General features: G+C 61.1%; 121 protein-coding genes and 1 riboswitch (1 of these 122 cut by a window edge). Of the genes, 54 read left to right on the top strand and 67 right to left on the bottom strand.

From position 1 onward, the window contains the following. Positions 1 to 630 carry the 3' portion of an iron exporter MbfA gene (gene mbfA, locus J5J10_RS16985; protein WP_211930760.1) on the top strand. Its footprint begins 354 nt before the window's first position, so 630 of the gene's 984 nt are visible here — the last part of the coding sequence; its start codon lies beyond the left edge, outside the window; it ends in the stop codon at positions 628 to 630. Between the two features lie 75 nt (positions 631 to 705). On the opposite strand, the gene J5J10_RS16980 is transcribed toward mbfA, so the two are convergent. Both J5J10_RS16980 and J5J10_RS16975 read right to left on the bottom strand, forming a co-directional pair. Then, on the bottom strand, positions 706 to 1260 hold the full coding sequence (locus J5J10_RS16980; protein WP_246745894.1) for a transglutaminase-like cysteine peptidase: 555 nt from the start codon (positions 1258 to 1260) through the stop codon (positions 706 to 708). A gap of 171 nt (positions 1261 to 1431) precedes the next feature. Then, positions 1432 to 2229, bottom strand: a complete 798-nt coding sequence (locus tag J5J10_RS16975; RefSeq protein WP_211930759.1) for an alpha/beta hydrolase — start codon at positions 2227 to 2229, stop codon at positions 1432 to 1434. A gap of 182 nt (positions 2230 to 2411) precedes the next feature. Here J5J10_RS16975 and infC point away from each other — a divergent pair, with 182 nt between their 5' ends. From infC to pheT, 6 genes are all read left to right on the top strand, one after another. After that, positions 2412 to 2948 (top strand): translation initiation factor IF-3, encoded by a 537-nt coding sequence (infC, locus tag J5J10_RS16970; RefSeq protein ID WP_208553002.1) that lies wholly within the window; start codon positions 2412 to 2414, stop codon positions 2946 to 2948. A gap of 224 nt (positions 2949 to 3172) precedes the next feature. Further along, entirely contained in the window at positions 3173 to 3376 is a 204-nt protein-coding gene (rpmI, locus tag J5J10_RS16965; RefSeq protein ID WP_145296269.1) for a 50S ribosomal protein L35, read from the top strand. 39 nt (positions 3377 to 3415) lie between these two features. Continuing rightward, positions 3416 to 3820 (top strand): 50S ribosomal protein L20, encoded by a 405-nt coding sequence (rplT, locus tag J5J10_RS16960; protein ID WP_208548181.1) that lies wholly within the window; start codon positions 3416 to 3418, stop codon positions 3818 to 3820. 127 nt (positions 3821 to 3947) lie between these two features. Then, complete coding sequence (gene pheS, locus J5J10_RS16955) at positions 3948 to 5033, top strand: phenylalanine--tRNA ligase subunit alpha (protein WP_211930758.1); 1086 nt, start codon at positions 3948 to 3950, stop codon at positions 5031 to 5033. Between the two features lie 92 nt (positions 5034 to 5125). Next, the gene (locus J5J10_RS16950; protein ID WP_211930757.1) at positions 5126 to 5401 is read left to right on the top strand and encodes a DUF2442 domain-containing protein; all 276 of its coding nucleotides are present in this window, start codon (positions 5126 to 5128) and stop codon (positions 5399 to 5401) included. Then, entirely contained in the window at positions 5398 to 7821 is a 2424-nt protein-coding gene (gene pheT / locus J5J10_RS16945; protein ID WP_211930756.1) for a phenylalanine--tRNA ligase subunit beta, read from the top strand. Before J5J10_RS16950 ends, pheT begins: the two co-directional genes overlap by 4 nt. On the opposite strand, the gene J5J10_RS16940 is transcribed toward pheT, so the two are convergent. The 3 genes from J5J10_RS16940 to J5J10_RS16930 form a co-directional block, all read right to left on the bottom strand. Then, positions 7818 to 8213, bottom strand: a complete 396-nt coding sequence (locus tag J5J10_RS16940; RefSeq protein WP_211930755.1) for a tautomerase family protein — start codon at positions 8211 to 8213, stop codon at positions 7818 to 7820. The genes pheT and J5J10_RS16940 overlap by 4 nt on opposite strands. Before the next feature lie 41 nt (positions 8214 to 8254). Further along, positions 8255 to 8671 carry a MarR family transcriptional regulator gene (locus J5J10_RS16935; protein ID WP_211930754.1) on the bottom strand — a complete coding sequence of 139 codons (417 nt, stop codon included), beginning with the start codon at positions 8669 to 8671 and terminating at the stop codon, positions 8255 to 8257. A 96-nt stretch (positions 8672 to 8767) separates the two neighbouring features. Then, complete coding sequence (locus J5J10_RS16930; RefSeq protein ID WP_211930753.1) at positions 8768 to 9766, bottom strand: aldo/keto reductase; 999 nt, start codon at positions 9764 to 9766, stop codon at positions 8768 to 8770. 138 nt (positions 9767 to 9904) lie between these two features. Here J5J10_RS16930 and J5J10_RS16925 point away from each other — a divergent pair, with 138 nt between their 5' ends. After that, on the top strand, positions 9905 to 10798 hold the full coding sequence (locus J5J10_RS16925) for a LysR family transcriptional regulator (RefSeq protein ID WP_211930752.1): 894 nt from the start codon (positions 9905 to 9907) through the stop codon (positions 10796 to 10798). On the opposite strand, the gene J5J10_RS16920 is transcribed toward J5J10_RS16925, so the two are convergent. The 4 genes from J5J10_RS16920 to J5J10_RS16905 all read right to left on the bottom strand — a co-directional run bounded on the left by J5J10_RS16920 (position 10799) and on the right by J5J10_RS16905 (position 13849). Further along, positions 10799 to 11245: a GNAT family N-acetyltransferase gene (locus J5J10_RS16920; RefSeq protein ID WP_211930751.1), complete on the bottom strand. Its 447-nt coding sequence runs from the start codon at positions 11243 to 11245 to the stop codon at positions 10799 to 10801. It lies immediately after the preceding gene. 2 nt (positions 11246 to 11247) lie between these two features. Continuing rightward, a complete protein-coding gene (locus J5J10_RS16915; protein WP_211930750.1) occupies positions 11248 to 12198 on the bottom strand; it encodes an aldo/keto reductase in 951 nt (316 codons plus the stop codon). 104 nt (positions 12199 to 12302) lie between these two features. Next, positions 12303 to 13292: a helix-turn-helix domain-containing protein gene (locus tag J5J10_RS16910; RefSeq protein WP_211930749.1), complete on the bottom strand. Its 990-nt coding sequence runs from the start codon at positions 13290 to 13292 to the stop codon at positions 12303 to 12305. Continuing rightward, positions 13289 to 13849, bottom strand: coding sequence for an isochorismatase family protein (locus tag J5J10_RS16905; protein ID WP_211930748.1), 561 nt, complete (start codon positions 13847 to 13849; stop codon positions 13289 to 13291). Before J5J10_RS16905 ends, J5J10_RS16910 begins: the two co-directional genes overlap by 4 nt. 194 nt (positions 13850 to 14043) lie before the next feature. Here J5J10_RS16905 and J5J10_RS16900 point away from each other — a divergent pair, with 194 nt between their 5' ends. Next, entirely contained in the window at positions 14044 to 15030 is a 987-nt protein-coding gene (locus J5J10_RS16900; protein ID WP_211930747.1) for a Gfo/Idh/MocA family oxidoreductase, read from the top strand. A gap of 3 nt (positions 15031 to 15033) precedes the next feature. Here the strand turns inward: J5J10_RS16900 and J5J10_RS16895 are convergent, their stop codons facing one another. Continuing rightward, a complete protein-coding gene (locus tag J5J10_RS16895; protein ID WP_211930746.1) occupies positions 15034 to 15408 on the bottom strand; it encodes a GtrA family protein in 375 nt (124 codons plus the stop codon). A 166-nt stretch (positions 15409 to 15574) separates the two neighbouring features. Here J5J10_RS16895 and J5J10_RS16890 point away from each other — a divergent pair, with 166 nt between their 5' ends. Beyond that, entirely contained in the window at positions 15575 to 17404 is a 1830-nt protein-coding gene (locus J5J10_RS16890; protein WP_211930745.1) for a hypothetical protein, read from the top strand. 27 nt (positions 17405 to 17431) lie between these two features. Here the strand turns inward: J5J10_RS16890 and J5J10_RS16885 are convergent, their stop codons facing one another. Together J5J10_RS16885 and J5J10_RS16880 are read right to left on the bottom strand one after the other, a co-directional pair. Further along, on the bottom strand, positions 17432 to 17662 hold the full coding sequence (locus tag J5J10_RS16885; protein WP_211930744.1) for a hypothetical protein: 231 nt from the start codon (positions 17660 to 17662) through the stop codon (positions 17432 to 17434). Between the two features lie 86 nt (positions 17663 to 17748). Then, the gene (locus J5J10_RS16880; protein WP_211930743.1) at positions 17749 to 18012 is read right to left on the bottom strand and encodes a hypothetical protein; all 264 of its coding nucleotides are present in this window, start codon (positions 18010 to 18012) and stop codon (positions 17749 to 17751) included. A gap of 160 nt (positions 18013 to 18172) precedes the next feature. Here J5J10_RS16880 and xseA point away from each other — a divergent pair, with 160 nt between their 5' ends. The 5 genes from xseA to J5J10_RS16855 all read left to right on the top strand — a co-directional run bounded on the left by xseA (position 18173) and on the right by J5J10_RS16855 (position 21649). Beyond that, positions 18173 to 19783 carry an exodeoxyribonuclease VII large subunit gene (gene xseA, locus J5J10_RS16875; protein WP_211930742.1) on the top strand — a complete coding sequence of 537 codons (1611 nt, stop codon included), beginning with the start codon at positions 18173 to 18175 and terminating at the stop codon, positions 19781 to 19783. Continuing rightward, positions 19783 to 20382, top strand: coding sequence for an NAD(P)H-dependent oxidoreductase (locus J5J10_RS16870; RefSeq protein WP_211930741.1), 600 nt, complete (start codon positions 19783 to 19785; stop codon positions 20380 to 20382). Before xseA ends, J5J10_RS16870 begins: the two co-directional genes overlap by 1 nt. Positions 20383 to 20673: 291 nt before the next feature. Beyond that, positions 20674 to 20883 carry a cold-shock protein gene (locus J5J10_RS16865; RefSeq protein WP_025427963.1) on the top strand — a complete coding sequence of 70 codons (210 nt, stop codon included), beginning with the start codon at positions 20674 to 20676 and terminating at the stop codon, positions 20881 to 20883. Between the two features lie 134 nt (positions 20884 to 21017). Beyond that, a complete protein-coding gene (locus J5J10_RS16860; protein WP_208548202.1) occupies positions 21018 to 21242 on the top strand; it encodes a hypothetical protein in 225 nt (74 codons plus the stop codon). Between the two features lie 71 nt (positions 21243 to 21313). Then, positions 21314 to 21649, top strand: a complete 336-nt coding sequence (locus J5J10_RS16855; protein ID WP_211930740.1) for a hypothetical protein — start codon at positions 21314 to 21316, stop codon at positions 21647 to 21649. A 51-nt stretch (positions 21650 to 21700) separates the two neighbouring features. Here J5J10_RS16855 and J5J10_RS16850 read toward each other — a convergent pair whose 3' ends face one another. The 12 genes from J5J10_RS16850 to J5J10_RS16795 all read right to left on the bottom strand — a co-directional run bounded on the left by J5J10_RS16850 (position 21701) and on the right by J5J10_RS16795 (position 33295). Next, on the bottom strand, positions 21701 to 22951 hold the full coding sequence (locus tag J5J10_RS16850) for an aminopeptidase (RefSeq protein ID WP_211930739.1): 1251 nt from the start codon (positions 22949 to 22951) through the stop codon (positions 21701 to 21703). Between the two features lie 122 nt (positions 22952 to 23073). Beyond that, the gene (locus tag J5J10_RS16845; protein ID WP_211930738.1) at positions 23074 to 24351 is read right to left on the bottom strand and encodes an L-fuconate dehydratase; all 1278 of its coding nucleotides are present in this window, start codon (positions 24349 to 24351) and stop codon (positions 23074 to 23076) included. A gap of 23 nt (positions 24352 to 24374) precedes the next feature. Beyond that, positions 24375 to 25217, bottom strand: coding sequence for a fumarylacetoacetate hydrolase family protein (locus J5J10_RS16840; RefSeq protein WP_211930737.1), 843 nt, complete (start codon positions 25215 to 25217; stop codon positions 24375 to 24377). A gap of 20 nt (positions 25218 to 25237) precedes the next feature. After that, positions 25238 to 25978 (bottom strand): SDR family oxidoreductase, encoded by a 741-nt coding sequence (locus J5J10_RS16835; RefSeq protein WP_211930736.1) that lies wholly within the window; start codon positions 25976 to 25978, stop codon positions 25238 to 25240. A 39-nt stretch (positions 25979 to 26017) separates the two neighbouring features. After that, complete coding sequence (locus tag J5J10_RS16830; protein WP_211930735.1) at positions 26018 to 26461, bottom strand: MaoC/PaaZ C-terminal domain-containing protein; 444 nt, start codon at positions 26459 to 26461, stop codon at positions 26018 to 26020. Positions 26462 to 26471: 10 nt separating this feature from the next. Further along, on the bottom strand, positions 26472 to 27548 hold the full coding sequence (locus tag J5J10_RS16825; protein WP_211930734.1) for a Gfo/Idh/MocA family oxidoreductase: 1077 nt from the start codon (positions 27546 to 27548) through the stop codon (positions 26472 to 26474). Next, positions 27541 to 27870 carry an L-rhamnose mutarotase gene (locus J5J10_RS16820; RefSeq protein WP_211930733.1) on the bottom strand — a complete coding sequence of 110 codons (330 nt, stop codon included), beginning with the start codon at positions 27868 to 27870 and terminating at the stop codon, positions 27541 to 27543. Before J5J10_RS16820 ends, J5J10_RS16825 begins: the two co-directional genes overlap by 8 nt. Positions 27871 to 27881: 11 nt before the next feature. Next, positions 27882 to 28991 (bottom strand): mandelate racemase/muconate lactonizing enzyme family protein, encoded by a 1110-nt coding sequence (locus tag J5J10_RS16815; RefSeq protein WP_211930732.1) that lies wholly within the window; start codon positions 28989 to 28991, stop codon positions 27882 to 27884. 1 nt (position 28992) lies between these two features. After that, entirely contained in the window at positions 28993 to 30090 is a 1098-nt protein-coding gene (gene ugpC / locus J5J10_RS16810) for a sn-glycerol-3-phosphate ABC transporter ATP-binding protein UgpC (RefSeq protein WP_211930731.1), read from the bottom strand. A gap of 4 nt (positions 30091 to 30094) precedes the next feature. Continuing rightward, complete coding sequence (locus J5J10_RS16805; protein ID WP_208548213.1) at positions 30095 to 30961, bottom strand: carbohydrate ABC transporter permease; 867 nt, start codon at positions 30959 to 30961, stop codon at positions 30095 to 30097. A gap of 1 nt (position 30962) precedes the next feature. After that, on the bottom strand, positions 30963 to 31859 hold the full coding sequence (locus J5J10_RS16800) for a sugar ABC transporter permease (protein WP_211930730.1): 897 nt from the start codon (positions 31857 to 31859) through the stop codon (positions 30963 to 30965). 119 nt (positions 31860 to 31978) lie between these two features. Beyond that, positions 31979 to 33295, bottom strand: coding sequence for a sugar ABC transporter substrate-binding protein (locus J5J10_RS16795; protein WP_211930729.1), 1317 nt, complete (start codon positions 33293 to 33295; stop codon positions 31979 to 31981). A 148-nt stretch (positions 33296 to 33443) separates the two neighbouring features. Between J5J10_RS16795 and J5J10_RS16790 the strand changes: the two genes are divergently transcribed. Beyond that, a complete protein-coding gene (locus tag J5J10_RS16790) occupies positions 33444 to 34232 on the top strand; it encodes an IclR family transcriptional regulator (RefSeq protein WP_208548216.1) in 789 nt (262 codons plus the stop codon). 69 nt (positions 34233 to 34301) lie between these two features. Continuing rightward, positions 34302 to 35135, top strand: coding sequence for an amidohydrolase (locus J5J10_RS16785; RefSeq protein WP_211930728.1), 834 nt, complete (start codon positions 34302 to 34304; stop codon positions 35133 to 35135). A gap of 23 nt (positions 35136 to 35158) precedes the next feature. Here the strand turns inward: J5J10_RS16785 and J5J10_RS16780 are convergent, their stop codons facing one another. From J5J10_RS16780 to J5J10_RS16765, 4 genes are all read right to left on the bottom strand, one after another. Beyond that, positions 35159 to 36298 (bottom strand): extracellular solute-binding protein, encoded by a 1140-nt coding sequence (locus tag J5J10_RS16780; protein ID WP_211930727.1) that lies wholly within the window; start codon positions 36296 to 36298, stop codon positions 35159 to 35161. Then, positions 36295 to 37455, bottom strand: coding sequence for a CaiB/BaiF CoA-transferase family protein (locus tag J5J10_RS16775; protein WP_211930726.1), 1161 nt, complete (start codon positions 37453 to 37455; stop codon positions 36295 to 36297). Before J5J10_RS16775 ends, J5J10_RS16780 begins: the two co-directional genes overlap by 4 nt. A 151-nt stretch (positions 37456 to 37606) precedes the next feature. Next, positions 37607 to 38080, bottom strand: a complete 474-nt coding sequence (gene ybaK, locus J5J10_RS16770) for a Cys-tRNA(Pro) deacylase (RefSeq protein WP_211930725.1) — start codon at positions 38078 to 38080, stop codon at positions 37607 to 37609. 4 nt (positions 38081 to 38084) lie between these two features. Next, positions 38085 to 38435: an ArsC family reductase gene (locus J5J10_RS16765; protein WP_211930724.1), complete on the bottom strand. Its 351-nt coding sequence runs from the start codon at positions 38433 to 38435 to the stop codon at positions 38085 to 38087. 211 nt (positions 38436 to 38646) lie between these two features. Here J5J10_RS16765 and J5J10_RS16760 point away from each other — a divergent pair, with 211 nt between their 5' ends. The 3 genes from J5J10_RS16760 (at position 38647) to J5J10_RS16750 (ending at position 41272) form a co-directional block, all read left to right on the top strand. Next, positions 38647 to 40266, top strand: a complete 1620-nt coding sequence (locus tag J5J10_RS16760) for a CHASE domain-containing protein (RefSeq protein ID WP_211930723.1) — start codon at positions 38647 to 38649, stop codon at positions 40264 to 40266. A gap of 241 nt (positions 40267 to 40507) precedes the next feature. Beyond that, positions 40508 to 40825 (top strand): hypothetical protein, encoded by a 318-nt coding sequence (locus J5J10_RS16755; RefSeq protein ID WP_349252078.1) that lies wholly within the window; start codon positions 40508 to 40510, stop codon positions 40823 to 40825. 6 nt (positions 40826 to 40831) lie between these two features. Beyond that, the gene (locus J5J10_RS16750; protein ID WP_211930722.1) at positions 40832 to 41272 is read left to right on the top strand and encodes a hypothetical protein; all 441 of its coding nucleotides are present in this window, start codon (positions 40832 to 40834) and stop codon (positions 41270 to 41272) included. A 12-nt stretch (positions 41273 to 41284) separates the two neighbouring features. Here the strand turns inward: J5J10_RS16750 and J5J10_RS16745 are convergent, their stop codons facing one another. Then, complete coding sequence (locus tag J5J10_RS16745; protein WP_246745779.1) at positions 41285 to 41482, bottom strand: NepR family anti-sigma factor; 198 nt, start codon at positions 41480 to 41482, stop codon at positions 41285 to 41287. Between the two features lie 147 nt (positions 41483 to 41629). Here J5J10_RS16745 and J5J10_RS16740 point away from each other — a divergent pair, with 147 nt between their 5' ends. From J5J10_RS16740 to J5J10_RS16715, 6 genes are all read left to right on the top strand, one after another. After that, positions 41630 to 42424 carry a response regulator gene (locus J5J10_RS16740; protein WP_211930721.1) on the top strand — a complete coding sequence of 265 codons (795 nt, stop codon included), beginning with the start codon at positions 41630 to 41632 and terminating at the stop codon, positions 42422 to 42424. Between the two features lie 93 nt (positions 42425 to 42517). Continuing rightward, on the top strand, positions 42518 to 43516 hold the full coding sequence (locus tag J5J10_RS16735) for a sensor histidine kinase (RefSeq protein ID WP_349252077.1): 999 nt from the start codon (positions 42518 to 42520) through the stop codon (positions 43514 to 43516). Between the two features lie 114 nt (positions 43517 to 43630). Then, positions 43631 to 44683: an AI-2E family transporter gene (locus J5J10_RS16730; protein ID WP_211930720.1), complete on the top strand. Its 1053-nt coding sequence runs from the start codon at positions 43631 to 43633 to the stop codon at positions 44681 to 44683. Next, positions 44680 to 45759, top strand: coding sequence for a putative zinc-binding metallopeptidase (locus tag J5J10_RS16725; RefSeq protein ID WP_211930719.1), 1080 nt, complete (start codon positions 44680 to 44682; stop codon positions 45757 to 45759). The genes J5J10_RS16730 and J5J10_RS16725 overlap by 4 nt, the downstream gene beginning before the upstream one ends. A 118-nt stretch (positions 45760 to 45877) precedes the next feature. After that, positions 45878 to 46090, top strand: a complete 213-nt coding sequence (locus J5J10_RS16720; protein ID WP_211930718.1) for a NepR family anti-sigma factor — start codon at positions 45878 to 45880, stop codon at positions 46088 to 46090. A 5-nt stretch (positions 46091 to 46095) separates the two neighbouring features. Next, positions 46096 to 46662 carry an RNA polymerase sigma factor gene (locus J5J10_RS16715; protein WP_208548228.1) on the top strand — a complete coding sequence of 189 codons (567 nt, stop codon included), beginning with the start codon at positions 46096 to 46098 and terminating at the stop codon, positions 46660 to 46662. Here J5J10_RS16715 and J5J10_RS16710 read toward each other — a convergent pair. After that, the gene (locus J5J10_RS16710; RefSeq protein WP_211930717.1) at positions 46659 to 47039 is read right to left on the bottom strand and encodes a hypothetical protein; all 381 of its coding nucleotides are present in this window, start codon (positions 47037 to 47039) and stop codon (positions 46659 to 46661) included. The genes J5J10_RS16715 and J5J10_RS16710 overlap by 4 nt on opposite strands. Positions 47040 to 47144: 105 nt before the next feature. On the opposite strand from J5J10_RS16710, the gene J5J10_RS16705 reads away from it, so the two are divergent. Continuing rightward, entirely contained in the window at positions 47145 to 47900 is a 756-nt protein-coding gene (locus tag J5J10_RS16705; RefSeq protein ID WP_208548230.1) for a Crp/Fnr family transcriptional regulator, read from the top strand. A gap of 63 nt (positions 47901 to 47963) precedes the next feature. Next, the gene (locus J5J10_RS16700) at positions 47964 to 48164 is read left to right on the top strand and encodes a CsbD family protein (protein WP_208548231.1); all 201 of its coding nucleotides are present in this window, start codon (positions 47964 to 47966) and stop codon (positions 48162 to 48164) included. Positions 48165 to 48220: 56 nt separating this feature from the next. On the opposite strand, the gene guaA is transcribed toward J5J10_RS16700, so the two are convergent. The 13 genes from guaA to J5J10_RS16635 form a co-directional block, all read right to left on the bottom strand. Beyond that, on the bottom strand, positions 48221 to 49783 hold the full coding sequence (gene guaA, locus J5J10_RS16695; RefSeq protein ID WP_211930716.1) for a glutamine-hydrolyzing GMP synthase: 1563 nt from the start codon (positions 49781 to 49783) through the stop codon (positions 48221 to 48223). 68 nt (positions 49784 to 49851) lie between these two features. Then, positions 49852 to 50490 (bottom strand): 5'-methylthioadenosine/S-adenosylhomocysteine nucleosidase, encoded by a 639-nt coding sequence (locus J5J10_RS16690; protein WP_208548233.1) that lies wholly within the window; start codon positions 50488 to 50490, stop codon positions 49852 to 49854. Then, positions 50487 to 50936 carry a PaaI family thioesterase gene (locus J5J10_RS16685; protein ID WP_208548234.1) on the bottom strand — a complete coding sequence of 150 codons (450 nt, stop codon included), beginning with the start codon at positions 50934 to 50936 and terminating at the stop codon, positions 50487 to 50489. Before J5J10_RS16685 ends, J5J10_RS16690 begins: the two co-directional genes overlap by 4 nt. A 67-nt stretch (positions 50937 to 51003) precedes the next feature. Then, positions 51004 to 51456, bottom strand: coding sequence for a TspO/MBR family protein (locus J5J10_RS16680; RefSeq protein ID WP_211930715.1), 453 nt, complete (start codon positions 51454 to 51456; stop codon positions 51004 to 51006). A 36-nt stretch (positions 51457 to 51492) separates the two neighbouring features. Next, positions 51493 to 52584, bottom strand: a complete 1092-nt coding sequence (locus tag J5J10_RS16675; protein ID WP_211930714.1) for a DUF1513 domain-containing protein — start codon at positions 52582 to 52584, stop codon at positions 51493 to 51495. Positions 52585 to 52586: 2 nt separating this feature from the next. Next, positions 52587 to 53699, bottom strand: a complete 1113-nt coding sequence (locus J5J10_RS16670; protein ID WP_208548237.1) for an imelysin family protein — start codon at positions 53697 to 53699, stop codon at positions 52587 to 52589. Continuing rightward, the gene (locus J5J10_RS16665; RefSeq protein WP_211930713.1) at positions 53699 to 55222 is read right to left on the bottom strand and encodes a di-heme oxidoredictase family protein; all 1524 of its coding nucleotides are present in this window, start codon (positions 55220 to 55222) and stop codon (positions 53699 to 53701) included. Before J5J10_RS16665 ends, J5J10_RS16670 begins: the two co-directional genes overlap by 1 nt. Positions 55223 to 55268: 46 nt before the next feature. Then, positions 55269 to 56543 (bottom strand): imelysin family protein, encoded by a 1275-nt coding sequence (locus J5J10_RS16660; RefSeq protein WP_211931276.1) that lies wholly within the window; start codon positions 56541 to 56543, stop codon positions 55269 to 55271. Between the two features lie 136 nt (positions 56544 to 56679). Next, positions 56680 to 57969: an RsmB/NOP family class I SAM-dependent RNA methyltransferase gene (locus J5J10_RS16655; protein WP_211930712.1), complete on the bottom strand. Its 1290-nt coding sequence runs from the start codon at positions 57967 to 57969 to the stop codon at positions 56680 to 56682. Between the two features lie 76 nt (positions 57970 to 58045). Next, entirely contained in the window at positions 58046 to 58408 is a 363-nt protein-coding gene (locus J5J10_RS16650) for a septal ring lytic transglycosylase RlpA family protein (RefSeq protein ID WP_246745780.1), read from the bottom strand. A 376-nt stretch (positions 58409 to 58784) separates the two neighbouring features. Then, positions 58785 to 59675, bottom strand: coding sequence for an SDR family oxidoreductase (locus J5J10_RS16645; RefSeq protein ID WP_211931275.1), 891 nt, complete (start codon positions 59673 to 59675; stop codon positions 58785 to 58787). Further along, complete coding sequence (gene queG, locus J5J10_RS16640; RefSeq protein WP_211930711.1) at positions 59672 to 60832, bottom strand: tRNA epoxyqueuosine(34) reductase QueG; 1161 nt, start codon at positions 60830 to 60832, stop codon at positions 59672 to 59674. Before queG ends, J5J10_RS16645 begins: the two co-directional genes overlap by 4 nt. Positions 60833 to 60843: 11 nt before the next feature. Continuing rightward, positions 60844 to 61536 carry a glutathione S-transferase family protein gene (locus J5J10_RS16635; RefSeq protein WP_208548242.1) on the bottom strand — a complete coding sequence of 231 codons (693 nt, stop codon included), beginning with the start codon at positions 61534 to 61536 and terminating at the stop codon, positions 60844 to 60846. 159 nt (positions 61537 to 61695) lie between these two features. Between J5J10_RS16635 and J5J10_RS16630 the strand changes: the two genes are divergently transcribed. Continuing rightward, positions 61696 to 62502: an undecaprenyl-diphosphate phosphatase gene (locus J5J10_RS16630; RefSeq protein WP_208548243.1), complete on the top strand. Its 807-nt coding sequence runs from the start codon at positions 61696 to 61698 to the stop codon at positions 62500 to 62502. 369 nt (positions 62503 to 62871) lie between these two features. Here J5J10_RS16630 and J5J10_RS16625 read toward each other — a convergent pair whose 3' ends face one another. Together J5J10_RS16625 and J5J10_RS16620 are read right to left on the bottom strand one after the other, a co-directional pair. Further along, positions 62872 to 63849, bottom strand: a complete 978-nt coding sequence (locus J5J10_RS16625; RefSeq protein ID WP_211930710.1) for a complex I NDUFA9 subunit family protein — start codon at positions 63847 to 63849, stop codon at positions 62872 to 62874. Between the two features lie 101 nt (positions 63850 to 63950). Then, entirely contained in the window at positions 63951 to 64238 is a 288-nt protein-coding gene (locus J5J10_RS16620) for a DUF1330 domain-containing protein (RefSeq protein ID WP_208548245.1), read from the bottom strand. 133 nt (positions 64239 to 64371) lie between these two features. Here J5J10_RS16620 and J5J10_RS16615 point away from each other — a divergent pair, with 133 nt between their 5' ends. Continuing rightward, positions 64372 to 65430: a right-handed parallel beta-helix repeat-containing protein gene (locus tag J5J10_RS16615; RefSeq protein ID WP_211930709.1), complete on the top strand. Its 1059-nt coding sequence runs from the start codon at positions 64372 to 64374 to the stop codon at positions 65428 to 65430. A 25-nt stretch (positions 65431 to 65455) separates the two neighbouring features. Here J5J10_RS16615 and pyrF read toward each other — a convergent pair whose 3' ends face one another. The 4 genes from pyrF to dnaN form a co-directional block, all read right to left on the bottom strand. Then, on the bottom strand, positions 65456 to 66148 hold the full coding sequence (pyrF, locus tag J5J10_RS16610; protein WP_211930708.1) for an orotidine-5'-phosphate decarboxylase: 693 nt from the start codon (positions 66146 to 66148) through the stop codon (positions 65456 to 65458). Then, entirely contained in the window at positions 66139 to 66735 is a 597-nt protein-coding gene (locus tag J5J10_RS16605) for a histidine phosphatase family protein (RefSeq protein WP_211930707.1), read from the bottom strand. The genes pyrF and J5J10_RS16605 overlap by 10 nt, the downstream gene beginning before the upstream one ends. Positions 66736 to 66744: 9 nt before the next feature. After that, entirely contained in the window at positions 66745 to 67338 is a 594-nt protein-coding gene (pmtA, locus tag J5J10_RS16600; protein WP_208548249.1) for a phospholipid N-methyltransferase PmtA, read from the bottom strand. A gap of 111 nt (positions 67339 to 67449) precedes the next feature. Further along, positions 67450 to 68568, bottom strand: coding sequence for a DNA polymerase III subunit beta (gene dnaN, locus J5J10_RS16595; protein WP_208548250.1), 1119 nt, complete (start codon positions 68566 to 68568; stop codon positions 67450 to 67452). Positions 68569 to 68811: 243 nt separating this feature from the next. Here dnaN and rsmI point away from each other — a divergent pair, with 243 nt between their 5' ends. From rsmI to J5J10_RS16550, 9 genes are all read left to right on the top strand, one after another. Beyond that, entirely contained in the window at positions 68812 to 69741 is a 930-nt protein-coding gene (gene rsmI, locus J5J10_RS16590; protein WP_349252076.1) for a 16S rRNA (cytidine(1402)-2'-O)-methyltransferase, read from the top strand. Then, positions 69725 to 70093 (top strand): YraN family protein, encoded by a 369-nt coding sequence (locus J5J10_RS16585; protein ID WP_208548252.1) that lies wholly within the window; start codon positions 69725 to 69727, stop codon positions 70091 to 70093. Before rsmI ends, J5J10_RS16585 begins: the two co-directional genes overlap by 17 nt. A 123-nt stretch (positions 70094 to 70216) precedes the next feature. Further along, positions 70217 to 71515, top strand: coding sequence for an extracellular solute-binding protein (locus tag J5J10_RS16580; protein WP_208548253.1), 1299 nt, complete (start codon positions 70217 to 70219; stop codon positions 71513 to 71515). A 69-nt stretch (positions 71516 to 71584) separates the two neighbouring features. Beyond that, positions 71585 to 72466 carry an ABC transporter permease subunit gene (locus J5J10_RS16575; protein ID WP_208548254.1) on the top strand — a complete coding sequence of 294 codons (882 nt, stop codon included), beginning with the start codon at positions 71585 to 71587 and terminating at the stop codon, positions 72464 to 72466. A 10-nt stretch (positions 72467 to 72476) separates the two neighbouring features. Further along, the gene (gene ugpE, locus J5J10_RS16570; RefSeq protein ID WP_211930705.1) at positions 72477 to 73319 is read left to right on the top strand and encodes a sn-glycerol-3-phosphate ABC transporter permease UgpE; all 843 of its coding nucleotides are present in this window, start codon (positions 72477 to 72479) and stop codon (positions 73317 to 73319) included. Positions 73320 to 73333: 14 nt separating this feature from the next. After that, on the top strand, positions 73334 to 74452 hold the full coding sequence (locus tag J5J10_RS16565; RefSeq protein ID WP_211930704.1) for a sn-glycerol-3-phosphate import ATP-binding protein UgpC: 1119 nt from the start codon (positions 73334 to 73336) through the stop codon (positions 74450 to 74452). Positions 74453 to 74561: 109 nt separating this feature from the next. Then, a complete protein-coding gene (locus tag J5J10_RS16560; protein ID WP_211930703.1) occupies positions 74562 to 75062 on the top strand; it encodes a cupin domain-containing protein in 501 nt (166 codons plus the stop codon). A 97-nt stretch (positions 75063 to 75159) separates the two neighbouring features. Beyond that, a complete protein-coding gene (gshB, locus tag J5J10_RS16555; protein WP_211930702.1) occupies positions 75160 to 76119 on the top strand; it encodes a glutathione synthase in 960 nt (319 codons plus the stop codon). Positions 76120 to 76279: 160 nt separating this feature from the next. After that, on the top strand, positions 76280 to 77812 hold the full coding sequence (locus J5J10_RS16550) for a YifB family Mg chelatase-like AAA ATPase (RefSeq protein WP_211930701.1): 1533 nt from the start codon (positions 76280 to 76282) through the stop codon (positions 77810 to 77812). A gap of 29 nt (positions 77813 to 77841) precedes the next feature. Here the strand turns inward: J5J10_RS16550 and J5J10_RS16545 are convergent, their stop codons facing one another. The 3 genes from J5J10_RS16545 to J5J10_RS16535 form a co-directional block, all read right to left on the bottom strand. Further along, positions 77842 to 78885 (bottom strand): HWE histidine kinase domain-containing protein, encoded by a 1044-nt coding sequence (locus J5J10_RS16545; protein ID WP_211930700.1) that lies wholly within the window; start codon positions 78883 to 78885, stop codon positions 77842 to 77844. 113 nt (positions 78886 to 78998) lie between these two features. Continuing rightward, positions 78999 to 79967: a cysteine synthase A gene (gene cysK / locus J5J10_RS16540; protein WP_211930699.1), complete on the bottom strand. Its 969-nt coding sequence runs from the start codon at positions 79965 to 79967 to the stop codon at positions 78999 to 79001. 103 nt (positions 79968 to 80070) lie between these two features. Continuing rightward, on the bottom strand, positions 80071 to 80688 hold the full coding sequence (locus J5J10_RS16535; protein ID WP_211930698.1) for a LysE family translocator: 618 nt from the start codon (positions 80686 to 80688) through the stop codon (positions 80071 to 80073). Between the two features lie 127 nt (positions 80689 to 80815). On the opposite strand from J5J10_RS16535, the gene J5J10_RS16530 reads away from it, so the two are divergent. Further along, positions 80816 to 81448, top strand: a complete 633-nt coding sequence (locus J5J10_RS16530) for a LysE family translocator (RefSeq protein WP_211930697.1) — start codon at positions 80816 to 80818, stop codon at positions 81446 to 81448. A 13-nt stretch (positions 81449 to 81461) separates the two neighbouring features. Here the strand turns inward: J5J10_RS16530 and dut are convergent, their stop codons facing one another. Then, positions 81462 to 81935 (bottom strand): dUTP diphosphatase, encoded by a 474-nt coding sequence (dut, locus tag J5J10_RS16525; RefSeq protein WP_211930696.1) that lies wholly within the window; start codon positions 81933 to 81935, stop codon positions 81462 to 81464. Between the two features lie 90 nt (positions 81936 to 82025). Here dut and J5J10_RS16520 point away from each other — a divergent pair, with 90 nt between their 5' ends. Then, entirely contained in the window at positions 82026 to 83609 is a 1584-nt protein-coding gene (locus tag J5J10_RS16520) for a peptide chain release factor 3 (protein ID WP_211930695.1), read from the top strand. A gap of 3 nt (positions 83610 to 83612) precedes the next feature. On the opposite strand, the gene J5J10_RS16515 is transcribed toward J5J10_RS16520, so the two are convergent. Beyond that, on the bottom strand, positions 83613 to 84281 hold the full coding sequence (locus J5J10_RS16515; RefSeq protein WP_211930694.1) for an HAD-IA family hydrolase: 669 nt from the start codon (positions 84279 to 84281) through the stop codon (positions 83613 to 83615). Positions 84282 to 84369: 88 nt separating this feature from the next. Continuing rightward, a complete protein-coding gene (locus J5J10_RS16510) occupies positions 84370 to 85311 on the bottom strand; it encodes a threonine/serine dehydratase (protein ID WP_349252075.1) in 942 nt (313 codons plus the stop codon). A gap of 52 nt (positions 85312 to 85363) precedes the next feature. Between J5J10_RS16510 and J5J10_RS16505 the strand changes: the two genes are divergently transcribed. The 5 genes from J5J10_RS16505 (at position 85364) to J5J10_RS16485 (ending at position 88901) form a co-directional block, all read left to right on the top strand. Beyond that, positions 85364 to 85666: a metalloregulator ArsR/SmtB family transcription factor gene (locus J5J10_RS16505; RefSeq protein ID WP_211930692.1), complete on the top strand. Its 303-nt coding sequence runs from the start codon at positions 85364 to 85366 to the stop codon at positions 85664 to 85666. Positions 85667 to 85744: 78 nt separating this feature from the next. Then, positions 85745 to 85841, top strand: a riboswitch (TPP riboswitch). 60 nt (positions 85842 to 85901) lie between these two features. Further along, positions 85902 to 86699, top strand: a complete 798-nt coding sequence (gene thiM, locus J5J10_RS16500) for a hydroxyethylthiazole kinase (protein WP_211930691.1) — start codon at positions 85902 to 85904, stop codon at positions 86697 to 86699. Next, positions 86696 to 87331: a thiamine phosphate synthase gene (thiE, locus tag J5J10_RS16495; RefSeq protein WP_211930690.1), complete on the top strand. Its 636-nt coding sequence runs from the start codon at positions 86696 to 86698 to the stop codon at positions 87329 to 87331. The genes thiM and thiE overlap by 4 nt, the downstream gene beginning before the upstream one ends. Next, the gene (gene thiD / locus J5J10_RS16490; protein ID WP_211930689.1) at positions 87328 to 88137 is read left to right on the top strand and encodes a bifunctional hydroxymethylpyrimidine kinase/phosphomethylpyrimidine kinase; all 810 of its coding nucleotides are present in this window, start codon (positions 87328 to 87330) and stop codon (positions 88135 to 88137) included. The genes thiE and thiD overlap by 4 nt, the downstream gene beginning before the upstream one ends. Next, the gene (locus tag J5J10_RS16485; RefSeq protein WP_211930688.1) at positions 88137 to 88901 is read left to right on the top strand and encodes a 3-oxoacyl-ACP reductase; all 765 of its coding nucleotides are present in this window, start codon (positions 88137 to 88139) and stop codon (positions 88899 to 88901) included. Before thiD ends, J5J10_RS16485 begins: the two co-directional genes overlap by 1 nt. Before the next feature lie 15 nt (positions 88902 to 88916). On the opposite strand, the gene J5J10_RS16480 is transcribed toward J5J10_RS16485, so the two are convergent. Next, positions 88917 to 89828: a pirin family protein gene (locus J5J10_RS16480; protein WP_211930687.1), complete on the bottom strand. Its 912-nt coding sequence runs from the start codon at positions 89826 to 89828 to the stop codon at positions 88917 to 88919. 235 nt (positions 89829 to 90063) lie between these two features. On the opposite strand from J5J10_RS16480, the gene J5J10_RS16475 reads away from it, so the two are divergent. Continuing rightward, positions 90064 to 90867, top strand: coding sequence for a class II glutamine amidotransferase (locus J5J10_RS16475; protein WP_211930686.1), 804 nt, complete (start codon positions 90064 to 90066; stop codon positions 90865 to 90867). Between the two features lie 33 nt (positions 90868 to 90900). Here J5J10_RS16475 and coaBC read toward each other — a convergent pair whose 3' ends face one another. The 6 genes from coaBC to ubiE all read right to left on the bottom strand — a co-directional run bounded on the left by coaBC (position 90901) and on the right by ubiE (position 97716). After that, on the bottom strand, positions 90901 to 92112 hold the full coding sequence (coaBC, locus tag J5J10_RS16470; protein WP_211930685.1) for a bifunctional phosphopantothenoylcysteine decarboxylase/phosphopantothenate--cysteine ligase CoaBC: 1212 nt from the start codon (positions 92110 to 92112) through the stop codon (positions 90901 to 90903). A 142-nt stretch (positions 92113 to 92254) separates the two neighbouring features. Then, complete coding sequence (locus tag J5J10_RS16465) at positions 92255 to 93307, bottom strand: histidine kinase dimerization/phosphoacceptor domain -containing protein (protein ID WP_208548276.1); 1053 nt, start codon at positions 93305 to 93307, stop codon at positions 92255 to 92257. Positions 93308 to 93322: 15 nt separating this feature from the next. Then, the gene (locus tag J5J10_RS16460; RefSeq protein ID WP_208548277.1) at positions 93323 to 93760 is read right to left on the bottom strand and encodes a response regulator; all 438 of its coding nucleotides are present in this window, start codon (positions 93758 to 93760) and stop codon (positions 93323 to 93325) included. A 3-nt stretch (positions 93761 to 93763) separates the two neighbouring features. Beyond that, a complete protein-coding gene (locus tag J5J10_RS16455; RefSeq protein ID WP_211930684.1) occupies positions 93764 to 95251 on the bottom strand; it encodes a CHASE3 domain-containing protein in 1488 nt (495 codons plus the stop codon). Between the two features lie 108 nt (positions 95252 to 95359). Further along, the gene (gene ubiB / locus J5J10_RS16450; RefSeq protein ID WP_211930683.1) at positions 95360 to 96934 is read right to left on the bottom strand and encodes a 2-polyprenylphenol 6-hydroxylase; all 1575 of its coding nucleotides are present in this window, start codon (positions 96932 to 96934) and stop codon (positions 95360 to 95362) included. A 5-nt stretch (positions 96935 to 96939) separates the two neighbouring features. Then, positions 96940 to 97716 (bottom strand): bifunctional demethylmenaquinone methyltransferase/2-methoxy-6-polyprenyl-1,4-benzoquinol methylase UbiE, encoded by a 777-nt coding sequence (ubiE, locus tag J5J10_RS16445; protein WP_211930682.1) that lies wholly within the window; start codon positions 97714 to 97716, stop codon positions 96940 to 96942. 148 nt (positions 97717 to 97864) lie between these two features. Here ubiE and mutM point away from each other — a divergent pair, with 148 nt between their 5' ends. The 5 genes from mutM (at position 97865) to J5J10_RS16420 (ending at position 103173) form a co-directional block, all read left to right on the top strand. Continuing rightward, positions 97865 to 98746, top strand: coding sequence for a bifunctional DNA-formamidopyrimidine glycosylase/DNA-(apurinic or apyrimidinic site) lyase (mutM, locus tag J5J10_RS16440; RefSeq protein ID WP_211930681.1), 882 nt, complete (start codon positions 97865 to 97867; stop codon positions 98744 to 98746). A 31-nt stretch (positions 98747 to 98777) separates the two neighbouring features. Beyond that, complete coding sequence (locus tag J5J10_RS16435) at positions 98778 to 99551, top strand: enoyl-CoA hydratase (protein ID WP_211930680.1); 774 nt, start codon at positions 98778 to 98780, stop codon at positions 99549 to 99551. A gap of 211 nt (positions 99552 to 99762) precedes the next feature. Further along, a complete protein-coding gene (gene rpsT / locus J5J10_RS16430; protein WP_208548282.1) occupies positions 99763 to 100029 on the top strand; it encodes a 30S ribosomal protein S20 in 267 nt (88 codons plus the stop codon). Positions 100030 to 100789: 760 nt separating this feature from the next. After that, positions 100790 to 102337, top strand: coding sequence for a chromosomal replication initiator protein DnaA (gene dnaA, locus J5J10_RS16425; RefSeq protein WP_211930679.1), 1548 nt, complete (start codon positions 100790 to 100792; stop codon positions 102335 to 102337). A gap of 29 nt (positions 102338 to 102366) precedes the next feature. Beyond that, positions 102367 to 103173, top strand: coding sequence for a PhnD/SsuA/transferrin family substrate-binding protein (locus tag J5J10_RS16420; RefSeq protein WP_211930678.1), 807 nt, complete (start codon positions 102367 to 102369; stop codon positions 103171 to 103173). Here the strand turns inward: J5J10_RS16420 and J5J10_RS16415 are convergent. The 5 genes from J5J10_RS16415 to rph form a co-directional block, all read right to left on the bottom strand. Continuing rightward, positions 103155 to 104138 (bottom strand): fatty acid desaturase, encoded by a 984-nt coding sequence (locus tag J5J10_RS16415; protein WP_211930677.1) that lies wholly within the window; start codon positions 104136 to 104138, stop codon positions 103155 to 103157. The two genes, J5J10_RS16420 and J5J10_RS16415, sit on opposite strands and share 19 nt — an antisense overlap. Positions 104139 to 104384: 246 nt before the next feature. Continuing rightward, positions 104385 to 105566, bottom strand: a complete 1182-nt coding sequence (gene hemW, locus J5J10_RS16410; protein ID WP_211930676.1) for a radical SAM family heme chaperone HemW — start codon at positions 105564 to 105566, stop codon at positions 104385 to 104387. A 3-nt stretch (positions 105567 to 105569) separates the two neighbouring features. Beyond that, entirely contained in the window at positions 105570 to 106214 is a 645-nt protein-coding gene (gene rdgB, locus J5J10_RS16405; RefSeq protein WP_211930675.1) for an RdgB/HAM1 family non-canonical purine NTP pyrophosphatase, read from the bottom strand. Next, positions 106211 to 106630, bottom strand: coding sequence for a VOC family protein (locus J5J10_RS16400; protein WP_211931274.1), 420 nt, complete (start codon positions 106628 to 106630; stop codon positions 106211 to 106213). Before J5J10_RS16400 ends, rdgB begins: the two co-directional genes overlap by 4 nt. A 25-nt stretch (positions 106631 to 106655) precedes the next feature. Further along, a complete protein-coding gene (rph, locus tag J5J10_RS16395) occupies positions 106656 to 107372 on the bottom strand; it encodes a ribonuclease PH (protein WP_211930674.1) in 717 nt (238 codons plus the stop codon). Between the two features lie 165 nt (positions 107373 to 107537). On the opposite strand from rph, the gene hrcA reads away from it, so the two are divergent. Next, positions 107538 to 108617, top strand: coding sequence for a heat-inducible transcriptional repressor HrcA (gene hrcA / locus J5J10_RS16390; protein ID WP_211930673.1), 1080 nt, complete (start codon positions 107538 to 107540; stop codon positions 108615 to 108617). Between the two features lie 87 nt (positions 108618 to 108704). Beyond that, the gene (grpE, locus tag J5J10_RS16385) at positions 108705 to 109322 is read left to right on the top strand and encodes a nucleotide exchange factor GrpE (protein ID WP_208548290.1); all 618 of its coding nucleotides are present in this window, start codon (positions 108705 to 108707) and stop codon (positions 109320 to 109322) included. Positions 109323 to 109453 lie beyond the last annotated feature (131 nt).

Below are 109453 nucleotides of genomic sequence, written 5' to 3'. Positions count from 1 at the left end.
GCCGCCCGCTTCTATCGGGAAGCGGCCAAGCGCACGAGCGATGCCGAGACGCGAAAGCTGCTCGGAGACTTGGCTCTGGCCGAGGAGGGGCATGAGGAGACGGCACGCATGCTGGGCGAACGGCATGCGCCGGAGGACGTCCGGGCCGAAGAGGACGAGACCTCCCGGCGACAGTTCATCCTGACCTATGTGCAGCCGGGTCTGGCCGGGTTGATGGACGGCTCGGTCTCCACTCTGGCGCCGATCTTTGCCGCGGCCTTCGCCACCGGTGACACCTGGCAGACCTTTCTCGTCGGTCTCTCCGCCTCGGTTGGCGCCGGAATCTCGATGGGGTTCACGGAAGCGGCGCACGACGACGGCAAGCTGTCGGGGCGCGGCTCGCCAGTGAAGCGTGGTCTTGCATCTGGCATCATGACGGCGATCGGCGGCCTAGGTCACGCGCTGCCGTACCTGATTCCGCATTTCTGGACCGCGACGATCACGGCGGCCGTCGTCGTCTTCGTCGAACTCTGGGCCATCGCCTTCATCCAGAACCGCTACATGGAGACGCCCTTCTGGCGCGCAACCATGCAAGTGGTGCTCGGCGGCTCGCTGGTGCTCGCCGCCGGCGTGCTTATCGGGCAGGGTTGAAGGCCGAAACGCGAACCGCGCGGCCGTTTCGGGTCGGCAGCGGCGCTGGTGAAGGAAAACCCTGAAGGCCGTACTTTACTGGGTCGCGCCGACGAGAACGTCGCGGCCGTCCTCGATGGTCACCCAGCGGCCGGTATCGAAGCTCGCCTGGCGCTTGAGGAACGTATAGGGCGTGTCGAGCCACGACTTGACCTCATCGGAGAGGTTGTCGAGCACATAATCGCCCTGCGCGGTGCGAAGGGTGAGGACCGCGTGGCCTTCGCCGTCCGGTTTGCGCACGACCGTGATCAGCAGGTCGGAGACCGGAAAGCCGGCCTCGATCAGTGTCTTGCGCTTCAAAAGCACAAAGTCCTCGCAGTCGCCGACATCGACAGGATAGGTCCAGAGTTCCTCGCGACCATAGATTTCGGCGTCCGTGAACGGCTTAATACTATGATTTACCGAGATGTTGACGTTGCGGACGATCTCCCAGCCATGGGCGGTGACCTGTCGGGGAGCGGTAGCGCGAGTTCGGATCGAACATTCCGACCAATTGGCGCGACAGAACTCATAATGTCCGATCGGTTGCGAGGTAACCTTGCCGGTGACCATCGACAAATGCGTCTTCGGCGCGGTCCACGCCGCATTCATAGGCGCGCATACGCCAACGCTCACCAACAGTGCGGCAAGCACCCGCGAACCAGTCTTCATAGGCCGTCCCCAATATTCTTAACAAAACGTTAATAAAGGGGCGGCGCATCGTCAATCTACAAGGAATGGCGAGTCAGAACCTATCGTCCACTATGGTTAAAATGCAACGGATCAGGCCGGGTTCGCGACCGCCGTGATGGCGGCGACCATCCGCTCGATGTCTTGCGGTCGCGACAGCCTGTGGTCTCCGTCGCGGATCAGTGTCAGCACAACGTCGTCGGCGGGCAGATGCTCCACCAGGCGCAGCGCGTGGCTGTAGGGAACGTCCGGATCCTTCATACCCTGGAGGATATGAACCGGGCACCGCGTCTGGAGGATGCCGGCCAGCACGAGATTGCGGCGGCCGTCCTCGATCAGGGCGCGGGTGAAGATGTTGGGCTCGGGGCTGTATTCCGAGGGTTCCTCGAAGTAACCCCGTTCCTCCAGCGAGCGCCGCTCGGTCTCGCTGAGATTGGGTTCGATAAGTTCGGCGGTGAAATCCGGTGCCGGAGCGATGAGGACCATACCGGCGATCTTCGGACCTTGCCCCCTCCGGGCGATCTCCTGCACCAGCCTGAGTGCCACCCAGCCGCCCATCGACGAGCCGACGAGGACGACCTCCGAGCCGCCAGCATGGTCGATCACGGCGAGCGCCTCCTCCAGCCAGCGGGAGATGGTGCCATCGCGGAACGCGCCGCCGGATGCGCCATGGCCGGAATAGTCGAAGCGCACGGACTTGAGTCCGAGTCGACCGGCAAGCGCATCCATTTCAATTGCCTTTGTCCCGGTCATGTCGGAGCGATAGCCGCCGAGCCAGACCAGGGTCGGTCCTTCGCGTTCCGCCTCGCGGACGAGCATTGCGATCTCGCGAGCGTTCGGCCCATCGCCGACGGTCAGGATGGTCGCGATGTTTTCGGTCTGGTCGGTCATGATGCGGATTCCCGGTTGTTTTGCGGGTCTATAGAACAGATTCGCCTTAAACGGCACAGGAGGTGATTTTTCTCAACGAACGTGCTATTGACACCGGCGTGGTCGAGGCGCATCTCCGGAACAAAAGCAGCCCGGCCGCGTAAACCTCGCTGCAAACGGAAATAGTCTAGGAGAATACGACCATTCGCAGACCGTTCAAAGCCGACGCCCCCGTCAAGGATGGGCCGCGCTCCAACCGAGAAATACGAGTTCCCCGCGTACAGCTCATCAATGAAGAAGGTGAAAACCTCGGCGTCATCGCGACCGACGAGGCGCTGAAGATGGCTGAGGATGCCGGGCTCGACCTGGTGGAAATTTCGCCGAACAACGATCCGCCGGTGTGTAAGATCCTCGATCTCGGCAAGCTGAAATACGCCAACCAGAAGAAGGCGGCCGAAGCGCGCAAGAAGCAGAAGATCGTCGAAGTCAAAGAAATCAAGATGCGCCCGAACATCGACACCCATGACTATGAGGTGAAGATGAAGGCGATGAACCGTTTCTTCGAGGAAGGCGACAAGGTCAAGGTGACCCTGAAGTTCCGCGGCCGCGAAATGGCCCACCAGGAACTCGGCATGAAGCTCCTGCTCCAGGTCAAGGAAGACACCGCCACGATCGCCAAGGTCGAGGCCGAGCCGAAGCTTGAAGGTCGCCAGATGATGATGGTGCTGGCGCCGAGGTAATTCTTCGGAAAGCTGTACCTGATGGACGCACCGGGCAGATGGCCGGTGCGTTTTGTCTTTCGCGGACAGCCTGATGCGAATCCGCGGCAAGACCCGTTGCGCTTTTGCCGCCTTGCGGTTATAAGCGCCCGTCCGAACGGTCCGGCAGGGCATGCCGTGGCCGTTCTTATGCTTGAGCCAGCCTCGTCAGCCGGCTCTATACAAAGAACAATGGAGTAAGCAAAATGCCCAAGATGAAGACGAAGTCCGCTGCCAAGAAGCGGTTCAAGGTCACGGCGACCGGCAAGGTCGTCGCTGCTGCCGCCGGCAAGCGCCACGGCATGATCAAGCGGTCCAACAAGTTCATTCGCGATGCCCGCGGCACGATGGTTCTGGCTGAACCGGACGGCAAGAAGGTCATCAAGAACTACCTGCCGAACGGTCTCTAAGACCCTTTCGCTGAACGGACCATTTAAGGAGATCATGACATGGCACGCGTAAAACGTGGCGTCACCGCACACGCCAAGCACAAGAAGGTTCTGAAGCAGGCCAAGGGCTTCTACGGCCGCCGCAAGAACACGATCCGCGCCGCAAAGGCTGCAGTCGATCGTTCGAAGCAGTTCGCTTACCGCGACCGCAAGGTTAACAAGCGCAACTTCCGCGCTCTCTGGATCCAGCGTATCAACGCGGCTGTCCGCGAATTCGGCCTGACCTACGGCCGCTTCATCGACGGCCTGAACAAGGCTGGTATCGAAGTCGACCGCAAGGTTCTGTCCGACATGGCCATCCACGAGCCGGCTGCCTTCAAGGCGCTGGTCGACGCCTCCAAGAAGGCGCTCGAGTACCTCAAGGATGCCGGCACGGCCAACGAGTTTGAAAGCGCGGTCAAGTAACCAGCGCTTCCCAGACTGAATTCAAGTATTGGGAAACCCGCGCTGGCAGGGCTGGCGCGGGTTTTTTCATGTGATCTTCATGCCACCGTGGAAAGGGTGGCGCGACAACGGGGCAGGAAACGGAAACATGTCCGATCTCGACACTCTGAAGACTGAGCTTCTGGCGCAGATCGCCGCCGCCGCCGACGAGGCGGCGATTGAGGCGGTGCGTGTGGCCGCCATGGGCAAGAAGGGTTCGGTGTCCGAACTCCTGAAGACACTCGGCACGATGAGCCCCGAAGAGCGCCAGACGCGCGGCGCCGCCATCAACGCGCTGCGGAACGAGGTCACGGAGCAGCTTGCCGCCCGCAAGACGGAATTGCGCGATGCGGCGATCGATGCCCGCCTGAAGGCCGAGACCCTCGACGTATCGCTGCCGGTGCGGTCATCGCCGGCCGAGCGCGGCCGCATCCACCCGATCAGCCAGATCGTCGACGAGATCACCGCGATCTTCGCCGACATGGGCTTCTCGATCGCCGAAGGTCCCGATATCGAGACCGACTATTACAACTTCACGGCCTTGAACTTCCCCGAGGGTCATCCGGCCCGCGAGATGCACGACACCTTCTTCCTCCAGCCGGACGAAAACGGCGAGCGCAAGGTGCTGCGCACGCACACCTCGCCGGTCCAGGTCCGCACGATGGAATTGCAGAAGCCGCCGATCCGCATCGTCATTCCCGGCAAGACCTATCGCCAGGACAGCGACGCCACGCATTCTCCGATGTTCCACCAGGTCGAGGGCCTCGTCGTCGACAAGACCGCCAATGTCGGCCATATGCGCTGGGTGCTGGAAGAGTTCTGCAAGTCCTTCTTCGAGGTCGACAGCGTCACTATGCGCTTCCGCCCGTCCTTCTTCCCGTTCACGGAGCCGAGCTTCGAGGTCGACATCCAGTGCGACCGCTCGTCCGGCCCGATCGTCAAGTTCGGCGAAGGCACCGACTGGATGGAAATTTTGGGCTGCGGCATGGTCCACCCGAATGTGCTGCGCTCCGGCGGTCTCGATCCGGACGAGTACCAGGGCTTTGCCTGGGGAATGGGCCTCGACCGCATCGCCATGCTGAAATACGGCATGCCGGACCTGCGCGACTTCTTCAACGCCGATGTGCGCTGGATGAGCCACTACGGTTTTCGCCCGCTCGACGTGCCGACCCTTTTTGGTGGCTTGAGCGGCTGATCGCCAAGGATAGTGACCGTGCCGGCCAATCCGGGGCGGAGTAACGGAAAGGTGGATAGCCCCGCCTATCCGGGTGAATAAGGCAATGCAACGTGATTGAACATCTCGACACTATGCGACCGGTCGACCTTCTCTGCGACGACGACCTGCTGCATGTGGAATTGACGGACGGTCGGATCGTGAGCGTTCCGGTCTGGTGGTACCCGCCCCTCAAGGAGGCGCTGCCGGCGGAGCGGAACAATGTGGAATTCATGCCTGACAGCATTCACTGGCCCGATATCGATCTCGATGTGACGGTGGTCAGCATGCTCCTCGGTAGGCAGGCGTCGGACGCCTCGGGCAATATGCAGATGGGAACGAGACAATGAAATTCACACTCTCCTGGCTGAAGGATCACCTCGATACCGACGCCACGCTTGAACAGATCTGCGAGCGGCTGACGGCGATTGGCCTCGAAGTCGAGGATGTCGATGACAAGGCGGCTTACAAGCCCTTCGTCATCGCCAAGGTTCTCTCCGCCGAGAAGCATCCGGAAGCCGACCGGCTGAAGGTGCTGATGGTCGATGCCGGTGACGGCAAGCCGGTGCAGATCGTCTGCGGCGCGCCGAATGCGCGGGCGGGGCTCGTCGGCGCGCTCGCCCGGCCGGGCGTCTATGTTCCCGGTATCGATGTGACGCTCTCCGTCGGCAAGATCCGCGGCGTCGAAAGCCACGGCATGATGTGCTCCGAAAAGGAGCTCAACATTTCCGACAATCACGACGGCATCATCGACCTGCCCGAGGATGCGCCGGTCGGCACGTCCTTCGCGTCTTATGCCGGCCTCGACGACCCTGTCATTGAGATCAACCTGACGCCGAACCGTCCGGACTGCACGTCGATCTACGGCATCGCCCGCGATCTGGCAGCGTCCGGTCTCGGCAAGCTGAAAACACCGAAGGCACCCTCATTCAAGGTCGAGGGCGAGACGCCCTACGACGTCAAGATCGTGCTCGACGACGAGCGCCTCTGCCCTGGCTTCGCTTACCGTCTTGTGCGCGGCGTCAAGAACGGGCCGAGCCCGAAATGGATGCAGCAGCGCCTGCTGGCGATCGGCCTGCGCCCGATCTCGGCACTGGTCGACGTCACCAACTACATGACCTTCGACCAGGGCCGGCCGATGCACGTCTTCGACGCCGACAAGGTCAAGGGCACGCTGGTCGTGCGTCGCGCCCAGGAAGGCGAGGAAGTCCTGGCACTCGATACCCGTACCTACAAGCTGAACCCCGCCAATGTCGTCATCGCCGACGACAACGGTGTGGAATCGATCGGCGGCATCATGGGCGGCGAGCATTCCGGCTGCGACGAGAACACGGTCAATGTGCTGATCGAATCGGCCCTCTGGGACCCGATCAATATCGCCAAGACCGGCCGCGCCCACGGCATCATCACCGACGCACGCTATCGCTTCGAACGCGGCGTCGATCCGGAATACATGGTTCCGGGTCTGGAACGCACGACCGAGCTGGTGCTCGAAATGTGCGGCGGCACGGCGGCGGAGAAAAAGGTCACCGGCTACAAGGGGCACACGAAGAAGGTGGTCGACTTCCCCTATTCGGAAGTGAAGCGGCTCACGGGTCTCACGGTGTCGAACGAAGACGCGAAGCAGATTCTGACCGGTCTCGGCTTCGAGGTTTCGGGCTCGGGCGAGACGGTGAAGGTCGCCGTTCCCTCCTGGCGTCCGGACGTGGACGGAAAGGCTGATCTCGTCGAGGAAGTCATGCGCATCCATGGCGTCGACCAAATCAAGCCGGAGCCGCTTGCGCCGACAGGTTCGGTTAACGGCAAGATTCTGACCACGCTGCAGATCCGCAGCCGGGCGGCCAAGCGGGCGCTTGCGGCCCGCGGCATGCTGGAGGCCGTCACCTGGTCGTTCATCTCGGAAGACCATGCCAAGCTCTTCGGCGGCGGCAGCCACGCGCTGAAGCTCGCCAATCCGATTGCGGCCGACATGTCCGACATGCGGCCGTCGCTGCTGCCGGGCCTGCTGACGGCGGCCCAGCGCAACGCCGACCGCGGCTTCGGCGACGTGGCAATCTTCGAGGTGTCCGGAACCTACGAGAGCGACACGCCGGAAGGCCAGCGCCGTGTTGCCGGTGGTGTCAGGCGCGGCACGGCCTCGCTGGCCGGCAGCGGCCGGCTCTGGTTGAATGCCGCCAAGGGTGGCGGCAAGCCGGTCGACGTTTACGACGCCAAGGCGGATGCGCTGGCGGTGCTGGAAGCCTGCGGCCTGCCGATGAGCAATGTCCAGATCGAGGCGGGCGCCCCGGCCTGGTATCATCCGGGCCGCTCCGGCACCATCAAGGCCGGCCCCAAGGTGATTCTCGGCTATTTCGGCGAATTCCATCCGAAGACGCTGGGCGCGCTCGACGTATCCGGCGCGCTCTGCGGCTTCGAGGTCTTCATCGACGCCATGCCTGAGCCGAAGAGGAAGGCGACCCGCACCAAGCCGGCGCTCGAACTTTCGCCGTTCCAGCTGGTCCGCCGCGACTTCGCCTTCGTCGTCGACAAGGCCGTCGAGGCGGGCGCGATCGTCAGGGCTGCGAGCGGTGCCGACCGCAAGCTGATATCGGGCGTCAACGTCTTCGACATCTTCGAAGGCGCTTCCGTCGGCGAGGGCCGCAAGTCGGTGGCGATCGAGGTGCTGATCCAGCCGGTCGACAAGACGCTGACCGACGAGGATTTCGATGCGCTGACGAAGAAGATCGTCGGCAATGTCGAGAAGACGACCGGCGGCGTGCTGCGCGCCTAACGTCCCTCGTGATACCGCCGCTCCTGGGTTTTCCCGCCGTAGCCATAAGCTGCGGCGCGGACATCCTCGACGTGGATGTAGCTCTCCTCGTGCAGCGTTCCGAGGAGCGCTGAAAATCCGTCGAACACGGCGCGGATATAGGCCGCTTTCTCGTCCTTGGTGTTCGTCTCGTCGGTAATCTTGATGTTCAGATAGACGCTGGATTGCTTCTGTTCGGCAAGGCTCTTGCCGCCGACGAACCAGTCGCGCGGATCGATGTAGTCGATGGCAATCGCTGTCAGCGCCGGGTCCTTGTGCAGGATCCGTTGGGTGTGGTCCTGTAGCATCCGGGAGACGGATGCCGTGACGGCGTCGGAACGGACGCCGCTGATCTTGACGTTGAGGATGGGCATGGCACTCTCCGTGGTTAGCTATGCAACTATTTGGATCGACATCAGGGCAAGCTGGTCCCGATGGACTTGAGCTCGTCGACGAACGTCCTGAACCGTTCGGCGCCGAGTTCGCCCTTGAACCTTGTGGTCATGGCCGCGCTTGCGGCTTCCAGATCATCGCGCAGGTCGAGCGCCGCCCCCGTCGGGTGGACCTCGCTTTCACGCCTGTCGCGATCGCTAGGTCTCCGCTGCAGCAGGCCGCGCGCCTCAAGACCGTCCACCGCCCGCGTCGCTGTGGCCCGGGCGATCTTCATTGTCTCGGCCAGCTCGCTCAGTAGCATTCCCGGCTTGCGCAGCACGGCGCGGAGCGTGAACGCCTGGGATGGCGTCAGGTCGAAAGGCTTGAACGCCTCCGTCCAGGCGCGCTCCAGCTGGCGGGCAAGGGAAACGGTGTTGAAGTAGAGGCAATGATCGAACATGGCTCAACCCTAGCAGATATAATTGCATATGCAATTAAAAACTTGGAGCGCGGGACGCAATTGCGTCCCACGTCGCTTTTGGGGTGAAGGAAGGGCTTATCTTCCTGCCATCTTGGCCATCGCTTCGGGATAGCGCCCACCGGCCACCTTCGACGGCGACAGCAGGTCGCCGAGTTGACTGATCTCATCCGGTGTCAGCACGATGTCGGCGGCCGCGACATTGCTTTGGAGGTTGGCGATCTTCGTCGTCCCGGGGATCGGCACGATGAAATCGCCCTGCGCCAGAACCCAGGCCAGCGCCAGCTGCCCCGGCGTCACGCCCTTCTTGGCCGCCATCTCTTCCAGCAGCGTGATCAGCGCCAGATTGGCGTCGAAATTGTCCGCCTGGAACCGCGGCAGGCTCCGACGGAAATCGTCGGCGGCGAGGGTTTCGAGCTTTTTGAGTCCGCCCGTCAGCACGCCACGACCGAGCGGGCTGAACGGCACGAAGCCGATGCCGAGCTCCCGGCAGGTTTCCAGCACGCCATTCTCCTCCGGATCACGCGTCCAAAGTGAGTACTCGCTCTGAACGGCGGAGATCGGGTGGACCGAGTGGGCACGACGAATGGTCTCCGCGCTCGCTTCGGAGAGGCCCAACGCCTTGACCTTGCCCTGGCTGACGAGCTCGGCCATCGCGCCTACCGTCTCCTCGATCGGCACGGCCGGATCGACGCGGTGCTGGTAATAGAGGTCGATCACCTCGGTATCGAGCCGCTTCAGGGAAGCCTCGGCGACGGCGCGGACGTTTTCCGGCCGGCTGTCCGTGCCGACCATCATGCCCGCCGCGGGCTTCGTGGGATCGATACGGAAGCCGAACTTTGTGGCGATCTGTACTTGGTCGCGGAAGGGTTTCAGCGCCTTACCGACGAGAATCTCGTTCGTGTAAGGGCCATAGACCTCTGCCGTGTCGAACAGCGTGACGCCGAGCTCAACGGCCCGGTGCAGCGTCGCGGTGGAGGACACGTCGTCTCCGGTCGGGCTGTAGCCGTGGCTCATGCCCATGCAACCGAGGCCGAGAGAGGAGACGGAGAGGGAGCCGAGTGTGCGGGTTTTCATCGGGGTTGCTCCTTGCGCTGGAGTTGAGGGCCGCGTCGTGCGGCAGCGGTGAGACACTGTTCGATGCGCAAGATAGGCCAGCTCCACTCTTCTGAAAATTGCTGCAAGAAGGAACAGGTTGATCTATCATTTGGAACAATGAACCGAACCCAACTCGCCCAACTTGCCGTTCTCGCCGTCGTCGCACGCCACCGCAATTTCCGGCGCGCGGCGGAAGAGCTGGGTGTTGCACCTTCCGCGGCAAGCCATGCCGTGGCGGCCCTGGAGGAGCATCTCGGCGTCCGGCTGCTGGCGCGAAACACAAGGAGCGTGAGGCCGACGGAAGAGGGGGAACGCCTGCTCGAACGGCTGTCGCCAGCGCTGGCGGAGATCGAGGCGGGTCTCTCGGCGATCGCCGAACGTGGCGGCCGTCCGGCGGGTCCGCTGCGCATCACCATGCCGAGGCTTGCCGCGGAGGATCTGATCGTCCCGCGAGTCGGCGCCTTTCTGGAAGCCTATCCGGATATCGAGCTGGAGCTTGTCCTGGTCGATCGGTTCGAGGACATCGTCGAGCAGGGTTTCGACGCGGGTCTGAGGCTCGGCGAAAACCTCCATGCCGACATGATCGCCGTACGCGCCAGCGGCCCTTGGCGCGGCGTCATCGTCGGCTCGCCCGGTTACTTCGAGAAACATCCGGTTCCGCGTCATCCCAATGATCTCATGCATCATCGCTGCATCCGCAGGCGGTTTTCCAGCGGGCGTATCTACCGATGGGAACTGGAGAAGGACGGCAAGGAGATCGCCATCGACGTATCGGGTCCACTGATCCTCTCGGACCAGAGCCTCATCCGCGCCGCCGCTTTGGAAGGCGCCGGCCTTGCTTTCATCTTCGAGAGGAAGGTTGAGGAGGACCTGAAGGCCGGCCGACTCGTCGAGGTGTTGTCGGACTGGTGCCAGCCCTTCGACGGTTTCTACATCTACTACGCCTCGCGCCGGCAGATGCGTCCGGCACTGCGCGCCTTCATCGATTTCTTCCGCTCGGGAAGCGCGTGATCACGTCAGCCTGATCCGGTAGCGGATGTGCCCGTCTTCCTGTGCGTAGGTGTCGTAGAGTTTCCGTGCCGTCTCGTTATCGCGGTTCGTGTGCCAATAGAGCCGCGACCAGCCTTTCGCCTTCGCCAAGAGGATAAGATCGTCGATCAGGGAGCGCCCGATGCCTTGGCCGCGAAAGCGTTCGTCGAGGTAGAGGTCCTCCAGGTAACAGTCCGGCGTCTTCACCCAGGTCGAGTCGTGGAAATGATGGATCGCGAAGCCGGCGAGTTCCCCGTTGACCTCCGCGACCCGCATGGCGACGCGGGATGTCGGATCGAGTATCCGCGCCCAGGTGTGGTCGGTCACGTCGTCGGGGAGATCGACCTTGTAGAAGGCCAGATAGTCGTTCCAGAGCCGTCGCCATGCCTGCTCGTCGGTGGGCGTTGCATCCCGGATCGTCAGCGCCATCGTCAGGCTCCGGCTTCGTTCAGCCGTCGCATCTGCGCCTCGCTGAGCTCAAGCCTGCCGGCGGCGATCAGGCTTTCGAGCTGCCGAAGGCTGGTCGCCGAGGCGATGGGGGCGGTGATGCCGGGCCGGGCGGCGACCCAGGCGATCGCGACGGTGGCGAGGCTCGCGCCGGTCTCGGCTGCGACCTGATCAAGGGCGCCAAGAATACGGTGGCCTTTTTCGTCGAGATAGTCGCCGACGCGGTAGCTTCGGGCCACCCCTTCTGTATCCTCCGCCTTGCGGTATTTCCCCGTCAGGAAGCCGGCGGCAAGCGCGTAGTAGCTGATCACGCCGATCTCCTCACGGATGCAGAGATCGGCGATCGGACCTTCGAAGCGGTCGCGGGTATAGAGATTGTATTCCGGCTGCAGCACATCGAAACGCGGCAGGCCCTTCGCCTTCGCGGCGTCGAGTGCGGCCTGCAGCTCTCCGGCGTCATAGTTGGAACAGCCGATCGACCGCACCTTGCCCTGGGTCTTCAGCCTGTCGAATGCCTCAAGCGTTTCCTCGATCGCGACGTCGGGGTCCGGCTTGTGGGCGAGGTAGAGGTCGATGTAATCGGTGCCAAGGCGCTTCAGCGAGGCCTCGGCGGCTTCCGCGATCCACTTGGCGCTGAGCCCGGTCTTCCGCTCGCGGTTGTCGAAGCCGACCTTGGTGACGATGACGACCTTGTCGCGCGCCACATGCCCGCGCTTCAGCCACTTGCCGATGATTGTCTCGCTTTCGCCGCCCTCATGGCCGTCGACCCAGGCGGAATAAACGTCCGCTGTGTCGATTGTGTTGTAGCCGGCGTCGAAGAAGGCATCGAGCAGATCGAAGGAGGTCTTCTCGTCCGCGGTCCAGCCGAACACGTTGCCGCCGAACACGACGGGAGCGATTGTAAGGCCGGTCCGGCCAAGGGGGCGCATCTTCATGGGAAGTCTCCGTCTTCTTCGTTCGGGTGGTGTCGGGAGAACCTAACAACGGGGGGAATGATCCACCATTCAATTTGTTTGATCGCTTCGCGGCTGGGGCAGGCTCATTCGCCGGCAATTCTGTAGCGGCTGGGCGGCAGAGCGTTGTGCAGCCGCCAGACGCGGCGAAGGTGCCGGGTGGAAGCAAAGCCGGCGCGCTGGGCCACGCTTTCCATATCGAGCCGCGATTGGCTGATCAGGTCGCGGGCGAGCGTCACACGCATCAGGTTGACGTAGTCGACGACCGACATCCGGGCGTGCTCGCGGAAAAGACGCGACAGATGACGTTCGCTGACGCAGGCGAGTGCGGCGAGGCGGGACAGGTCCCAGTCCGAGGCCGGATCGGCCATGATCGCGTCCTGCACCCGGTGAATGGCCGGATGGATATGGTTGCGTCCGGCAAGCCAGGGGGAGAGCTGCGGATCGCCGCCGCTACGCCGCATGTAGAGCACCATGTTGCGTGCCACCCGGATCGCCACGGCGGGAGAGGTAAGCCTTGAGACGAGATGCAGCGCCAGATCGATGCCGGTCGACACGCCCGCGCTCGACAGGCGCTTGCCATCCTCGACATAAAGACGATTCTCGACGACGCGGGCGAGCGGCGCGACCGCTTTGAGAGCGTCGAGACAATCCGCATGGGTCGTGCACTCGCGCCCGTCGAGCAGTCCGGCGGCGCCGGCGAGCAGGGCGCCCGAGCATATTGTCACGAGCGTCACCTCCGGCGTCACGACCCTTTCAAGCCAGGTCGAGATTTCCGCCCGCTGTCGCTTGACATCAGGCTCGTCGCTTTTCCCGATCAGGCTGCCGGAAACGATCACATAAGCGTCGTCCGGCAGTGATTGTGGTAGCGGCTCCAGGCGCGCGACGGATAGGCCGATCGATGTGGGCTGCATATCCGCTGATGACACAAAGTGGCAGTCGAACACGACATCGTCCTGTTCGGTATTGGCGTCGGCCAGTACCTCGATCGGCCCGGCGACGTCGAGCAGCAGCGTGTGCGGCGGCAGGACGACGTAGGTCGGAACGATGCGAGACCGGGGTCGAAGCTCCGTCATGCAGCCTCGATCGCGGCTGCAAGAGCTTCGTTGACGGTTGCTATGCGGGCAAAACGGTCAGCAAGCACCAGTTCTGTGCGCGTCTTGATGTCCTTTGCCGAGAACACTTCGCCGGACGCGTGCGTCATCGGAAAGGTCAGCGTCGCGTCCGTGACGAAATCGACCGCGTAGCCGCTGTCGGCGGCATGCCGTGCCGTGGTTTCGCAGCATTGTTCGGTGCGGATGCCGGAGACGATCAGGCGGTTGATGCCGTGTTCTGTCAGCCAGATGTGCAGCGGCGTACCGACGAAGGCCGAGTGACGCGTTTTCAGGAACGTGACGTCGGGCTCGATCTTCAGTTCGTTGAGCGTGCGGACCAATCCGCTCTCCACCCGGAACTCCTCGTCACTGTCGGTGTGGAAGATCTGCACCACAGGGATGCCGGCGGCCTTCGCGCCGTCGATCAGGGCCTGCTGATGCCGGAAGTAGTCCGGCAGTTCGTTGGCGTCCCAGTAGGGAGCATGGCGAAACGATTCCTGAGCATCGACGACGATAAGCGTGGTCTTGATGGCGGACATTTCTTTTCTCCTCATTTCCAAAGTCTGCACCAGAATATCGCCGTTCTGAAATGGAAAAATGCCACTTCCGGACAAGTGGCGGACATTTTCGGACATCACTTGCGCGAGACCCGATGCTTATCCTGTCCCGCCATTGCTCCTGTCATGCAGGCTGGCTAGATTGCGGCCTTTGAATCGATTTAAGGGAGAGGACCATGCTGCGTTTCGGAATTCTGTCGACGGCGAAGATCGGCCGCGAATTGGTGGTGCCGGCGATCCAGGACGCCGAGAACTGCGTCGTGACCGCGGTGGCGAGCCGCGATGCGAAGAGGGCGCGCGAGATGGCCGACCGTTTTTCCGTCCCGCACGCCTTCGGCTCCTACGAGGAGATGCTGGCCTCCGACCTGATCGACGCCGTCTATATCCCGCTGCCAACCTCCCAGCACGTCGAATGGACGATCAAGGCCGCCGACGCCGGCAAGCATGTTCTCTGCGAAAAGCCGATTGCGCTGAAGGCCGATCAGATCCCGGCGGTCATCGAGGCACGGGACCGCAACAAGGTTCTGGTGTCGGAAGCCTATATGGTGACCTACACGCCGGTCTGGATGAAGGTGCGCGAACTGCTGGCGGAAGGCGCGATCGGGCAGTTGCGCCATGTCCAGGGCGTCTTCACCTATTTCAACCGCGATCCCGGCAATATGCGCAACATCCCGGCGCTGGGCGGCGGCGGTCTGCCTGACATCGGTGTCTACCCGACCATGACGACTCGTTTTTCCACGGGACGCGAACCGGTCCGCGTCCAGGCCGTCACCGAACGCGATCCGGAGTTCGGCACCGACATCTATTCGAGCGTGAAAGCCGATTTCGGCGACTTCGAGCTGAGCTTCTACATCTCCACCCAGATGGCCAATCGCCAGTCCATGGTGTTCCACGGTACCGAGGGCTATATCGAGGTGAAGTCGCCGTTCAACGCCGACCGCTGGGGCGCGGAGGAAATCGAGCTCTCCAACCGCTCGCATGGCCATTCCCAGATATTCCGCTTCCAGGACAGCCGCCAGTATCGTCGCGAGGCGGAAGCCTTCGCGCGCGCCGCCGCAGGCGAGAAGGCGGAGGTGGTGACGCTGGAAAATTCGCTTGCCAACCAGCGTTTCATCGACGCGATCTACCGGGCGAGCGAAAAGGACGGCTGGGAAATCGTCTGAGCGTCAGCGACGGAAGACGAAGCGCGAATAGCCGAAGAAGCTGAACGCCATGGCGGCGATGGAGGAGACGACCAGCGCCGCCAGCGGCTGAAGCGTCGGAAACGAGATGAGCAGCGCCGAATAGACCAGGTAGTTGACCAGCGCCGACGTCAAGCCCACCGAGCCGTATCGGAAACCTTCCCGCACGATGGAATGCCGCGAGGCGCCGAACGTGAAACGACGGTTGAGATACCAGGTCGCCATCATCGCCACGGCGATGGCAATGGCGCGGGAGACGAACGGTCCGAGCGGCGTGAAGCCCAGCAAAAGCGCGAGGATGCCGGCGTCGACGAGGAAGCCGACGGAACCGACGATACCGAAGCGCAGCAATTTCGCCATGGATGTTCCCGTCCCGGACCCGTTTGTTCGCCTGCACCGCGGTAGCACGCGCAGTCGGCGATACCGTTTTACTATTTCTTGATAAGGTTAAGGCTAGGTTTCCGGCCGAAGACGCTGGCGGTCGCTCCGCCCGCGTCGAGCGCGTTAGACGATATGGGGCCGAGGCATGGGACAAGCCGCTGAAACCGCACGTTCCGGTCCGGTGTGGTGGCAGCGTTACGGCCTTTCCGTGGCGCTCTATTCGGGTGGCCTGATCGCCGCGATGGCGCTCCTCAACATCCCTATAGACCACGATTATGTCGGTCCCGACAACGACGACGTCATGCGGCTCGTCCAGGTCCGTGATTTTCTCGACGGACAGCGCTGGTTCGACCTGATGCAATACCGGCTCGGCCTCGAAGGCGGCACGCTGATGCACTGGTCGCGTCTCGTCGACCTCCCGATCGCAGCGTTGATCCTGCTCTTCGGGCTGTTCTTTGATCAGCCGCGGGCCGAGATGCTGGCACTTACCGTCTGGCCGCTCTTTCTCGTCGTGCCACTGATGGCGGCGATGGGGCTTGCCGGCAGGCGCATGGGTGGCCCGCAGGTGATGCATGTCGCCATGGGCCTGACGGCGCTGCTGGTCGCGACCGGCAACCGCTTCCTGCCCGGCGCGATCGATCACCACAATGTCCAGCTCGTGCTGGTCGCAGCGCTCGCCGCAATGCTTGTCGACGAGCATCACCGCCCCTCGAGCATGATCCTTGCCGGTGTGCTGACCGCGACAGCCATTGCCGTAGGCGCGGAAACGACCCCGATCCTCGTGACCGCCTGCTTGATCGTCGCGGTTTCCTGGGCCGTGCTCGGCAAGGTCTACGCCGCCGCTGCCAAGGCGTTTGCGATATCGCTTATTCTTTCAATAACGGCGCTTTTTTTCGCCACCACGCCGCCGCACCTCTACGCGGTCGTCGCCTGCGACAGCCTGTCCATTGCCTATTACGGACTGGCCTCCATCGGTGGCATCTTGCTTCTGGCCTCTGTGATGTTCGGCTCCCGGCTTGGTATCAGGGGTCGGTTCGGCCTGCTTGCCGCCGCCGGCGTCGTTATCTTGCTGGCCGCGCTTGTCCTCGCACCCGAATGCCTCCGCAGTCCGCTGGCGGACCTCGATCCGATGCTGAAACGCCTCTGGCTGGAACGCGTCGTCGAGGCGCAATCGGCGGCGGATCAACTGCGCCAGGAGCCAGGTCTGTTCGGTGCATTCTACGCCGTCGGCGTCTTCGCCATGGCCGTCTGCGTCTTCCGCATCGTGGAGCGCGATCGCGTGCGGCTGCATGCTGTGTTGCTGCCATTGATCGCGGTCGCCTGGACCGTGGCGCTGGTGCAGGTGCGTGGCGCCGTCTTCGCCAATCTGCTGGCCGTGCTGCCACTGGCGCTGCTGATCGGGCAGTTGCGCCGAGCGACCAATCGCGACCCTGAAAATCTCGGCCTGAGCTTCGCCTTCGTGATCACCGTGCTGCTGTCGGTCCCCAATGTCTGGGCCTTCTTCGGCGTGATGTCGACGGAAGGCACCGCCGGTCTCATTAACCGCCTGCGGAACGTCGTGCCGCAGGTGGCCGGCCCGTCGACGGATTGCACGTCAGCCCGGGCCCTGCGGCAACTGGCGACCCTACCGGAAGCGACGGTGGCAGCGCCGAGCGAAAGCGGTGCCTCGATCCTGCGCTTCACCCACCACCGCGTTCTGGCCGCACCCTACCACCGCAACGAGGGCGGCATGCTGACCGAGCTGCATATCGGTCTCTCCCAGCCCGACGAGGCCCCGGCCTTTCTGCGCGGATCACGGACGACGATAATCGCCTTCTGCCCGTCCGATCCGCAGACGACACTGCTGATGGAGACGAAGCCCGACGGGCTTTATGCGGCACTCGGGCGAGGTGACGTCCCGCCATACCTGAAGCCGCTGCCGGCGGCAGATGCGTCTGGCTTCACGATCTACGAGGTCCACCTGGCCGACGAATGACGGCGATTTCCGACCGACAGGAATAGGTCAGGCTGTGCGGAGACGTTCGACGACGAACAGACCGATCACGAGGTCGATCAGACCGAGATTGTAGCCGGCGATGGCCCAGAGCAGCGACATCATCGGCGGTGCGGCGGGTGATGTCAGCATGGCGACCGCGAAGGCGACGCAGATCAACACGGCGACGAGCGCGATCACGGTGACTGACCGCATCAGCCCCGCCGCTATTCCGATACCCATGGCCGTAAGGAGGATCACTTTCCTGCTCCCAAAACGCACTACAATGGGAAAGGGTATAGCGTGATCCTCCTAAGGTTCGGTTGCGCCGAAAGGTAAACTTATCGTTAGACGAGTCCGACGATATCGGCCGCCGTCGTACCCGTGGCGGCGACGCGGCTGGCGCGTATCGGCAGCACCGTTCCGCCGGGGATCGCCTTCAGTGTGACGGATGCGCCGGAGGCGAACAGGACCGATACGTCCCCTCCCGTTCCCACATAGAGCGCGCGGGTGGTTTCAGGCAGCGGCACCGTATCGCTGGGTACGACGGGAAAGCCCGAGAAGGCGGGGCCCGAGAGCGACGGTGAGGTGGTTGCGAAGCGGTCTGTCATGGCGGCATCTCCTTTTTGCTGGCCGTGAGGCGTCGATGATCCCACCGCCGGGGAAAGGGGGGACGCGGGCTGCGTGAAAAAAAATCGCAGGCCTGTGATTTCGGAGACTCCGCCCGCGGTCCGCGGCTGATCTTCCGCCCGATTTGCGCTAGGAAAAACCATGGCCAGCATGTTCGGCGATGATTCGCCCACCAATCTCACCGAGTTCTCCGTTTCGGAACTCTCCGGCTCGATCAAGCGGACGATCGAGACCGCCTTCGATCACGTGCGCGTGCGCGGCGAGATATCCGGCTATCGCGGACCGCATTCCTCCGGTCACGCTTATTTCTCGCTGAAGGATGACAAGGCGCGCATCGACGCCGTCATCTGGAAGGGGTCCTTCTCGAAGCTGAAGTACCGGCCGGAAGAAGGCATGGAGGTGATCGCCACCGGGCGCATCACCACCTTCCCCGGTTCGTCCAAGTACCAGATCGTCATCGAGCAGATGGAGCCGGCAGGCGCCGGCGCGCTGATGGCGCTGATCGAGGAACGGAAGCGCCGTCTGGGCGCCGAGGGACTGTTCGATCCCGCCCGCAAGCAATTGCTGCCCTTCATGCCGAAGGTAATCGGGGTCGTTACCTCGCCGACGGGCGCCGTCATCCGTGATATTCTGCACCGCATCTCCGACCGGTTTCCGGTCCACGTGCTCGTCTGGCCGGTCAAGGTGCAGGGAGAGGGATGCGGCGAGGAGGTTGCCAACGCCATCGCCGGCTTCAATGCCATGCAGCCGGGTGCGGCGATCCCCCGCCCCGACGTTCTGATCGTCGCGCGCGGCGGCGGCAGTCTCGAAGACCTCTGGGGATTCAACGACGAGGTGGTCGTGCGGGCCGCAGCGGCAAGCGAAATCCCGCTGATCTCGGCGGTAGGCCACGAGACCGACTGGACGCTGATCGATTATGCAGCCGATGTGCGGGCGCCGACGCCGACGGGTGCGGCTGAAATGGCCGTGCCGGTCCGCGCCGAACTGGAAGCGCAGGTGGCAAGCTACGGTGCGCGCCTGTCCGGCGCCATGAGCCGCCAGATGGATTTCCGCCGCCAGAACCTCCGCGCCCTGGTGCGCGCCCTGCCGTCGCTCGACCAGTTGCTCGCGCTGCCGAGGCGACGGTTCGACGAGGCCGCCGCCGGGCTCGGCAGGAGCCTCGAACTCAACACCATGAACAAGCGCCGAAGCTTCGAGCGGGCCGCCTCCCGCCTGTCGCCGGAGACGCTGGCGCGCCGGCTGATGGAGCGCCGACAGCGGGTCAACGACCGGGCATCGCTGGCTGAACGGATCATCGAGCGGTTGATCGAGCGCAACAAGGCACGGCTCGGCCGGTTCGATGCGACGCTGACGGCCGTACCGGCACGGCTGAAGGCGATGACGGAGCGCTCCAGGGATCGACTGGAAAGCCTGGGACGTCGTGCCGACAGCGCCGTGGTCAACGATCTGCGCCGCGCCCGACAGGCACTTGTTGCGCAGGACCGGGTTCTGCAGTCGCTCTCCTACAAGAACGTGCTTGCCCGCGGCTACGCGGTGATCCGCGACGAAAATGACCGGCCCGTTTCGCGCGCCGCCGCTCTGTCGACGGGTCAGGCGCTCGCGATCGAGTTCGCCGATGGCCGCATCGCCGCCGTCGCGGGCGAGGGACAGGAGCCGCCAGCGCTCCGGCCTACCACCACCGCGAAGTCGGCTGCGACGGCAAAGCCCGTCCGCAAACCCGACCCCCCGGCCGGGCAGGGGAGCCTGTTCTGATGGCCCAGAGGCGTGTCCTCGTCGTACTCGCCCACCCGCTGCCCGACAGTTTCGCCGCTTCCGCTGCAATGACCGTCCGAGAGGCGCTTGAAACCGCCGGGCACATTGTCGATTTTCTCGACCTCTACGCCGAAGATTTCGACCCGCGCCTGACGGCTGCCGAGCGGGCCGCTTACATGACGCCCGACTATGACGCCTCGGAAGTGGCGCCGCTGGTCGCGCGACTGAAGGCGGCCGACGCGCTCGTCCTCGTCTTTCCGCAATGGTGGTTCAACCTGCCGGCCATCATGAAGGGCTTCATCGATCGCGTCTTCGTGCCGGGCGTCGCCTTCGATCACGACAAGGCGGGTGGTCGCATCGTTCCGCTGATGACCAATATCCGCAGCTTCGCGGTCGTCACCAGCACCGGTTCGCCCTGGTGGGTCGTTCGGTTCTACATGGGCGATCCGGTCCGCCGCATCCTGAAGCGCGGCGTTGCCGCCTTCTGCGCGAAAAGGCTCGATTTCCGCATGTTCGCTCTGCATGACATGGACCGTGCGGATGACACCAAACGTATGCGTTTTCTGGAAAAACTACGGCGTAGCTTCATATACTTCTAAAGATTTTTACGGCGTTTCGAAAATATTTCTCGAAACTGGAGCTAAATAATTCGCCGGAATTTCATGTTTTTCCGTATGAAAACAACGGCAGGTACGAGAGAATTTTTCTAACCAAGACTTTCGGTTGACTTTGGGACGGGCAACACCCATATTGTGTTTGTCGATATTTGTCTGCCTAGCTTTGGTTACCGCGCTTCGGCGCTTTGAGCGAACCTTCCTTTCAAAAATCGTTATCACTTCGGCAGCGCATCCGCGCTGACGGCAACTCTATGCGCTATGAAAGGGTTCATCATGACCACTGGCACAGTAAAATGGTTCAATTCCACGAAGGGCTTCGGCTTCATTCAGCCTGACAACGGCGGCCCGGACGCATTCGTCCACATCTCGGCTGTCGAACGCGCCGGAATGCGCGAAATTGTCGAAGGCCAGAAGATCGCCTACGACATGGAGCGCGACAACAAGTCGGGCAAGATGTCTGCTTGCAACCTGCAGGCCGCCTAACAAATCCGGAATTCGCTTTCCTTTGACCACGGATGTACTGGCACTGTCGAAAGCATGATCCCCGTGAAGGTCAGGCCCCGCGCCTGGCCTTTTTTGTTACCCCGAACTCTCTAGGTTTCGGAAGGAGAAGAGAGATGACCGACAATCTGAACAAATCACGCCAGACGGCGGAAGTGGCCTTCGCCAAGGCGCAGTCGCAATTTCTGGCCCGCACACGCGCCGTCGACGAGCAGGATACCATTGCGTCGCAACGCGAAGAAAAGACCCAGCGTCTGCGCGAAGCGCGTCTGGCCAAGGAACGGCAGGACCGGGATAGTGCGACCGCCGCTTTGATCGCCAAGCGCTCCACCAAGCCCTGACGTCGATCGCCGCATATTCCATTTTCCGGCAGACTTCCTATCTCCTCTGGAGAGACCAGAAGGATGTCGCCATGAGAATTTTCCCCGCCCTGCTCGCCGCTACCGCGATCGCAGCCGTCACCGCCCCGGCCGCCCACGCCGACGACATGCAACTGAGCACAATCCTATTCGGCCGAAACTACAACGACGGCGTGATGGCGGTGGAGATCACACCGGGAGGAGCGGATGACCGGCCTTCCATCCCGTTCGCACGCTATCCGTTCCCGGCGGACATGCGCGCCGCGCAGTCTGCCGTCTCGCAGGATCCGGAGTTGATAGCGGCGATCGAAAGACGCAACATCGCGCTCCATAATGTTCTGTGGGTGCAGACCGCCGCCAATGGCGGGCGGATCATCTACTACCGCTGACACATATCGCCAGGAGCCCCGCCGTCGGCGGAGCTCCGTCTCGCCACGCTATCAGGCCCACTCGCCCTTGCGCATGACCGGCGCTCTGGTGCCGTCGGGCCTGATGCCGTCGATGTCGACTTTGTCCGAGCCGATCATCCAGTCGATGTGAATGAGGCTCGAATTGCCGCCCTGGGCCTTGATCTGATCGGGCGTCAGCGAAGCGCCGTCGAGGAAGCATTTCGAATAGCACTGTCCGAGCGCGATGTGGCACGAGGCGTTCTCGTCGAATAGCGTGTTGTAGAACAGGATGCCGGACGCCGAGATCGGCGAGGAATGCGGTACCAGCGCCACTTCGCCGAGCCGGCGGGCACCTTCGTCGGTATCCAGCACCTTGAGCAGTACCTGTTCCCCCTTCGATGCCTTTGCCTCGACGATCCGGCCGCCTTCGAAGCGGACCTGGATGTCGTCGATCAGCGTGCCCTGATGCGACAGCGGCTTGGTTGAGGAGACGGTGCCCTCGACCTTCAGCGCATGCGGCGTGGTGAAGACTTCCTCCGTCGGAATGTTGGGATTGCAGGTCACGCCATTCTTCGCCGTCGAGGCGCCGCCATGCCATTCGTGGCCGTCGGCCAGACCGACCGTGAGGTCTGTGCCCGGACCGGTGAAATGGAGCGCCGCGAACCGCTCGCCATTGAGCCACGCGGAGCGCTTGCGGAGTTCCCCATTGTGCGCGGCCCAGGCGCCCACAGGGTCCTGCCGGTCGACGCGTGAGGCGGCGAAGATGGCGTCGGCGAGTTTCCGGACGGCCTCTTCGATCGGCAGATCGGGAAAGACGAGCTTCGCCCAGGACGGGTTCGGGTAGGAGCAGATATTCCAGTTGATGTCGAAATTGGCGATGTGTTCGAGCGCCGGCTTGTAGGCGATCGAGTTCGCCTTGTTGGCGCGCGCCACCTTGGCCGGATCCTGGGCCGAGAGCAGCATCGGATTATCGCCTGCGACGGCAAGCCGCGCCGCGCCGTTCTCGTAGGCCTTCGCCATGCCCTCGTAGAGCCATGAGGCCGCGCGGTCGAAGCTCTCGTCCGAACCGTGTTCGAAGCGGGCGAGCGTGGTTTCCTCGTCGGAGTAGAAGGTCGAGACGATGCCGGCCCCTGCCTTGTAGGCATGCTTCGTGATCAGCCGCACCAGCGGCAGCGACACGATGGGAGCGGTAATGACCAGATCCTGGTCCTTCTGCAGCTGCAGGCCGACCTTCACGGCGACCTCCGCCAGCTTGTCGAGTTTGACGGGATCGACGGACTTCGAAAAATCGGGGAGGGTCATGCTCTGTCCTGCATTCGTGTATGGGAGACCAGAGACTTAAGGCGCTTTGCGGCGAAAATGAAGAGCGGCCCGTGCCGGTCGGGCCGGAACGAGCTGCCTGGTGAGAGATTCGACGTCCGAAATCAGCCGCGGAATTGATAGCGTTCTATGGATTCTGGCTTCATCTCGATCGAGAAGCCCGGGAGCGTCGGCGGCATATAGGCGGCATTCTCGATCCGGCAGGGATCGATGAAATGTTCGTGCAGGTGATCAACGAACTCGATCACCCGGCCTTCCTTGGTGCCGGAGACGGCGATGTAGTCGATCATCGACAGGTGCTGGACGTATTCGCAAAGCCCGACGCCGCCAGCGTGCGGCCAGACGGGAAGGTCGTATTTCGCGGCCAGCAGCAGCACGGCCAGCACTTCGTTAAGCCCGCCCATGCGGCAGCTGTCGATCTGCACGATGTCGATCGCGCCGCCGGCGATCATCTGCTTGAAGATGATGCGGTTCTGGCACATCTCTCCGGTCGCGACCTTGACCGGCGCGACGGCCTGGCGAATCGCCTTGTGCCCGGCGACATCATCGGGGCTGGTCGGCTCCTCGATGAAGAAGGGCTTGTAGGGCTTGAGTTCCTCGATCCAGTCAATCGCCTGGCCGACCTCCCAGACCTGGTTGGCGTCGATCATCATGAAGCGGTCGTTGCCGATCACCTCGCGGGCGATACGAAGGCGCCGCTTGTCGTCCTCGAGATCGCGCCCGACCTTCATCTTGATATGGCTGAACCCCTGATCGATCGCCTCCTGGCAGAGCCGGCGCAGTTTCTCGTCGTCATAGCCGAGCCAGCCGGCCGAGGTCGTATAGCAGGCATAGCCCTCCTTTTCGAGGGTGGCGATGCGTTCCGCCTTGCCGGCTTCCGCCTTCCGGAGGATGGCGAGCGCCTCGTCCGGTGTGAGCGCGTCGGTGAGGTAGCGGAAGTCGACGATCGACAGAATGTCTTCCGGGCTCATCTCCGCGACGAGGCGCCAGACGGGCTTTCCTGCTTCCTTCGCCAGCATGTCCCACACTGCGTTGACGACGGCACCGGTCGCGAGATGCATGGCGCCCTTGTCCGGGCCGATCCAGCGCAACTGGCTGTCGCCCGTAATGTGCCGCCAGAAGCGGCCCGGATTTTCGCGGACCCAGTCAAGGTCCAGCCCCACGACGAGATGATCTAGCGCCTCGATCGCCGCGCAGCAGATCTCGTTGCCGCGGCCGATGGTGAAGGTGAGGCCGTGGCCTTCGAGTCCCTCCTTGTCCGAGCCGAGCACGACATAGGCCGCCGAGTAATCCGGATCGGGATTCATGGCGTCCGAGCCGTCGAGACTCTGGGACGTGGGAAAGCGAAGGTCGATCGAGCGGAGGCTGGTGATCTTGGTCATGGGACTGGGTTTTCCGGTATGTGTCAGGCGTCGGCGCGGAAGGTCTGCTTCTGGGTGCCAAGACCCTCAATGCCGAGTTCGACGACGTCGCCGGCCTTGAGATAGCGCGGCGGCTTCATGCCCATTCCGACGCCGGGAGGGGTGCCGGTGGAGATGACATCGCCCGGATGAAGCGACATGAACTGCGAGAGATAGGAGACGACATGCGCGATGCCGTAGACCATGGTCTTCGACGAGCCGTTCTGCATGGTCTCGCCATTGACCTTCAGCCACATGCCGAGGTTCAGCGGATCGGCGATCTCGTCCTTGGTTACGAGCCAGGGACCAATCGGGCCGAAGGTGTCGCAGGACTTGCCCTTGGTCCACTGGCCGGCACGCTCGGTCTGGAAGCCGCGTTCCGAGACGTCATGGCTGACGCAGTAGCCGGCGACGTAGTCGAGCGCATCCGCTTCGCTGACATACTTGGCGGTCTTGCCGATGACGACGCCGAGTTCCACTTCCCAGTCGGTCTTTTCAGAGCCGCGCGGGATGAGCACGTCGTCGTTCGGGCCGACGATGGCCGAGGTGGCCTTCATGAAGATGACAGGTTCCGGCGGGACCGCGGCGCCCGTTTCAGCCGCGTGGTCGGAATAGTTGAGGCCGATGCAGATGAACTTGCCGGTGCCCGCGACGCAGGCGCCGATACGATCGGCCTTGAGCTCCGGCAGGCTCTTCAGGTCGAGAGCGGCGATCTTGGCGAGCCCTTCCGGCGAAATGGCGGCGCCGCCGATATCCGCGACGTGGGCAGACAGGTCGCGGATCTTGCCGTCCGTGTCGAGGATTGCGGGCTTTTCCTGGCCGATGGGGCCAACGCGCATCAGTTTCATGTCAGAATTCCTTTCGAATGTCAGATGGTCCAGCCGCCGTCGATGGCATAGGCCTGGCCCGAGGTATAGGTGGCGCCGGCGAGATAGACGGCGAGATCGGCGATTTCTTCCGGCGTGCCGAGGCGTCCCATCGGCTGACGGGAGATAAAGGCGGCCCGCGCCGTCTCATAATCGCCCTGGGCCCGCATGCGGTCCTGCAGCGACGGGCTTTCGACCGTGCCCGGGCAGATCGCGTTGCAGCGGATGCCCTGCGTCACGTAATCGGCGGCAACCGACTTGGTGAGACCGACGACGGCCGCTTTCGTGACGGTGTAGGCGCAGCGGTTCGGTACGCCCTTCACGCTGGAAGCGACCGACGCCATGTTGATGATGGAGCCGCCGCCGCGTGCGATCATGCCAGGCAGGACGGCGCGGATCGTGCGGATCATTGCCCTGACATTGAGGTCGAAGGCGAAGTCCAGGTCCTTGTCCGCCATGTCGAGCACGGTTCCGCCGTGCACGACACCGGCGCAGTTGAAGAGCACGTCCACGTCGCCGAAACCGGAAAAGACGCGATCGACGTCGTCCTGGTTCAGCACGTCCAGCTTCGCCGTCTGAAGCGCCGGAGAACCGGCTTCATCGACGAGACTGGCAAGCGTCGCCTCGTTGATGTCGGTGGCGAGCACCTGGGCGCCGGCGGCAAGGAAAGCGAGCGCGCTTGCCCTGCCGATTCCCTGGCCGGCGGCCGTGACCACCACCTTCTTGTTGGTGAGAGATGCCATGACGGAAGTTTCCTCCAATGTTGTCATGTTGTCTGACTACTAAGGTCGACGATTGACAATGTGAATGTGATCGGCGGCGAGCACAACCTCCCCCCGCTGATTTATGACTTCCGTGCGCTCAACGACACGCCCAACCTCCGCGCGCTTGGGATCATCCTCCCTGGAATGGATGGTCACGCGGGTGTGGATCGTGTCGCCGATAAAAACGGGGCGAACGAAGCGCAGCCGGTCGTAGCCATAGGAGAAGGCGGCCGGATTGATGACGCTGGCGGTGAGGCCGATGCCGATCGAGAAGACCATCGTGCCGTGGGCGATGCGCTGGCCGAAAGGCTGCGTCTTCATGAACTCGGCGTCCATGTGGTGCGGGAAGAAGTCTCCGGTATGTCCGGCGTGGACGACGAAATCCGTCTCCGTGATGGTGCGGCCCGTCGTCAGTCGCTGTTCGCCAATGACGTAGTCTTCGTAGTATCTGAGCTGTTCCATGGGGCAGTCCTCATTCCGGTCTTGGTGCCAGCGGCGTGGCCGGCGCGGCATTCGACGCGTAGAGCGCCTCGACGAGCGACATCGTCATCCAGGCATCCTCGACCGAGGAGACCAGTTCCTTGTCCTCGCCGGCAGCGAAACGCTGAAGGTTGGCCATACGACCGACGAAGGCATCCGGGAACCAGGTGCCATCCAGCGGTACCGTGATCCACTCCTTCCCGCGCTTCGGGTGGATTTCCAGAATATCAGGTTCGCCCCGCGGATAGTCGAGATTGACGCCGAGCTGGACGTATGCCGCTCCTTCCGTTCCGCAGACCCGAAACTCGCAAGCCTGGTGCTTGCGGCCGAACTTGTGGTCGTGATTGATCGAGACGGCGCAGCGCACGCGATCGCCATAATCCAGGATCGCGGTCGTCCGGGTCTGGGCCATTTTGTGGTTCGGGTGGCCGATCGATTTTGCATGTACGCCATCGGGGTCGCCCAGCACCTGGCGGATCAGATCCAGATAGTGGATTGAATGCATCGCGATCTCGATGCGCGGCAGACCTTCGAGGAAGGCCCAGAGCTGCCAGGGCGTGTCGAGGGCGAGGTAGACGTCGAAGTCGACGACCTCGCCGAGCAGCCCCTTGGAGATCGCGTCCTTCAGCGCCAGCATCATTGGGGCGAAGCGGAGCTGGAAGTTGACCGCGGCCTTAAGATTTTTCTGGCGGCAGATCTGCAGGATCTCCGTCGCGGCAGCGAGATCCGAGCCCATCGGCTTCTGGATCAGCACGGGCGCGCCATCCGGAAGGGCAGACAGAACCTTCGAATGCGCGGCGGGCGGCGTGGCGAGATCGAAGATGGCGTTTTCGACGGAGACGGCTTCCTCTACGGATCGATAGGCGGTCACACCCCAGGCGTCGGCCAGAGCTTTTGCCTTGTCATGGTCCGGATCGTAGAGCCCTGCAATCGGAAAGCCGCCCTTGCGATAGGCAGGGTAGTGCGCATCGCCGACAATCGACCCGGCGCCGAAGGTGACGATCGGGCGCGGGTTGGAGGGCAGGGCCCAGGATTGGGACAGCGACTTGGGATCGAAGTTCTCAGGCATGGAAGAACACCTCCGGCATGGAGGCCCACCACTCGCCTTCAGTGCGGGTCTCCAGCGGCTGCTGGCACGGCATGCAGACGGACCACCATTCCTGCGTCTTGGGGTCCGAGGCCATCTTCGCCATGTCGGCGTCGTAATCGCTGCCGTGATACTCGAAGAACGAGAACAGCAGGTTTTCCGGCTCCTTCAGGAAGATCGAGTAGTTCTTGATGTTGCAGGCCGAGATCATGGCGAGCACCTCGGGCCATACGGCCGCGTGCAGGCGCTTGTATTCCTCGATCTTTTCCGGCCTCACGCCGATGACCATGCCGATGCGCTGCATGATGTCCTCCCTTAGCGGATGTCCCGGTTGAATTCCGGGATCGAGCGGTTGTCGATGGCGTCCCAGTCCCATGCGATGCCGAGCCCGGCTGTCGTCGGCGCAAGCGCCATGCCGTTTTCGATCACGAGACGCGACGTCGTGATGTCGTCGAGCTGGGGAATGTACTCCACATATTTGCCGTTCGGCACCGCGCAGGTCAGGCTGACATGCAGTTCCATCAGGAAGTGTGGGCAGACAGGCATGTCGAACGCCTCTGCCGCATGCGCGACCTTCAGCCACGGCGTGATTCCGCCGATGCGGCCGGCATCCACCTGTACGATCGAACAGGCGCCCTTCTGCATGTATTCGCGGAAATGCCGGATGGAATAGAGCGATTCCCCGATCGCGACCGGCGTTGCGGTCGAGCGATTGAGCCTGACATGGCCGTCGATGTCGTCGGCCGGAAGCGGCTCCTCAAGCCAGGCGAGGTCGATGTCCTTGAGCCGTTCCGCCCGTCGAATCGCCTCGTCGACCATGAAGCCCTGGTTGGCATCGGTCATGATCTCGTAGGCATCGCCGACCGCCTTGCGCACGGCTGCCAGACGGGCGAAGTCCTCCGAACCGGAGGGCTTGCCGATCTTGACTTTCGAGCCTCGAAAACCCTTGGCCTTGGCCTCCAGCGCATCCTCGACCAGCGCCTCGGGCGCAATGTGCAGCCAGCCGCCTTCGGTCGTATAGAGCGGGCAGCGATCCTTGGCGCCGCCGGCGAGTTTCCAGAGCGGCAGGTTCTGCTTGCGGGCACGGAGGTCCCAAAGCGCCGTGTCGACGGCGGCGAGCGCGATCGAGGTGATGGCGCCGATCGTGGTGGCGTGGGTCGCGAATTCCAGCTCGTGCCAGATCGCTTCGATCTGGTCGGCGTCGCGGCCGATCAGGCGGGGCGCCAGATGATCGGCGAGAAGCCGCATGACGGAGGATCCGCCGGTGCCGATCGTATAGCTGTAGCCGGTGCCGGTCGCGCCGTCGCTATCGGTTATTGTAACGATCGGCGTCTCCTGGCTGACGAAGCTCTGGATGGCGTCCGTCCGCACCACCTTCGGCTTCAGGTCGACCATCTTGAGTTCGACGCGTTCGATCCTGGCCATGTCAGCTCCTCAAGGTCTTTCCGCTCGTGCCATCGAAGAGGTGAGCCTGCGAGAGGTCGAAGCAGAACGGCACGACCTCACCGGCATGCACGGCGCGTGGATTGAGCATTCGGCCGACCCACTCCGAACCAGCGAATTCCGAAAAGACGAGCGTTTCGTTGCCGAGCGGTTCTGTGAGTGTCACCTTGAGGTCGGTCTTGCGGACATCGGCCTCGTGGCCTGAGTGAAGGCCGTGGCCCTCCGGGTAGAGGTCATCAGGTCTGAGACCGAAGGTGACTTTCTGGCCGGCGGAGACGCGGTCGAGGAAGTGCCGCGGAACGGGCAGGCTGTCGCCGTCGGCGAAGACGAGACGACCGTCGGCAATCTCCGCCTCCTTGAGGTTCATTGGCGGCGATCCTATGAAGCCGGCAACGAACCTGGATGCCGGGCGCTGGAACACCTCTTCCGGCGTTCCGACCTGTTCGATATAGCCGTCACGCATGATGACGATGCGGTCGGCAAGCGTCATGGCCTCGACCTGGTCATGGGTCACGTAGATGACTGTGGACTTGACCTTGGCATGCAGCTTCTTGATCTCGACGCGCATCTGCGTCCTGAGCTTGGCGTCGAGGTTCGACAGCGGTTCGTCGAACAGGAAGACATCAGGGTCGCGGACGATCGCGCGACCCATCGCAACGCGCTGACGTTGGCCGCCCGAGAGCTGCGACGGCCGGCGATCGAGCAGCGCTGTGAGGTCGAGCGTCCGGGCGGCCTCCTCCACGCGCGGGGCGATCTCTTCCGGCTTCATGCCGGCAATTTTCAGAGAAAAGCCCATGTTCTCCCGCACGGTCATGTGCGGGTAGAGCGCGTAGGACTGGAACACCATGGCAAGGTTGCGCGCCCGCGGGGGCAGGTCGTTGACCACCCGGCCGCCGATCCTGAGATTTCCGCCTGATATCGGCTCGAGACCGGCGATCATCCGCAGAGTCGTCGATTTTCCGCAGCCGGACGGGCCGACGAGCGCGATGAATTCGCGGTCGGCCACTTCGAGATCGATGCCGTGCACCACTTCGAGGGCGCCATAGCGCTTGACCAGCTTTTCAAGTGAAACGGTTGCCATGGTCTTATCCTTTGACTGCGCCGGAGGTCAGGCCGGACACGAGATGCTTCTGCACGATGAAGGTCAGCACGAGCGCCGGAATGATCATCACCACGGCGAGCGCGCACATGCCGCGCCAGTCGATGGTGAATTCGGCGGTGTAGTCGAGCAGGCCGACCGGCAGCGTTTTGGAGTTGACGGAACGGGTGAGCTGCGAGGCGAGCGCGAATTCGTTCCAGGAGGTGAGGAAGGCGAATATGCCGGCGGACGCGATGCCGGGGCCGGCAAGCGGAAACTCCACCTGCCAGAAGGCCTGCCAACGGGTGCAGCCGTCGATCTGGGCCGCTTCCGCCAGATCCTTCGGCACCTGCCGGAAGAAGCCATCGATCAGCCAGATCGTGAAGGGCACGTTGAGCGCCACATAGGTCATGATCAGACCGAAATGCGTGTCAATGATGTTGAGACGCGAGTAGACGAAGAACAGCGGCAGCGACAACGCGATGCCGGGCACGGTGCGAGTGAGCATCAGCCCGAGGAAGATCGCAGACTTAGCCTTGAAGCGGAAGCGGGCGAAGGCGTAGCCGCCGGACATACCGATCACGATGGCGATGACCGTCGAGGTGACGGAGATGATCAGCGAATTGGTGAAATACTCGACGACCGGGATGCCGCCCTGACCGACGCCGGAGAACATCGCGACATAGGCATCGAGCGACAGGTCCTGCGGGATCCAGACCGGCGGCTTGGCCATGATTTCTACCGTTGGCCGGAAGGATGCGAGCACGATCCACAGCCCCGGCAGGCAGATCACGGTCATCGCGAGGAACAGGCCGATCTTGTGGGCGGCGGAAAGAGCGAGCGTCTTCAGGCGAGCTTGTGCGTTTTCGTTCATCCTACCACTCCGCCGCAATCTGGGTCCGCGCTGCCGCGAGCTTGCGGAAGAAGTAGACCGTGAAAATGATCGACAGGAAAATCGCGAAATAGGCCATGGCGTTTGCAAGGCCCATCCGCGCGTCGGAATAGGCCGTGCGCGAGACCAGGGTCCAAAGGAGCTCCGTGCGCTTGGCCGGGCCGCCATCGGTCATGATCTTCACGATGTCATAGGCACGGGCGACGTCGAGCGAGCGAATGGTCATCGCGATATAGGCGAACGGCATGATGAACGGCCAGGTGACGTATCGGAACGTTTGCCACGGCGTACAGCCATCGACACGCGCGGCCTCGATCGGTTCTTTCGGCATCGCGAGCAGGCCGGCGAGGATGAGAATGGCGAAGACGGAGGTCGACGACCAGATTTCAGCGATCAGGATAGCGATGAAGGCGAGTTGCCCGTCGATCAGCCACGGAATGGCCTGTTCTGTGAGCCCCAGCGACTGAAGCGCGTTGTTCACGAGGCCGATATTGTCGTTGAACATGAATTTGAACTGGAAGCCGACAAGGATCGGCGAGAACATCATCGGAAACATCATGATGGTTCTGAGAGTCCGCTGGCCGGTGGAGGCCTTCTCGACAAGCATCGCAAGCCCGAGGCCGAGCAGCATTTCGACATTGAGCGCGATCGTCAGAAGCAGCACGGTGCGGCCGAACGCCGTCCAGAACTCGATATCCGTCAGCAGCCGCTCATAGTTCCGGAAGCCGATGAAATTATAGAGCGATGCCGGCTGGGTCAGCCGGAAGGACGTGAAGCTGGAATACAGCGACAGGAGAAGGGGAACGATGACGACCGCCGCAAGGACAATGACTGCGGGCAGCAGAAGCAAGAGCGGCGCCGGTGGCCTCCAGCCTTTCATGAGCTTCTCCTGATTTCCTTAGAATTGATGTCTGTTGTCCACCGGCAGGGCACGGCGGATCCGCGCAAAACGCGGAGCGCAAAAAATGGCGCCGGAAAACCTCCGGCGCCACGATAGACTTAGAGTTCGCCTGCGTCTTCGAGGATTTCGGTCGCCTTTTCAGCAGCCGTATCCAGCGCCTCCTTCGAAGTCTTGTCGCCAAGGATGGCGGCCTGCAGTTCAGGATAGACCGCGTTCGAGATTTCGATCCACGACGGCGTCTGCGGTACCGGGAAGGCATGCTGCGCAGCCTGCTGGAAGGCGATCAGGACCTCCTTCTTGTAGGGGTCGTTGAGCGCCTGCTCGATCACCCAGTCCCAGACGGCGCTGCGGGTGGGCAGCGGACCGGCGGAGGATTCGAGCTTCTGGCTGTCCTCGTTGGTGAGGAACCAGACCAGCGACGCGGCCGCTTCCTTGTTGGCGCAGTTTTCCGTGACGGAGAAGCCGTGGTGACCGGACCAGCCGGTACGCTTCCCGGACGAGCCCTTGGGCTGCACCTCGACGCCGACATTGCCTGCGACCTTGGAAGACTTCGGGTCATTGAAGAAGCTCGCCCAGCCAGGCCAGTCGAGGTTGAGAGCGATGGTGCCGGAGGCGAAGCCCTGGCCGAGATCGTCCCAGAGGTAGTTGGTGGTGCCGGCCGGAACGGCCTTGGCCTTGTAGAGGTTCACGAACCAGTCGAGAGCCCGAACCCCTGCCTCGGAATTGAAGGCTGGCTTGCCGTCGGCATCGAGATATTCGCCACCTTCGGCGACCAGCATTTCATAGAAGCGGCCGTTGATCGCCTCTTCCTTGCCGGCGAACTGCGTGCCGTAGAAATCCGGTGGGCTGGCGAAGAAGATCGCCTGGTCGGAAACCTGTTGCCATGTTTCCGGCACCGCGAGGTCGTAACCGTACTTCTCCTTGAAGGCAGCCTTCTTGGCGTCGTCCTGGTAGAGGCTCTTCTGATAATAGAGGGCCGAAACGTCGAACTGGGCTCGAGGCAGCATCACCAGCTTGCCGTCCAGTGTCGAGGCGCTGATGTTGGCCGGGACGAACGCGTCGATCTCCTCCTTCGGAAGAAGGGCGGCGAGGTCGGTGTAGATGCCCGGATACTGCGGCGCGAACGAGGAATGGTTCGACCCGACACACCACGTGATGTTGCCGGTCGCGATGTCCGACTTGATTTCCTTGTCGAGCTCGAAGTGGTTCTTCTTCGACAGCACGTTGACCTTGGCGCCAGTCGCCTGTTCCCACTCCGCAATGCGGGCGTAGAGCGCTTCATACTGCTGGCCGCCGATAAGCTTGGCGTCGATCGTAACACCATCGAATTTGCCGGGCAGGTCGGCCGCAGCCGCTCCTCCCACCCATGCACATATCAATGCTCCGGCGGCAACGCCGGTCCACAAAGATCGCATGACTCTCCTCCCAGTTAGTCTTGCAAACTCTCACCAATAAGAGCTTCATTTATATACAAACGATTTTGCGTCAATTCGTCAAGGCAAAAGTGTTGCGAGGATCGATCCATGCGTATATGAAAGAGATCATTCACAGAAGGGGTGCGTTGTGATCGACGACGAAACTGACCGCTATCGCGCGCCGGCGCTCGACAAGGGACTCGATATCCTGGAGCTGCTGGCAGCTGTGGACGGCGGCCTGACGCAGGCGGAAATCGCCAAGCGCCTCGATCGCAGCACCAACGAATTCTACCGGATGCTCGACCGGCTGGTGAAACGCGGCTACGTGACGCGCATCGACGGTGATCGGTTCGCGCTGACGCTAAAACTCTTCGGGCTGGCACAGCTTCACGCCCCCGTCCGCCGGCTCGTCTCCTTCGCGGTGCCGCTGATGCGCGAACTCGCCGAGGCCTCGCGCCAGGCAAACCAGCTCGTTGTCTTCGACCGCGGCTATCCCGTGGTGATCGCCCAGCAGGAAGCGCCCGGCTATTGGGGCATCTCGATCCGGGTCGGCTCGCGCATCTCGCTCTTCGATACCGGCTCCGGCCACGTCCTGCTGGCGTTCCATTCCAAGGAGGAGCGCGAGATGATGATCGCGGAAAATCTGGGCAGCAGCGGAGATCACGGCAAGGTCACGCCCGAATTCGTATCGCGGCTCGATCAGATAAGAGCCCGCGGATACGAGATGATGCCAAGTGCCCAGACAGCCGGTGTGATCAATCTCTCAGCCCCGGTTCTGGGCGCCGACGGCAAGGCGATCGCGGCGCTGACGACGCCCTATATCACGCTGATCAATTCGCCCGGAGCGCCGGATATCACCAACTCCATTCATCTGGTGGTCGAGACCGCGCGAAAACTTTCGGAGCTGGCAGGCGCCAGCATGGGCGCAAGCAGCTGACGTGAAAATTCGTATTTGAATAGCCTCTTCTTCTGTGGCAGGTTGCCACGGCGTCGAGGAGGGCGTTTCATGATCATCGACACCCATCTCCATCTGATCTACCGGGACCGGCTGAGCTATCCGTGGCTCGCAAGCGTGCCGCCGCTGGATGCCGACTTTCACTACGAGGTATATCACCGTGAAGCCAGACGGCTGGGGATCGCCGGAACGCTCCATATGGAAGTCGATGTGGACCCTGCGGAAATCGAGGCGGAAACCTCTCTCGTCGGCCAGCTCGCGGCTGCGGAGGGCAGTCTCTTGCGCGGCGCGATCGCGTCATGCCGGCCTGAGGAGGAGGGGTTTGCGGGCTATCTGGAAAGGCAGCTGGCGAATTCCTTCGTCAAGGGATTCCGTCGTGTCCTGCATGTGGTTCCGGATGATCTGTCCGAGCGCCAACTCTTCCGGGAGAACCTGAAGCGTCTTTCGCGAACCGGGCTCACCTTCGATCTCTGCGTCCTGCCGCACCAGATCCCAAAAGCCGTGGCGCTGGTCGATCTCTCCCCCGATGTCTCGTTCATACTCGATCATTGCGGTGTGCCGGACATCAAGAGCGGTGGCTTCGAGGCCTGGAAGGGGCCGCTCGCCGAGATCGCCCGGCGGCCGAACGTCACCGTCAAGTTGTCGGGCCTGCCCGCCTATGGCGCGACAGACTGGACGCTGGAGGATCTGAAGCCCTACTTCGCGGACGTCGTTGACAGCTTCGGCTTCGATCGCATGGTCTGGGGTAGTGACTGGCCGGTCTGTACGCTGGGTGGGGGATTATCGGCCTGGGTCGGCGCCACGCATGCATTGCTGTCTGGGGTCAGCCTCGCCGACAAGGAAAAGGTCCTCTCGGCGAACGCGAAGCGGATCTGGACACTTTGACGCCGCTGGTGTCGGTTAGAGCTTCATGCCTTGAAGCTCTCCCTGAATGCATCGTTCAGCTTGCCGATAGCGGCCTTCGCAGAAATCGCACCTGTCACCGCGTCATTGACGATATGCGACGCCGCCTCCTGCAAGGGCATGTAGCCATTGTGCCGGGGACGCAGCCAGGCGCCTTGAAGTGTCGCGCGGGTGGCACGGTAGAATTCCAGCGACGTCTCGTTGGCGCCGTCGTCCTCCCAGCCGGCCGCATGTCCGGGCTGGCCGCCGCTCTTCCAGTATTCGTCCGCCTGCACCGGGCCGCTGGCAATCCAGTAGGCAAAGTCGACAGCCGCGTCCGGCGCTCTTGAAAAAGCCGAGACCGCAATACCGGTCCCGCCCAGCGCCGAACCGATGGGCCCCGTTTTGCCGATCGCCGGTATATCGGCAAAGGCGATGCGCCGGTCGCGGAAGCCCTTGAGCGAATAGCTGACATAGCCGTAGATCAGCGGCGACACCGCCACGCTCGAGGAGGTCTCGCCCATGCGATCAAGCACGGCGATCGGGTCCATCGCCAGACAGGCGGGATCGATATGGGAGGCCAGTTCGCGGATTGCCTCAAGCGCCGCGACCCCCACGTCGGGATCGGCAAACGGTTTGTCCCGCTCGACCGAGCACGCGCGGCCGAGATTGCCGCAGAGGGTGAAGAAGCTCATCAGAGAATGGGGCGGACGCAGTGGCAGCAGGAGCCGTCCTGACCGCGCTAGATCCACAACCTCAGTCCAGCGCCGGGGCGGCGCGTCGATCAGGTCTGGCCGCCACGCGAGCACCTGCGTCGCCGCGTCGATCGGAAAGGCCCATTGCCGGCCGCGCCAGTTGTAGCTGGGAAACGAGGCGCCGACCGTGCCGGATGCCAGCTCGGCGAATTCGGCCTGGCGTTCAGGTCGGTCAAGCGGCGCAAGGCAGCCTTCCTCGGTGATCTGCCCGACATGCGGATGGTCAATGACGATGAGGTCATACTGCCGGGCGAGCTCCTCGACCGGAAAGCTCTCGAAATCCTGCAGCGACCGCTTGTCCCATTCGATCGCTATGCCGGTCCGCTCAAACCAGGTCTTGGAGCAGGCGACCATGGGATCGTAGCCCCGGGGATGGCTCCAGGTCATGCCTTTCAAAGTGATGGCTGTCATCGGCCGAACTCCGCGCGAATCTGTGCCGTGTGCTCGCCAACGAGCGGTGCAGCCCGTCTTACCGGCGGTCTTTTTCCATTGATCCGGATCGGGCAGCGCGTCGTGTCGATCGCGACATTGTCCTCGCGTTTGACCGTCTGGAGCATGTCGAGCAGTTTGAAGCCCTCGCTCGACAGAAGCTCGGGCCACTCGAGCACTTTAGAACACCAGATGTCGGCGGGTTCCAGGATAGACAGCCAGTGGTCCACGGTCTGCGTCGCGATCCGGTCAGCGATGATCTTCTTGATCGCGTCGCGGCTGGTGAACCAGGATTTCGGATCGTGGCGGTACGCTCCGAGCTCGGCGATCTCCAAGAGATCCTGAAGCCGCCCGAGCGGCGTCATGGCAATTGCAAGATAGCCATCACGTGCCGGGTAGACCCCGTAGGGTGCCGACAGATAGGCGTTGGCGTTCCGGAAGCCCGAACGCTGCGGAAGTCGGCGACCGTTGTTGAGGTGCGTCGTCAGCAGTTCGAACTGCAGGTCGACAAGGCTTTCGAGAAGGCTGGTCTGCACATGCGCGCCCTTGCCCGATATGCCCCTTCGGACGAGGGCTGCCAGGATCGCCTGGCAGGTGTTGGCGCCCGCCAGCATGTCGGCGATCGACAGCCCGAGCGGAACCGGCCCCTGGCCCTCGTCGCCGTTCAGCCACATGACGCCTGAACGCGCCTGGGCAAGCAGATCCTGTCCTGGACGGCCGACCCACGGACCTTCCTCGCCGTAGCCGCTGATCGAGGCGTACACGATCCGGGGATTGATACGCCTGACAGCCTCGTAGTCGAGGCCGAGGCGCTCGATGACGCCCGGCCGGAAGTTCTGGATCATAACGTCGGCCTTGCCGAGCAGTGTTTCCAGAAACGAGCGGTCGCCGGCGTTCTTCAGATCCAGCCCGAGGCTTTCCTTGCCCCGGTTGATGGCATGAAAGAGCGTGCTGTCGCCGCCGACCTCGGTGTCGGAGAGATAGAGTTGACGAGAAAGGTCGCCGCCATCGGGCCGCTCGATCTTGATGACCCGGGCGCCGAGATCGAGAAGCCGAAGCGAGCAGTAAGGTCCCGAAAGAAACTGGCTCATGTCGATGACGAGCAGGTCTTTCAAAAGGGGTTCGCTATCGGCCTGCATGATGTTCCTCCTCCCGGGCACAAACGGCTTACCGCCATGCGACATTCTTATTTGAATGTATCTTTCACATATGGAGAAAAATTTCAAGGCTGAAGGACATGCGTCGTCGCTCGGGCATTCAACCGAGAGGTTCCACGGGAGGGTTGGTTGATCAACTGACGAGTGGGGCCGCGATAGCGGCAAGCGCCTTTTGCGCGTCGGCGGGTGCGAGGCGGACCTGAAGGCCACGCTGTCCGCCGTTGATATAGACTTGGTCTTCCCGAAGCGCGGCGACCTCGATCGCGGTCGGGACGGTCTTCTTCTGGCCAAAGGGGCTGATGCCTCCGACGACATAGCCGGTGAGCTTCTCCGCCATGGCGGGCTTCATCATGGCGGCATGTTTTCCGCCAAAGGCAGCGGCGAGTTTCTTCATGCTGACTTCGCGGTCGGAGGGCACGACAACGCAGACCGGCTTTCCGTCGAGTTCAGCCATCAGCGTCTTCAAGACGCGGTGCGGGGCCTCCCCGATCGCTTCGGCGGCCTGAAGTCCGATCCGTTCCGCCGTCGGATCATACTCGTAGACGTGCGTCGTGAACGCGATGCCGGCTTTCTCCAGAAACTGCGTCGCCCGCGTCGTCTTCGCCATGGTGTCAGCCCTGAAGCTCGGCTGCGTAGAGCTCTGGCTTGAAGCCGACCAGAAGCCGGCCCGCGCCTTTGAGGACAGGTCGCTTGATCATCGAAGGCTGGGTCAGCATAAGTTCGATGGCTTTGGTCTCGCTGATGTCGGCCCTTGCCTCTTCCGGCAGTTTTCGGAAGGTCGTGCCGGCACGATTGAGCAAGGCCTCCCAACCGACCTCCTTGACCCAATTCTCAAGCTCGGACCGATCCAGACCGGCTGACTTGTAGTCGTGGAAGGCGTGGGAGTGGCCATGGTCGTCCAGCCAGAGCCTCGCCTTCTTCATGGTGTCGCAGTTCTTGATCCCGTAGATTGTCAGCGTCATGAAAACCCCGTTTTGCGATCTCCCTGACTTACCCACGGGTCGCCACATTCGCAAGCGGCTCCATGGCTGATCCGGTTGCTCTGCTGCCGTAGCGGTACTCCGCCAACAGAATTTGGGATTTGTGTTCCTGCACGAATAATGCAGTCTGACGCTGGCTGGCGCGGCGCAACTTTCGGCCCGGACATCAGGGGTTGGCGATGAAGGCAGGTCTTTGAAGAAGTATCTGACACTCGTCCTGGTCATGACGGTGCTGGCGGCGGGAGCCGTGATGACCCTGCTTGCCTGGGACTCCGAGAGACGCGCCACTCGCGCCGCCTTCTATGTGACGAGCGACGAATTCGTCCACCGTGTCGAAAGCCGGCTGCAGCAGCATATGGCGCTGATCACGGCGACCGGCGCGTTCCTCGAAGCATCGGGCAGCGCGACGACGAGGGCATCGTTCCAGACGTTTGTCCGTGGGCTGAGGCTTGAAACCGACTTCGAGGGTATCCGGGGGATAGGTATGGCACTTATGGCTCCGGCCTCTCCGGCCGGCGATTCGGCGGTCGAGGCGCTTATCCAGCGCAGCCATGATCTTGATCGACCCGTGTGGCCGCAGACCGACCAGTTGCAGCGCGCGGTCATCGTGTTGCTGGAGCCGCAGGACGATCGCAACCGCGTGGCTCTCGGCTTCGACATGTTCAGCGAGGGACGGCGACGCGAGGCGATGCTGAAAGCGCTGCAAAGCGGCCACATCCGCGGCTCGGCGCCGGTGGAGCTGGTTCAGGAGTATACCAACGAGAAGCAGCTGGGCTTCCTGCTCTATTTTCCGGTCAACCGCGCCCTCAACTCGCCGGTGTGGCAGGACGAGCCTTCCGGAATGGGTGGTCCCGGCTTTGCCTACGCACCGTTCCGTGTCGGCGACTTCTTCCGCTCCGTGCTCAAGAGCTTTCCAGACGGCTTTATCGAGGTCGAGGTCAGCGACACGGCGGGCGACGCTGCGGAAGTTCTGTTCCGCACGCCGGGCTTTTCCGAGGGGATATCGGATGCGGTGATGACCCGTCACGTGGTCGCTGCCGGACGCGAATGGACCCTGAGCGTTTATCCCGGTCCATCCTATCTCGTCACTCCGCATGTCTACACTGCGCTGATTGCCTTCATATCGGTGTTGCTCACGGTAACGCTGGCGATGGCCATGCGCTGGCAGGCGCGGGCGATGGCGGCGGTGGAGGCGCTGAACGCCGTTTCGCAGCGGACCATCGGTGAAAAGGATCTGATGCTGCAGGAGATGAAGCATCGCATCAAGAACTCCATCACCCGCATCCTCGCCATGGCGCGCCAGACAGCGGCGCACTCGGCGTCCCTGGAGGATTTCACGGCCTCGTTCTTCGCCCGCCTCCAGGCCATGGCCAATGCGCAGGAAATGCTCACCAGATCGCGCTGGCAGAGGGCCGATCTTCGCGCACTTCTCGAAACCGAGTTGAAACAGGTCTTCGGAGAGCAGAACGCAGGCGCCTTGCTGGAAGGCCCTCCCGTGGAACTTACCGAAGCAGCGACCCAGGCGCTCGGACTGACGTTTCATGAACTGGCCACCAATGCCCTGAAATATGGGGACTACGACACCGGCGCCAGCACGTTGTCGGTCCGCTGGAGGATCGAGAGACACGACGACCGTTCGTGGCTGCGGCTCGATTGGCATGAAGCGACCCGGATCGACACGAGCAAGATCACAAAGGCGGGCTTTGGCACGCGGCTGATCGACGCCAGTATCAGGCTCGAACTGGGCGGCGTGATAGAGCGTGATATCGCCGGTGACGGTCTTCGGATCCGCATCGAGATCCCGTTGACATAAAAAATTGCAGAATCCGCGATGCGAGTGGAACCAGAAGCCGGCCTCCACGTTTGAGAGGTGGCGAGTGTACCCCGCCCAATCTACTCGCCCCGTCCTGCCTCAAGGCAGAAGGGGAGAGGTCGCACGCCCCCAGCGACCTCTCCCGCTCCGGCCTCGAAACACGCGAGGCCTTAGGAACCTTAAGGGAGATGGCTCGTTTAGGCAGTTATCTTCAGCATCTCAAAGGGAGTCTATGATGGCCGTGGCAAAAGCAGAAAACGACATCGCGAACGAAGTGCAGGATTTGGAGCGCGATGTCGATATCGCTACTTCGGACGTAGAGCAGCAGTTGTCCCGACTCCGCGAGGATGTGGCCGGGCTGGTTTCGGCGCTTGCTGCCTTCGGAGAGCAAAAGGCCGTCGATTATCGTCGAAAGGCTGGAGAACTGGCCGAAGACGCGAAAACAGAGCTTGCCGGCTGGGAAGGCGATCTTGAGGCGCGCATCCGCAGCAAGCCGCTTCAATCCATCGCGATTGCCGCGGGAGCTGGTTTCCTTGCAGCGCTTCTGACGAGGCGCTGAGCGGCTATGCTGTTCCTCGAAAATCTTCTTTTCGGAATTCGTGCTGACGCGGCGTACACAATTCGCCGGCTTAGGCGCACCATACTTTTCGGTGCGATCGCCGCCGTCTTTTTGCTGACGGCTTACGGGTTTGCGATCTTCGCTCTTGCTGTGGCTCTGGCGCGTGATTTTGGCGTTGTCGGCGCCGCTTTGGCCGTGTCCGGTGGCGCCACGGCTTTGGGAGTGGCGATCATTGCCTATGTCTTGGTTGCGAACAGCTTCGAGAGACGTGCTCGTTTGCCAATGTCTGTGCGCCTCAAGATGGCAACGCAGCAGGCGGGCATGGCTGCCGCAGGGACAGCATTGACCGGTGGGGGCATGTTGGGGTCTCGACCGCTCGTTTCGCTGGCGACGGTGGCAGTTGTGGTTTTTGCCGGAACGCGGCTAGGACTGTGGTCGAAAAAATAGTGCCGTCAGCCGTCAGGTTTCGCGCCGCGCCGCAGCGGCGCGTTCGGCAGCATCAAGTTTTTCCAGAAGATCCAGGAGCCTGTCAGGTGTGCCTTCTTCGACAATGTCGTCATAGAAGCTCTTGAGCTTCATCGAGATCATCTGGTCGACGGCGTCCTTTTTGCCGGGTGCGATAGGACCTTTGCCACCCGCCTTTTGCTCCTTTGTCATTCCAACTCTGCCTTGCCTGTTAGCCCTGGATATAGTGTAGGTCATGCGGTAACGGGAGCGTTAAAAAAAAGTTCCGGTGGATGGAACTTTTTTTTCTCTGTAGCATTTGTAGGGCATCCATATCTCTGGGCGTTAGGAGAATACTCTATGTCTTTGACCACCCGCGTCGCGGCTCACCTGCCGTATCTGCGTCGTTATGCTCGTGCTGTGACGGGTTCTCAAACTTCGGGGGATGCATACGTTGCCGCTTGCCTTGAGGCACTGATCGCGGATCTCTCGGTATTTCCGAGCGCGTCTGATGATCGTATCTCTCTATACAAACTGTTTGTATCTATTTTCCAGTCGGCGGACGTCGAGGTCCGGCCGATCGAATCGCCGTTCGCTTGGGAGCAGCGTGCGGCTGCCAATCTCGCTCTTGTGCCAACTCAGGCGCGTCATGCGTTCCTTCTTGTTTCGGTCGAGGGATTTTCGCGAGAGGAAGCAGCAGAAGTCCTGAGCGTCTCTCCGCAGGAAATCGACAACCTTCTGTCGGAAGCCTCCACGGAAATCTCCAAGCAGGTTGCCACGGACGTGATGATCATCGAGGACGAGCCGCTGATCGCTCTGGACATCGAGCAGATGGTCAGCGATCTCGGGCACAACGTCACGGGTATCGCCCGCACGCACACGGAAGCGGTGGAACTCTTCTCTCGCACGAACCCCAAAATGGTTCTTGCCGACATTCAGCTGGCCGACGGTAGCTCCGGCATCGACGCGATCAACGATATCTTGCGGGTGTCCACCGTTCCAGTGATCTTCATTACGGCATTCCCCGAAAGATTGCTGACGGGCGAACGGCCGGAACCTGCCTTCCTTGTGACCAAGCCGTTCAACCCGGATATGGTGAAGGCTTTGATCAGCCAAGCGCTTTTCTTCAACGATGGTGAGCGCAAGGCTGCCTGAACCCCGCTGTAGCAGATCCCCTCTTCCGAACCGTAACGCCGCCTTGTCGGCGGTCCGGATGAACGGGCGATGTGTGAACGATGGAGCGAATGAGTGGTGCAACGGCTGAAATGGCACAAGCAAGGCCTGGCCGACGATACTTTGCTTGAGTTCTTCATCTCGACCCTCGTCGAGATGAAGGCTTCGCTTATCCTCCAGGACACGGATCTCAACTATCTGTGTGTTACGGGCCTACCGGAATACTGGACACTCATGCCCGACGATACGCCGAGTGACATATCGGTGTTCGGCGAGGAGCATGGCGTGAAGCTCGAGGATCTCAAGCGGTCATTGCTAACGACTGGAGAGCAGGCTGAACTCGAGCTGACCATGGCACCGGACATGGTCTTCCAGTTTCGCATCCATACGTTCAAAACGGCGGACCGCATATACATAGCCACTGTGGTGCTCGATCGAAGCGAGGACTTGCGTCGGGAGAAGCTCCTGCGGGCGCTCCTGCGCGAGGTGAGTCATCGATCGAAGAACCTTCTGGCGATCATCCAGAGCATCGCGGCGCAGACGGCCAGGTATTCCGACAGTCTGTCCGGTTTCCTGGAAAAATTTCGCGGGCGTCTCCATTCCCTGTCGCAATCCCAGGATCTGATCACAGACTCAAGTTGGCGGGGCGCCTATTTCGTGGATCTTCTCCGCCACCAGACGGACAAGTATCTGGCCGACCAGACCGATATCATCGAGCTGTCCGGTGACGACACCTTGCTGTCGCCCAACGCGTCGCTGCATCTCGGCCTCGCTCTCCACGAGCTGATCGTCAACGCGGTCATTCACGGCGATATCGTTGGAAGTGGGAAGCGAATCAAGGTTGCGAGTCACAAGATCGACAGGAATGGTGTTCCTCATCTGAGGATCACGTGGCACGAACCGCGAAGCATCGGTCCCGAAATGGATCCGGATGGTAAACGCGCAATGTCCTTCGGCAGCACGGTGCTGGAGCGCGTTGTTCCCGCGTCCGTCAACGGAACGGCCACCTATAGCATCGGTAAGAGCGCCGTCAGCTACGAGCTTGTCTTTCCGCTCGATGAGGCGGCCGAATAGGCCGTTCAGCCTGGGGAACAATTCTGATCGCTTGACGTTTTCAGGCAAACGCCGGGGCGGTCAATGGATTTTCGCGCAAATATACAAGGCAGAGGCCCCGCGAGGCGGCTCGACTTGCAGAACACACTGGCTGTCGCCAGCCAGGTGGCTATGATCGCCCTGGCGCTCATGGCGTTTATTTACTCGCTCGACTACGCAAAGGTTATCGTCGCACCCGTCTTCCTGGGGGTGGTGATTGGGCTCATGTTCTCGCCTGTCGCCACACGGCTGGAGCGGATCGGGCTTCCAAGCTGGTTGTCAGCCCTCATCATCATGGTTCTTTTCGTTCTGCTGGTGATTGCCGCGGCTGTCGCATTCTCTGTGCCTTTGTCGGCCTGGATCGAGCGCGCTCCGCAGATATGGGAGGCGTTGAAACTGGAGATCGCCAGTTGGCGGGATCTGTTTACATCCGTTGCCGCGTTTCAGCAGCAGTTGACGGAGATCGCCGGACAGGCGGGCGCGATGACTGTCAACGTCGCCGACGAGGGGGCCCTTGGCGGGATGGCGACACTGGCACCGGCCATTGTGGCCCAGACGCTCCTGTTTTTCGTGAGCCTCTACTTTTTCGTGGCGACCAGGCAGCAATTGCGCGTGGCCATCCTACGGCTCTGCATGACGAGGCGGGTCCGGCTTCGGACCGCCCGCTTCTTTCGTGAGGTCGAATACCTGATCGCCCGATATCTGCTCACCATCACGGCCGTCAACATCGCCATGGGCGCTGCGGTGGCGGTGGCGCTCTGGTTGCTCGGCGTGCCGTCACCGCTTCTGTGGGGCAGCCTCGCCATCGTGCTGAACTACGTGATCTATGTCGGCCCCGCCATCATGGCTCTGATCCTCTTTGGTGTCAGCCTGGCGACAGGGGAGGGAGGACTGGGCGTTCTCCTGCCGTCGGCCGTCTATCTCTGTATCAACCTTGTCGAATCCGAGTTCGTGACAAATCAGGCCCTGGGCGTCACGATGACTATCAATCCCTTTGCGATTTTTCTCGCTTTGACGTTCTGGCTATGGCTCTGGGGGCCGATCGGAGGCTTCATCGCGGTGCCGTCGCTACTGATCCTTCAGGCGCTCGTGCGTACCCTTCTTCCACTTTCTAAAGGCCAGCAGGCCAGGACCGGATTTGCCCAATGAAACCCTACACGTGCTCAAACTGTGGCAATCTCGTCCATTTTGACAACGAGGTCTGCGTTCAATGCGGACTGCGGTTGGGGTATCGCTGCTGGTCGGACGACATGGTCGCCCTCGACCCGGCAGGACAGGTCGCTGTCGACGGTCAGTCTACGGCGCAGTCAGCTTTTCTGTGTGAAAACGCAGCCCAGGGTGTCTGCAACTGGTTGGTGGAGGATGCAGGAGCCGCACGCCTTTGCCGCGCCTGCCGGCATAATGTCGTTATTCCGGACTTGGCCGTTGAAGGCAATGTCGAACGATGGGCCCGCATGGAGCAGGCGAAACGTTACGTCATATACTCGCTCCGAAGATGGGACTTGCCGCTGCCGGGACCGGACGACGCAGGCAACCGCCATCTGAGTTTTTCCTTCCTCGCCGACGTGCAAAACCTGGATGGCGGTGTGGAGCCGGTGATGACGGGGCATGATTCCGGTCACATCACCATCAATATCGCGGAGGCGGATGACGCGGAGCGCGAGCGAATTCGCACCGAGATGAAAGAGCCTTACCGGACCCTGGTCGGGCATTTCCGTCATGAACTCGGACATTTCTATTGGGACGTTCTCGTCGACGACGGAGGACGGCTTGAGCAGTTCCGGTCGATCTTCGGTGACGAACGACAGGACTATGGCCAAGCGCTAATGGCACACTATGAACATGGCGCGGCAGCCGATTGGCCGAACCGCTTTGTCAGCGCCTATGCCAGTGCCCATCCCTGGGAGGATTTTGCGGAGACATGGGCGCACTACATTCACATGACTGACGGACTGGAAACCGCCTTGTCCTTCGGACTTCGGCTGACAGCTGGCGCCTCGTTGTCACAGCCTCGCACCGATGGCAGCTTCGATCCCTACCGCGCCGCAAGCGCAGAAGATCTGACGCGCCGCTGGATCCCTGTCAGCATCGCGCTCAACAGCATCAATCGGAGCATGGGCCAGCCGGATGTCTATCCCTTTGTCCTCTCCCCTCCGGTTATAGAGAAGCTGGAGTTCATCCATAGGCTCGTTCAACGGAATGGTCGTCCCGGTAGCGCGGCTTAGCCGACTGAATTATGGTCTATCGAACAAAATGGCGCCTGTGTGGAACAAAAAGGCGCGAGTGGCATTCTAAGCACACGCACAACTCCAATATCCTCCCAATCAAACTGACGGCTGGACAATGAAGACACTTGAAACCCATCGTGACGACGAGATCGCTTCGCGCAATCTCGACGCCACGCCTGAAAGCAGTGACGCGATATCGCGCCGGCTGCGGCATTTTTACGACTCCGTGCAGGAAGAAACCATTCCCGACCGTTTTCTGCAACTGCTGGAAATGCTGGAAGAAGCAGAAGAGCGCCATGCAGCTCGCAACAATAGAGCAGAGGGCTGAACCATATGACCGTTGACGCGACTGCCGAAGACCGTGTCTTCAAGCGGGATTTGCTTGCGGCCCTCCCCGGTTTGCGAGCGTTTGCCGTATCCCTGAGCGGCAATCACGACAAAGCAGACGATCTGCTTCAGGATACAATCATGAAGGCGTGGGCGAAAAGGGACAGTTTCCAGCCGGGGACGAACCTGAAGGCATGGTTGTTTACGATACTGCGCAACGAATTCTACAGCCAGATGCGCAAGCGCGGGCGTGAGGTCCAGGACAGCGATGGGTTCTTCTCCGAGCGTCTGGCGACACACCCGGGTCAGTACGGCGCGCTCGATCTGCAGGATTTCAAGAAGGCGCTCGAGCAATTGCCTGACGACCAGAGGGAGGCCATCATCCTCGTGGGCGCATCCGGATTTGCCTATGAGGAAGCTGCGGAGATTTGCGGCTGCGCGATCGGCACGATCAAGAGCCGTGTGAACCGCGCAAGACGTCGCCTCCAGGAGTTGCTGCAGGTCTCCGGTGAATCGGAATACGGACCAGACAATCAGTCGGCTGCGGTCACCAAGACCGCATTCGCGATCTAGCCGGTGTCCGAACGTCGCTGAAGGCGTTCAGCGGCGACGAAAAGCGCGTGGACGAGCCTTTCATCCAGGAAGGGCAGATCGACCACCGGCCAACCACGGCAGCTGTCCAGCAAATACCCTTCGGGAGTAACGGTTGAGGCGTAGACGATCCCACGTCCCTTCGCCTCCGCCATTCTGGCGTGCTCAAGATTCTGGCGCGGGTTGCCCCCGAGGCGCGTTAGCGCCACATCGAAGGCCTCAGTCTCAAGTGCATCTTGCAGGTTCGCCGGGAGTATGACAGCCTCCCATCCAGCGACGTCCATGATCGCACGCTGAAGATCGAGCGCGATGAAGTATTCCATTTCCAAGACCGCAACACGCAGTATCGGGGTGCTCATGAATCGGTTCCTCGTTAAGAAACCACAAGGTGCCGAAACGACACCGATGTCATTTAAAAATGACATAGTGGAGGCACCTAACGCCGTAGACGAGATCCATCCGTAATGGCTCGGCAGGTTGTGCATCACGCAGCTCGGGTGCCGTGCCACGAATGTCCTCTGAGAGAGTGCAGTCCGTTTCGTGAGTTTACGGAGCCTGAACTCGACTTCATGGAGGGCTTCAAGAAGGGCGAACTGATTACCGACAGGGGTACGACGATCGTCGCGCAGGCCAGCCATGGCCCGCATTTTTACACCGTCCTTTCCGGCATGGCCTTTCGTTACAAGCTACTCGAGGACGGCCGGCGCCAGATCCTGAACTACCTCTTTCCCGGCGACCTCATGGGACTGCAATCGGCACTCCTGGACGAGATGCAGCATTCGGTCGAAGCGCTGACACCGATGAAGCTCTGCATCTTCGAAAAGGAAAAGATCGGCGAGCTTTATCGCAAGCATGCCGGTCTCGCCTACGACATCACGTGGATCGCGGCACAGGAGGAACGGATACTCGACGAACATCTGCTGAGCGTCGGTCGCCGGTCGGCCATCGAGAGGGCGGCCTATCTTCTGGCATTCCTGTCCATGCGGGCCAAATCACTTCGGCGCCAGGCTGGCATCAATGGAGCGCTCCCGATCACCCAGACGCATGTGGCCGACACGCTGGGCCTTTCGATCGTCCACACCAACAAGACGCTGCGCAAGCTGCAGCAGCGCGGCATGGTGCGTTGGCTCGAGCGGGGCTGCGAGATCCTTGACGAAACCGGGCTGCAGGAACTGGCGGGTTGGGAAGCGTCCCCAGCGGGTCGCCGTCCGTTTATCTGAGTAATGGAACCTTCTGTATCTTCCGGCCGTTGTCAGGGCGGTAGAAACAGAAGGAGAAATGACATGAACTGGGATCAGATCGAAGGCAAATGGAAGCAGGTCAAGGGTGAGGCAAAGGCTCAGTGGGGCAAGCTCACCGATGACGACCTCGACCAGATCAACGGCAACCGCGAAAAGCTTGCCGGCAAGCTTCAGGAGCAGTACGGCAAGGATAAAGAAACGGCCGAACGCGAGATCGACGACTGGATGTCGAAGCGCCACTAATCTGCGCTCGTAGACAAGAGAGCCGCTTCAGGTATGAGGCGGCTCTTTTCTTTTGTTTATTCCCACTCGATCGTACCGGGTGGTTTCGACGTCACGTCGTAGACGACGCGATTGATGCCGCGCACTTCGTTGATGATACGGGTCGCCGCACGTCCCAGGAATTCCATGTCATAGTGATAGAAGTCGGCGGTCATGCCGTCGACAGAGGTGACGGCGCGAAGCGCACAGACGAACTCATAGGTCCGGCCGTCGCCCATGACGCCGACGGTCTGGACCGGCAGCAGAACGGCGAACGCCTGCCAGATCGCATCATAGAGACCAGCCTTGCGAATCTCGTCGAGGTAGATGGCGTCGGCCTCGCGCAGGATGTCGAGCTTTTCGCGCGTCACGCCGCCAGGGCAGCGGATGGCAAGCCCCGGACCCGGGAAGGGGTGGCGGCCGATGAACGAGTCGGGCAGGCCGAGTTCCTTGCCGAGCACCCGCACTTCGTCCTTAAAGAGTTCGCGCAGAGGTTCGACGAGTTGCATGTTCATGCGCTCGGGCAGGCCGCCGACATTGTGGTGAGACTTGATCGTCACGGAAGGGCCGCCGGTGAAGGAGACGCTTTCGATGACGTCGGGGTAGAGCGTGCCCTGGCCGAGGAAATCGGCGCCGCCGAGTTTTCTGGCTTCTTCCTCGAAGGTCTCGATGAACAGACGGCCGATGATCTTGCGCTTGGTTTCCGGGTCGCTGACACCTTCCAGCTCGCCGACGAACCTGTCGACGGCGTCTACATGGATGAGGTGCAGGTTATAGTGTTCCTTGAACATGGCGACGACGTCGGCCGCCTCGTTCTTGCGCATAAGTCCATGGTCGACGAGGATGCAGGTCAACTGGTCGCCCACGGCCTCGTGAATCAGGAGTGCGGCAACCGACGAGTCGACGCCGCCCGAAAGCGCGCAGATGACACGCTTGTCGCCGACCTGATCCCGGATCGCTTGAACCGCCTTTGCGCGGTAGGCGGACATGGTCCAGTCGCCCTTGATGCCGGCAATCTTGTGCACGAAGTTTGCAATGAGCTTGGCGCCGTCAGGCGTGTGCACCACTTCCGGGTGGAACTGCACGGCGTAGTATTTGCGCTTCTCGTCGGCGATGAAGGCAAAGGGCGCGTTGGCCGAGGTTGCGACAACCTCGAAACCCGGCGGTATAGAGGTTACCCGGTCGCCGTGGCTCATCCAGACCTGGTGCCGGGAGCCGGCCGACCAGAGACCTTCGAACAGGGCGCAATCTTTGCCGATGTCGAGGAAGGCACGACCGAATTCGCGGTGGTGGCCGCTTTCGACCTTGCCGCCGAGCTGCGCGCACATCGCCTGCTGGCCATAGCAGATGCCGAACACCGGCACGCGGCTATCGAAGATCAACTGCGTTATGCGTGGGCTGCCCTCGTCGAGCGTCGACGCCGGGCTGCCCGACAGGATGACGGCCTTCGGCTTCATCCGCTTGAAGGCGGTGTCGGCGGTCTGAAACGGGGCGATTTCGCAGTAGACGCCCGCCTCGCGCACACGGCGCGCGATCAGCTGGGTTACCTGGCTGCCGAAATCGACGATGAGGACACTGTCTGGATGTGCTGGCTGGGTCATGGCGAGGCTTTAGTGAAAACCGATCCTTGTTTCAATCGAAGAATTGTCCCGATTGTCGGCCGCGCGGCCTACAGCCCGAATATGCCATCTTCAAGAGCTTCGAACAGGCTATCAAGAGCGAGAGCAAGCTTCTGATCGACGACATGGAGATATTGTCTCCAGTCATCGACATGCTTCAGGTCGTGGCGCCCGTCAGATATACCCCTAAGGCCGATCAGAGGCAGATTGAAGGCATGACAGGCGCGCAGCACCGCAAATGTCTCCATGTCGACCATGTCAGCGTCGATCGCCTTGTAAGTCTCTCCAGATACTATATTGGCGCCTGTCGACAACGTCGCGGCGGGAAGCTTCGGAATGCGCAGCGGCAGCTCGACAGATGCCGGCAGGTCGAGAAACGGGGTGTGACCCTTGGGAAAACCAAGCGGGGATGCGTCCATATCCCGGTAGGAGACGGCGCTCACCTGGTACACTTCCGTCTGTTCGAGGATGCTGGAGCCTGCCGAACCCAGCGATACGACCAGATGAGGCGGTTCCTTTTGTGCATCCAGCGCGGCGAGCGCGCGCGTCAGTTTGACGGCCGCCTCGACCGGGCCGACGCCGGTCATCAGCGGATCGATCCGCGACTTGAGGAAAGGGCCGTATTCTGCTTCGACGGCCATAACGAAGAGGATATCCTTGCCGCCGACGGATTTGATTTCGAACGTCATTCGCTGATCCCTTCGCGGCCTCGGATCACCATCAGCGTGCTCGTCATCGAGGCGATCAGTTTTGCGGGGCCATCGCTGACGGCGTAGCCACGGCCGTCGGCGACGATGATTGTCGAGCCCGGCTTGGTGATCTCGCCGCGAAACAGGAACCGCTCGCCACGTCCTGGCGACATGAGATTGACCTTGAATTCGATGGTCAGGATCGAGGCTTCCGGTTCGATCAGTGTGTAGGCGGCATAGCTGCAGGCACTGTCGAGTGCGGCGGAAATCACGCCGGCGTGGAGAATGCCGTGTTGTTGGGTGAGCTTCATATCGAAAGGCAACTCGATTTCGACCACGCCCGGGGTCACACGTGTCAATTCCGCACCGAGTGTGCGCATTGCGCCCTGACGCTCGAAGCTCCGGCTGATCCGCTCGTGGAAGTCGCCGTGGCCGTTGTCGATCATGATCTGCCCCTTTCGCGGCCGCGAAATTGGCACGCTGCCGAGACGGCTGCAAGATGCGCGGAACCAATCAGTTGAGGATCAGGATCGAAAGATTGAGAAGGGCCGCAAATCCGACCCAGGCGGCATAAGGCAGGAAGAGATAGGAGGCAGCACGGTCGATCCGCCGGGCAAGCACGATGAAAGCGATCACCGCCATCAACATGGAAAGCACCACCATCAGGCCAAGCGCCGGGCTTTGCAGCCTGAAGAAGGCCGGAGACCAGAGAAGGTTGAGGACAAGCTGGCCAAACCACACCTGCATCGCTGCGGAGGCCGGCGCTTTCAGCCACATCCGCGCACCGGCGATACCGATCATCACATAGAGTGCTGTCCATACGGGTCCGAACAGCCAGGCGGGCGGGTTGAAGAAGGGCTTCTCCAGCGTCGCGTACCAATCGCCGGGCGGATTGACCAGGCCGGAAAACATTCCCAGTCCGACGACGATTGCGATGAAGGCGATATAGGTCAGAATTGGTTTCATGGCGACAAGATAGGGCGTTCGACCTGATCTCCAAGGTCAAGCAGGCTGGGAAAGGCGGGCGATGTGCTGATCGAACGCGACGGGAAGATGCGCTGAGCCAAAATTACCGCGGTAGCTGGACACGACGAAATCGTGTCCGCCAGCGGCGATACCGGCCGCGTCGGGTAGACGCTTCCGTTCGATGACACGCCCGCTCTTGGCATCAAGTGTAACCGCGAGCCCGCCCTTCGGCGAGGTTGCGCCCACAAGTCCACGCTGCCGGTTGACGGCTATGGCTCCGACATAGTTGGCGAGGCCGGCGGTGATTTCATCCGGAAGATCGACGAACTGGAGATCTTCCCCTTTGGAAAAATGGCCGATGAGGGGCGGCAGGTCATTCCTTGGCCCTTCGTATTGGCAGGCGAACCAGATGGCACCGTTTGCAGCCAGAGAGATGTGGCGAGTGGAAAGCTGGCGCAGCCTGTCCGGAAGGGTATGCTTTTCGATCAGCCGCCCGTCGTTGGCGTCGATCAAGGCGAGCGATGGCTCCATCCGATCGAGATTGAGCTTTGTTCGACCGAACTCCGGCCTGGTTTCGATCCCGCCATTCGCGGCGATCAACATGGTGCCGTCGTCACTCACGGAAAGATCGTGCGTTCCGATCCCGTAGGCGTCGAACTCCGCTATGCGCCGAAAGCCGTCATCAGCGTCATAAACGCCGATGACGCCGCGATTGCCCTCGAAATCGTTCTCGCTGGCATAGAGACGGCGCCCATCCGGCGAAAAACAGCCATGGCCATAGAAGTGACGCCCATCGACGGATGTGAGGATGACGGGGTTTGTGCGCTCGTGGCTGTCAATGGCCATGGCAAACGTGCCGGGCCGACGCGCAAACGCGACGGTCATTCCAGTAGTCACGCTATAACAGAGGCCATGAACGCGACCGGGAAGGTCGATCTGTGCCACGAACGCGCCCTGCTCGCTCATAAGGGCAAGCCCGAACGTGCCGTCGGGTGCGCGATATCCGGACGCGTAGACGGCGTCGCTGCGCTCCAGCGCGAAGGCACCCCGGGCGGACAGTGTTGAGGCGAAAGCAACACCCGCCGCTCTCATGAAGCTGCGCCGGTCGATCAAGGCTCCCCTCACCATCGTCAGTCTCCGTCAGAAAAGGAGAAGCCCGCTCCAAGGCCGATCGCGCCGCCATAGCCATCGTTGAGACGGACGATGAGATCGCGACTGTTGAGCAGCAGAAAGTCGAGCTTGGCGCGCGGCTTTTCTGCCGAGACGGCCTGGTCGACGGCGGGATCGATATCCTGGCTGATGCGGATCAGGGATTTCAGCACGAAGTCGATCGAGGTGACGATCGACCGGACGCCGGGATCCAGCAAATCGGCCATTCCGGCACCTTTGAGCAGCATGTCCAGGCCCGTGAGGTTTTCCGAGATCGAGACGAATGTCAGGCCAGATCGCCAGTAGATCGCCTGTTTCGGAAAGGCGGCCGCATCCGGGCCCCTGTAGAAGGTCTCCAGTCGCTGGTCCCGGATCGCTTCCGCGCCATGGACCAGAACGCCGAGCAGCCCGGTCACCGCTTCCCTTGCGTCCCGGTAGACCGGGTTATCAGGTCCGGGCGCTTTCCATGCCGCCGATACTCCCTGCGGATCGTCCCAGGCGGTCGTCAGCTCGGAGCCGAGGCGCACGAGATTGCCGGCAATCGCCTTCCCGTAGCGGCAGCGATAGCTGTCGGGCGTCCCAGTCAGTTCCTCGTTGCCGGTGCCGTAAAGGATAAATTCGAGGGCGCCGAGGCCCTGCATGGCAACGCTCTTGTCTTTGAGCGTCTCGACCGAGGTCGTCGTCTCGTCATTCTTGGCAAGTGCTGCCTGCACCTGCTTGAGGCCGGTGCTTTTGCGGTCGGGGTAGAATAGGATGCGCTCGAAACGGTTTTGTTCGATCACGGGCCCGACACGCACGATCTCGATGCGCGACCAGGACCGGACGGTTTCCTCGAAGCCTTGCCGGGCCTTGCCGAGTGTTTCATCGTCGGGCGTGGCGCAAAGGGCGGCCATATCCGTCTCGAGGATCCGCGCCGACTCGAGGAAGGCGTGGTAGCCGGGCCTGATGAAGCCGTCGACCGCTTTCTCCATGACGCCAGGTACGGCCGTCTCGTCGAGCGAGGGGACAAAGGCATCTCCTTCCTGCGCTACGGCCGGAAGCGCCAGCAGGATACCGGCCAGCAGAGCAAAGGATCGTTTCGGAAAGGGCCACATCAGAGGGACTCCAGAAATGAGATGAGGTTTGCACGCGTGCTGGTGTCCATAAGGGCGAAGGCATCGCGGGCAGCCTGGGCTTCCCCACCGTGCCAGAGGATGGCCTCGACAAGGTTGCGGGCTCTGCCGTCATGCAGGAAGAACGTATGGCCATTGACCCGGTCGGTCAAACCGATGCCCCAGAGCGGCGGGGTGCGCCATTCGCGGCCGCTTGCATCCCCGACCTGCTGGCCGTCGGCGAGACCCTCGCCCATGTCGTGCAGCAGAAGATCGGTATAGGGCCAGATTAGTTGAAAGGCATGGGCCTTGTTGTCCGCCCGCCGGCTGGTGACATATTTGGGCGTGTGGCAGCTGATGCAGCCAGCCCTGTAAAAGGCGGCCTTCCCCGCCAGGACGCTGTCATTGTCGACATTGCGCCGGGCAGGAACGGCAAGGTTCTCGGAGTAGAACGTGACGAGGTCCAGAACGGGATCGGGAGCCTCGGTGTCTCCAAGGCGGGTTTGCACGCCGTTCGGCATCGCCAGACAGGCTGACTGCGCATCGGTGCAGTCGCCGAAGTGGCGGGGCGCATCGGGGCTCGATATGCCGATATCGTCGGCGAAGGCGCTGGCGCTCTGATCCCGAACGGATGCGTTCTGCGCCTTCCAGCCGAAGCGGCCGAGTTTGAGTTCGCCACTTCGATGATCGCGGGCCCGCGCGGCCCGCCCTGAGATGCCGTCTCCGTCCACGTCCTCCGGGTCGGCTTTGGCAAGGATGTCGCTCTCCGCGATCGCCTGCAGCAGTCCCATACCGATCATCGGATTGGCGATCCGAGGCGACAGCGTCGTGTCTTCGCCAATTGGACCGTAGCCGAGGTTGGAGACACCATAGCTTGGCCTTCTGAGGGAGACGACCGAGCAATCGCCTAACGTAACGGCGACCTCCTCGTAGCGGATCGTCATCTCGCCTTCGGATGCAAGGCCGGGTACGGCCATATCCTGGAATTGGCTGCCATAGACCGCGTCCGGGAAGTTCACGACATCGAGATTGTCGAGCGCCTGTCGTTCCGCTTCGGTTCGCGCTGGACGGGCAAGACGCAGGAACATCGATGTGGCGTCGGCGCCACCTTCCGGTGGATGCCCGCGGCCGTCCTTCAAATGGCAATTCTGGCAGGCCCGTGCATTGAACAACGGTCCGAGACCGTCTGAGGCCTGAGTGGAGGAGGGGGAGGAGACCCACAGCTTGCGAAAGAGCGCGTTGCCGAGCTTGAAAGTCTCTTCTTCCGCAAAGGTGATATTGGTCGAAAAGTGCGAAAACGCGTCGCTGCTCAGTGGATGCCGCGAGGTACCGGCACCGCCCTGCATGAGTTCGAAGGCTTCCGGTTTGCTGAAATCGGTGGTCGGCCGTGTTACGCGTTCGACGCGTGCTGCGTCCCTGGGCGTGAGATCGCTCCGGTGCTCCAGGGGCTCGGCCCCTATGGCTGAAGGAACGAAAAGCGATCCGGCCAGAAGCAACACAAGGCGGTGGCAGAGGATGCCGGTCATGTGAAGTGTCGGGCTGCCGGATCGCACCGGCAGCCCGCCTTTTTTCTTATTGGAAGACCGCCTCAGGATTATCAAGGCTGTCGGAACCTTCAAGCTCGATCGTGCCAAGGTCCAGCGACGCAATGACGCGTTCGATGGTCTTGGTCTGGTCGATCAGGCCATCGATGGCTGCCTGAACGGTGGCGTTGCCTTCCGCATTGCCTTCGCCGATCATCTGGTCATAGGCCTCGACGGTCTCGGCACGATTTGCCATCGCGTTCATCGCGTCCAGGGTTTTCGTCAGCTTGGCCTTCATTTCCGTATCGAGGGCAGCATCTTTTGCCGCGACAAGTTCGGAGAGCGACGGTCCGGTCATCTTCGAGCCGTCGGCGCGAACATATTCACCCGTATAGGCCGACTGGATGCCAACGGCATCGTTGAGATGCGAGGCATGCGTGTTGTCGGAGAAGCAATCGTGCTCCTCCTCAGGATCGTGCAGCAGGACGCCGAGCTTCATGCGCTCGCCGGCGAGCTCGCCGTAGGAAAGCGAGCCCATGCCCGTAAGAATCGCACTGATCCCGGCTTTCGGATCCTCGGTCACGGCCTTGGTCGCCTCACCTTCGGGCTGCCAGGCTGCGACCATTTCTTCCAGGTCGGAAACCAGAAGCTCCGAAGCGGCCTTCAGATAGGCGGCACGTCGATCGCAATTGCCACCAGTGCAGTTGGTCGTGTCGAAATCCGTGTAGGGTCTCGCGCCGGCGCCCGGGCCGGTGCCGTTGAGATCCTGACCCCAGAGCAGAAATTCGATGGCGTGGTAGCCTGTGGCGACATTCGCCTCGATCTCACCGGCCTCGTGAAGCGTTTCCGAGAGCAGTTCCGGAGTGATCTTCGAGGCATCGACGTCCTGGCCGTTGATCTTGATGGCCGGGTTGGCGATCACATTCGCGACGTAGAGCGTGTTCTGGTCGCTCTCCGTTCCGTAAGAAGCGTCGACGTAATCGATCAGGCCTTCGTCGAGCGGCCAGGCGTTTACCTTGCCTTCCCAGTCGTCGACGATCGGGTTGCCGAAGCGATAGACTTCCGACTGCTGGTAAGGTACGCGGGCCGCGATCCAGGCAGCCTTCGCGGCCCCCAGCGTTTCAGCGCTCGGCGCGGCGATCAGGGCGTCTATGGCAGCATCGAGGGACTTGGCCGTGGCCAGGGAGTCCTCGTATTTCGCCTGCGCCATGGCGGCATAATGCTTCACCACGGCATCGGGCGTCGTTTCGGCACGCGCCGGCGCGGCGAACACCACGGTCGCCGCGAGAAGCGCCAGGGTTGCGCGGACACTGCTTTTCCGGATCATGATCTCTCCTTCGACGCCGGAGCGTCACTGCGTTGAATGGCAGCCCTACTTGGAGCAAAAAGAAAGTAGTGTCAAATATTCCAGTATAGCGACGTTTCGTATGGACTTCCGTCAAATTCGTCGACGGGATCGCCTAAGCCCGCCGGCGCATGCGGCAGAAGAAAAAGCCATCCGTGCCCGTTCGCGCGGGGGTAAGGGTCAGGCAACCATCCTTGCTGGAATAGGGTTGGCGCGCGTTCGGCCCGAAAAGCTTACCCCAGCTTTCTTCGGCGGAGACGATTTCGAAGTCGCTGTTTCGAGTACAGAATTCGCGAACCTGTTGTCCGTTTTCCTCCGGTAGGACGGAACAGGTGACGTAGATCAGGTCACCACCGGGTCGGACATACCTGGATGCTTCCGCAAGCGCTTCGGCCTGCTGGCCGGTTCGCTCCTGCAGATTGCGGGCAGTCAGCCGCCACTTGGTATCGGGCCGGCGGCGCCAGGTACCCGTTCCCGTGCAGGGAGCGTCGACAAGGACCTTGTCTAGGCGTCCTTCAAGCGGCGCCAGAGCCTTGGCCTTGTCGTGAACCTGTACGTTGTGCGTTCCGGCGCGCTTGAGACGTTCGATGATCGGAGCAAGCCGCTTGCTGTCCGCGTCGAAGGCGTGCACCTGCCCCTTGTTTTCCATCGCGGCGGCCATTGCCAGCGTCTTCCCGCCGCCGCCGGCGCAAAAGTCGAGAACTTTCTCGCCCGGGGTCACGCAGGTGAGGTCTGCCACAATCTGCGAGCCCTCGTCCTGAACTTCGAACCAGCCCTTCTGGAAGGAGAGTTCAGCGGTAACGTTAGGGAGGCGGGAAGGACCTTCTCCAGCCGGTATGCGCATGCCGAAACGCGCGATCGGCGCCGGTTGGGCGCCCGTGTCATGGAGCGCCTTCAAGACCTTGTCCCGGCCTGCCTTCAGCGTGTTGACACGAAGGTCGAGCGTCGGGCGTGTGGCAAGGGCCTGAGCCTCGGAAAGCCAGTCGCTTCCGAACTCCGCCTGGAACGACGGCAGAAGCCATTCAGGGATATCCGCCTGGATATGCGGTGCCGCTTCGCCGAGTGTGCGCTGGAAGAAGGCTCCACCGGTGAGCGCCAAGGGCATGGCCGGCGCGTAGTTGTCGCCGTCCAGCGCCGCGGCGAGCGTATCGTAGGAATAACCCCATTGGCGGATGAGAACGGCATAGCCCAGTGCGAGAGGACTGTCGTCATCCATAAGCCAGGCATGGGACAGTTTCATGCGAAGGGCATCGTAGACGATGTTGCCGATGGCGGCCCGATCGCCGGAACCCGCGAAGCGGTGCGACAGGCCCCAGTCCTTCAGGGCATCGGCGACAGGGCGCCTGCGGGCTTCGATATCGCCCAGGACTTCGATTGCTCCGGCCAGTCGTCCGCCCAGTCGCATGGATCACGCACTCCTTGTCAAAGCTCGCGTCCTAAAGCCGAAAAGGCTCCATAGCAAGGGAGCCTTCAGTAGAGCCTCAGCCGAGGATTTCGTAGCAGACCTTCGCATGACCCGAACGGACCATGCCGATATTCTGCGCGGCCGCCTTCGAGAGGTCCAGAACACGGCCGCGGATGAACGGGCCACGGTCGTTGATGCGAACCACCACGCTTCGTCCGTTATTCTGGTTGGTCACCTTCACCTTCGTCCCGAAGCGCAGGGTCTTGTGGGCCGCTGTCATGAGCGCCGGGTTCATACGTTCACCCGAAGCAGTCTTTGAGTGAAGGGCATACCAGGAAGCGCCGCCACAGGACGTTGCTGCCGATGCACTGTGGCTGATGCCTGCGGAAGCCAAGACAATCGTCACAGCGGTCAACATGAATTTCCGGATATTCGCCAATTCGTCTTCCTTCATCCTTGCGAGGAGCTTAATTTTGCAAGGTTCGGCTTGAATCGGTCGAAAAGTGGCAAAAACGTGCTAAACGCGATCACGACATATTACAGGATGTAACATTCGTGATAATCACGGGTGTGACTCGCAATGTCCGAATGAACAATATGGCGGACAAAAGAGCTGAAATTTCAGGCAGAAAACCGCAACTGAGATTAGGTTTCCGCGAACAGTGCCTGTTCACGAAAAAAATCGCGCCGATTTTGAAGGTTAATCAAAAAAAGGCGGTGAAACGACCCTGAATAAGAGGAAAATCTTCCTCCGCATCCTTCCGGGTGGCGAGGGGGACGGGCCGTTAGGTTGGATGCGGAGGAAGATTTCAGGCTTAAAACGCGGCCTGCTGCGGTTTGTTCCAATTTTTTTTCACCCACATGTCCGCGAGCGATTGCCGGTAGTTCGGGTGAGTGAACTCGAAGCCCATAGCTTTCAGCCGGGCGTTCGAGACCCGTTTGTTTTCGCCATAGAAAGATCGCGCCATTGGGCTGAGCTCGGCGCTTTCGAAGTCCTGCTCCGGAGGAGGCTCGATGCCCATCAGCCGCGCAGCTTCGGCAACCACATCCTGCGGGGGCGCAGGTTCGTCATCGGTGACATTGATGATGCCGTCGTAAAGCCGCTGCGCGAGAAAAGCCGTCGCGGTCGCGATGTCTTCCACGCGGATTCTGTTGAAGACCTGATCCTTCTTGACCAGACGACGCGCGGTGCCGTTGGCAAGGTTCACGAAGCCGTTTCGCCCGGGCCCGTAAATGCCCGACAATCGCAGGATCGACAGCGGAATCCTCTGCCCTGCGGCCAGCGTTTGCCAGGCCTGCTCAGCCTCGACGCGCTCGACCGAGCGATCCGAGACAGGCCGGCAGGCCGTGTCCTCGTCGACCCAGGCGCCTTGATGGTCGCCGTAGACGCCCACGGTCGATAGATAGGCGATCCATTGGAGGCGGGGCAGAAATCTCTTCGGCTCGTTGCCAAAGAGGCGGATAAGCGGGTCGCCGTCCCGGCCCGGTGCGATCGACTGCACGAGATGCGTCGCGTCCTTCATCTCCTCAAGCAACTGATCGCCGATCAGCGCACCGTCAAAAACAACCGGACTTATCCCGGCTTCGGTCAGCGGCCTGAACCTGCTCGCTGACCGCGTGGTACCGACGACCGGAATACCTTGCGCTGCAAAGAGCGCGCCGATTGCGGTGCCGGAATAGCCCGCGCCAAAGATAGCCACCTTCATGTGCTGTGTTCCTCTATAGTCCACTCGTCCCTCACCATCCCATCTTCGTCCTCGCCCCGGCTTTGTCGAAGATCGTCCCACTCGGACGCTGGCAACAAACATCGCAAGGCCCAGACGGCTGCCCCACGCACCAGAGGCGAAGCATCGTCGAGCAGCGCCAGGCAGGCAGGTGCGAACGCACTTTGTCCTGAGTTGCCGGCGGCGATCAGAACGTTCCGGATGAAGCGGTCGCGCCCGATACGCTTGACGGGCGAGCCGGAGAAGAAACTCCGGAACGCTTTATCGTCAAGCGTGAGAAGGAAAGCGATATCCGGCGCCTCCAGATCGGGTCGAGCCCGCAGTTTCAATTCCCGTGCGGCCTGGGCGAATTTGTTCCACGGACAGGCCGCCAGACAGTCGTCGCAGCCGTAGATCCGGTTGCCAAGATGCGGGCGGAGTGCCTTGTCGATCGGACCCTTGTGTTCGATCGTGAAATAGGAAATGCAGCGCCTGGCGTCGATCTGGTAGGGGGCGGGAAACGCATCCGTGGGGCAGGCATCGAGGCAGGCTCGGCAGGAGCCGCAATGATCAACCTCCGGCTCGTCGAAAACGAGGTCCGCGGTGGTGAAAAGGCTGCCCAGAAAGAGCCAGGATCCAAACTCGCGACTCAGGAGATTGGTGTGCTTTCCCTGCCAGCCGATCCCTGCCGCCGCCGCGAGCGGCTTTTCCATCACCGGCGCCGTGTCGACGAAAACCTTCACGTCGGCACCGGTTCGCGCAGCAAAACGGGTCGCGATTTCCTTGAGCTTCCCCTTGATCACATCATGGTAGTCGCGATTGCGGGCATAGACGGAAATGGCCGCCTTTTCCGGATGCTCCTGCAGCGCCCTGGGATCGTTGTCCGGGCCATAGTTCATCCCGAAGAGCACAATGGAACGGACATCCGGCCAAAGCAGCCGCGGATCGGCACGCCGTTCCCGCGTTTCGTACATCCAGGTCATGGTGCCATGGCGGCCCGCCTCGAGAAATGCCTGAAGATGGGCCGGTGCATCTGGAATGCTGTCCGGGTGGGTAATCCGGCAGATGTCGAAGCCTGCCGCGGTCGCCTCGCTTTTCATGAGCGAGGTCAGGCGGTCACGAGTGGTGTCGCTCGCCTCGGACGGGGGCAATGGCGACATGTCCCCCTCCGTTAGAAGTCCAGATCCGCGTAATGGGACACCGGGGTCAGGCCGCGGATGCGTTCGGTCAACAGCGGGCGGAAGGACGGTCGCGACTTGAGGCGCTGGTACCAGTCCTTTGCCACGGGCGCCTCGGTCCACTCAATTTCCCCGAGATAATCGAGGACGGAGACGGAAGCGCCGGCTGCGAGATCGGCGTAGCTCAGCCGGTCGCCGGCGAGCCACGGCCGGGAGCCCGCGAGCCACGAGAGATATTTCAGGTGCTGGCGGATATTGCCGCGCGCCGTCCTCAGGACCTTGGAATCGGGCGCTCCTCCCCCGAGTGTCGGTGGCATCTGGAGCTTGTGGACCCGCTCGCGCACAAGAGGCCGGGTCACGTCCTGCTCCATCTTGTGCAGGAACCATTCCGTCAGTCTCCGGATTTCGGCACGTTGGAAAGGGTCTTCGGCGAACAGGCGACGGTCCCGCTTGAGAACGCCGTGGGTTTCGTCAATGAATTCGGAGATGACGAAGGCACCTGCAAGCACCCTCATGCTGTCATCAACATAGACAGGTAATGTGCCGGCGGGATTGAGCGACAGGAATTCCCGCCTCATTTCCCAGGTTTGCTCTTCCACGAGCTCGGCTTGAAAGCCGTATTCCGAGAGGACGAGCCGAATGAACCGTGACGCCGCGGACATCGGGTGGTGATACAAGGTGGGCATGACAACTCGAATTCGATCTTCTTTTGCCATCAACAGGCGTTACTGTCGCGGCGCCGCTGGCAATCGTTGCGGCATCCAAGCTATAGGTGCTCCTACCTCCCAATACAAGCGAATCGCGCCCTCCCGGCGGTTCGTACCCCAGCCCAAAGAGGAAGAAACATGGAAGACCAGTCGATTGTCAGTGCGCTGATTCTTGGCCTGATTGAAGGCTTGACCGAGTTCATACCGGTTTCATCGACGGCCCACGTGTTGCTCGCCGGTCACTTCTTGGGCTTTGAATCGCCCGGGAACACCTTTGCGGTCCTGATCCAGCTCGGTGCGATCCTGGCGATCCTCACGGTCTACACGGCAAAACTCCTGCAAGTCGCGCTGTCTTTGCCAACTGACCCGAAGAGCCGTCGCTTCGTGCTGTCGGTACTGGTCGGCTTTTTGCCCGCAGCGGTGATCGGCGCACTGGCGCACGGCTTCATCAAGTCCGTGCTCTTCGAGACGCCGATGCTGATCTGCGTCGTCCTGATACTCGGCGGTCTGGTCCTGCTCTGGATCGACAGAGTGAAACTGGAGCCGAAATACACCGACGCGATGGATTATCCGCTGTCGCTTGCCTTCAAGATCGGCCTTTGCCAGTGCGTCGCGATGATCCCGGGAACGTCCCGTTCTGGAGCAACCATCGTCGGTGCGCTTCTGCTCGGAGCGGACAAGCGGTCAGCCGCCGAGTTCTCATTTTTTCTGGCCATGCCGACCATGGCAGGCGCCTTTGCGCTCGACCTGTACAAGAACCGGTCGGCTCTGACCTTCGACGACGGCGCAATCATTGCCATCGGCTTTGTCGCTGCCTTCGTTTCCGCGCTTCTCGTCGTTCGTTCACTCCTGAACTTCGTCTCGAAACGCGGCTACGCACCATTTGCGTGGTGGCGAATTGCTGTTGGTTTTGTTGGGCTAATCGCCCTGCTGGCGGGACTTTAATCCCGCCTTTCCCCAGCGCTCAATTGGCCGGCGCAATGGATGCGGTCGAGCAGGGATCTACCCCGTAGGCGGGGGCGCAGCCCTTTTTGGCGGCGACTGTCGTCGGCGCCACGAAGGACCCTGCGATGATGACCAGAGCCGCACACGCAAAAAAGAGTGCGATTGACTTGCCCATGTGCGATTGACCCTCAAGTTCTGATGAAGGCCCGATCGACAGGAGTGCCGACGGCCCGATTGTGTCGCGCTGTTTACGCATTGCTAACGAAAACATCAATAGCGTTTCTTGTTGAATCCGGCGTTAACGCAGCGCTGTATGCGGCTGCGTCTTTCCTGCAACGCACTACCCGTTGAGAAGGTTCCGACAGGCGGTCAGGCGGCCTTGCCGGAGCCGGTATATTGGCCGTGGGGGCGATACTGCACGAGGTAGGATGGCAGTATGGAAGCCAGCATTGTCGGCTGGATGCCGATGCCCTGCAGCGTCCTTCCTTCCTTGACCGCAGCCTCTGATACGACGTTGTCGCTCTTCAGAAGAGTAACCTGATCGCTTGTCAGAGGCGGATCGACGAATGGCACGAGGGAGGCAACGCTGCCAATCAACGAGGCGACGCCGAACGGCAGCGGCAACAGCGGTTTGCGCCGGTTGGTGGTTTCGAGCATCATCTCGAGACACTGCTTGAAGGTCAGAACTTCGCGCCCGCCCAGTTCGTAAATGCCCGGCGCCACGAGACCGTCAACGGACCGTGCGACGGCTTCCGCGACATCTTCGACGAAGACCGGCTGGAATTTCGTCTTCCCGCCGCCGACGAGCGGCAAGAAGGGCGCTATGCGTGCCATGCCCGCAAACTTATTGAAGAAGCCGTCTTCCGGTCCGAAGATGATCGACGGCCGCAGGATGACGGCATCCGGTTTCGTCGCCAGGATGGCGTCCTCTGCCCGACCTTTGCTGGCCGCATAAAGGGATTGCGACTTTGCGTTTGCGCCGATGGCGGACACATGGGTGAGGGTGGCGCCGGCGGTTCGTGCGGCTTCCGCCACGGCCCGCGCACCGAAATCCTGTACCGCGTCAAAACGGTTGCGGCCGCTTTCGAACAGAATGCCGACGCAGTTGACCACATGATCCGCGCCACGCACGGCGGCATCGATAGACGACCGGTAGCGGAGATTGGCCTGGACGAAGGAAATCTGGCCTACGTTTCCAAGCGGCTGCAGAAAGCCGGCAAGGTCCGGTCGGCGCACCGCCACCCGGATCCGGTACCCGCGCTTTGCCAGAGCCCGGACCACATGACGCCCGACGAAGCCCGACCCGCCGAAAACAGTGACGAGCGGCGGAAGATTGGACAAGGTCATGGCAAGATCCCCGGTGTTGGAAGGCAGGAAGGCTCTACTCGCCGCTTCTTAGCCGAATCCCGGATCGAGGTGAAGCGGAAAGGCGGCGCAGCGACGCTTTGTCAGACGCCCTCGACGACCAGGATCTCGCCATCGGCAACCTCCTGCCGGATCTTGGCGGCGATTTGATATTCAGGTGAGTTGTAGCAGTCGACCGCAGCCTGAAGCGACGGAAATTCAACGACGACATTACGCGCCCTGGCTGGCCCTTCTAGGACTTCGACCTTGCCGCCACGCGCTAGAAAGTTCGCGCCATATTTTTCGAAGGCTGGCTTGGCCGCAGCAACGTAGTCCTTGTAGCGCTCGGTGTCGCGGACATCGACTCGCGCGATCCAGTAACCCTTGGCCATGTCGTCCTCTCCGTTTTTTTATGGTCGACGCGGTTTTGGGATAAATCACCTGTGCGGTCAAGATCGTTCATCCCGGAGTTAGATTTGAACCGATAGAGTGCGAATCAGATCGATTGCGTCCATGGAGAACCCATTGAAAACCCTGACCGCACCCTCCACCCTTCCTCTGATGCTGTTGGCATGCGCAGCGGCGATCGCATCCTATGTCGGCTTCCCAACCGACGCGAAAGCCGAGGCTTGCGACGCGGCTTTTTACGACAAGCTGCGCAGCCCGCCGAAGGGCAAGGATGACCGTGTCGTCGTCAAGTGCGACATCAAGCTGAAACCCGAGGATGTCATCACGCGTAAGCTGGTTTTCGCGGGCGAGGCAGCGTCGGGACTGACGCTCGATTGCCGCGGCGCGACGCTCGGCAGTACCAAGCTCAAATATGGGGGCAGCGCCCCAACGCTACTTGTGAGGTCGCAAAAGCTGAAGGATGGCTCCGGCTGGAGTGTTCCTCGCGACATAACCATCAGGAACTGCAAGATTATCGGAAATGTCCGTCTAACCGGTCTCGGGCCGAACGGCGAAGCGGAGGAAGTCCGGAAATCGTCTCTCAAACGAAACCATACGGCAAACGCCCAGTCCAAGGCGCCGTCTGGCATAGTTCTGGACAGGATCACGCTGACTTCGACCGGAGGGATTCCGCTTTATTTCGGGCCGGGTGTCACGCGGTCCTCGGTCCTCGATTCGACATTCCGCGGCAAATCCTCGAAGACCGCCATCTACCTTGACGCCGAGTCTGCCGAAAACGTCATCTCTGGCAATCGTTTCGCAATGAAAGTCGGCCGGGAGATGATCGCGATCGACGGCTCGGCACGAAATGTGATTTCTGGAAATACCTTTGAAAATCCTGAAAAGGGTGGCGTGTTCGTCTATCGCAACTGCGGTGAAGGCGGAACCATCCGCCACCAGGAGCCGCGCAACAATCGCATTGTCGACAACCGCTTCATCTACAAGTCTAGCTTTATTGCCTACCCGGCGATCTGGTTGAACCAGCGCGATGTCGGCAAATGGTATTGCGAACCCAATCCCAAATACCCCTTCGGCAGCAGCCTGGATCCGCGAGACCGGGCGATCGACAATGTGGTCGGCGGTAACAGTTTCGAGGGCGCCCTGTCGCCGATGGTGGTGAATACAGAGCGGAAATGAACGGGTGAAACGGTGCAAGCCGGTGCTAGAGAACCTCCGCCATTTCGGCAAGAATATCGAGTGCGGCTTGTTTCGGATCGGCGGCTTTGACGATCGGACGGGCCACCACCAAGTGGCTCGATCCCGAACGCAGGGCTTCGGAAGGGGTCATAACGCGTTTCTGGTCGCCTTTCTCGGCTCCGGCCGGCCGGATGCCGGGCGTTACCACCGCGAGGTCCGGACCGATAATGCGACGCACGGCCGAAGCTTCTTCCGCGGAGCACACGATCCCGCCCATGCCGGCCGCCAATGCCTGTTCGGCCCGCCGTAGAACCAGCGTGTGCGGATCGTATTCATAACCGGCGTCCAAGAGGTCCTGCTCGTCCATCGACGTCAGCACGGTAACCCCTAGCAGGCAGAGGCCGGAACCTTCCGCCGCCGATACCGCCGCTTTCATGGCTTTCGGATAGGCATGCAGGGTCAGCATGGTCATGCCCATTTTGACGATGTTCTCGACGGCTGACGCGACCGTATTGTCGATGTCCAGGAGTTTCATGTCGAGAAACACCTGCTTGCCGTCCCGCGCGAGATCACGGGCAAATTCAAGGCCGCCCGCGAACGCTAGCTGGTAACCGATCTTGTAGAAGCCCACCGCGTTTCCGAGTGTGGATACGATCGCCTCGGCTTCGCCGACAGTCGGCAGGTCGAGCCCGACGATCAGTCTGTTCTTCACGGCCATTTGTCGTTCTCCCGCCAGTTCTCGATGGGGGTCCAGTCGCACGAGAGGGAACGGTCCGCAAGGGAAAATGCGAAGAGATTGCCGCCGCCCCCAGGTTGATCGTGAGCACGGGAAATCGGAACGCCGGCCAGGTGGCATTTCAACAGGGTGCCGACCGCGCCATGGCCAACGAAGGCAATCGGGTGAGAGGCATCGTGGTTGTCGAGGACCGACATGACCTCGCCGACGATACGGCTCTGTGCATCGGCGGCGCTTTCCCAGCCGTGGAAGCTCTTGTCAGGATTGGCAAAGAACCAGTCGGCAGCCTCCTCGAATTCCGGCGGCGCTAGAAAGCCGGTCGCCGACCGATCATTCTCATGCATTGCTTCCACGATCTCGACGTTGATGCCGGTCACCGACGCCAGGATCTCCGCCGTTTCTATCGCCTTGGTTTCCGCGCTGGACACAATACGACGCAGTCGGCCCACCCACGGACGGTCCTTGATGGTGTTCGCGCGCGCCGCGCCAACCTCGGAAAGGCCCCATAGCGGGACCGGCACGGTCGGATCAATCCGGACCTGCGGATGGGTGATGTAGAGGGCGAACATCAGAAAACCTTAGCCGCGACGGTAAATCCACAACTGCGCGGGCGGGATATTGCGCACGATAAAGTCGAAGTGCTGGATGTGGTAGCTGCCGGGCTTCGCCACCACGGGCGACACCGGACCATAGGTAATCTGCACGACCGGTCGTCCGGCCGGGATACGGTCCAGAAGCGACTCGAGCAACTCGACCCTCCGCGGCATCGGAAAGCTGAGAAGCGGCACGGCCGAAATGACGCTGTCGAACATCTGATCGTGACGCGTCCCCAGCGTCTTCTCGAGATCGAAAGCATCGCCGTGAATGAAGTTGACGCCCGGATAGCTATCGACGAGATGCTGGTAGAAGTCGGCCGAATATTCGATCGATACGAGGTTCTCCGGCTTGATACCTTTGGCGAGAATCGCCTTCGTTATCACGCCCGTACCGGGACCGAGTTCAAGAACGGGAAGACCCGAACGGGTGTCGATCACGCTCGCCATCTTCCGGGCGGTGACAGAAGAAGTCGGAACAATGGCGCCAACTTGCTTGGGCCCCTGCATCATGCCCTTGAAGAAACGGATTTCCTCATCGAACTTTTTTTCGAACCGTTCCTTCAGGCGAAGCGCCATTGCTCTCTCCCTACCTTGACCAGCGGTTCATCCGCGTAAGGCAATGTTGGCCTTGTTTGTCGCAAAAACAAGACCAAATGGCGCTGGGCGACAACTTTATGCCGGCATTAGTTACACGCGCATCGGCATCAGCACGTAAAGCGCATCGTCGCCGGCGGTGTCGCGGATCAGGGTCGGCGAGCCGGCGTCCGCAAGCATGAAGATCGCGTCGTCTCCCGAAAGCTGGGCGGTAATGTCGAGCAGATACTTGGCGTTGAAGCCGATTTCCATTGCGTCGCTCTCGTACCCCACGGCAACTTCTTCGGTCGCGCTTCCGGAGTCAGGGTTATTGACGGTTAGGATAAGGTGTCCGTCGCTGAGAGCCAGCTTCACCGCGCGACCGCGCTCGGAAGAAATGGTCGACACGCGATCGACGGCCTGGGCAAAGGTCTGGCAATCGACGCGCATTTCCTTGTCATTGGCGGTGGGTATCACCCGCTGGTAGTCCGGGAACGTGCCATCGATCAGCTTCGAGGTGATCACCACCGAACCGATGGTGAAGCGGATCTTTGCGTCCGAGAGTTCGATGGTGATGACCAGATCCGGGTTGTCGATGAGCTTCTGCAGTTCGCCCACCGTCTTGCGTGGGATGATGATCCCCGGCATTCCTTCGGACCCGGATGGGGCCTCGACATCGGCACGTGCGAGACGGTGGCCGTCCGTCGCGACGGCGCGCAGCTTCAGCGCATTCTGGCTTTCAATCGTGTGTAGGAAGATACCATTGAGATAGTACCGCGTTTCCTCGGTCGAGATCGCGAACTGCGTGCGGTCGATCAGCATCTTGAGATCGCTGGCTTTCAGCTTGAAGGAGTGGCTGAAGCTGCCGGCAGTCAGATCCGGGAAATCGGCTTCCGGCAGGCACTGCAGCGAAAACTTGGATCGTCCGGATGCGACCGTCATGGATGACCCGTCCGGATTGGTCGACAGCAGGACTTCCGATCCATCCGAAAGCTTGCGCACGATTTCGTAGAGAAGATGCGCCGGTACGGTCGTTGCGCCAGCCTGTTCGACCATGGCCGGCGTCGCCTCGGTGATTTCGAGGTCGAGGTCCGTTGCCTTCATGTCAAGCTGCGCACCTTCTGCCCGAAGCAACACGTTCGACAGGATCGGGATGGTGTTGCGGCGCTCGACCACCCGATGCACGTGATTGAGCGACTTGAGAAGATTGGACCGTTCAAGAGTAATACGCATGAATGCTACCGCTTTCGACCTGAGCGGACCCACGGACGCGGGGCCTCGAATATTGCTGCCGGCCCATCCCGGCCGGACGATGTGGACGGGCAAAATGCCAGCAATTCCCTGAGAATTGCAAGGGCCTCGCTTTCGCCGCATGCCTGAAACAGACAATTCTCCCGCCTATGCACAGAGGATGGCGGCCTTGCGTCGCGCATGACCCTCCAGCATAAAGGACTGAAGCTGCCCGGGACGATTGAAGTGAGTGTAACAGAAGACAAAGACGAGCGGCCCGCCGCTGCCCGGACTTATCGGGTAAACGACGTGGCCGTGGCCGCGCGCCCGATAGAAACAGCCCTTTATCTGGTGGCGACGCCGATCGGGAACCTCGGCGATATCACGCTGCGCGCATTGGAAACTCTGGCCGCAGCCGATGTGCTCGCCTGCGAGGATACGCGCGTCACGAGGGTTCTGCTCGATCGCTACGGCATCGCAACCCGGCCTTATGCCTACCACGAACACAATGCGGACGAGGTTGGCCCGAGGTTGATCGAGGCGCTCTCCGCTGGCAAATCCGTGGCGCTCGTGTCCGACGCCGGCACGCCATTGGTTTCTGATCCGGGCTACAGGCTTGGGCAGCTCGCAATCGAAGCTGGATACCGCGTCGTGCCAATACCCGGCGCCTCCGCGCCGCTGGCAGCACTGGTTGGCTCCGGCCTTTCCAATGATACGTTTCTGTTTGCCGGCTTCCTTCCGACCAAGGACAAGGCGAGGCGCGACCGCCTGGAGGAACTGCGGCAGGTGCCCGGCACGCTGATCTTCTTCGACTCGCCCCATCGCATCGGCGCGACGCTGTCGGCCGCCGCCGACGTCCTGGGTGGAGAGCGCCGCGCCGCCGTGTGCCGCGAACTAACGAAGACGTTCGAGGAGTTTCGGCGCGATACTCTTGCACAATTGGCGGTGGATTATGCGGACAGGACGGTCAAGGGCGAGATTGTCCTGGTGATCGCTCCGCCGGATCCGCCACTGCCACCCGGCGAAAAGGACGTCGACGAACTGCTTCGTCGTCTTTCGTCCGACTTGTCGGTCGGAAAGGCGGCCTCCGAGGCTGCCCGACAGACCGGGCTGCCGCGGCGGGACCTTTATCAGCGGCTGATCGAGCTGAAGGATGATCATGCAGGCGGTCGATAACGGCGGACGGCGACGACGGGCAGAGCGGTGGGGCCACCTCGCCGAGTGGCTCGGAGCGCTTTTCCTGTTGTCGCGGGGCTACCGCATCCTGGCGCTGCGCTACAAGACGGGCCTCGGAGAAATCGATCTCGTGGTTCGCAAGGGCAATGTGATCGCCTTCGTCGAGGTGAAATCCCGTCGAACCCTGCAGGCCGCTGTGGATGCCGTGAACGAACCGACGAAGCGGCGGATCCGCGCTGCGAGTGACCTCTGGATCAGCCGGCGCCGCGACGCCCATCTCCTCGCACGCCGCTATGACATTCTGGCGATCAGGGCGTGGCGGCTGCCTGTTCACTTCAAGGATGCATTTTGACTTGGCACCGCCGTTCCGGCCGCGGCCGGGAATGTAATTTTTCTGTCACGAAAGTGTAATTCGGCCGTCACGCGACATGGCTATTGCCTCCGTGCCCCAACACTGGCGGAGAGGATTTTTCCCATGTTCAAGACTTTTTCCATGGCCGCGCTGGCCCTGTCCATGACCGCATCGACCACGCTTGCCGCGACCAACATCACCTGGTGGCATGGCATGGGTGGCCGTAACGGCGAAGTCATCAACGAAGTTTCCCAGAAGTTCAACGAATCGCAGAGCGAATGCGTTCTGACCCCGGTTTCCAAGGGCACTTACGAAGAAGCCTTGTCTGCCGGTATCGCCGCCTTCCGGTCGGGCGAACAGCCCAACATCCTGCAGGTGTTCGACGCCGGCGCGGCGACGATCATCAACGCCAAGGGCGCGACCATCCCTGCCGAGGACCTGATCAAGAACGCCGGGTTCGAATTCGATCGCGAAGCCTTCATCGAGGGCGTTCGCTATTTCTATGCTGATTCCGAAGGCAAGTTCGTCGGCATGCCGTTCAACTCGTCGGCGCCGATCATGTACATCAACACCGAAGCTCTCCAGAAGGCCGGTGTCGAGGCTCCCAAGACCTGGGAAGAGTTTGAAGCGATCGCGCCCAAGCTCAAGGAAGCCGGCTATACCCCCCTGGTGCAGGCTCAGCTCACCTGGCAGTTCACCGAGAACTTCTTCTCCCGTCATAACCTGCAGTTCGCCTCGAACAACAACGGCTATGACAGCGTCGTCGATACGACCATCAACGTCACCGACCCGAACCACGTCATGATGTACGAAAAGCTGAAGGAGTGGTACGACGCCGGCTACTTCGGTTACTATGGCGCCGGATGGAGCGACAACCAGAAGCCGTTCGAGGAAGGCAAGGTCGCCCTCTGGATCGGTTCGTCCGGCTCGTTCGGTGGTCTCCAGAAGACCGCGACGATGCCCTTCTCGGCAACCTTCCTGCCCTACTGGAAGTCGGTTCATCCGGAAGGCGTCCATACCTTCATCGGCGGCGCTGCCCTCTTCGCGATGGCCGGCAAGTCTGAAGCCGAGAACACCTGCACGGCGTCCTTCTTCCAGTTCCTGACCTCGCCGGAACTGCAGAAGTTCTACCACCAGGCCACCGGTTATGTCGCCATCACCAAGGCTGCCTATGAGCTTGCCAAGTCCGAAGGCTACTACGAGAAGACCCCGGTTGCCGAGGTTGGCATCCAGCAGCTTTCGCTGCCGGGCGCCGAGTGGGACAAGGGCTACCGCATGGGCTTCTACCCGCAGATCCGTTCGGTGATGGAGCGCGAATACAACCGCATCTTCGCCGGCGAGACCACGCCGAAGGAAGCCATGGAAACCATCAAGAAGGAAGCCGACGAGCTGCTCGCCCGCTTCGCCAAGACCGCCGGCTGATATCAGTCGCCTGTCCAGTCCTGAATCCCGGGGGCGAAAGCTCCCGGGACTTTCCTTGAGGGGTGTCCGATGAAGCGTGTCCAATTCGACTCGCGCTATCTTCCGTACCTGTTCCTGCTGCCCCAGTTCGCGATCATCTCGATCTTCTTCTACTGGCCGTCGGTTCAGGCGATCCAATCGTCCTTCTACATCGAAGACCCTTTCGGCTTCGGCTCGAGCTTTGTAGGCCTGAGCAACTACATGGATGCGTTCGCGTCCGCCGAATATCGACGGATCGCGCTTTTCACGATCGCCTATAGCGTGATCGTCACGATTCTCGTGCTGTCTGTCGGCCTCCTTCTTGCGCTCAAGGCGGATGCGGTGATCCGCGGTCAATCGACCTACAAGACGCTGCTGATCGTCGTGTACGCCATCGCCCCGCCGGTCGCCGGTCTGATCGGCATGATGTTCTTTGACCAGCATATCGGACCATTCGTGAAGTTCGTGGCGCTGTTCGGCTGGGACATGAAGATCGGCCTGAATTATTTCGACACCGCCTTCGCCATGGTGATGATCGCGGTCTGGAATCAGATCCCCTACAACTTCATCTTCTTCCTATCGGGGCTCCAGGGCATACCCGCCTCCGTCCGCGAGGCGGCGGCGATCGATTGCCGGTCCGGCACGCGCCGGTTCTGGACGATCATTTTCCCGCTGCTGATGCCGACGGCCTTCTTCCTTCTGGTCATCAACATGACCTATTCGCTGTTCGACACTTTCGGCGTCATCGACGTCATCGTAAAAGACAAGCCGGCCAACAACCCGATCACGCTCGTCTACAAGGTCTACACCGACGGCTTCCGTGGCAACGATCTGGGCTCGTCCTCCGCCCAGTCGGTCATCCTGATGATTGTCGTTCTCGTGCTCACCATGATCCAGTTCCGCTTCATCGAGCGGCGCGTCCACTACGGTTGAGGGGCCGGTGATGTATCGTACAAAGTTTTTCGACCACCTGATCCTGATCGCCGGGGTCATTCTGATGCTCGGGCCAATCGTGGTCGCCTTCATGACCTCCACCCACACCGCCGCCGAAATCCACACGAAGGGTCTGATGCTGACGCCGGGCGACAACCTGACGGAGACCTACGGAAAGGTTCTCTTCAGCAGTGGCGGCTTTACGGGCCAAGTGACAGGCCTCACGATGGCAGCCAATTCGCTCATCCTCGGTTTGGGCTTTGCAGTCGGCAAGATCGTGCTGTCGATGCTTGCGGCCTACGCCATAGTCTACTTTCGCTTTCGTTTCGCGACGCTGGCGTTCTGGCTGATCTTCACGACTCTGCTTCTACCGTTGGAGGTCCGGATCATGCCGACCTACAAGGTGATGAGCGACCTTGGCCTGCTCAACAGCTATACCGGTCTGATCCTCCCTTTGCTCGCGTCGGCGACGGGCACCTTCTTCTTCCGGCAGTTCTTCAAGTCCCTGCCGGAGGAACTTCTGGAGGCTGCCCGCATCGATGGCGCGGGGCCGTTCAAGTTCCTGATCGACGTACTGGTGCCGCTGTCGCGGACAATGATCGCGGCCGTTTTCATCATCATGTTCGTCTATGGCTGGAACCAGTATCTCTGGCCGATGCTGATGACCACGGACGAGAGCTTCTACACCCTCATGCGCGGCATCAAGCAGATCCTGCAGGTCTGGGTCGGTTCTCAAATCCCCGATTACAACGAGGCCTTCGCCATGGCTGTGCTCGCAATGCTGCCGCCGATCGTGGTCGTGGTGGTGTTCCAGAGCTGGTTCATCAAGGGCCTCACAGAAAGCGATAAATAGGAAAGGGCGCTCCCATGGCTTCCATAGACATCTCCAAGGTCTCGAAGGTCTATGACGGCGGCGTTCGCGCCGTGAAGGACATCGACATCTCGATCGCCGACGGCGAATTCATCGTGCTTGTGGGCCCATCCGGCTGCGGCAAGTCTACGCTGCTGCGCATGGTCGCGGGTCTAGAGAGCATCAGCGAGGGCACGGTCAGCATCGGCGATCGCGTCGTAAACCGCATCGACCCGGCAGATCGCGATATCGCCATGGTCTTCCAGAACTATGCGCTTTATCCGCACATGAGCGTTTACGACAATCTCGCCTACGGGCTGAAAAACCGGAAAACGCCGAAGAGCGAAATCCACGCACGCGTACAAGAGGCCGCGAAGATGCTGGAGATCGAGAAATATCTCGATCGTAAGCCGCGTGCGTTGTCGGGCGGTCAGCGGCAGCGGGTCGCAATGGGCCGTGCAATCGTCCGAAAGCCGGCCGTTTTCCTCTTCGACGAGCCGCTGTCGAACCTTGATGCGAAGCTGCGCGTCACGATGCGCGGCGAAATCCGCAAGCTCCAGCGCCGGCTCGGCACCACCGCGATCTATGTCACGCATGATCAGCTGGAGGCCATGACGCTTGCCGACCGGCTTGTGGTTTTGAACGGCGGACAGATCGAACAGATCGGCACGCCTCTCGAGGTCTATCATCGTCCTGCCTCGACCTTTGTGGCAGGCTTCATTGGCTCTCCGGCAATGAACCTGCTCAACGGACATGCGCACGGCTCGACAGTCTCGGTCGATGGGGTGGAACTCTCGCTTCCGGGACTTGAGGGATTGGAAGGTGAGGTGACCGTCGGCATTCGCGCGGAAGACCTGATGATCGATGCGGCTCCGGGCAATATCATGTTGCCGCTTGAGGTCGATCTGGTGGAGGAACTGGGTGCCAGTCGCCTTGTTCACGGCCTCCTGGGTGGCCAACCGCTCGCTGCGGTGCTGCCGATAGATGCCGAGATCACGGGGCGCATGGGGCTCGCTGTCGACCCGGCGCGCCTGCACTTCTTCGGCAAGGACGGTCGTCGCATCGATCGTGGCGACGCCAGCGTCGATATGAGCCGCGCCGTTCGGTCCACGCAACCGCTGATGCCAGCGCTCTAGGTCAGCTCCGTCTGACGGCCCGGATCGTTAAAATCCTACAGAAGGCATCGAGCCTTCCTTCACTCCTTTCGTGATAGTTTTTCACGGTTGAGCCAAGAGGGGAGAAACGATGGCTGTAAAGCTTTTGCTGGCGGGTATGGCAGGGGTGATGGCGGCAGGTTACGGTCGCATGCCGGTTGGCGGATCACCACCGCTGGTCACCGCGAATAGTCACGAGATGCATCTTGAGCCTGATCCGATCAATCCCGACTGGATCATCCGCGGAACGCCGGTCGCTCGTATGTCGCGGCATTCCGAGAGCGAGGACAAGGCTGGCTGGACGGCGCTTTGGGATTGCACCGCAGGCGAGTTTCGCTGGTATTTCGGTTGGGACGAGACGGTTGTCATCCAGGAGGGCGAAGTTCTCGTCACAGCGGAAGACGGCACCCAACGCCTCCTGCGTGCCGGCGACATAGCCTATTTCCGCGGCCGGACATGGGCCACCTGGCGTATCGATAACTACGTGCGGAAGGTCGCCTTCCTGCGGCGACCAATGCCGGCGGCCATAGCCGCGCTCTTCCGCCTCCGCGACGCCCTGCGCTCCGGTGGTCCTGCCTCAATCGGTGGCTGAGGCGCTTCGGCAACGTCCTGGCGAAAGAACGGCCGCTGCCGTTGCCATCACACGGAAGCCATCCTAAATCAGGGTGGCTTTCAACGAGGGGCGGCGCATGGCCAAGATTAAAAACGTGGCGGTCCAGATGGACCATGTCTCCGGCATCAATATAGCGGGGGATTCCACCTTCGCCATGAGCCTTGAGGCTCAGGCTCGCGGCTACCGGCTGTTTCATTACACGCCGGATCGCCTGTCGATGCGCGATGGCAAGGTGTACGCCACCGCCGAGCCCATGGAGTTGCGGGACGAGAAGGGCAATCATTTTACTCTGGGTGAGCCTGAACGAGTCGATCTTTCGACCATGGACGTCGTCCTGCTCCGCCAAGACCCGCCCTTCGACATGGCCTACATCACCTCCACTCATATGCTGGAACGCCTTCAACCGAAGACGCTGGTTGTCAACGATCCTGCATGGGTGCGGAATTCTCCGGAGAAAATCTTCGTCACCGAGTTTGCTGACCTCATGCCGGCAACGCTGATTACCCGTGATCCAGCAGAGATCGCGCGCTTCCGCCAGGAGATGGGCGACATCATCTTGAAGCCGCTCTACGGCAATGGCGGTGCGGGTGTGTTCCACTCGACACGGGATGACCGCAACTTTTCATCCCTGATGGAAATGTTCCACCAGATGTTCCGCGAGCCCTTTATCGCTCAGGCTTATCTGCCTGCGGTCCGCAAGGGGGACAAGCGCATTATCCTTGTGGACGGGGAGCCGGTCGGAGCGATCAATCGCGTTCCTGCCGAACATGATAGCCGATCGAATATGCATGTTGGTGGCAGGGCGGAGGCCACAGAGCTAACGGCGCGGGAAAAGGAAATCTGCAGCCGCATTGGCCCGGCGCTTCGCGAGCGAGGCTTCCTTCTGGTCGGTATCGACGTCATTGGCGACTATATGACCGAGATCAATGTGACGTCCCCCACTGGAATTCGTGAGGTGAAGAAGTTCGGTGGGGCGGATATCGCAGCGCTTCTTTGGGATGCCATCGATCGCAAGCACAATCGTCCGCCCGCATAACCTGATCCGCTTTCGTTCTGCATTTACAACCGGTTGCAACCGGGCGGCGATTTTCTCGCGCTTTGTTCGCTGAATGTTCTTGTCTGTCGGCGAGAGTCGTGCCAATCTCTCATTGCACGCGATGGATGTAGGGTGCGTGCGGGGACCGAGGGGGCAGGCGATGGTAGCTCGTGTCAGCACGGTGGCGTTTCAGGGCATTGAAGGCGTTCCGGTGGAAGTCCAGGTGATGGTGGCGCCGGGAAAGATCAACATGCATATCGTCGGGCTTCCCGATAAGGCGGTGGCCGAAAGCCGCGAGCGTGTGCAGGCGGCCCTGCACGCCTCGGGACTTGCTTTGCCCGCCAAAAAAGTGACGATCAATCTGGCGCCGGCAGACCTCCCGAAAGAGGGATCCCATTTCGATCTGCCGATCGCGCTAGGATTGATGGCGGCTCTTGGTGCGATCCCGGCGGACGCTCTGGGCGGCTATGTCGTCATCGGTGAGCTCAACCTTGATGGCACGATAGCCCCCGTTGCAGGTGCATTGCCGGCGGCGATCGCCGCCAACGCCATGGACAAAGGTCTGATCTGCCCGGCCGAAAGCGGACCCGAGGCAGCCTGGGCCGGTTCTGACATCGACATTCTCGCACCGCGCAGCCTGATTGGCCTTGCCAACCATTTTCGTGGAACACAGGTTCTGTCGCGACCGGAGCCGGCGGTAAGGACCAGCCCCGCCAACTTGCCTGACCTCGCTGACATCAAGGGTCAGGAAAGCGCAAAGCGCGCTCTGGAAGTCGCGGCGGCCGGAGGACATAACCTTTTGATGGTGGGACCGCCAGGTTCGGGGAAATCCATGTTGGCGGCGCGCCTGCCATCGATCCTCCCGCCGCTGTCGCCCGCGGAGCTGCTCGAGGTATCGATGGTGCACTCGATCGCCGGGCAGTTGTCGGGCGGCAAGCTCTCTGACCGAAGACCCTTCAGGACGCCGCACCATTCCGCCACCATGGCGGCGCTTGTCGGCGGCGGCCTACGGGCAAAGCCGGGCGAGGCATCGCTGGCCCATCACGGCATTCTTTTCCTCGACGAGTTTCCGGAATTCACGCCGCAAGTGCTGGACGCGCTTCGCCAGCCCCTGGAGACCGGCGAATGCGTGATCGCCAGAGCCAATCACCGCGTCAGCTATCCGGCGGGATTCCAGTTGGTCGCAGCCATGAACCCCTGCCGATGCGGCATGGCTGGCGAACCCGGCCATACCTGCGCTAGGGGACCTCGCTGTCAGTCGGACTATCAGGCCCGCATCTCCGGACCGTTGATGGACCGCATCGACATCCGCATCGACGTGCCGGCCGTCTCCGCCGCCGATCTCATCAGACCGAAGCCGGCGGAGCCGAGCGCCGACGTCGCACGTCGGGTGGCCACGGCGCGTGAGCGTCAACGCGAACGGTATTCCGTCGCCGGTGCCTCCACCGTTCTTGTCAATGCAAAGGCGTCTACCGCGCAGATTGAGAAGTTGGCGGAAATTGACGCGGGAGGTCTTCAGTTATTGAGGGATGCGGCCGAGAAATTCCAGTTCTCCGCACGCGGGTATCATCGGGTGCTGAAAGTGGCGCGAACGCTCGCGGATCTGGACGGCGCGGATAAGCTGGGGCGGATTCATCTGGCCGAGGCGATTTCCTATCGTATCCCGGCCGAAAGGCTCGTCGCCGCAGCCTGACGTGAGTACCTTTCGTCCCGCGCCGATCTTCAACTGGCTTTGTCGGTGCCCAGCATGTCGAGCGGCAGTGTCAGGCGAACGGTGACGCCGCTAGGCGGGAAAGCGATTTCTGTCCGTCCACGAACGCCCGCGACAACCCGTTGAATGAGGGTGGAGCCGAAACCTCCTCTTCCAGATTGCGGCGCGATCGGCACGGGTCCGCCTGTCTCCAACCACTCGATGACAAGCTCACCCTTCTGGTCATCGGAGGCATCGAGCACATGCCACTTCAGGGCGAGATGGCCGTCGTTAACGCTGAGCGCGCCATACTTCGCGGCATTCGTTCCCAATTCGTGCAGGATCAGACTCAGGATGACAACGGTCTGGCCGCCGACCGGGACCCTTGGACCGGAAGCGGAAAAACGCGACGTACCGACCACCGCAAACGGCTCCAGCGCCTGGAAGATAACGCTCTGCAGCGAGGCATCCTCGCCTTCGCGAAGGCCGCGCAGCAGGAGGTTCGACCGCCCTAGCGCGTTCAGGCGCTCGCGCAGGCGCGCCGCCAGTTCCTCGGCGCTCGATGCGTGTTTAAGCGACAGGCTGATGATCGCGTTGATGGTGGCGAAGATGTTCTTGAGCCGGTGATCGAGCTCCTGCGCCATTACCTCCTGGCGGTCGGCGAGCCGCTGGATCTCCTCCCGCGCATCGATTTCGACACGATAGGCGCGCATCACCAGATAGATCAGGGTCAGATCGGTGACGATGACGAAAAGATAGAGCCCCATGGCAAGAAGTGTACCGGCTGATACGTCGAAGCGACCGGGACTTATGAAGAAATACCAGGCCGATATCCCGGAGAGGACCGCCACCAGCAGTCCCTGGCGAACGCCGAATACGAACCCGCAGATAACGACGGCGGGAAAGAACGTGAGGAAAGGAAAGCCGACGGGTAGGACCGGGTCGAACCAGTGTCGCACGGCGAGGGCAATACCGAAAACCACGAGGCTCGCGACGTATGTCAGGATCGTGCCGGTTTTCGACAACCGGTTCTGAACGGAGGCAAAGGCCGGCAAGGAATAGAGAAAAGCGCGCATGGCCTCGGGGATACGTATCAACAATCGAAGAACAGTGTAATTACCCGACACCCCCTTGAACCGCAATGCACTGCCGAAAGGGCGGGAAACAGGTTCCCGCCCCTTGCCGCTTGTCAGTCGCCGAGGCCTGCGAACAGTGCCGTGGACAGGTAACGTTCAGCGAAGGAGGGAATGATGACCACGATCGACTTGCCGGCGTTCTCCTCCCGCTGCCCAACCCGGATCGCCGCAGTCAGCGCTGCTCCCGATGAAATGCCGACCGGAACACCTTCAAGGCGGGCGACCAGTCTCGCGGCTTCGAACGCCTCGTCATTCGTGACGGTGACGACCTCGTCATAGACTTTGGTGTCGAGAATGGCGGGCGCGAAACCTGCGCCGATACCCTGGATCTTGTGCGGCCCCGGATTGCCGCCGGACAACACCGGACTGTCTGCCGGCTCAACGGCAACGACCTTGATGGACGGCTTCCTGGCCTTCAGGACCTGGCCTGTACCGGTGATCGTTCCACCTGTCCCGATACCGGAGACGAGGATGTCGATCGCGCCGTCCGTGTCGTTCCAGATCTCTTCCGCCGTCGTCTTGCGGTGGATCTCAGGATTGGCCGGGTTCTCGAACTGTTGCGGGATAACAGCGTCCGGTGTGGTCTCGGCCAGTTCCTGAGCCTTGGCGATCGCGCCTTTCATGCCCTTCGGCCCTTCGGTCAGAACCAGTTCCGCGCCGAGCAGGGCGAGCATCTTGCGACGTTCCATCGACATCGTCTCCGGCATCGTCAGGATCAGTCGATATCCCTTGGCCGCTGCAGCGAAGGCAAGCGCGATGCCCGTATTGCCGGAGGTCGGTTCGATAAGCGTCGTCTTGCCGGGCGATATCTTGCCCTGCGCCTCCAGGCTCTCCAGCATCGCGACCCCGATCCGGTCCTTCACCGAGGCGATCGGGTTGAAGAATTCCAGCTTTGCCAGCAGGTGGGCCTTGACGCCCTTCTCCCGCGCAAGCTTGTCCAACCTGACAATCGGCGTATCGCCGATGGTTTCCGTGATTGAAGAGTAGACTCCGCCCCTGCCGGGTTTTCTTGCTTCGCTCATGATGTTTCTCCCTGTCTGCCGTTTCGAGAGAACATAGGTGTAAACGGCGATTGTCGCCAGAACTCTGGTACCAGCCTTCAAGAGTAGGACGGAAAATGTTTGCTCAGGCAGCCTTTGCCGCGATGTAGGCTGCTGTCCCCGCAAGAATGCCCGCGGCTGATCGGTTCAGCGCCTGGAGTGCCGAAGGTCGTTTCAGCAACCCGCGAGCCTGAGCGGCGAGCAGAATATAGGGAAGCAAAACGGACATCAGGACGATGAAGGTTAGTCCGACGAGCATGACGTAATCCGCGGGCCCGATCGCTTCCAACGGCAAGAGCGTCGGCACGAGCGCGACGTAGAAAAGCATGGTTTTCGGGTTGCCGAGGGTTACCAGGAGCCCGGACAGAAAGGACATCCAAGGGTTCGTCGCGCGTTCCGCCTTGATATCCTGCGGCAAAAGGCCGGCGGTCCAGAGCTTCCATGCGATATAGACGAGGTAGAGAACGCCAAGAAATTTGATGATGACGAAGGGGAGGACGAACGTCTTCGCGACAAGGGCAAGCCCCAGGATTACGGCGGTGAGGTAGATCAGGTCGCCGAGAATGAGGCCCAAGCCCATGAAGAAGGTCGGCCGAAAGCCTGAACCAAGCGCGCGTGCCACGATCGCGGTCATCCCGGGTCCCGGGATGGCTGCCGCGATGAACAATGCCCCGCAATAGGCGACAATCGTGGTCAACGTCATGGTGATGCTCCTCTCTCGCGGCGTTCCTAAAACGCCGTACGGAAACTTGCAACGGTGACAACTTCGCCCGTTGCGGGGGAGAGAGCAAACGCCGTCTATTCGGCCGACGCTCCTATCGGGTCTTTCCATGCCAAGTTTTCCGACTTTTCTCGCCTTCGGCCTCATCTGTCTCGGCATGGTGCTGACACCGGGGCCCAACATGATCTATCTGGTCTCTCGTTCGATTTGTCAGGGATCGCTGGCAGGGCTTATCTCGCTTGGGGGCGTGGCGCTCGGCTTTGTCGTCTACATGCTGTCATCGGCGGTCGGGATCACCGTTCTCCTGCTCGCGGTACCGCTTGCCTTCGAAGCGCTGAAGATCGCGGGTGCGCTCTACCTGGGTTGGCTGGCGTGGCAGGTTTTGAAGCCTGGCGGACGCTCGCCCTTTCAGGTGCGGGACTTACGAAAGGACCCGCCGCGCCGCTTGTTCGTCATGGGTCTGGTTACCAGCCTGCTGAACCCGAAGGTGGCAGTTCTTTATCTGTCCTTGCTGCCGCAGTTCCTCGATCCGTCGCGCGGTAGCGTCTTCCTGCAGTCCATCGTGCTAGGTTTCACCCAGATCACCATCAGCGTTTCCGTGAATGCCACCATTGCCGTCATGGCCGGAACGATCGCGATTTTCCTCGCGCGGCATCCGTTCTGGATCGTGATCCAGCGATGGTTGATGGGCACGGTTCTCGCTGGTCTTGCCTTGAGGATGGCGCTGGAGGTTCGGCGCTAAGGAACGATTGTCTCTAGCCCGTGCCGGTTGAGCCAAAGCCTCCTGCGCCTCGCACAGTCTCGGTCGCCGAAGTAACCTCGCTGACGGCCGCCTGAATGACAGGCGCGATCACCATCTGGGCAATCCGCATGCCTCTGCTCACAGTGAAGTCCTCGTCTCCGAGGTTCACCAGCAGAACCTTCACTTCCCCACGATAGTCGCTGTCTATCGTGCCCGGCGTGTTGAGACAGGTTATGCCGTTCTTGAAGGCGAGGCCCGATCGCGGCCGGATCTGTACCTCATAACCCGCCGGTATCTCGAAGACGAAGCCACTTGGCACCAAGGCGCGCCTGCCTGGGGCGATCACCAGAGGCTCGTCGTCCGGCACTGCCGCGCGAATGTCCATGCCCGCCGCCCCCGCTGTTTCGTAAGACGGAAGATCCAGTCCCGCGCCGTGGGGCAGGCGGACGAGTTTCAGGGTGGGGCGAACGTCATGTTGAATGCTCATGATGCCATGTTCCCGGTCGGGTTCGTCGAGGTCAATTGCAATAAGACCGTTTAGTCGTTAGATAGCCGGCAACTCACAGGATTCATGCACATGGCCGAAACGCTCGCAGAGGCGGTCTCCCGCCGCCGCACCTTTGCTATTATCGCGCACCCGGATGCCGGTAAGACGACGCTCACCGAAAAGCTGCTGCTGTTCGGCGGCGCCATCCAGCTCGCTGGCGAAGTGAAGGCCAAGAAGGATCGTATCCAGACCCGGTCCGACTGGATGAAGATCGAGCGCGAGCGCGGCATTTCTGTCGTCACCTCGGTCATGACGTTCGAGTATGACGGAAACGTCTTCAACATCCTCGACACCCCCGGTCACGAGGACTTCGCCGACGACACCTATCGCACGCTCACGGCGGTGGATGCGGCCGTCATGGTCATCGATGCCGCAAAGGGTATCGAGCCCCGGACCCTGAAGCTGTTCGAAGTCTGCCGCATGCGCGATATCCCGATCATCACCTTCGTCAACAAGATGGACCGCGAGAGCCGCGATCCCTTCGAGATCCTGGACGAGGTCGAGGAAAAGCTGGCGCTCGATACCGCGCCGATCACATGGCCGGTCGGCCGCTCCAAGACCTTCTGCGGCTCCTATCATCTGGCGAACAATACCTTCCGCGGCAACGATGCCCAGGTCGAGCCGCTGCCGGTCAACGGTCCGCAGAGCGTTGCTGACAATCTGCCGGAGAACGAGCGCCAGGCGTTCATCGACGAGCTTGAACTTGCCCGAGAAGCCTGCCGCCCCTTCGATCGCCAGAGCTTTCTCGAAGGGCACATGACGCCGGTCTTCTTCGGATCGGCCTTGCGCAATTTCGGCGTTCGCGACCTGATCAACGCGCTGGGGGATTTCGCGCCTCCGCCGCGCGACCAGGTAGCCGATATCCGCAAGGTTCATGCGAACGAAGACAAGATGACGGCCTTCGTCTTCAAGATTCAGGCGAACATGGACCCCAACCACCGTGACCGCATCGCCTTCGCCCGCATCTGCTCTGGCAAGCTCGAGCGGGGCATGAAGGCGCGACTGTCTCGCACCGGAAAACAGCTCGGCCTGACCGCGCCACAGTTCTTCTTCGCCTCTCAGCGTCAGCTTGCGGACACGGCCTATGCCGGTGACGTCGTCGGCATTCCCAATCACGGAACGCTTAGGATCGGCGATACGCTGACCGAGGGCGAGCCGCTGGTCTTCCAAGGCGTGCCCAACTTCGCGCCGGAAATCCTCCGTCGCGTGCGCCTTGAAGACGCGATGAAGGCTAAGAAGCTGAAGGAAGCGCTGCAGCAGATGGCGGAGGAGGGCGTCGTTCAGCTCTTCTCTCCCGAGGACGGCTCGCCCGCCATCGTCGGCGTGGTCGGAGCGCTCCAGCTTGACGTCCTGAAGGAGCGTCTGTCGGCCGAATACGGCCTGCCGGTATCCTTCGAAATCGCCCGCTTTTCGGTGTGCCGCTGGATTTCGGCGGAACAGCCGGCAGAGCTTGAGAAGTTCATCACCCAGCGTCGTGGTGATATCTGCCGCGACCTCGATGGCGATCCGGTCTTCATGGCTCAGGATGCCTTCTCGCTCCGCTACGAGGCCGAGCGTTATCCCGCGATCAAGATGGTCGCCATCAAGGAGTATCAGGTCGCGAAAGCGGCCTGATACTCAGGCGCGCCGCGAAAGCCGCAACATACCGTCTGTATCTATGTCGACCGTTAGTTCCTCGTAGCTCGCAATCGTCGGATGACGGGTCTCCAACGCATGGCTGTGGGTTGCCGTCACCACCATGACGTCAGCTCCGGCCGCTTCCCCGGCGAGAACGCCCGCCATCACGTCCTCGAACACAAGGCATTGCGCGGGATCGGTGCTGATACGGCTCGCGCCAAGCCTGTAACCCGCCGGATCGGGCTTGCCGAGCGTGACATCCTCGGCCGTGACGATCATCGGCGGTTGCGGAAGGCCGGCGGCTTCGATACGGGCGCGGGCCAGCGCGATCGGCGCCGATGTGACGATCGACCAGCGATCACGGGGCAGGGCATTCAGAAAATCGATTGCGCCGGGTAGCGGCACGACACCTTCGACGTCCTCGATCTCCTCGCGTTCGATAACGAGTGCCTCCGCTTCCGCGTCGATCCCTGTCAGGCCGACGCTGCGGATCGTGTCTATACCGCGTTTGCCATGCATGGTCGGCAGGAAAGCTTCCACGTCGAGCCCGTGCCGTATCGCCCAACGGCTCCAGACCCGTTCCGCAGCGGCAATGGAATTGAGCAGTGTCCCGTCCATGTCGAAGAGGAAGCCCGCATAGCTCCGGCTGAAGACGGTCTGGTCGGTCATGGCTTTGTCTTTCGAGGAAGAGCGGCAGTTCGGAACGAGGCAGTTTCTGTGCACGGCGACGGCTGCCAGTGACGGCACCGCGATTGAACTAGCCAAAGCTGACGGCGGTTGTATTTGCTCCACAAACGAGAACGGCAACTTTCTCGCCCGGCTCAGCTACGTATCGACCGGAGAGAAGCGCGGCGAACGCTGTGGCACCGCCGGGCTCCGTCGCTATTCTTGCATGCTCCCAAAGTGCCTTCTGAGCATTTACGATTGCCTCGTCCGGCACAAGCACGGATTGGGCCACGTGCGCCTGCGCGATCGGAAACATCAGTCTGCCGATCTGTCTCGGCGCCAGCGAATCGGCTGCGACGCCGCCGGCCGGTGCATCCACCGGTTTGCCCGCTGCAAGCGCATGATTGAGTGTGGGTGCCATCTCGGGCTCCACTGCGATGATACGCACGCGATCCTCGAACCATGCCGCGAGACCGCCGATCAGGCCGCCACCGCCGACGGCCACAAGAAGCGTAGTCATATCCGGAAGGTCGTCCTCGATCTCCCCGCCAAGCGTTCCTTGGCCCAACAGCGTTTCCACCTGGTCATAGGCGTGGATAGGAAGGGCGCCGGTCCGGGCCACGAACTCCTCGCTGGCCGCCAATGCATCGGCATAGAGATCCCCGCCGACAATGAGGTCTGCCCCATAGCTTCGGATGCGGTCCGTCTTCGCCTTTGCGCTCACGGTTGGTACGAAGATAGTCGCCTTTATCCCGAGTTTATGCGCCGCGTAGGCGACCGCCGCGCCGTGGTTGCCGCCCGAGGCCGCGACGACGCCCGCCTTCGGAATTTCCCGCGTCAGAAGGCTCGCGAAGGCTCCGCGCGCCTTGAAGGAACCGGAATGCTGCAGGTATTCCAGCTTCAGGTCGATCGGACCACCATCGAGACCAAAGTCCTGCGCGCCGACGGACAGGACGGGGGTATGGCGCACGTAGGTCCGGATGACACTCGAAACTTGTTCTATGCGCTCACGCGTGACTGGGCCGATCGACACTAACGGTACCTCTCTGGATTGACAATTCTTCGTTACTTCGCAAAATAACGAAATGCAAGACGTGGACCTGTACAAAGCGCTCGCCAACGAAAAGCGATTGGCCATTCTCGAATGGCTCAAGTCGCCGTCCACGCATTTTCCACCGCAGGCGGATGGCGATTTCGGTAGCGATGGCGTCTGTGCCGTTTTCATTGCGCAGAAGCTGGGCATATCCCAGGCCACCTTGTCCGAACATATGCGCGTTCTGGTTGGCGCCGGGCTGGTTCGGCCGAAGAAGATCAAGCAATGGATTTTCTATCGCCGCGATGAGGATCGCATCGCCAGAGTGAAGGCTGAAACGCTCCTGCTCCTCTGAAACCGGCCAAGTCGCGATATGGAACCGTGAGGATTTTTCGCGTGACAGGCGGGCCAAAGCCTGCCAATCATAGCCTCGCTTGAGAGACAGGGGCGCTCGTGGTCACACGGGCTGAGACGTACCCTTCGAACCTGAACCAGATAATGCTGGCGGAGGGAGTCGCTCGGAGCCGACGCCGGTGTCCAGCGACAACCGTCAGCTCCTGTCGATTTGCCCGCCGCGAAAGGGCAATGAGATGACTTCCAGCACTCCCGGTAAACACTTGGCGTCCATGCGCGATGCGACACCGCTCGTTCAGTGCATCACCAATTATGTCGCCATGAATGTCGCCGCCAACGTTTTGTTAGCGGCAGGAGCGTCGCCCGCCATGGTGCATAGCGTCGAGGAGGCCGGCGAATTCGCCGCCTTTGCCGGCGCTCTGACGATCAACATGGGCACGGTGTCCCCGGATTGGGCGGACGGGATGAAATCTGCCGCCGACAGTGCTGCTGCCGCCGGACGGCCCTGGGTGCTCGATCCGGTTGCCCACATGGCGACATCCTATCGCCGCAAGGTCGTTACCGAGCTGCTGGATCTGCGGCCGACGGTCATTCGTGGCAACGCCTCCGAAATTCTGGCGCTTGGCGGTGGTAACAGCAGCGCTAGAGGCGTTGATACAAAGGATGACGTTGCGGCAGCCGAGGATGTCGCAAGGCAACTTGCGCTTTCGCGGCAATGCATCGTCGCGGTGACCGGACGAACAGATTTCGTGACCGATGGCACGCGAACGGCCCATATCGACGGCGGCTCGGCCTGGATGCCGAGGGTCACGGCGCTCGGTTGCTCGCTTACCTGCCTGGTCGGTGCTTATGCCGCGGTCGAACCGGACGCCTTCACCGCCACCACGGCCGCGCTCGCGCATTTCGCCGTCGCTGGCGAGCTCGCGGAACGCGACGTATCCGGTCCTGGAAGCTTCGCGGTCGCTTTTCTGGACGCGCTCGCAAGCGTGGACGGGAGGACCCTTGATGACAAGGCGCGGGTACGCCTGTCATGAGGACGTTTGATCTTTCGCTCTATCTCGTGCTCGACCCCGTTCTGTGTGCCGGCATCGGCATGGTCGAGACTGCTCGCCTTGCGGTTGCCGGAGGTGTCACGATGGTACAGCTCCGCAACAAGCATGCCTCAACGGATGATCTGGTCGAAACCGGGCTTGCTCTGAAGGCGGTCCTTGCGGGTACGGGGGTTCCAATCATCGTCAACGACGATGTGGAGGCGGCGATGATCATGGGCGCCGCGGGAATTCACGTCGGCCAGGGCGATGCGCCTGTCGCCGAGGTGCGAGAAAGAATCGGCCACGAAATGATCCTGGGTCTTTCGATCGGCTCGATCAGTGAAGCCGCCCGGATCGATACGGCTGTCGTCGACTACGTCGGCGTCGGCCCTGTCTTCCCGACAGCCACTAAACCCGGCCATCCTCCCGCGATCGGTTTTGCGGGACTTGCCGATGTGGCGTCTGCGAGCCCGGTTCCATCCGTGGCGATCGGCGGTCTCAAGAGGCCACACGTGGCCGATTGCAGGAGATCCGGCGCCTCAGGCGTTGCAGTGGTTTCGGCCATCTGCGGCCAGGTGGACCCCTCAGCGGCCGCCGCCGAGCTGGTGTCAGCGTGGAAGGGGGTTGGCGCATGATCCGGAATGTCCTGTCCATTGCGGGCTCCGATCCGTCCGGCGGTGCCGGCATCCAGGCCGATCTCAAGAGCTTTTCGGCCCGGGGTGTATACGGCATGGCCGCCATCACCGCGCTGACGGCGCAGAACACTCAAGGCGTGTCGGCGTTTGTGCCGGTCGAGGCCGACTTCCTCGCCGAGCAGATCCGCATGATTTTCGCCGATGTTCGCGTGGACGCGGTGAAGATCGGCATGATCGCGACAGCCGCCAATGCCATCGCGGTGGCGGAAGTCCTGCGGGCTCACACACGTGTTCCGATCATCCTCGATCCGGTCATGGTGGCAAAGGGAGGGGCATCGCTTCTGGATGCCGATGCCGTGGACGCCGTACGCCAGCATCTCTTACCGCTTGCGACCGTAATCACGCCCAATCTACCGGAGGCAGCAGTGCTTTTGAGGATGGAAGAAGCCTCCGACAGAGCCACAATGGCGGATCAGGCACGCCGACTGATGGCTTTGGGGCCGCAAGCCGTTCTCCTCAAAGGGGGACATCTTGGCGGCGATGAAAGCCCGGATGTCCTCCTCGGCCCTTCCGGGACGGAGTGGTTCGAAGGGCCGAGAGTCGAGACCGAGAGTACCCATGGTACCGGTTGCTCGCTGTCGAGCGCGATCACGGCCGAACTTGCCAAGGGTTTGTCTCCGCGAACCGCCGTGCGTGTCGCCAAGGATTGGCTGACCGGCGCGATCGAGGAAGCCGAGACCTTGTCGGTCGGCTCCGGACATGGCCCGGTTCATCATTTTCACCATCTCTGGAAGGGAGGATTCTGATGGCTCTGCCATTGAAGGAACAGGTCGTCATCGTGACAGGCGCGGGGCGAGGTCTGGGCGCCGCGATAGCCACAGCCTTCGCCCGCGAAGGTGCAAGCGTTGCGATCAATTATCGCGAAAGTCGGGAAAAGGCAGAAGCGCTGGCGAAAGCTCTCGGCCCAGGAACGGCGGCGTTTAAGGCCGATGTCCGCGATCCGCGCGAGGTCGCGGCCATGGTACGTGCGGTCACCGAACAGTTCGGAGCGCCGACCACCGTGATCCACAATGCGCTGGCTGATTTCGCCTTCAACGGTGACGCCCGGACGAAACTGTCGGATTTGACGTGGCAGGACATCTCGGCGCAGGCCGAGACCGGCGTCGGCGGCGCGCTCAACCTGATACGCGCAATCCGGCCCGCCATGGCCGAAGCGGGCTTCGGTCGCTTCGTCCTGATCGGCACCAACCTCTTCCAGAACCCGGTCGTGCCTTACCACGACTACACAGCCGCGAAGGCGGCACTGCTGTCATTGACGAGGACGGCCGCAGCCGAACTCGGCCCCTTGGGCGTGACCGTAAACATGGTGTCCGGCGGCCTGTTGCGGGTCACGGACGCAAGCGCGGCGACGCCCGATGCCGTCTTCGACCTCATCGCCGCCAGCACCCCGCTGAGACAGGTGACCACACCCGAGGAGTTGGCGGACGCCGTTCTCTTCTTCGCGAGTCCGTGGGCGCGGGCGGTCACCGGACAGAACCTCATCGTCGATGGAGGCCTTGTGTTCGGATGACCGCCCTTAGAACGCTCAATGCTCGGCCTTGATGAAGGTACCGTTCTGCAGTTCCCGCATCGCCTGCATCAGTTCCTCGCGCGTGTTCATCACGATCGGACCGTGCCAGGCGACGGGTTCGCGGATCGGCTTACCCGAGACCAGCAGGAAACGGATGCCTTCGTCCCCGGCCTGCACCGTTATTTCGTCTCCCGTGTCGAAGACAACGAGCGTTCGGTTTCCGGACAGGTCGCGGATGTTCAATTCCTCGCCCTGGAACTCCTTTTCGACCCTGACGCCGAAGGGACGGGAGGCGTCCCGGAAGGTGCCCGATCCGGCAAAGATATAGGCAAAGGCCTGGCGGTAGGTATCGACCGGGAAGCGTTTGCGCTTGCCGGCCGGAACGGAGATGTCGAGATAGACGGGTTCTGCGGCAATGCCGTCGACAGGGCCGGCCTTGCCCCAGAATTCGCCCGATATCACCCGCACCACCGTGCCGTCGTCATCGACCACGACCGGAATGTCGGCCGATTTGATGTCCTGGTACCGGGGAGCCGTCATCTTCAGGGACGAGGGCAGGTTTGCCCAGAGCTGGAAGCCGTGCATGCGTCCGGCGAAGTCGCCCTTCGGCATTTCCTGGTGCATGATTCCGCTCCCGGCCGTCATCCACTGGATGTCCCCGGCGCCGAGGCGACCATGATTGCCGAGGCTGTCGCCGTGTTCGACCGTGCCTGCAAGAACATATGTGATCGTCTCGATGCCGCGATGCGGATGCCAGGGGAAACCGCGCAGATAATCTGACGGATTATCGTTGCGGAAATCGTCCATCATCAGAAAGGGGTCTGTCATCGACGGATCGCCGAAGCCGAACACCCGGTTCAGTTTTACGCCCGCGCCCTCGATGGCTGGAGTGGCACGACTTTCATGCTTCACAGGACGAATGGACATAGCCTTGGATCTCTTTCTGCTCGGCGTTGCGCTGAACGGCAATATAGCTGCCGTCGGAGGCATTGCGTAGATTTGCAACCGGAACGGACCGTTCACAAAAGCGCCATTTGAAGCGGAACAAACTTGGTTCGCCCGAAGCAAGGCCACAAAACGGGCGCGGTTAAGATTTTGTTAGGCGAACAGGCAAACACTGAACATAATCGCCGCAGATGCGGTAGCCGGAGTAGAACGCAACATGTGCCGTTGGGCAGCCTATCGTGGCGAACCGCTTTTTCTGGAAGAACTGGTCATTTCGCCGGCTCACTCGCTGATCGAGCAGTCGCATTGTGCCACAAAGGCGAAGACCGCCACCAATGCGGATGGTTTCGGGATCGCATGGTACGGCGACCGGCCTGAACCCGGTCGCTTCCGCGATGTTCTCCCCGCGTGGTCCGACTGCAATCTGAAGAGCCTGGCACGCAACGTTCGCTCTCCCCTGTTCCTGGCTCATGTCCGGGCCGCGACTCATGGTTCCACCCGCCGCGACAACTGTCACCCCTTCGTCAACGGCCACTGGTCCTTCATGCACAATGGCCAGATCGAGCACTTCGAGAAACTTCGTCGTCCGATGGAAGCCATGCTCGACGACGAGCATTTTCATGCACGGCACGGAACGACCGATTCCGAATTGCTATTCCTGTTGGCCCTGCAACTGGGCCTTCGGGAACGACCCCTCGAAGCGATGGCCGATGCAGTCGGCTTCGTCGAACACCTGAGTACAAGGCTGGTGGGAGCCGCGTTCGTGAAGCTGACGGCGGCATTCTCCAATGGCGAGAGTCTTTATGCGGTGCGCTATGCAAGCGACGGACCGGCCCCGACGCTGTTTGCAGCGCCCATGGGCGGAAAAGGCGGGTATTGCCTCGTTTCCGAACCGCTGAATGACGAAAAGGACACCTGGGTCGAAATCCCTTCAGGCAGTGCCGTCATCGTGGGAAAGGACGGGCTGGATGCGGCGGCGTTCGCCCCGCGTATCGAACGCTTCTCCGAAGCTGCCGAATGATCTCAGGGCGACGCGAGCGATCCCCTGCTCTCGTCAACCCTCTCGCAGCATCTCCGACATAAGAGAGGCCAGTCGCTCCGCGACCTCATCCTTGGAGAGGTCCGGCCAGTCCGAAACCTGCGATTTATCGATGATTTTCACTCGGTTGCGTGTGCCCCCCATGATGCCGGTCTCCGGCGACACATCGTTGGCGACGATCACGTCCGCGCCTTTCTTCTCGAGTTTGGTGCGACCATTGGCGACCACATCCTGGGTCTCGGCGGCGAAACCAACCACGATGGTCGGTCGCTGTCGGTGATGTCCCACGGTCTTCAGAATATCAGGGTTCTCGGCGAGCTGCAGCGGGGCAGGAGCCTCGCCCGGCTTTTTCTTGATTTTCTGGTTGGCCGAAGCTGCGACACGCCAGTCCGCGACGGCCGCGACCATCACGGCGATATCAGCCGGCAGCGTCGAGAGGACCGCATCCAACATCTCCTCCGCCCGCTCGACATGGAGTGTCTTCACTCCGATGGGATCGGGAATAGAGACCGGACCTGACACCAATGTGACCTCTGCTCCAAGGCGGGCGAGGGCGGCCGCGATCGCATGGCCCTGCCGCCCCGACGAGCGGTTAGCGATGTAGCGGACGGGATCGATGGGTTCGTGTGTCGGGCCTGACGTTACGATCGCCTTCCGGCCCTTGAGAGGCTTTGGAGCTTCGTCAAGCAGCGCTTCAATCGCCGCGACGATCTCCAGGGGTTCGCACATGCGTCCCGCACCTGCTTCGCCGCTCTCCGCCATCTCGCCGTTAGCCGGACCGATGAAATGGATGCCGTCGCGGCGCAGGGCTTCGGCATTGCGCTGCGTCGCCGCGTGCTGCCACATCTTCGGATTCATCGCTGGCGCGATCAGTACGGGACGGTCAGTCGCAAGCAGAACGGTCGAGGCGAGATCGTCTGCAAGTCCGTTCGCCATCTTGGCCATCAGATCGGCCGTCGCCGGTGCCACGACGATAAGATCGCAGTCGCGCGCGAGCCTTATATGGCCGACATCCTGCTCGTCTTCGCGTGAAAAAAGGTCGACATAGACATGGTCGGCCGCAAGAGCTCCCACGGCAAGCGGCGTGACGAATTTTTGCGCCGCCGCGGTCATCACCGGCCGTACTGCCGCGCCGCGCTCCCGAAGCCGCCGGATCAGGTCAAGGCTCTTGTATGCAGCAATCCCGCCCGCAATGATCAATAGAATGCGTTTGTTTTTAAGTGTCATACGCTACATCCGGAACTTGCCCGTGCCGAACCTATGCCAAAATCCCCCGAATGGGAAAGGACCAATGCCGACCGTAGGTTAAACAGATTTCTCCGGGGCAATCGGCGCACATTCGCAGTCCGCAGAATGGCCGCTGCCTGCCTCACTCCACCGCATCCGCCATCACGCTGATCTTCAGCGGAACCTCGGCGATGGTCCCGCCGCTTTTTTCGACATATTGAATACCCGCGCCGAGGCTCGCAGCCATGGACTTGACGATCCGGCTACCCAGTCCCGTACCTGTCGGCGCGCTGTTCGGGACGATACCGATCCCATCGTCCTCGACGCGCAGCAACGCATCATTCTCCCCCGTCCGCCTAAGGCTCACGCGGATTTCGCCTTGTTGCCCGTCCGGATAGGCGTATTTGAACGCGTTTGTCGCCAGTTCAGTCACCACCATTCCGACGGTAACGGCACGATCGGCCGAAAGAACGATCGGGTCGGCGGAAAACACCAGTTGGATGCGGTGATCAGAACGCTGCATGGTTTCGGCGATCTGGGATGTCAGCCCCCGGAGGTAGCGGTCCATCTCAACTCTGCTGACATCATCGGAGGTGTAGAGACTGCGATGCATGCCGGCGATGGCTGTAATCCTTGCTTGAGTCTCGGCCAGTTCAGCCTTGACTTCCTCGCTTGGGGAGTTGGCGATCTGCAGCCTTAAGAGACTAGCGACGAGTGCAAGAGAGTTGGCCACGCGATGATTGACCTCGGCGAGAAGAGCCTCTGCTCGTTCTTTCGCCTGTCGTATCTCTTCGTCTGCCCGCTCCTTTTCGGCGCGAAGACGCGCGTTGGCGACCGTTTGCTCGATCGCGCTTGAAAGCAGGTGCAGGAAATCGTCGCTGACGCTCTTTATAACGTAGTCGGCGGCTCCGGCCTTCATCGCATTGATGGCAATGCTCGCCTCGTTAGACCCAGTGACATACACGACCGGCGTCGTAACGCCGCCAGTCCGCAGATGATCGAGGATCTCATGCCCGGTTGTGTTGCGGAGATAGTGATCGAGGACAATGGCGTCGAAGGCATGTTCGGATAGGTGTCGCATCGCCGTGTCGAGGTCTTCGGCGTGCAGGACCACGTGACCGAGACGACCGAGCGACTTTTGAACGAGTCGCACGAATGCCGCATCATCATCAAGATACAGGATGCGAACGCTCATCGGGCGCTGCCACTGTCAGGGCACTTGCATGACGGAGAAGAACAATCCGAGTTGCCGGATCGCGTTTGCAAAGTTGTCGTAGTCGACGGGCTTGGTGATGTAGACATTGGCCCCCAGGTCATAGCAGCGCTGTATCTCGCGTTCATCGTCCGTGGTGGTCAAGATCACGACAGGGAGGCGGCGCGTGTGCGGGTTGGATTTGATCTTGTCGAGGATATCGGTGCCGGACATATCCGGCAAGTTGAGATCGAGCAAGATCAGCAAATAGCGGTCCTTGGACACCTCGCCACTACGGTCTTGGCCGAGGATGAAATCCAGAGCGGTCGTTCCGTCGGTAAACGGCACGATTTCGTTATTGACGCCGGCTCGACGCACGTTCTTTTCGATCAGACGGGCGTGACCCTCATCGTCCTCGACCATCACGATGGTGACTTCCTTACCTGCGGCTTTCATATCTCAACTCCGTACTACGCGTGTCAGGTCCGATGGCAGTCGCAAAACGAACGTCGAGCCCTTCCCCAGCTGGGACCGAACGGTTATTTCGCCGCCCAGGTTCCGCACCAGAGACTGAACGTGCGCAAGTCCTATACCCTCACCGGCCTGGTTCTGGTGTCCGGATCGGCGGAACAGCTCAAATATGCGCTCGTGGTCTTCGTCTGCAATGCCACGACCGTTGTCTTCAACCTCGATGCGCGTCAGTGTCCGTATATCCGGCATGACCCGCACGGTGAGACTGAGCGGCCGATCGGCTTGCTTATACTTCACAGCGTTGTCGAAAAGGTTACCAAGGATCTGTTCCAGTGAAAATCGATCGGTCACGATGTTCGGCACACGAACATCCAGATCGACTTTGCCGCCCGCTTCGCTGACTTGGTGGTGCACGCTTGCTGAGGTGGCTTCGAGAAGAGCCTTGAGATCGATCCTCTCCGGCTTCAGCGGCCGGCGTCCGTCGCGGGAAATCTTCAGGATGGCGTTGATCAGGCCGTCCATCTTTTTCGTGGACGAGCGGATGAAATCGATGGCCTCGGGTAGATCTTCCGATGCCGCTAACCGCGCTTCTCGCACCTCATCCTCGGACGGGGCCTTGTCATCGGCAAGCACATAGGCCTGCAGAGACCTCAGGGAATTCTCCAACTCGGCAGTGAAACCCATGACATTGACAAGCGGCGCCCGCAGATCGTGGGTGACTATATAGGCGAAACGCTGGATTTCCTGGTTCGCACGGATGAGATCTTCTGTCCGCTCATTGACCCGCTCCTCAAGGTTCTCGTTGAGATATTCGACCTCCCGGCGTGCCTTGGACAGGGCTTGGACGTGTTGCGTTATGATGATAATCGCGCCGCCCATCACCAGTAAGATGGCTGCTGCTCCACCGATTGTGAAATAACGTAACTGCTCGTTGGCTGCCGTTTGTGCCTCGACACCGGCCTGGAAATTGGCATCCGACTGTTCTTTGAACATATCCAGGATGATGCGTATTCTATCCATTAATTCCCGACCAAGTTCGGTTTGCACTCTGGCAACCGCTCCAGCCTGGTTGCCGGCGCTGGCAAGAGTGATGGTCTCCTCCATTTCGGATAGCTTCGTCTCGATCGACTGGCCCAATTCGGCGAGCTTGTCAGCTTTGGCGGGTCTGTCCGCCACGAGCGCCTGAACCTCGGCCCATTCGCTACGGATTTGCTCCAAAGCCTGATTATAGGGTTCGAGAAAGCTCTCATCCAGCGTCAGGATGTAGCCGCGCTGGCCGGTCTCGGCGTCGGTAAGTGTTTGCAACAGGTTGGCGCTCGCCCGACGGATGTCGCGTTCGCGGATGATGGCATCGAACGTGCCCTGGGTCCGCTCAACCAGCCAGAGCGACGACAGGACAAGAGCCACAAGAATGGCCGTTCCTATCGCCAGCATCAGAAGCGTCGCGCGCGCAAAGCTGGCATTCGTGGCGGACATGGACATCTCCTGGAGAGCGTGGGCAAAACTGGACGTGCAGGGATGGGCGCTCGGTACGATGACCATCGTTTTCCTCTCTACAAGCGGTAGAAAGAAACAATGATGAGATCAACCCATCTGGATCGCGATTGCGACGAGAGCGGCAGCAATTATCCAGAGAGCAAGCCGACCCCATCTGGTATGGCGCGCCTCCGCTTTGCCGATCGCTTCAGCGGTTTCCGGGTCGAAACGAAGACCGTTCTCGCTCATGTGCATGAGCTCCGAGTGCAGCTTTTCTGTCTTCGTGGCGATTTCGGGCAAGGCTTCCGCCAGCCGCACCGCCGCCTTCACGCCGTCCTTGAGATCGGTCGCTATCCGCCTTGGCCCGAGATTGTCGCGGATCCATTTTGACACGACCGGATCGGCTGCCTTCCACATGTTGAAGCGAGGATTGAGAATCCGCGCCACGCCTTCGACAACGACCATCGTTTTCTGCAGCATCACCAGTTCCGGGCGGGTTTCCATCTCGAAAAGCTCGGTGACCTCGAAAAGAAGCGTCAACAAACGCCCCATCGAAATCGTTTCCGCCGGTTGACCGTGGATAGGCTCGCCAATCGCCCGGATCGCCTGCGCGAAACTGGCGACATTATGATGCGAGGGGACGTAACCCGCCTCGAAATGCACCTCGGCGACGCGCACATAGTCGCGTGTGATGAACCCGTAGAGGATTTCGGCCAGGAACCGGCGCTCCTTTTTGCCGAGCCGGCCGGAAATGCCCATGTCGACCGCAACGATCATTCCCGTCGGGTCGACGAAAAGGTTCCCCGGATGCATGTCCGCGTGAAAGAACCCGTCACGGAGGGTATGGCGCAGGAACGACTGTATCAACGTATCTGCCAGGGCATCGAGATCATGGCCGGCCGCCTTCAAGGCCTCGACGTTCGACATTTTAATGCCGTCGATCCATTCCATCGTGACGACGTCGCGTCCGGTGCGCTCCCAATCGACCGCCGGAACCCGAAAACCAGGATCGTCCTTAGTGTTCTCGGCGATTTCCGAAAGGGCAGCAGCTTCCAGCCGCAGATCCATCTCAACCTTGGTCGTCTGTTCGAGCGCGCGTGTTACCTCGACCGGTCTCAGCCGTCGGGTATGCGGCAGGAAACGCTCCTGCAGCCAGGCGACCAGGTACATGGCTTCCAGATCGGCGGAAAAACGTCGGCGAACACCTGGCCGGATCACCTTGACGGCGACCTTCCGCGGGCCGTCGGCAGTGATAACCTCACCAGGATGGACCTGCGCTATGGATGCCGCCGCGACCGGTGGATCAAGCCGCGTGAAGAGTTCCTCGACCGGACGGCCGAGAGATCCCTCAATGGCCGCTCTCGATGCCTCTATCGGAAAGAAGTCCATCCGATCCTGGAGGCCGGCAAGATCCTCTGCCAAGTCAGCGCCGACGACATCGGGACGTGTCGCAAGGAACTGTCCGATCTTGACGTAGGAGGGGCCGAGCCGCGCCACGGCCTTAGCCAGGCGATCGGATCGTTGCTGCGACTTGCTGCGGCGTCGCGCGAGGAGGCTGGCCGCCGATTTGCCGAACGCCACCATTGGCGGCAGGCCCTCCGCCGGCAGCGACTCGATGACACCTTCGCGCATCAAGACCCAGCCGACCCGCGCGAGACGGAAATATGCTCCGAGTGTGCTCATCTAGCTCAGAGTTTCCAGCCGGAGTGCAGGCAGGCAATGCCACCGGAATAATTGGTGAAGGTGACACGTGAGAAGCCGGCAGCCGAGATCATCGCCGCGAAATCCCGCTGGTTCGGAAACTTTCGGATCGACTCCACGAGATACTGGTAGGGTTCGGCATCGCCCGTGATCATCTTCCCGAAGCGCGGTATCGCCTTGAATGACCATTCGTCATAGAAACGGTCCAGCAAGGGCATCTCCACGTCCGAGAACTCGAGCACGAGAAGGCGTCCGCCGCGCTTCAGAACCCGGTAGGCTTCCTTTAGCGCAACATCGATATGGGGTACGTTCCGGATGCCGAAGGCGATGGTGTAGGCGTCGAAACTACCACTTTCGAACGGAAGCTCTTCCGCATTCGCTTCAACGAAGGTGAGATTTTCGGAAAGCCCCCTTTTGGCGGCACGCTCCGACCCGACCTCCAGCATGGAGCCGTTGATATCGAGAACAGTGGCCTGCGCCTGACGGTCAGACGCTTCCACGATCCGGAATGCGATGTCGCCTGTCCCGCCGGCAACGTCTAGAACGCGGAAGTCGGGGCTCTTGCGGGGATGGAGCGCAGCAACCATCGCATCCTTCCAAAGCCGATGAAGTCCGGCCGACATCACATCATTCATAATGTCGTACCGTTTTGCGACCTTGTGGAAGACTTCGTTGACCAGCCCCTGCTTCTCGGTCTCGGGGACTTCGCGAAAGCCGTAGGACGTTTCCATGCCGCCCTCGGACGAAATACGGCTTTTGGTCATCCGGTCGTGCTCCTTACTCATACGGGTCCGAAGACCATAGCGAAATTGTCTTTCGCGGGCTATCTCTGCACGCGACATGCGCCTGCGGCCACTTGGCGCTGTTCTATAGCCGAGCGCCGGTCGCGTTTAAACAGAAAGATGGGATGCGATGCCCGAATTGCCAGAGGTGGAAACGGTGAGACGGGGTCTTGCGCCGTCGATGGAGGGGAGCGTGCTGTCTCGGCTCGAGCTACGCCGACCGGATCTGCGATTTCCCTTTCCTGGACACTTTGCAGAGCGCGTCGCCGGACGGCAGATCCTGGGGCTCGGTCGCCGGGCAAAGTATCTGCTGATCGATCTCGACGGCGGCTTGACGATCATCGCTCACCTGGGAATGTCCGGCTCCTTCCGCGTAGAGGAGGCCGATGCACCCGGAAATTTCCATTATGCCCGAGTCAAGGATGAGAAGCATGATCACGTGATCTTCCATCTTGCAACTTCTGGCGGCCCGGTGAAGATCATCTATAACGATCCCCGTCGTTTTGGCTTCATGGACGTCGTTGAGCGCACGGCGATCGATGATTGGCCAGCTTTTCGTGGGCTGGGCCCAGAGCCAACCGGCAACAAACTCGATGCGGGATATCTGGCGGCCCGTTTCGCGGGTAAGCAACAGCCACTGAAACAGGCGCTCCTCGACCAGCGCGTCGTGGCCGGCCTTGGCAATATTTACGTCTGTGAGGCGCTTTGGCTTTCCGGCCTCTCGCCCGAGCGCCGGGCGGCAACACTCGTGACCGCCACCGGAAGGCCGACGGCGGCACTGGGCCGTCTGGTTGACGCTGTCAGGACGGTGATTGCCGATGCCATCGCGGCGGGTGGGTCATCGCTCCGCGACCACATCCGGACCGATGGATCGCTGGGTTATTTTCAGCATAGCTTCAAGGTCTATGACCAGGAAGACAAAGCTTGCCAGTCCCCGGGCTGCAACGGTACCGTTCACCGTATCGTGCAGGCCGGGCGATCTACCTTCTTTTGCCCGCGCTGCCAGAAATGAAACCGCTGTCAACGGTTAGGGAATGAGACAAATGAGCTATGAAACCCTTCTCGTCGAGATGCGCGGACAGGTCGCGCTCGTGACGCTCAACCGCCCGCAGGCGTTGAACGCGCTCAATTCGACGGTCATGGAGGAACTGGTTGCGGCCCTGGAGACATTTCATAACGATGCCGAGGTCGGAGCGGTCGTCCTCACCGGCTCGGAAAAGGCGTTCGCCGCGGGCGCTGACATCAAGGAAATGCAATCCCTTGAGTTTGTGGATGCGTATCTCGGCGATTTCATTGGAGGCTGGGATGGTGTCTCGACCTTCCGCAAACCACTGGTAGCGGCCGTCTCTGGCTTCGCCCTGGGTGGTGGATGCGAGCTCGCGATGATGTGCGATTTCATCATCGCCGCGGAAAACGCGAAATTCGGCCAGCCTGAAATCACGCTGGGCATCATCCCCGGCATGGGTGGAACCCAGAGGCTTGTGCGGGCCGTTGGCAAGGCAAAGGCGATGGATATGTGCCTGACTGGGCGCATGATGGACGCCGCTGAAGCCGAACGTTCGGGCCTCGTTGCCCGCGTGGTTTCCTATGACCGACTTCTGGATGAGGCTGTCGAGGCCGCGGTCAAGATAGCCTCCTTATCGAGGCCTGCGGTGGCCATGGCGAAGGAGAGCGTGAACCGTGCCTTCGAACAGACGCTGACGGAGGGCCTGCGTTTCGAGCGCCGGTTGTTTCATTCCCTCTTCGCGACCGAGGACCAGAAGGAAGGGATGGCCGCCTTTGTCGAAAAGCGGAAGGCGCTGTTCAAGCATCGCTAGCGTTTCGGCGCGCAGAGTCAAATGACTCGCTTTCCGGGTGGCTTCGTCGAAATTGCGCGTTGACGGATGATCGCTTTCCCGCTATACGGCCGCCCACGACACGGAAAACCTTCCGGTTCTTCCGCGATTGCTCCCCAATGCTGGCTTGACCGTCTGTTGCGGCCCGACGCGGCGATATGGGAGTTTGGTTTGAATTCGAAGAGAGGCATCCATGGCCAATACAACTTCGGCTAAGAAGGCGACCCGCAAGATCGCACGCCGTACCGATATCAACAAGGCACGTCGCTCGCGTGTTCGTACCTTTATCCGCAAGGTCGAGGAAGCTCTGGCCGCAGGTGATCCGGCGGTTGCCAAGGAAGCCCTTCGTGCGGCGCAGCCGGAGTTACAGCGCGCAGCCTCCAAGGGTGTCGTTCACGCCAACACTGCGTCGCGGAAGATTTCGCGTTTGGCGCAGCGTGTGAAGGCCCTGTCTGCCTGATTTAAGACATTTTTCTGCCGCATTTAAATTGCCCGATCATTTGATCGGGCTTTTTGCGTTGTGTCGTTCATGTCGTCCCTAGGCCGGCGAGGACGTAACATTTAAATGACGGCCGCGTGACAGAAATTATCGTTTAATTACAATCATTTGTTAGAGGTTCATTCATGTTCTTGAACCTCACTTTACGGCAAGCTGCCCCGTTTTTGAGTCAAGCGAATTTTTATTTTTCTGGCCCTACGTCCGCTCGTCATCACCTGAAATTTGAATCTCCTTGATTCCAAAGAGAATATTTTTCGAGGAATTGTGACATTGAAAAAGACGCCTCGGAGTCAATGGGCAGGTCTTAATTTGACGTAAAAATTCGCGGTTGATCTTGGTCTGTGATCCTGCCTTAATACCTCTCGGCAGACGGCGAAAATTGGTCGGATGGGCGTGAGGGCTTAAGCCCCTTTTCACCCGCTTCCGGTTGATGTTGTCTGTGGACGAGGCGTTTCCGCCTCGTTTTTTCAAACAGTCGCGACGTGGCGCCGAAACTTTCCCTGTTTCGGAGCGTGGGTCGTTTTGTCCGTTGTTCGTGGAAGACGGGAACGAATTCGGATGGAGAGAGAGGCATACGGAAGGGGTTGATCGTTCATGACGAGGATGGGCGATCATAACGCGGGGACAGGGTTGGCTGAGGCGGTCGATGTTAGTCGATGCCGGTTGATCCTTAATGTGACGGCGACAGCCGGCATCTGAAAATGAAAAGGCGGCAAATAATATGCAAATGAATTCATCGATAGCCGGCGCACCGGATCATGACGGTGCTCGCCAGACGACTATGGCCGTTTGCAGCGAAACGGCGGAGGGTAATCCCGAAATGAAGCATGATGCACTGTTCGAGCGTTTCAGCGCGCGGCTGAAGGCTCAGGTCGGCCCGGATGTGTTCGCGAGCTGGTTCGGACGCCTCAAGCTTCATTCTGTATCAAAGAGTGTCGTACGCCTCAGCGTGCCGACAACCTTTCTGAAGTCGTGGATCAACAACCGCTATCTTGATCTCATTACCTCGCTGCTCCAGGCGGAAGATCCGGGCATCCTGAAGGCCGAAATTGTCGTGCGAAGCGCAAGCAGGAGCGTCAAGCCGGCAATAGAGGGCCGCCTGCAGGTAAACGAGCCACAGAACGTCCAGCCGCGCCGACAGGGTCTTCAGACCGTCGGTCAGGCTGCTCCGACGCCCCAGTCCGCCCAGCCGGCACGGGTTGCAGCCGGCAGCCCCTTCTTCGGCTCGCCGCTCGACAGCCGCTTCACGTTCGACAGCTTTGTCGAGGGCGCTTCCAACCGCGTCGCGCTGGCCGCCGCCAAGACGATCGCGGAAGCCGGTGCGGGTGCCGTGCGCTTCAATCCGCTGTTCATCCATTCCTCGGTCGGGCTCGGCAAGACGCACCTGCTCCAGGCAATCGCAAACGCCGCAGTCCAGAGCCCGAGGGCTCCGCGTGTGGTCTATCTCACGGCGGAATATTTCATGTGGCGCTTTGCCACCGCGATCCGCGACAACGACGCCTTGACGCTGAAGGAGTCTCTTCGCAACATCGATCTCCTCGTTATCGACGACATGCAGTTCCTGCAGGGCAAGATGATCCAGCATGAATTCTGCCATCTGCTGAACATGCTGCTCGACAGTGCCAAGCAGGTTGTGGTGGCTGCCGACCGCGCGCCCTGGGAACTGGAGTCGCTCGATCCGCGCGTCCGTTCGCGCCTTCAAGGCGGTGTTGCCATCGAGATGGAAGCACCAGATTTCGAGATGCGCCTCGAGATGCTGAAAAACAAACTTGCCTCAGCCCGCCAGGACGACACATCGCTTGATATTCCCGAGGAGATTTTGGTGCATGTGGCGCGCAATATCTCAAGCAGCGGTCGCGATCTGGAAGGTGCGTTCAACCAGCTCATTTTCCGTCGGTCCTTCGAGCCGAACCTGTCGATTGACAGGGTCGATGAGCTTCTCGCGCATCTAGTCGGTGCGGCCGAGCAGAAGCGGGTGCGGATTGAGGATATCCAGCGGATCGTTGCCCGCCACTACAACGTGTCGCGGCAGGAGCTTGTCTCGAACCGTCGTACCCGGGTGATTGTCAAGCCGCGTCAGATCGCGATGTATTTGTCGAAGACGCTGACGCCACGCTCGTTCCCGGAAATCGGTCGGCGGTTCGGCGGTCGCGATCACACGACCGTTCTGCATGCGGTCCGCAAGATCGAGGAACTGATCGGTGCCGACACGAAACTCAGCCATGAAGTTGAACTTTTGAAGCGGCTGATCAACGAGAACAACGCGTGATAGCGCGCGAGGTGGGGGCTCGTTGACCGATGGCGAGCGCCAGCCTCGCCATGTACGATTTTTGTGAGCCCGTGCGGCAGGCGAATGATGCGCTATGGCGGATCATTCGCGACGACCTGACGAAAGCCGGATTTTCCGCGCCTTCGAAGCTTGACCGATCCTCCCCTTATGATGCGTTGTGGCGAAGAGAGGATTTGGTTTTTGCGCAGACCTGCGGCTATCCGTATATAAAGCAATTGCGTGGGCATGTTCGCCTTGTAGGCGTCCCGATTTACCGGTTTCCGGGCGGAAATGGTATCGATCGCGCCAGCCTTGTGGTTGTTCGTGACGCCGAAGGGATCGGCGGTATTGAGGATCTGCGGAACCGGCGGGTTGCGGTGAACGATCCGATGTCGAACTCCGGCATGAATCTGCTGCGTGCGCTGATCGCGCCCCAGGCGATTGCGGGCCGTTTCTTCGCAAAGGTATCCTTTACCGGAGGCCACCTGATGTCACTTGCCGACGTTCTTGACGGTCACGCCGACGTCGCGGCGATAGACAGTGTGACTTTCGGCCTTCTCGCTGCGCATTCGCCGGACGCCCTAAAAGGGGTGAAGGTTTTGATGCAAACACCCGCCGGACCAGGCTTGCCGATTATTTCGCGGAAAGACGCCACCGATGCGGAGGTATCGGTTGTCCGGGAAAGCCTGTCGCGGATAGCGACCCAGCCGGCTTATGCGGCGATTAGGGAACCTCTCGGCCTGGTTGGCTTCGAGGTTCCTGATCAGGCGGCATATGACGCGCTGACCGAACTCGAGGACTTCGCCCTTCGCAATGGCTATCCCGTCATCAACTGATCAGTATAGCTGATTTCGGTCGCCACGCTGGTTTGGCCAGCCATGTGCTGCGGGTGGATCGGCTCGTGATGCTGTCGGAAAAGATAACGCCGCGCGACATCGAGATAGCCGTTGTAGACGAGCCCGCCATTGAGCTCGATGAAGGCCTGCCGTTGAGCATGATAGAGCCCCGGTATCTTGTACCATGGCAATTGCGGCAGGCTGTGATGCACGATGTGGAGATTGTTATAAAGGAAGAGCAGGCCGAATGCCGGGCTCTTTTCGACAATCGCCGTGCGCTCCTCCTTCGTGCCAGCATAGCGGTGCTCGGCAAAGGAGCGGAGTCTTGAGAAAGCCAGGCCTGAATAGGCAAAGGCGACAAGATAGATCCATATCGGCATCTGGCAGATGACAACCACCCAGAAGATAATCGCAGCAACGCCGACGAGATGCCGAAGCCAGACGGCGGCATGTGTTGCGTCGCCCCGGACGAAGCGTGCGGCTTCCGATCCCCAGAGCGCGGCGACTGCAATCAGCGGACCGAGGGTCAGTCGTCCAGCCAGGGTATTGTTGACCCGGCGGATCATCTGTCCGATCCGACCTGTTTTGTTCCAGCCGTCATCGGTAAAGTAGTAGGATTCCGGATCCTCGATCGGATCCGTCAGCCATTCGTCATTATGATGTTTCAGGTGAGCGTGCTTGTAGAGCGTATAGGGTAGCCACAAGGAAACCGGTGGCCAGCCGATTGCGTCGTTGATCCGTCGAAAACGCGTCGGATGTCCGTGCAATACTTCATGCTGCAGGGAGCCATGCCAAGCGATTGTCCATCCTCCGAGCACGAACAGGACGATGAACGGGAAAGTCGTCCAGTAGAAAGTCAGAATAAACCAGGAAAGGTATATCGTGCAGGTCAATACAAGCGTGGGAAGTTCTACCGAAAAGCGCGAACGCTTGCGGCGGTGAAGGTCGTCTGAAATGTATGACATGTGTTGCCGTGAATTCAGCAATCAGGTTCCGAACGCGGAGAGCAAATCATCCTGGCGCTACCTGATCGAGATAGGAGCGAAAGCAACCGGAATCGTCAAGAGAACGAAAAGTGTACTGACCGGCGGCGCGTAATTTTCTTCTCGTCAGCGTTCGCACATTGTCCTCGAACACAATGTGTTTGCAACCGTGGTCGAAAAATCCGGATAACGGCGGAAAGTGATCCGGGTTCGGAAGACCGTTACACGTCAGCTCGCAAGATCTGCGACCACGCTGTCGAGAATGAGCATGCCTTTTGGCGTGCAGCGCAGGCGCGAATTGCCGAGGCGTTCGATGAAGCCGTGTTCCAGTAAAAAGGTTTCGCGATCCGGATCCGGATCGCGACCGGAAAGCTGCTGCCACCGCGCAAGGTCTACACCCTCGCGCAATCGCAATCCCATCAGCAGCAATTCGTCCGCTTGTTCGTCGCGTCCCAATCTCTCCTGGTCAACGATGCCCTCGCTGCGCTGCTCGACCAGTTCGAGCCATTGTTCCGGGTTGCGTTCGGTCGCTGTGGCGAGCTTAACACCCTCCCGACTGATCCTGCCGTGCGCACCCGGCCCGATGCCGGCATAGTCGCCGTAGCGCCAGTAAGTCAGGTTATGACGGCTCTCCGCACCCGGACGGGCATGATTGGAGACCTCGTAGGCCGGCAATCCCCTTGCCGCCGTGATGTCCTGGGTCGCCTCATAGAGGTCAGCCGCGCGATCGTCGTCAAGTGTGGTGAGTTTGCCGGCCTTATGGAGGCCGTAAAAGGCCGTCCCCTCCTCAATCGTCAGCTGATAGAGCGAAAGATGATCCGCCGCGTAGGAAATCGCCTCCTCAAGTTCCTGTTCCCACGCCTGAACGGTCTGGTCCGGGCGGGCGTAGATAAGGTCGAACGACATGCGCGGAAAAATCTCTCGGGCGAGCCGGATCGCCTTCAAAGCGTCGGCGACGTCGTGAAGCCTGCCAAGGAACTTCAGATCTCGATCGTTGAGCGCCTGCACACCCATTGAAACGCGATTGACGCCTGCGGCGTGATAGCCACGGAAACGCTCTGCCTCGACGCTGGAGGGGTTAGCCTCCATCGTCACCTCTATCCCGTCCGGCACATGCCAGTAGCGCGCCACGCCATCAAGGATCGTCTCGATGGTCGACGGTTCCATGAGCGATGGTGTGCCGCCACCGACGAATATGCTGGTGACGGTCTTTGGACCGGAGAGACCACGCATATGCGCCATTTCTCGAAGGAATGCCTGCGCGAAGCGTTCCTGATCGACCGGTTTATGCCGGACATGGCTGTTGAAATCGCAGTAGGGGCATTTCGCCGCGCAGAAAGGCCAATGCAGGTAAACGCCAAAACCCGGTTCCCCCGTGTCGGGCAGGATGAAGGGCGTCGGCTGCAACATATCTCAGCCTTCCAGGCAGGTTTCGACGAAAAGCTTGAACGCACGCGCCCGATGCGAAAGCGCCGTTGCGTCACCCTGTTTCCAGCCGTGTTTCTCGTCTGCGCTCATTTCTCCGAATGTCGCTTCGTAGCCCTCCGGCTGGAAGACGGGATCATACCCAAACCCCTTGGCCCCGCGCGGGGGCCAGACGACCCGCCCCTCCACCTCCCCACGGAAGAACTCGGTATGGCCGTCAGGCCACGCAAGGCAAAGAACGCTGACAAAGCGCGCCGTCCGTTGCGAGGGATCGGATGCACCTTTCTCCTGCAGCGCCTTCTCGACCTTCTCCATAGCCATGACGAAGTCGCGCGAACCGTCCTCCCGTTCGGCCCAGTTGGCCGTGTACACACCCGGCGCCCCGTCAAGTGCGTCAACGACCAGTCCGGAATCGTCTGAAAGCGCCGGCAGTCCCGCAGCGCGTGCCGAGGCGAGGGCCTTGATCGCCGCGTTCTCCTCGAATGTGGTGCCCGTCTCGTCGGGCTCGTCGAATTTCAGCTCAGCGGCCGATTTCGCTGAAAACCCGAAAGGCCCGATCAGGTCGGCGATCTCCGCGATCTTGCCCGCGTTGTGACTGGCAACGACGATGGTTTTCGTGTCGAGCTTTCTCATGGCGTGTCCTGTTTGATGTTCCAAAGGTGAGCTTCCGCGCACTCAAGACTATTGCCTGCCGGGTCGCGAAAGTAGATCGATCGCGCTCCGTTGGGCCAGCGGAAATCCGCCTCGATTTCGACCCCGGCCTCGGCCAGCCGCTCGCAGAGAGCATCGATCGCCGGTCCGGCTGCACGAAAGCACATGTGGCCGGGGCCATGGGCACCGTGGGGTGGAACGGGAAGGGCTTCCTTGTTGGCTTCCTTGCTACTCTGATCCGGATTGAAGATCAGCAGGATACCCGCTCCGCACCGGAAAAAGACGTTGCGATCGCCATGGCGGACGATACGTTCGAGTTGCAGCAGGCCGCCGTAGAAGGCCTCCGCGGCGTCGAGATCGTCCGCATAGAGAGCTGTTTCCAATATGCCGTCGACCAACGCGGCCAAGACGTCTCCCTCGGCCTTAGAAGATGGCCTGCTTTTGCATGTCGACCAGTTCTGCAATGCCGGTCTTAGCAAGTCGCATGAGGGTCAGGAACTCCTCCTCCGAGAAGGGCACGCCCTCCGCGGTACCCTGGATTTCCACGATGGCTCCCGAGCCGGTCATGACGAAATTCGCATCTGTCTCGGCCGCTGAATCCTCAAGGTAGTCGAGGTCGATGACCGGCTGCTTCGCGAAAATCCCGCAGGAGATAGCAGCAACATGATCCTTCAGCACCTTGTCCGCCTTGATCATGTTCCGCGTTTCCATCCATTTCAGGCAGTCGCGCAGTGCAAGCCAAGCGCCGGTGATCGAAGCCGTCCGGGTACCCCCATCCGCCTGGATGACATCGCAGTCGAGAGTGATCTGACGCTCGCCCAGAGCTTCCAGGTCAACGACCGCGCGGAGCGAGCGCCCGATCAGGCGCTGGATCTCGAGCGTCCGACCACCTTGTTTGCCGGAGGTTGCTTCGCGCTTCATGCGGTCGCCGGTCGCCCGCGGCAGCATTCCGTATTCGGCGGTCACCCAGCCCTTTCCGGTGTTCCGCAGCCATGGCGGGGTCTTTTCTTCGAGACTGGCTGTGCAGAGAACATGCGTGTCGCCAAATTTCACCAGACAGGAGCCCTCGGCGTGTTTGGAAAAGGCGCGCTCGAACGAAACCTTGCGCATCTGATCGGTGCGTCTGCCGGATGGCCGCATTGCTAGCTCCTTCTTTTGGTCTACGGTCTTCTACGGGGGGATGCGCCGATTTGCAAAGAAAAAGGACGGTTTGTCCAAGCGCCGCGTCGCCGCATTTTCCGGTTTGTTATCGCCGCTGGAATGCTTATATTTTCCCTCAGTGTCACGTGCGATCAGCTTTGGGAAATGGGCATAACGCGTATTACCGCCATGGATACAGGATCGGCATTGGACGACCGCTCGCGGGAGATATTCCGCCGCATCGTCGAAAGCTACCTCGATTCAGGCGAGCCGCTAGGCTCGCGTAACCTGTCGCGTATCCTGCCGATGTCGCTCTCGCCGGCTTCGGTGCGAAACGTGATGAGCGATCTTGAGGAGCTCGGTCTTATCTACGCACCGCATGTCAGTGCCGGTCGGCTTCCGACTCAGGCGGGGTTGCGGTTCTTTGTCGATGCTTTCATGCAGGTCGGCGATCTCTCCGTCGAAGAGCGTGGTCAGATTGAACGGCAGATTCGGCCGACGGGCACGGATATGCCGATGGACAACTTGTTGACGGAAACAAGCCGGATGCTGTCCGGCCTGTCGAGGGGCGCGGGTCTGGTGATTTCCTCGAAGAATGATCCGGTCCTCAAGCACGTCGAATTTGTCCGTCTGGAGCCGACGAAAGCTTTGGCTGTTCTCGTTGGCGACCACAATCAGGTTGAAAACAGGATCATCGATCTGCCGGCGGGAGTTACTGCCTCTCAATTGACGGAGGCCGCGAACTTCCTCAACGCTCATCTCAACGGCCAGACTCTGAGCGAGCTGCGGAGCCAGCTCGTTCGCCTGCAGCAGCAGGTCGAGATGGAGCTCGATTCCCTGTCGCAAGATCTGGTTGAGCGCGGCTTGGCGGTCTGGTCCGGTGGTGCCGAGGACGAGAAGCTGACCCGCCTTGTGGTTCGCGGTCGCGCCAACCTGCTCGAAGGAGTGGAGGGCGCGGAGGATATCGATCGCCTGCGTCTCCTTTTCGACGATCTGGAGCGAAAGGAGAGCCTGATCGAGCTTCTCAATTTAGCAGAAGCCGGACCGGGCGTGCGCATCTTCATCGGCTCCGAAAACAAGTTGTTTTCCTTGTCCGGCTCTTCACTGATCGTGGCGCCATTCCGGGATGCTGAGGAACGCATCATAGGCGCGGTCGGGGTTATCGGCCCCACCCGGCTCAATTATTCGCGGATCGTTCCGATGGTTGACTACACCGCTCAGCTGATGGCGCGCCTTTCTCGCTGACCTCCCACTTCTTTCTGTCAAAGCCTTGATTTTTCCGCGCCAAGCGCTGATATCGGGCACGATTTCCATCCTCAACCGGAGAACGTCATGACCGACCACGAAACCAAGAACGGACCTGACGCAACGGCTGTCGACCAATCCGAAGCAGCTGAAATTCAGGAACCGATTGCCGAGACCACTGAGCCGGATCCGATCGAAGCTCTTCAGGCTGAGAATGCCGAGTTGCGCGATCGCTATCTTCGCCTTGCGGCCGAGATGGATAACCTGCGCCGTCGTACCGAACGCGACGTGAAGGACGCCAAGGCCTATGCGGTCACAGGCTTCGCTCGTGACATGCTTGCTGTATCGGACAATTTGCGCCGCGCGCTGGATGCCATTCCGTCGGAAGCGCGCGAGGCGGCCGACGCAGGCCTGATGGCGCTGATCGATGGCGTGGAGATGACCGAAAGGGCGATGCTTTCAACGCTCGAGCGTCATGGTGTCAAGAAGATCGAGGCCGAAGGGCAGAAGTTCGATCCCAACTTCCATCAGGCAATGTTCGAAGTTCCGAACCCCAATGTGCCGAACAATACCGTCGTTCAGGTCGTCCAGGCTGGCTACGTTATCGGCGAACGAGTCCTGCGTCCGGCCATGGTCGGCGTGGCCAAGGGGGGGGCAAAGCCCGAAGGAAACGGATCCGAACAGCCTGCGGAAGCAAAGCAGTGATCAGATGAGAAAAGCCCGCTTCATCGAAGCGGGTCAGACTGCTGACAAACCCCTGGCTACATCCGGGGGTTTATGATTCACTGGGACATGTTGAAGAAACCTGCTCCCGAACAGACGGCTCTCGAGATGGT

The sequence above is a fragment of the Ciceribacter sp. L1K23 genome (assembly GCF_018122705.1).
Classification (GTDB): Bacteria; Pseudomonadota; Alphaproteobacteria; order Rhizobiales; family Rhizobiaceae; genus Allorhizobium.
This window is presented reverse-complemented; position numbering and strand designations above follow the sequence as displayed.

Bases quoted from the DNA above. Each gene is read 5' to 3' on its own strand.
- J5J10_RS16980 (WP_246745894.1), bottom strand. From the start codon at position 1,260: ATGAATGCGGCGTGGACCGCGCCGAAGACGCATTTGTCGATGGTCACC.
- J5J10_RS16975 (WP_211930759.1), bottom strand. From the start codon at position 2,229: ATGACCGACCAGACCGAAAACATCGCGACCATCCTGACCGTCGGCGAT.
- rpmI (WP_145296269.1), top strand. From the start codon at position 3,173: ATGCCCAAGATGAAGACGAAGTCCGCTGCCAAGAAGCGGTTCAAGGTC.
- rplT (WP_208548181.1), top strand. From the start codon at position 3,416: ATGGCACGCGTAAAACGTGGCGTCACCGCACACGCCAAGCACAAGAAG.
- pheS (WP_211930758.1), top strand. From the start codon at position 3,948: ATGTCCGATCTCGACACTCTGAAGACTGAGCTTCTGGCGCAGATCGCC.
- pheT (WP_211930756.1), top strand. From the start codon at position 5,398: ATGAAATTCACACTCTCCTGGCTGAAGGATCACCTCGATACCGACGCC.
- J5J10_RS16940 (WP_211930755.1), bottom strand. From the start codon at position 8,213: ATGCCCATCCTCAACGTCAAGATCAGCGGCGTCCGTTCCGACGCCGTC.
- J5J10_RS16935 (WP_211930754.1), bottom strand. From the start codon at position 8,671: ATGTTCGATCATTGCCTCTACTTCAACACCGTTTCCCTTGCCCGCCAG.
- J5J10_RS16930 (WP_211930753.1), bottom strand. From the start codon at position 9,766: ATGAAAACCCGCACACTCGGCTCCCTCTCCGTCTCCTCTCTCGGCCTC.
- J5J10_RS16925 (WP_211930752.1), top strand. From the start codon at position 9,905: ATGAACCGAACCCAACTCGCCCAACTTGCCGTTCTCGCCGTCGTCGCA.
- J5J10_RS16920 (WP_211930751.1), bottom strand. From the start codon at position 11,245: ATGGCGCTGACGATCCGGGATGCAACGCCCACCGACGAGCAGGCATGG.
- J5J10_RS16915 (WP_211930750.1), bottom strand. From the start codon at position 12,198: ATGAAGATGCGCCCCCTTGGCCGGACCGGCCTTACAATCGCTCCCGTC.
- J5J10_RS16910 (WP_211930749.1), bottom strand. From the start codon at position 13,292: ATGACGGAGCTTCGACCCCGGTCTCGCATCGTTCCGACCTACGTCGTC.
- J5J10_RS16905 (WP_211930748.1), bottom strand. From the start codon at position 13,849: ATGTCCGCCATCAAGACCACGCTTATCGTCGTCGATGCTCAGGAATCG.
- J5J10_RS16900 (WP_211930747.1), top strand. From the start codon at position 14,044: ATGCTGCGTTTCGGAATTCTGTCGACGGCGAAGATCGGCCGCGAATTG.
- J5J10_RS16895 (WP_211930746.1), bottom strand. From the start codon at position 15,408: ATGGCGAAATTGCTGCGCTTCGGTATCGTCGGTTCCGTCGGCTTCCTC.
- J5J10_RS16890 (WP_211930745.1), top strand. From the start codon at position 15,575: ATGGGACAAGCCGCTGAAACCGCACGTTCCGGTCCGGTGTGGTGGCAG.
- J5J10_RS16880 (WP_211930743.1), bottom strand. From the start codon at position 18,012: ATGACAGACCGCTTCGCAACCACCTCACCGTCGCTCTCGGGCCCCGCC.
- xseA (WP_211930742.1), top strand. From the start codon at position 18,173: ATGGCCAGCATGTTCGGCGATGATTCGCCCACCAATCTCACCGAGTTC.
- J5J10_RS16870 (WP_211930741.1), top strand. From the start codon at position 19,783: ATGGCCCAGAGGCGTGTCCTCGTCGTACTCGCCCACCCGCTGCCCGAC.
- J5J10_RS16865 (WP_025427963.1), top strand. From the start codon at position 20,674: ATGACCACTGGCACAGTAAAATGGTTCAATTCCACGAAGGGCTTCGGC.
- J5J10_RS16860 (WP_208548202.1), top strand. From the start codon at position 21,018: ATGACCGACAATCTGAACAAATCACGCCAGACGGCGGAAGTGGCCTTC.
- J5J10_RS16855 (WP_211930740.1), top strand. From the start codon at position 21,314: ATGAGAATTTTCCCCGCCCTGCTCGCCGCTACCGCGATCGCAGCCGTC.
- J5J10_RS16850 (WP_211930739.1), bottom strand. From the start codon at position 22,951: ATGACCCTCCCCGATTTTTCGAAGTCCGTCGATCCCGTCAAACTCGAC.
- J5J10_RS16845 (WP_211930738.1), bottom strand. From the start codon at position 24,351: ATGACCAAGATCACCAGCCTCCGCTCGATCGACCTTCGCTTTCCCACG.
- J5J10_RS16840 (WP_211930737.1), bottom strand. From the start codon at position 25,217: ATGAAACTGATGCGCGTTGGCCCCATCGGCCAGGAAAAGCCCGCAATC.
- J5J10_RS16835 (WP_211930736.1), bottom strand. From the start codon at position 25,978: ATGGCATCTCTCACCAACAAGAAGGTGGTGGTCACGGCCGCCGGCCAG.
- J5J10_RS16830 (WP_211930735.1), bottom strand. From the start codon at position 26,461: ATGGAACAGCTCAGATACTACGAAGACTACGTCATTGGCGAACAGCGA.
- J5J10_RS16825 (WP_211930734.1), bottom strand. From the start codon at position 27,548: ATGCCTGAGAACTTCGATCCCAAGTCGCTGTCCCAATCCTGGGCCCTG.
- J5J10_RS16820 (WP_211930733.1), bottom strand. From the start codon at position 27,870: ATGCAGCGCATCGGCATGGTCATCGGCGTGAGGCCGGAAAAGATCGAG.
- J5J10_RS16815 (WP_211930732.1), bottom strand. From the start codon at position 28,991: ATGGCCAGGATCGAACGCGTCGAACTCAAGATGGTCGACCTGAAGCCG.
- ugpC (WP_211930731.1), bottom strand. From the start codon at position 30,090: ATGGCAACCGTTTCACTTGAAAAGCTGGTCAAGCGCTATGGCGCCCTC.
- J5J10_RS16805 (WP_208548213.1), bottom strand. From the start codon at position 30,961: ATGAACGAAAACGCACAAGCTCGCCTGAAGACGCTCGCTCTTTCCGCC.
- J5J10_RS16800 (WP_211930730.1), bottom strand. From the start codon at position 31,859: ATGAAAGGCTGGAGGCCACCGGCGCCGCTCTTGCTTCTGCTGCCCGCA.
- J5J10_RS16795 (WP_211930729.1), bottom strand. From the start codon at position 33,295: ATGCGATCTTTGTGGACCGGCGTTGCCGCCGGAGCATTGATATGTGCA.
- J5J10_RS16785 (WP_211930728.1), top strand. From the start codon at position 34,302: ATGATCATCGACACCCATCTCCATCTGATCTACCGGGACCGGCTGAGC.
- J5J10_RS16780 (WP_211930727.1), bottom strand. From the start codon at position 36,298: ATGACAGCCATCACTTTGAAAGGCATGACCTGGAGCCATCCCCGGGGC.
- J5J10_RS16775 (WP_211930726.1), bottom strand. From the start codon at position 37,455: ATGCAGGCCGATAGCGAACCCCTTTTGAAAGACCTGCTCGTCATCGAC.
- ybaK (WP_211930725.1), bottom strand. From the start codon at position 38,080: ATGGCGAAGACGACGCGGGCGACGCAGTTTCTGGAGAAAGCCGGCATC.
- J5J10_RS16765 (WP_211930724.1), bottom strand. From the start codon at position 38,435: ATGACGCTGACAATCTACGGGATCAAGAACTGCGACACCATGAAGAAG.
- J5J10_RS16750 (WP_211930722.1), top strand. From the start codon at position 40,832: ATGCTGTTCCTCGAAAATCTTCTTTTCGGAATTCGTGCTGACGCGGCG.
- J5J10_RS16745 (WP_246745779.1), bottom strand. From the start codon at position 41,482: ATGACAAAGGAGCAAAAGGCGGGTGGCAAAGGTCCTATCGCACCCGGC.
- J5J10_RS16740 (WP_211930721.1), top strand. From the start codon at position 41,630: ATGTCTTTGACCACCCGCGTCGCGGCTCACCTGCCGTATCTGCGTCGT.
- J5J10_RS16725 (WP_211930719.1), top strand. From the start codon at position 44,680: ATGAAACCCTACACGTGCTCAAACTGTGGCAATCTCGTCCATTTTGAC.
- J5J10_RS16720 (WP_211930718.1), top strand. From the start codon at position 45,878: ATGAAGACACTTGAAACCCATCGTGACGACGAGATCGCTTCGCGCAAT.
- J5J10_RS16715 (WP_208548228.1), top strand. From the start codon at position 46,096: ATGACCGTTGACGCGACTGCCGAAGACCGTGTCTTCAAGCGGGATTTG.
- J5J10_RS16710 (WP_211930717.1), bottom strand. From the start codon at position 47,039: ATGAGCACCCCGATACTGCGTGTTGCGGTCTTGGAAATGGAATACTTC.
- J5J10_RS16705 (WP_208548230.1), top strand. From the start codon at position 47,145: ATGGCTCGGCAGGTTGTGCATCACGCAGCTCGGGTGCCGTGCCACGAA.
- J5J10_RS16700 (WP_208548231.1), top strand. From the start codon at position 47,964: ATGAACTGGGATCAGATCGAAGGCAAATGGAAGCAGGTCAAGGGTGAG.
- guaA (WP_211930716.1), bottom strand. From the start codon at position 49,783: ATGACCCAGCCAGCACATCCAGACAGTGTCCTCATCGTCGATTTCGGC.
- J5J10_RS16690 (WP_208548233.1), bottom strand. From the start codon at position 50,490: ATGACGTTCGAAATCAAATCCGTCGGCGGCAAGGATATCCTCTTCGTT.
- J5J10_RS16685 (WP_208548234.1), bottom strand. From the start codon at position 50,936: ATGATCGACAACGGCCACGGCGACTTCCACGAGCGGATCAGCCGGAGC.
- J5J10_RS16680 (WP_211930715.1), bottom strand. From the start codon at position 51,456: ATGAAACCAATTCTGACCTATATCGCCTTCATCGCAATCGTCGTCGGA.
- J5J10_RS16675 (WP_211930714.1), bottom strand. From the start codon at position 52,584: ATGGTGAGGGGAGCCTTGATCGACCGGCGCAGCTTCATGAGAGCGGCG.
- J5J10_RS16670 (WP_208548237.1), bottom strand. From the start codon at position 53,699: ATGTGGCCCTTTCCGAAACGATCCTTTGCTCTGCTGGCCGGTATCCTG.
- J5J10_RS16665 (WP_211930713.1), bottom strand. From the start codon at position 55,222: ATGACCGGCATCCTCTGCCACCGCCTTGTGTTGCTTCTGGCCGGATCG.
- J5J10_RS16655 (WP_211930712.1), bottom strand. From the start codon at position 57,969: ATGCGACTGGGCGGACGACTGGCCGGAGCAATCGAAGTCCTGGGCGAT.
- J5J10_RS16645 (WP_211931275.1), bottom strand. From the start codon at position 59,675: ATGAAGGTGGCTATCTTTGGCGCGGGCTATTCCGGCACCGCAATCGGC.
- queG (WP_211930711.1), bottom strand. From the start codon at position 60,832: ATGTCGCCATTGCCCCCGTCCGAGGCGAGCGACACCACTCGTGACCGC.
- J5J10_RS16635 (WP_208548242.1), bottom strand. From the start codon at position 61,536: ATGCCCACCTTGTATCACCACCCGATGTCCGCGGCGTCACGGTTCATT.
- J5J10_RS16630 (WP_208548243.1), top strand. From the start codon at position 61,696: ATGGAAGACCAGTCGATTGTCAGTGCGCTGATTCTTGGCCTGATTGAA.
- J5J10_RS16625 (WP_211930710.1), bottom strand. From the start codon at position 63,849: ATGACCTTGTCCAATCTTCCGCCGCTCGTCACTGTTTTCGGCGGGTCG.
- J5J10_RS16620 (WP_208548245.1), bottom strand. From the start codon at position 64,238: ATGGCCAAGGGTTACTGGATCGCGCGAGTCGATGTCCGCGACACCGAG.
- pyrF (WP_211930708.1), bottom strand. From the start codon at position 66,148: ATGGCCGTGAAGAACAGACTGATCGTCGGGCTCGACCTGCCGACTGTC.
- J5J10_RS16605 (WP_211930707.1), bottom strand. From the start codon at position 66,735: ATGTTCGCCCTCTACATCACCCATCCGCAGGTCCGGATTGATCCGACC.
- pmtA (WP_208548249.1), bottom strand. From the start codon at position 67,338: ATGGCGCTTCGCCTGAAGGAACGGTTCGAAAAAAAGTTCGATGAGGAA.
- dnaN (WP_208548250.1), bottom strand. From the start codon at position 68,568: ATGCGTATTACTCTTGAACGGTCCAATCTTCTCAAGTCGCTCAATCAC.
- J5J10_RS16585 (WP_208548252.1), top strand. From the start codon at position 69,725: ATGCAGGCGGTCGATAACGGCGGACGGCGACGACGGGCAGAGCGGTGG.
- J5J10_RS16580 (WP_208548253.1), top strand. From the start codon at position 70,217: ATGTTCAAGACTTTTTCCATGGCCGCGCTGGCCCTGTCCATGACCGCA.
- J5J10_RS16575 (WP_208548254.1), top strand. From the start codon at position 71,585: ATGAAGCGTGTCCAATTCGACTCGCGCTATCTTCCGTACCTGTTCCTG.
- ugpE (WP_211930705.1), top strand. From the start codon at position 72,477: ATGTATCGTACAAAGTTTTTCGACCACCTGATCCTGATCGCCGGGGTC.
- J5J10_RS16565 (WP_211930704.1), top strand. From the start codon at position 73,334: ATGGCTTCCATAGACATCTCCAAGGTCTCGAAGGTCTATGACGGCGGC.
- J5J10_RS16560 (WP_211930703.1), top strand. From the start codon at position 74,562: ATGGCTGTAAAGCTTTTGCTGGCGGGTATGGCAGGGGTGATGGCGGCA.
- gshB (WP_211930702.1), top strand. From the start codon at position 75,160: ATGGCCAAGATTAAAAACGTGGCGGTCCAGATGGACCATGTCTCCGGC.
- J5J10_RS16550 (WP_211930701.1), top strand. From the start codon at position 76,280: ATGGTAGCTCGTGTCAGCACGGTGGCGTTTCAGGGCATTGAAGGCGTT.
- J5J10_RS16545 (WP_211930700.1), bottom strand. From the start codon at position 78,885: ATGCGCGCTTTTCTCTATTCCTTGCCGGCCTTTGCCTCCGTTCAGAAC.
- cysK (WP_211930699.1), bottom strand. From the start codon at position 79,967: ATGAGCGAAGCAAGAAAACCCGGCAGGGGCGGAGTCTACTCTTCAATC.
- J5J10_RS16535 (WP_211930698.1), bottom strand. From the start codon at position 80,688: ATGACGTTGACCACGATTGTCGCCTATTGCGGGGCATTGTTCATCGCG.
- J5J10_RS16530 (WP_211930697.1), top strand. From the start codon at position 80,816: ATGCCAAGTTTTCCGACTTTTCTCGCCTTCGGCCTCATCTGTCTCGGC.
- dut (WP_211930696.1), bottom strand. From the start codon at position 81,935: ATGAGCATTCAACATGACGTTCGCCCCACCCTGAAACTCGTCCGCCTG.
- J5J10_RS16520 (WP_211930695.1), top strand. From the start codon at position 82,026: ATGGCCGAAACGCTCGCAGAGGCGGTCTCCCGCCGCCGCACCTTTGCT.
- J5J10_RS16515 (WP_211930694.1), bottom strand. From the start codon at position 84,281: ATGACCGACCAGACCGTCTTCAGCCGGAGCTATGCGGGCTTCCTCTTC.
- J5J10_RS16505 (WP_211930692.1), top strand. From the start codon at position 85,364: ATGCAAGACGTGGACCTGTACAAAGCGCTCGCCAACGAAAAGCGATTG.
- thiM (WP_211930691.1), top strand. From the start codon at position 85,902: ATGACTTCCAGCACTCCCGGTAAACACTTGGCGTCCATGCGCGATGCG.
- thiE (WP_211930690.1), top strand. From the start codon at position 86,696: ATGAGGACGTTTGATCTTTCGCTCTATCTCGTGCTCGACCCCGTTCTG.
- thiD (WP_211930689.1), top strand. From the start codon at position 87,328: ATGATCCGGAATGTCCTGTCCATTGCGGGCTCCGATCCGTCCGGCGGT.
- J5J10_RS16485 (WP_211930688.1), top strand. From the start codon at position 88,137: ATGGCTCTGCCATTGAAGGAACAGGTCGTCATCGTGACAGGCGCGGGG.
- J5J10_RS16480 (WP_211930687.1), bottom strand. From the start codon at position 89,828: ATGTCCATTCGTCCTGTGAAGCATGAAAGTCGTGCCACTCCAGCCATC.
- J5J10_RS16475 (WP_211930686.1), top strand. From the start codon at position 90,064: ATGTGCCGTTGGGCAGCCTATCGTGGCGAACCGCTTTTTCTGGAAGAA.
- coaBC (WP_211930685.1), bottom strand. From the start codon at position 92,112: ATGACACTTAAAAACAAACGCATTCTATTGATCATTGCGGGCGGGATT.
- J5J10_RS16465 (WP_208548276.1), bottom strand. From the start codon at position 93,307: ATGAGCGTTCGCATCCTGTATCTTGATGATGATGCGGCATTCGTGCGA.
- J5J10_RS16460 (WP_208548277.1), bottom strand. From the start codon at position 93,760: ATGAAAGCCGCAGGTAAGGAAGTCACCATCGTGATGGTCGAGGACGAT.
- J5J10_RS16455 (WP_211930684.1), bottom strand. From the start codon at position 95,251: ATGTCCGCCACGAATGCCAGCTTTGCGCGCGCGACGCTTCTGATGCTG.
- ubiB (WP_211930683.1), bottom strand. From the start codon at position 96,934: ATGAGCACACTCGGAGCATATTTCCGTCTCGCGCGGGTCGGCTGGGTC.
- ubiE (WP_211930682.1), bottom strand. From the start codon at position 97,716: ATGACCAAAAGCCGTATTTCGTCCGAGGGCGGCATGGAAACGTCCTAC.
- mutM (WP_211930681.1), top strand. From the start codon at position 97,865: ATGCCCGAATTGCCAGAGGTGGAAACGGTGAGACGGGGTCTTGCGCCG.
- J5J10_RS16435 (WP_211930680.1), top strand. From the start codon at position 98,778: ATGAGCTATGAAACCCTTCTCGTCGAGATGCGCGGACAGGTCGCGCTC.
- rpsT (WP_208548282.1), top strand. From the start codon at position 99,763: ATGGCCAATACAACTTCGGCTAAGAAGGCGACCCGCAAGATCGCACGC.
- dnaA (WP_211930679.1), top strand. From the start codon at position 100,790: ATGCAAATGAATTCATCGATAGCCGGCGCACCGGATCATGACGGTGCT.
- J5J10_RS16420 (WP_211930678.1), top strand. From the start codon at position 102,367: ATGGCGAGCGCCAGCCTCGCCATGTACGATTTTTGTGAGCCCGTGCGG.
- J5J10_RS16415 (WP_211930677.1), bottom strand. From the start codon at position 104,138: ATGTCATACATTTCAGACGACCTTCACCGCCGCAAGCGTTCGCGCTTT.
- hemW (WP_211930676.1), bottom strand. From the start codon at position 105,566: ATGTTGCAGCCGACGCCCTTCATCCTGCCCGACACGGGGGAACCGGGT.
- rdgB (WP_211930675.1), bottom strand. From the start codon at position 106,214: ATGAGAAAGCTCGACACGAAAACCATCGTCGTTGCCAGTCACAACGCG.
- rph (WP_211930674.1), bottom strand. From the start codon at position 107,372: ATGCGGCCATCCGGCAGACGCACCGATCAGATGCGCAAGGTTTCGTTC.
- hrcA (WP_211930673.1), top strand. From the start codon at position 107,538: ATGGGCATAACGCGTATTACCGCCATGGATACAGGATCGGCATTGGAC.
- grpE (WP_208548290.1), top strand. From the start codon at position 108,705: ATGACCGACCACGAAACCAAGAACGGACCTGACGCAACGGCTGTCGAC.